The organism is Kitasatospora sp. NPDC057904 (genome assembly GCF_042887925.1).
In the GTDB taxonomy this organism is placed as follows: Bacteria; Actinomycetota; Actinomycetes; order Streptomycetales; family Streptomycetaceae; genus Kitasatospora.
On sequence record NZ_JBHVOL010000001.1, the window covers coordinates 277661 to 388557 of the forward strand.

The window sequence follows — 110897 nt, forward strand, 5'->3', positions numbered from 1 at the left end:
CCGTTCTACAACGGCTCCAACCCGCTCGCCCTGGCGGCCTTCGCCGCCGGCGCGTCCGGCTGGTGCACGGCCGCACCCTGTGTCATCCCGGAGCTCACGCTGGAGCTGTACCGGGCGGTGCAGGCGGGCGACCTGGACAGGGCCCGTGAGGTGTACTACCGCCAGCTCCCGGTGCTCCGGTTCCTGCTCGACGGCGGCCTGCCGACGACCGTCAAGGCGGGGTTGGCCCTGCGGGGCCTGGACGTCGGCGAGCCCCGCAAGCCGCTGCTCCCGCTCGACGAGGCGGGGACGGCGGAGCTGGCCCGGCTGCTGGCCGCGGCCGCCTGAGTACCCGGCGAGTACCGTGCCCGGCCCCGTCGCGAACGGCGGAGCCGGGCACGGGGGTTCACCGGGCACGGGGGTTCACCGGGCACGGGGTTCACCGGGCAAGGGCGTTCACCGGCCCCGGCGGGCCGCCCCTTGCCGCGCGGCCATCGCCTGATCACGGACGTGCGGCTCCGCGTCCCGCTCCAGCCTGGCCAGGACGTCGGCCACCGCCTCGTCGCCGATCTCCGTCGCGGGAAAGCGCCGCAGGGCGATGGCCACCCAGGCCCGCACGCTCGGGCTGTCGTCGTTGACGAGGCGGCAGATGTCCGGCAGGGTGCGCGGCTGGCGGCGGTAGCCGAGCGAGCTGAGGGCGGAGATGCGCACCTGCTCGGCGGGATCGGCCAGGAGGCCCACCATCAGGTCCACGGCCGCCGGGTCCGTGCCGTGGCTGCCGAGGGCGCCGGCGACCACGCTGCGGATCCGCTCGTCCGGGTCGTGCGCCGCGCGGGCCAGGACGGCGACGTCGGCCGGGTCGGGGACGAAGCCGAGCAGCCAGAGCGCCGCCCGGCGCAGGTCGGCGTCGGCGCTCTCCGTCCAGGGCAGGAGGGTGCGGCGCGCGGCGGACGGATCGTCCTGGGCGAGGACGGTGATCATCGTCGTCAGGCTGTCCTGGTCGTCGCCCAGGTCGCGGGACCAGGCCCGCAGCAGCACGGGCAGGGACGAGCGGCCGGCCGTCTCGGCGAGGAGGCCGGCGAGGACGGAGCGGGCGTACTGGTTCCGGGCGGCGACGGCCGTTTCCAGGTGCGCCTCCAGGCGCGGGACGAGGTCGGCGCTGAGCGTGCCGGTGAGGTGGGCCCCGATCGCGGCCAGCTCGTCGAGATCGCCGTCGGGGTCGAGCAGTCCGGCCACGAGTTCATCGAGCAGCACGGTCTGGTCGTCCGCCGCCAGGTCCCTCACATCGTCCCCCTCGTCACTCCGGCCGCACCGAGCCGTCGGCCGTCAGTGCCCGACCTTTCGGGCTGCGGCACTCTACCAAGCCGTCCGAAACGGCCGGGAGGGCGTCAGGGCAGGCTCGGCACCCGGTCCGAGGGGCCGGCCGGGTCGTCGTGGATCACCACGAGGATGTGCGCGGGCTCCGGCCCGGTGCTCCGACAGCGGTGCGGGAGAGCGGAGTTGAAGTAGACGCTGTCCCCGGGCCCGAGGTGGACGGTCCGCTCGGGGAACTCCAGCTCCGCCGTGCCCGCGTGGACGAAGAAGAACTCCTCCCCCGCGTGCGACTTGAACGGCGATCCGGCGTTGTCGAGCGGCGGGTACATCACGAACGGCACCATCCGCTTGCCGCTGAGCCCGGTCGCGATGCCCTCGTAGTTCGGGGCGCCCGGGCCGGTCCCGCTCGCGATCGGCGTCCGCTCCCCGGCGCGGACGACGGTGACGAGCTCCGGCTCCACCTCGTCCGAGAAGAGCCGGCCGACGTCGACCTTGAGCGCGTGGGCGAGCTTGAGCGCCGTCGAGATCGACGGGTCGCCGAGCCCGCGCTCGATCTTGGAGAGGTAGCTCTTGGTGACCCCGACCTGTTCGGCCAGCGCTTCGAGGCTGAGCCGGTTCTGCTGCCTCAGCACCCGCAACCTGCCGGCCATGCCCCACCCCTCACCCGCGAACCGTCCGGCCCATCATCCCATCACCGCCCGCCGGACCGGCCCGCCGTTCGAGGCACGGCCGCGCCAAACCCGATGGACGCCTGTACGAACCTTCGGCCATAGTCGCTGGGTGCCGAGCCAACCCCCACCCCAGCCCCCGCCCCCGCCCGCCCGTCGCTTCGCCTGGGCGGGCCGCAACTTCCGGATCCAGACGGCCGCCACCGTGGTCAGCGGCCTCGGCAACGCCGGTGCGCCGATCGCCACCGCCTTCGCCGTGCTCGGCGACGGCGGGTCCGGCACCGAGGTCGGGTACGTCACGGCCGCCCGCCTGCTGCCGACCGTCCTGCTGCTGGTGATCGGCGGCGCCCTCGCCGACCGGCTGCCGCGCCATCACGTCATGGTCGCGGCCAACCTGTTCAGCGGCCTCTCCCAGGCCGTCCTGGCCGCGCTCGTGCTGAACGGCCACACCCAGCTCTGGCAGTTGCTCGTCCTCTCCGCGGCCGGTGGCGCCGGATTCGCGCTCTACGCCCCCGCGGCCGAGGGCATGATCCTCCAGAGCGTCCCGCCGGACCACGCCGCCCGGGCGTTCTCGGTCTTCCGGATGGGCCAGAACGCCAGCCAGATCGGCGGGGCCGCCCTCGGCGGCGCGCTCACCGCCGCCGTCGGGCCCGGCTGGGTGCTCGGCCTCGACGCCGTCTGCTTCCTGGTCGCCGCCGCCCTGCGCTTCTTCCTGGAGGCCGAGGCCGCACCCGCCACCTCCGGCACCACCATGCTGAGCGAACTGCGGGACGGCTGGCGGGAGTTCGCCTCCCGCCGGTGGCTCTGGGTGGTCGTCCTCCAGTTCTCCGTCCTGGTGGCCTGCGTCGGCGCGGTCGAGTCCGTGTACGGTCCGGTCGTCGCGGAGGAGCGGCTCGGCGGCGCCGCGGACTGGGGGCTGGCGATGGCCGCCTACGGGGTCGGGCTGGTCGTCACCGGCCTGCTGATGGTGCGCTGGCAGCCGCGCCGCATCCTGCTGGTCGGCAACTGGGGCGTGTTCCTGTTCGGCGTCCCAGCGCTCGCCCTGGCGCTCGCGGCACCGCTGCCGGTGCTGATCGCGGCGATGTTCCTCTCCGGCGTCGGCGTCACCGTCTTCGGCGTGAACTGGATGGTCGCGCTCCAGCAGGAGATCCCGGCCGAGATGTTCTCCCGCGTCTGCGCCTACGACCACCTCGGCTCGCTCTCCCTCGCCCCGCTCGGCATCGCCCTGGCCGGCCCGGTCTCGAACGCGCTCGGCATCTCCGGCGCGCTGTGGGCGTGCGCCGTGATCTGCACCCTCCTCAGCGCGGCGGTCCTCCTCGAACCCCAGATCCGCCGACTCACCCGCAGGACCGCCGACGACGTGCCCGCGGCTCCCGAGCCCGCACCCGTGTCCTGAGGCGTCCCCCTCAGCCCCGGCCGGGCTTCCCCGGCCGGGGCCGCCTGCCCAGGGCCGCCCGGAGCGACAGACCCCGTTCCCGCCAGACGATCCCGGTGACCGCCCCCAGGATGATCACCACGCCGAGGGCGATCAGCCAGGACATGAGGAAGAAGACCACCCCGATCGGCCCGTACTCCGCCGTGTTCGACGTGACGGTGTCCGAGGCGGTGAACGAGAACACCACCCGCATCCCCAGGTAGCAGACGGCGGTGATGACGGCGGACGGCAGCAGGTCACGCCACGGCACCCGGCCCGCCAGGAGGAGCCGCATCAGCACCCACCAGAGCAGGGCGGCCGCCACCAGTGCGACGGCCCCGAGGAGCACGGGCCCGCCCACCCGGTGCAGCGCCGGCCCGGTCCACGCCGCCAGGGCCGCCCCCGCGATCACCACGGCCAGCGACAGCACCTGGTGGAGCACGTCCCGCACGCCCCGCCCAGGGAGCTCGAAGATCCGCTGGTACAGCTGCTGCAGCGCCGACGCCGCGGCGAAGCCGCCCAGGACGAAGAACACCGACGCCGTGCCCGTGACGGCGCTGCTCGTGGTGGTCGACGGGGCGAACAGGTCGCTCACGTCGGCCGACGCCTGCCGGTCCAGGCCCAGGCGCCGCACCAGGGCGGTCACCGTCGACCGGCCTGCCAGCGCGTTCGTCACGATCATGAACGGGAAGAAGCAGAGCAGGAGCGTGGCGGCGAACTGGAGCCCCTGGCTCATGAAGTCGACCGCCTCCAGCCGCTTCCACAGCGCCTCGGCCCACGATCCCGCGTACCGCTCCCTCGCCGAACGCACCATCCGCGCCATCCGCGTCAGGCGGTTGTCGGCCCTCATGGCTGGCGGCTCCCCCTCGCTGCGGACCCGCAGGGACGTGACGGCGGACGACGCCGCTCGCCCGACGTCCTATCACGGAGCGCCCCGGAGCACCGGAACCGTCATCCGGTCGGACGGCGGTCGTCCGCGTCGGCGTCACGGCGTGCCGAGGGCGGCCTCCTCGCGGTCGAGGTCGTGCTGGAGGCGGCGGCGGGTGGTGTCGCTGATGCGGTGCTCGTCGTAGAGACGGCGCAGTTCGGTGCTCTGGACGGCGATGACCTCGCGGCGCAGCTGGCGGTAGGAGGCGTCGGCGGTGGTGCCGTCGGGGGTCTCGGGGGTGCGGTCGAGGCGGGCGGTCAGGGCGCGGCGGACGCGGTCGACGGCGGTGTCGGACAGGGCTTCCAGCTCGGCGAGGTTCTCGACGTGGTCGAGGGCGGTGCGGTTGAGGGCGTCGCGGGCGTCGTCCTCCTCGCGGACGGTGTGCTCGGGTTCGAGGGCGAGGCCGGAGCGGTTGACCACGGCGGCCAGGGTGAGGCCCTGGCCGACCAGCGTGAGGACGACGACGGCGGTGGTGAGGACCAGGACCAGCGGGCGTCCGGCGAGCTTCGTGCCGTCGTCGGTGACGAGCGGGATCGAGAGGGCGGCGGCCAGCGGCATGACCCCGCGGGTGCCGGCCCAGGTGACCACCCCGGCCACCCGCCAGGAGAGCCGGCCGCGGCCCTGCGTCGGCTTGACCGCCCGGGTCAGCGGCAGCGTGGAGAGCACGCGCACCGCGATCAGCACGGCGGCCAGGGCGAGCGCCTGGAGCGGCCACAGGCCGGTGCCCGCGGGCAGGTCCCGCACCAGGGTGGGCAGTTCGAGGCCGACGATGCTGAAGACGACGCTCTCCAGCAGGAACACGACCACCGCGTAGACGGCGTTCAGCTGGAGGCGGATGTGGGCGTCGGTGAGCCGGTGGCCGGAGCGGCCGAGCAACACGCCGGCGACGACGACCGAGGTGACGCCTGATGTGTGCACGGACTCGGCCAACACGTAGGCGGCGTACGGGGTGACCAGCGCTATGACGGTCTCCAGCACCGGGTCGACGGTGCGGCGCCGAACCAGCCACACCAGGCCCGCGACGGCGGCCCCCACCAGACTCCCGCCGCCGCCGAGCAGCAGGAACTCCCCGCCCGCCGCCGGCAGGCTCACCGCCGCGCCGACGGCCACCGCGATGCCGACGGCCACCTTGAACAGCACCAGTGAGGTCGCGTCGTTGAACAGGCTCTCCGCCTGCACCAGCACCTGGACCCGTCCCGGCAGCGCCAGCCGGCGCCCGAGGGCGGTGACCGCCACCGGGTCGGTGCTGGACAGCACGGCGCCGAGCACGAACGCCATCGCGGGCGGCAGGCCCGCGACGGCGACGGCCGCGAAGCCCACGGCGGCGGCGGAGGCGAAGACCAGGCCGAAGGAGAGGATCGTGACCGGGCGCCACACCGTGCGCAGGTCCCGCAGGGACAGCTCCTCGGCGGAGGCGTACAGCAGCGGCGGCAGGACCACCATGCCGATGATCTGCGGCGGAACGTGCAGCGCGGGGACGCCGGGCACCAGGGCCGCCCCGACACCGGCCAGGACGAGCAGCGACGGCGCGGGCACCCGCAGGCGCCCGGCGAAGGTGGCCACGGCCGTGCCCAGAACCACCAGGACGAGAACGATCCCGACTACGTGCATCGACGGAAACAACCCCACCACGACGAACGGGGTCACCGCCGCCCGAATGCCGCAGTAGTCCCCCGAGCCGACCAGGCTTCCCGGCACACCTACGGTCATCTTATCGGTGCATTAGCGGTGGTGACAGCGCATATCCGCCGGGGAGCAGCCGCCGGAAACAGGGTTCGTACCCCGAACCGAGCGACGTGCCCTGTCGGTCGAGGCCGACAGATACCGATCTTGACGTGACTGACGAGTGTGGAGTCAGATGCAGGAAGACGTCGTCGGCACGGAGACGCGGCACGGCCGCAGGGGGTTTGGCGTGTTTGTCGCGGAAGAAGCCACTTTCGATCCTGATGAGATGTTGGGCCTCTACGCCTCGGTCGGCTGGGAGGGCTACACCGCCGACGTCGACAAGCTCTGTCGCGGCCTGCGGAACTCTCATCTTGTCATCACCGCGCGAAACGCTTCAGGAACGCTCCTCGGACTGGCCCGGACCGTCTCCGACGACGAACACATCTGTTATGTCCAGGACGTCGTGGTCAACCCTGCGCATCACCGACAGGGTGTCGGCCGGGCCCTGGTCGAACACCTCATGCGACGCTACTCGCACTGCCGGTTCTTCCTCCTCTCCACGGACCACGAGTCGTCACCGGAAGGCGAGCGCAACCATGCGTTCTACCGGAGTCTCGGCTTCCTGTCCTACGAGGAGAAGCAGATGGCAGGCTTCGGACTGCCCAGGAACCGCCCCGACCTGCGTGACATGACGTCATAGAGATCCGCCCTTCCCGGCCGGCCGACCACCGCCCTGAGTGGAGCCACGCAAAGTCGCATGACAGCTGCGGCCGGCTCCGTGATCCTTGGCCGATGGCCACAGAACCGGACACTCTCAGCCTGAGCATCCTCTGCCCACCACCCGGCGAGGGCTACCTGGAGGTCCGCCCCATCGTTGGTGGCCGGGATCTCCTGGCCGACCTGTCCCTCCGCAGCGGGGGATCGGGCGGCCCCCGGTTCGTGGGCTCGGGCCCCCGGTACCTCCTGGGCCAGGGCAGGCCGTTGCAGGCCACGGCGACGGCTCACGAGGTTCGGCTCGGTCGATCCGGGTGCGGCTTGGAGCAGTGCTGCAGTGCTCTCTACGTGACGGTCGCGCGCGACGGCGACCATGTCGTCTGGGCGGGCTGGCGCGACCCGGCCGGACGGGGCTTCGACCTGCCGGAGTTTCGGTTCGCCGCGGATCGGTACGAGGCCGAGGTCCTGCGAGCCGAACGGGACCGCAGTTGGGAGTGGCCCGCCGCAGTGGTCGCGACCTTGCTCGAAGCGGGCCTCAGGGCACGCGAGGACTGGCTCGCCAGGTGGGATTGCGAGCTGGAAGCCGTCTGGGCCTCCCGCGGGGAGCCCGATCGGATCGACGTCGTCCTGAGGCATCCCCCTGGCCGGGAGGACACGGATCTGCCCTGGGCCCAGTTCCTGATGACCCTCCCGATCTCCGCGGACGACCCGTCGGACCAGGCCACGCGCCTCGAAGCGAAACTGACCGCCGGCGACCCCCGTGCCACGGCCGAACTCTGCGGAGGCTACGACCCCGGGCACCTGGGCTACCCGTGGCCGTAGCCGGCCGTTCCGTGAAGGCCCACCGCGTGCGCGGTCGCGGGCGGTCGGCGCACGGGCCTGGCCGACCTTTTCGATCATGAGTACCCTGTGCGGCATACACATCCTTGATGACCCCACAGTGTCGCCCCGGCTCCGCAGCTTCCTCTCACAGCGTGCTCGACGACATCCACCCACCCCTGCCGACCGATTCACGCACTACACGCCGACGGTCGACGACACCGGGTTCAAGCCTCCCACAGGCCCCGGGATCGTGGACGCGATGATCCGGTTCGAGGAGAGGTACGGCGGCCTGTCCTACTCACCGCGGGGCGGCAACGCCAGCGAGTACGGTCTCGATGGGGCTCCGTCCGCCCATTGGACGTCTCACGGCTGGGCCTTTCCCGGAATCCTCGATGGCCCCGGGACCTATCGGCTGGACGTCCTCGCGGACGGCCGCACCGCGATACCGGTACCGGGCTTGACGCACAGGCTGATCAACAGCAGCGTTGATCAGCGGTTGGAGGCCGACGCCCTATTGGCGGGTGTGTACCGGTGGCCGCACCTCGTCCTCCGGACTGCCACTCCCCTCGGAGTGGCCCCTTCCGTGGCCGAGGAGCACCTGCCGCCCCGCGTACGCGAGGCAACCGGGCCCGCCGACATGTGGTGGTCCGACGACAGGTCGGCGTTCCACCTGGAGCTCTACAGCTGGTGGACACCGCGGACGACCTGTGACACCTGGATCGTGCGGTGCTTCGCGGTGGACGGCGAGGCCCTTGGTCGAGCCGCCTCCGTCCTGCGGGCCGCAGTCCCCGGGCTCACCGGCGCCCACTTCGACTGGTGCTCGCTGTGCCGCCGGGGCGTAGACACCGGCGAACTCTGCCTACCCACCGTCCGCGGGGCCCGGCCGGGCCCCGCGGACGGCGCCTACGGGTAGGCCGTGACGGTCGACGGCGTGGTGGAGGTGCCGGTGGTCGCGGCGCCGGTGTCGTTGACGACGTGGTTGAACTGGCCCTTGCCGCCGAGCGAGACGACCAGGAGGTCGTGGAAGCGGACGTCGGGCCGCGTCGGCGTCTCGAAGGCGTGGTCCATGCGGATGGTCGGGTCGACGTTGAAGTAGCAGTAGCTCCCGAGGCCCCAGCCCTCGTGGACGGCGACCGCGTCGTCGACCTTGTAGGCGGCGAAGCCCAGGGTCGAACCGTTCTGGATGGCGGCCTGGTTGGGCGCGTCGTAGGCCTTCTCGTTCTGGAAGAAGATCGTGCGGCCGCGTTCGCCGGACCATTCGACGTCGTACTTCCTGAAGTGCTCCACGAACAGTCCGGTGCCGAGCACGTCGGAGCCGTGGACCACGAGGCCGTAGTCGGCGGGGTTGGTGTCCCAGCCGACGCCGGTGCCGTGGTCGGCCCGCCAGATCCAGGTGTGGTCGACGATCACGTTGGCGCTGTTGACGACGATGCCGCTCGTGGCCGCTCCGGCGCCGGCGCCGCCGACGCGGACGAACACGTCCTGGAGGGTGGTCGGGTCGGCGGCGTGGCCGGCGCCCGCGCCGTCAGGGCCGACCTGCACGAGGACGGGCGAGTTGACGGGCCCGGCGTCGACCAGGAGTCCGGCCAGCCGCACGCCGTCGACGTCCGCCACCTTGACGGCGGTCGCGCCGTTGTCGGGCACGAGGGTCGCCAGTCCGAGGCCGAGCACCACCGTGTCGGGCCGGGTGATCTCGATCGGCCGGTCCAGGTGGTACACGCCCGGAGTGAAGAGGAGGTCGAGCCCTTGGGCCAGGGCCGTGTTGACGGTCGCGGCGGTGGCTCCCGGCTTCACGACGTAGAAGTGGTTCAGCGGCCGCGACTCGCCCTGGAGGGCGCCGTCCCAGGAGACCCCGCGCGCATTGGTGCGCAGGGCCGGGACGAACACCTTGTAGTCCGCGCCGTCGAGGTAGAGGAAGGGCTTCTCGCGGGAGACGGGCGTGGTGTCCAGCGTGGTGTAGGGCGGGTTGGGGAAGCTCTGGGCCGGCGCGCCCTGGACGCCGGAGAAGACCTGGTTCCACACGCCGTTGGAGAAGCCGCCGATCGCGCTGTCACGGGTGTACCACTGCTGCTGCGAGTAGTTCCCGACGCTGCCGTCGATCCTGCTGTCCGCGATGTAGCCGCCGCTGGCCCACCCGTACCCGGCCGGGGAGAGGTTGAGGCCGCCGCGGACGTGCATGCGGCGGAACGGCGCGGCCTGGGCCACCGCCCAGCGGTCGGTGCCGTTGGCCGGGGTGAGGGCGAGGTTCTCGGCGGAGCGCCAGAAGTTCTGGGTGGCGTTGCCGTTGAACCAGCCGGCGTCGACCGTGACGTCGCCGTTGATCGCGGTGTCGTCGGGTTTCAGTCCCAGGCCGGCGACGGACGTGTAGAAGCCGAGCTGGAGGTTGAGGTTGCCGTAGGAGCCCGGTTTGAAGAGGAGGGCGTAGCGGTCGGTGCCGAACTGGTTGGACTCCTGCTGCTTGAAGACGCGGTCCGCGGTCGCCTGGATGTCGGGCGTCGAGGGGTCGAAGACCAGGACGTTGGGCCCGAGGTCGCCGCCGCCCTGGACGGGGGGCGCGTCGGAGGTGTTGACCTGGAACTCCCACAGCGAGTAGCCCCAGGCGGTGCCGCGGGCGAGCCCGTTCATGCGCACGTAGCGGCCGGTGCCGTTGACCGCGAGGGTCTCGGTGCCGCCCGTCCCGTGGTCGGTGGCGTACGCGGTGCGCCAGGTCGATCCGTCGTCCGAGACCTGGATCTGGTAGGAACGCCCGTACGCGGTCTCCCAGTCGAGGACGACGCGGCACACCTGGCGGACGCTGCCGAGGTCGACCTGGAGCCACTGGGGGTCGCTGAAGGCGGACGACCAGCGGGTGCCGGGGTCGCCGTCCACGGCCGCGGCCGCCGGTGTGCCCGCGTTCTCCGTGGAGGAGGCGGTGGCCGGCCGGCCCCGTGCGGCGTTGTCGGTCCCGCAGTCGGCGGCGGCCGTCGCCGCGGTCCTGGACGCGGCGGCCGCGGCCGGCGCCGATGGCGCGACGGCCGGTGCGAGTAACGCGAACAGGCCCAGTGCCATGGCCAGTCCCGTACGTCGGCGTGCTGAAGAACGCCTCATGGGCATGCCCCTCGGTGAGGTGGGTGGGGGCTCCGGCGGGGCGCGGCCGCGGCCCGTGGCCGGGCTCGCCGAGCCGCGCGATCGGGGGGTGCCGGAGAGCGGGGTCGGGGTGTCACCCGGTCGGCCGGCCGAGCCCGGCGACATCCCTGACGGGGAGTCTCCGGGCCGCCGCCGTACACTGTCAACCCTCCGACCGGACTTTCCTCACACCGTGAACTATGCGGTGGTGTCGGTCAGCTGAGCACCGGCCCGGGCCTGCCCGCCCGAATCCAGGAAGTCCGACAGCGGCAGTGTGGCGGCCCCCAGGGTGACCGCCTCCGGTCCCAGGGTGCCGAGGACGATCAGCGTGTGCTCCCAGGGGAACCGCAGGGCGTACTCGCCGGCGGCGGCACGGATGCCCGGCAGCAGCCGCGGGCCCAGCAGCAGGCCGGCCCAGCCGCCGATCACGATCCGCTCCGGATTGAACAGGTTGACGAGATCGGCGATCCCCGCCCCGAGGTACTCGGCGGCCTCGTCGAGCAGCCCCACCGCGCCCGGGTCCCCGGCCTCGGCGGCGGCCAACAACGCGGCCAGGCCCGACTTCTCGCCCCGGCAGGACGCCGCGGTGCTCCACCGCTCGACCAGCGCCCCGGCCCCGACGTAGGCCTCCAGGCAGCCGCGGGCACCGCAGCGGCAGCGGCGTCCGCCGACGTGGACCTTGGTGTGCCCCCACTCGCCCGCACTGCTCGTGGCCCCCCGGAAACGCGCGCCGTCGGCGATGACGCAGGCGCCCACGCCCGAACCGAGGAGTGCCACCACCGCGTGCCGGGCCCCGCGGCCCGCGCCGAACCACATCTCGGCCTGCCCGAGCGTCTTGGCGCCGTTGTCGACGAACAGCGGCAGGTCCGTGCCGGCCCGCAGCAGGCGGCCGAGGGGGACGGCGTCCCAGCCCAGGGTCTGGCTGTGCACGACGACGTGCGGCCCGTCCGTGCCGGGGGCGCCCTGCTCGACGATCCCGGGCACGCCGATCCCGACGCCGAGGACCTGCTCCGCGGCCGTGCCGGTGCGGTCGAGCACGTCGGCCAGCCCGGCGAGGATCAGCTCCGCCACCCGGCCGACGTCCCGGCCCCGGTCGGACAACGGCTGGTCGGCGGCGGCGAGTTCGGTGCGGGCCAGGTCGAACAGGGCGACCCGGACCTGGGTCTCGCCCACGTCGACGCCCACCAGCCGGGCGCGGCCCGGGGAGACCCGGAGCATGGTGCGCGGGCGGCCGCCGTCGGAGCCGACCGAACCGCACTCCTCGACCAGGCCGTCCGCCAGCAGTTCGCCGGTCACGTTGCTGACCGAGCCCGCGCTGAGGCCGGTGAGCGCGCCCAGTTCCTGACGGCTGAGCGGCCCGTCGAAGTACAGCCTCCGCAGCACCGCCGACCGGCTGCCCCGGCGCAGGTCCCGCACCGTGTTCCCGGCCCGCCCGGCCGCGGACACGCCCTTGTGTCCCGGTTCCATCATTCCTCGTCCCCTCGCTTGACGGACGGCTCCCCCGGTCGTTAAATCACGCCTTGAAGTAAGCCGCTGTACAGGGTACTTCGCCGCTCAAGGCAATCGACCGAGTCCGCCCGACCCTGTCCGAGAGGGGCACCACCATCATGCCCGCACGCCGCACCGCCGCGGTCACCTCGCTCGCCGCCGTCCTGGCCCTCGCCGCCACCGCCTGCGGAGGCGGCGAGGGCGCGGACACCGGCCCCGCCGCCCTCACCTACTGGGCGTCCAACCAGGGCACCAGCCTGGACAACGACCGCCAGGTGCTGGAGCCGGAGCTGAAGAGGTTCGAGCAGCAGACCGGGATCAAGGTGAAGCTCGAAGTCGTCCCGTGGTCGGACCTGCTCAACCGCATCCTCACGGCGACCACCTCCGGCCAGGGGCCGGACGTCCTCAACATCGGCAACACCTGGTCCGCCTCGCTCCAGGCCACCGGCGCCCTGCTGCCCTTCGACGCCGCCGCGATGGAGAAGACCGGCGGCAAGGACCGCTTCCTGCCCTCCGCCCTCGCCTCCACCGGAGCCGCGGGCAAGGACCCCGCCGCCCTCCCGCTCTACTCCATGGCCTACGGCCTGTACTGGAACAAGAAGCTGTTCGCCGAAGCCGGGATCGACCACCCCCCGACGACGTGGGAGGAATTGATCGCCGACGGGCACCGGCTCACCGCCGGCGACCGCCACGGCCTCGCCCTCGAAGGCGGCAGCCCCACCGAGGACGTCCACCACGCCTTCACCCTCGCCAAGCAGCAGGGCGCCGACTTCTTCGACGCCACCGGAAAGCCGACCTTCGACGGCCCCGGGACCGTGGCCGCCGTCAAACGGTACGTGGGGCTGCTCGGCACCGACCGGATCGCCGCGCCCGGCAACGCCGAGTACGCCAACAACCAGTCCGTGACCGACTTCGCCACCGGCAAGGCCGCGATGCTGATGTGGCAGTCCGCCGGCGCGAACCTCGCCTCGCACGGCATGAAACCCGAGGACTACGCCGTCGCCCCGCTGCCCGCGCCCGCCGGCGCCACCGGGGACCGCGCCACCGCCTCCATGGCCGCCGGCATCAACCTGGCCGTCCTCCGCAGCAGCCACAACACCGACGGCGCGCTGAAGTTCGTGACGTTCATGACCGGCACGGACGAACAGATCCGGCTCAACCGGGCCTACGGCTCCATCCCGCCGGTCAAGGACGCCCAGAACGACCCGGCCTTCGCCACCCCCGAACTCAAGACCCTCTCCGACGTGCTCAGGACCAGCGCCGCCCCGCTCCCCCAGGTCCCGGACGAGAGCCAGTTCGAGACGCTGGTCGGCACCGCCGTGAAGAACCTCATGGGCGCCGCCGCCGCGGGCAAACCCCCCACCGACGACACGGTCAGGGCCGAACTGGCCAAGGCCCAGCAGCAGATGCCGGCCCACTGACGTGACCACCACGCCACCGGCCCGTCCGGCCCCGCCCGACCGCAGCGCCCGCCGCCGCGCCGCCCTGCCCTACGTCCTCCTCCTGCCCGCCCTGCTCCTCGAACTGCTCGTCCATCTCACGCCGATGGTCGTCGGCGCGGCGATGAGCCTCAAGCAGCTCACGCAGTTCACCATCCGCGACTGGTCCGCCGCCCCCTGGACCGGCCTCGACAACTACCGCACGACCGTCGACATCAACGCGCCCGTCGGCCGTGCGCTGCTCCACTCCTTCGGGATCACCTGCGCCTTCACCGTCCTGACCGTCGGCCTGTCCTGGCTGATCGGCACCACCGCCGCGATCCTGCTCCAGGACGCCTTCCGGGGCCGCGGACTCCTGCGCGCCCTGTTCCTGCTCCCCTACGCGCTGCCGGTGTACGCGGCCGTCATCACCTGGTCGTTCGTGTTCCAGCGCGACACCGGCCTGCTCAACCACGTCCTCCACGACCAGCTCCACCTCGTCGACGACAAGCCCTTCTGGCTGCTCGGCGGCAACAGCTTCGCCGCCCTGGTCACCGTCGCCGTCTGGCGCAGCTGGCCGTTCGCGTTCCTGACCGTCACCGCCGGCCTCCAGAACATCCCGCGCGAGCTGTACGAGGCGGCCGCCCTGGACGGCGCCGGCATCCGGCAGCAGATCCGCCGGATCACCCTGCCGTCGCTGCGCCCGGTCAACCGCGTCCTGGTGCTCGTGCTGTTCCTGTGGACGTTCAACGACTTCAACACGCCCTACCTGCTGTTCGGCCGGTCCGCCCCCGAGGCCGCCGACCTCGTCTCCGTGCACGTCTACCAGTCCTCGTTCGTCACCTGGAACTTCGGCGCGGGCTCCGCCATGTCGGTGCTCCTGCTGCTCTTCCTCCTGCTGGTGACGGCCGCGTACCTGCTGCTCACCGCACGCCGAAGGAGCGCGCGATGATCGGGGCGTCCGCGTCGTTCCGGTGGCTGCGCCGGGTGCTGCTCGCCGCGCTGGCGGTCTTCGCGGCCACGCCGGTCCTGGTGATGGTCTCCAGCTCGCTCAAGCCCCTCCAGGACGTGCAGGGCCCGTTCCGCTGGATCCCCAGCACCGTGACGCTCCGGCCGTACGCGGACATCTGGCGCACCGTGCCGCTCGGCCGGTACCTCGTCAACTCGCTGATCGTCGCGGGTGGTTCGACCGTCTGCTCGGTCCTGGTCGCGATCCTCGCCGGGTACGCGGTGAGCCGCCACCGCTTCCGCGGCCGCCGCCTGTTCACCGTCACGGTGCTGTCCACCCAGATGTTCCCGGGCATCCTGTTCCTGCTGCCGCTGTTCCTGATCTTCGTGAACCTCGGCAACGCGACCGGGATCGCCCTGTACGGCAGCCGCGGCGGGCTGATCCTCACCTACCTCACCTTCTCGCTGCCGTTCTCGATCTGGATGCTGGCCGGGTACTTCGACTCCATCCCCCGCGACCTGGACGAGGCCGCCCTGGTCGACGGGTGCGGGCCGGTGCGGGCGCTGGTGCGGGTCGTCGTCCCGGCCGCGCTCCCCGGCATCGTGGCCGTCGCCGTGTACGCCTTCATGACGGCGTGGGGCGAAGTGCTCTTCGCCTCGGTGCTCACCGACGACCAGACCCGCACGCTGGCCGTCGGCCTCCAGGGCTACGCGACCCTCAGCGACGTCTACTGGAACCAGGTGATGGCCGCCTCCCTGGTGGTGAGCGTGCCCGTCGTCGCCGGATTCCTGCTACTCCAGCGCTTCCTGGTCGCCGGCCTGACCGCCGGCGCCGTCAAATGACCACACCTCCGGCCCGCCGGACACCCCCTCGCCGAAAGGCACACCCGTGACCGACCTCAGCGACCTGCCCGCCGACTTCCTGTTCGGTGCCGCCACCGCCGCCTACCAGATCGAGGGCTCGGTGGACGCGGACGGACGCGCACCGTCCATCTGGGACACCTTCTCGCACACCCCCGGCAGGATCGCCGCCGGCGACACCGGTGACACCGCCTGCGACCACTACCGCCGCTGGCCGCAGGACGTCGCCCTGATGCACCGCCTGGGCCTGGACGCCTACCGGTTCTCCATCGCCTGGCCGCGCGTCGTGCCGCTGGCGGACGGCACGGTCAACCAGGCCGGGCTGGACTTCTACGACCGCCTCGTCGACGGCCTCCTCGACGCCGGCATCGTCCCGTTCCCGACGCTCTACCACTGGGACCTGCCCCAGGCCCAGCAGGACCGCGGGGGCTGGCCGGCCCGCTCCACCGCCGAGCGCTTCGCCGAGTACGCGGCGGTGGTCGGCGCACGCCTCGGCGACCGCGTCACCCACTGGGCCACCCTCAACGAACCCCTCTGCTCCGCCTGGATCGGCCACCTGGACGGCACCATGGCGCCCGGTCTCACCGACCTCACCGCCGCCGTCCGCGCCTCCTACCACCTGCACCTGGGCCACGGCCTGGCCCTGGCGGCCCTGCGCTCGGCCGTGCCCGGCGCGCAGATCGGCATCGTCAACAACCTCAGCCCGATCGAGCCCGCCACCCGCTCCGCGGCCGACCGGGCCGCCGCCGCCCGCGCCGACGGCCACGTCAACCGCTGGTGGCTCGACCCCGTCCTCGGCCGCGGCTACCCGGCGGACATGCGGGCCGAGTACGGCGTCGACCTGCCCGTCCGCCCCGGGGACCTGGAGCTGATCGCCGCGCCCCTCGACTGGCTCGGCCTCAACTACTACTTCCGCCAGGTCGTCGCCGACGACCCGCACGGCCCCGCCCCCCGCTTCCGCCAGCTGCCCGGCCCCAACCCCCGCCACACGGCCATGCCCTGGGAGGTCCACGCCTCCGGCCTCGAACAGCTGCTGCTGCGGCTGACCCACGACTACGGCGTCCGGCGGATCTACGTCACCGAGAACGGCTCCGCCTACCCCGACACCGTCGCCCCCGACGGCAGCGTGCACGACCCCGAGCGCACCGCCTACCTCCGGGACCACCTCGCGGCCTGCGCCCGCGCCGCCGCCCGGGGAGCGGCACCGGCCGGGTACTTCGCCTGGTCGCTGCTCGACAACTTCGAGTGGGCGTACGGCTACGACAAGCGGTTCGGCCTGGTCCACGTCGACTACCCGAGCCAGCGGCGGACCGTGAAGACCAGCGGCCGCACCTACGCCGACCTCATCGCGGCCCACCGGACGCGCCGCCGGGAGGATTCCTGAAGCGTTCCGGCCAAAGGGACTTGACAGCGATTCACGTTCCTGGGAGCAGTGGCACTGCACCACCGCCACGAACAGCGCCACTCCGAAGGGGGACATCAGCAGATGACCGGAGCCGGAAGCACGGAACACGACTACACGGAACGCGACTACGACGTCGTCATCAGCGGAGCCGGCCTCGCCGGCAGCGCCGCGGCGATCCTGCTCGCCCGGCGCGGAGTCCGTGTCGCCCTGCTGGAACGCCGCTCGGACCCCGGGGCGTACAAGGTCCTGTGCACCCACTCCCTCACGGCCAACGCCTACCCGGTGCTGGACGAGCTCGGCCTCATACCCGCCCTGGAGGAGGCGGGTGCCGTTCGCAACGAGGCCCGCTGGTACACCCGCTGGGGCTGGATCGAACCGGGCGCCGCACCGGGCCCCGAGCTGCCGTACGGGTACAACGTGCGGCGCAGCACCCTCGACCCGATCATCAGGTCCCGCGCGGGGCAGACCCCCGGCGTCGATCTGCTCCTCGGCCACCAGGTGACCGGGCTGATCCAGGAAGGCGGACGGACGGTGGGGGTGCGCGCGTCGACGCCGCAGGGCGAACGTGAGCTCCGGGCCCGCCTGGTGATCGGCGCCGACGGGAAGGACTCGGCCGTGGCGAAGCACGCCGGGGTGCCCGCGCGGCTGCACGAGAACACGCGGTTCGCGTACTTCGCGCACTTCCGCGGCCTTCCGCTGCCCGGCGGGATCGCCCACACCTGGTTCCTCGAACCCGACATGGCGTACGCGTTCCCCAACGACGACGGGGTCACGGTCGTCGCGGTCGTCCCGGACAAGAAACGGCTGCCGGGCTTCCGCAAGGACCTGGAGGGCAGCTTCACCGCCTTCGTCCGCGCCCTGCCCGAGGCGCCGCCCATCGACTCCGCCGAGCGCGTCTCGAAGATCATCGGCGTGCTCGACTACCCGCTGGTCGACCGCACGCCGGCCGCACCGGGCATCGCGTTCATCGGCGACGCCGCCCTGACCAGCGACCCGCTGTGGGGCGTGGGCTGCGGATGGGCGCTGGAGTCCGCGACGTGGCTGACGGAGGCCGTGGCCCCGGCCGCCGCCGGGCGCGGCGACCTCGACCGGGCGCTGGCGGCGTACGCCCGCACGCACCAGCGCCGGATGCGCGGCCACCAGTTCCTGGCCGCCGACTTCGCCAAGGCCCGCCCGTTCAACCCGCTGGAGCGGCTGATGTTCTCGGCGGCGGCGCGCGACGGATCGCTGGCGCGGCACATGCACCGGTTCGGATCCCGCCTGATCGGCCCGATGCGCTTCCTGAACCCCGTGGCGATCGCCCAGGCGTCGGCCGTCAACATCAAGCACCGCGCGACGGCCGCTGGGAGCGCTCCGACGGATCGCTGAGCCGGCACGAACCCCGGTTCCGTCCCGGTGCCCCACCGGGCCCGGGCGTCAAGGCGGAATCCGGCGGGGAGGGTGTGACGGAACTCCGGCTCCGGGCGCTGAACAGATCACGACCAGTGCACCGTCGGCTCACCCGTGACCCGTAGGTGCGGCCCTGACAGCCCTGTGAACCGAGAAGACCTGGACCCGACACCGTGCCCGTCACACCGTACGAACCGTGGCCGACCGCCGAACACGTCCCGTTCACCGGGGACGGAGCGGGCGAGGCCACCGTCGAACTGCCCGCCGTCTCCGACGCCGAGCCGCCGCCCCCGCCCGTGTTCGTGGACTCCTCCGGCCGCCGCCAGCGCAGGATCCGCCGCCTCGGGGTGGCACTGGCCGTACCGGCCGGCGGGTACCTGGCCCTGCTGGCGAGCGCGCTGCTCGGCGGCCCGACGGTGAACGCGCCGTTCCTGCCGCTCCCCCAGCCGCCGGCACCGAGCGCGCCGGACCCGACGGCCGCGCCGTCCGACGCGCCCACCGCAGGGCCGGTGGCCGCGGCCGCACCCAGTGAGCACCCGAGCGCGGCGCCCACCCACCCGCGGGCCGTCACCCCGGTCAGCGTCCAGCACCCGTCGGCCACCAGCCCCGCGGCACCGAGCGCGCCCGCCGGCCCCACGGCCACCACGGCCACCACGGCGCCGGCCCCCACCGCCACGCCGTCGGAGCACCCGAGCCCCACCCCCGGGCACGGCCGCCCCAGCGCCCCGCCGGGGAACCCGAACGGCCACCCCAACAAGCAGTGACATCCGCCCACCCACCGAGAGCCGCACGATGAGCACCGCCCGCCGACGAAGAACACCCGCCCCCACCCGCGCGTCCGCCCGCCGAGGCCGGCGCGGCGTGGTCCGCCAGCGCCCGCTGCGCACCCACTGGCTCCTGCTGACCGCCCTGCTGCTGACGCTCACCGGCGCCCTCGCGCTCCAGGGCTACACCCAGCACAGCTTCGACGACCGACCCGACCAGGCCGCCACGCCCACGTCCGCCGACGCGGTCCCGGCAGCCGTCCGCGACGGCGGTCCGGTGATCGACACCGCGGGCCCGCAGCCGCGCAACGCCGCGCCCGGGCCCGGCACCGTCGCCCTCACCTTCGACGACGGCCCCGACCCGACGTGGACGCCGCAGATCCTCGACGTCCTGCGCAAGGAGGGGGTGCACGCGACGTTCTTCGTGGTCGGCACCCAGGCCGCCGCCCATCCCGACCTGATCCGGCGGATCGTCGCCGAGGGCCACCAGATCGGCGTGCACACCTTCACCCACACCGACCTCGGCCCGGCCCCCGCCTGGCGCCGCTCGCTGGAACTGCGCGAGACCCAGCTCGCCCTCGCCGGATCCGCCGGGGTGACGAGCTCGCTCCTGCGGCCGCCGTACTCCTCCAGCGCGGACGCCCTCGACGACCGCGAGTGGGACGCCGTCCAGCAGGCCGGGCGCTCCGGCTACCTGACCGTGCTCACCACCCAGGACAGCGAGGACTGGCAGCGGCCGGGAATCCCGCAGATCCTCAAGGCGCTCGACGACCGCCCGGGCGGCCCCGGGCAGGTCATGCTGATGCACGACGCGGGCGGGGACCGCTCACAGACCGTGGCCGCCCTGAAGACCCTGCTGCCCGAACTCAAGTCGCGCGGCCTGCGCTTCGCCACCGTCAGCCAGGCCGTCGGCCTGTCCGACCCCGTCCACCAGGCCGGAACCGCCGACCGTCTCCAGGGAACCGCCCTGATCTGGATCCTCCGGAGTGGGAACTGGGTGCTCACCGTCCTGGGCTGGCTGCTGTGGGCGGCCGGCGCGATCAGCGTGCTGCGGGCCGTCGCCGTCCTGGTGGCCGCCCGCCGGCACAAGCGGCTGCGCCGCCGCCCGTGGGGACCGCCCGTCACCGAACCGGTCAGCGTCATCGTGCCCGCGTACAACGAGTCCGCCGGGATCGAGGCCGCGCTGCGCTCGCTGCTCGCCTCCGACCACCCGGTGGAGCTGATCGTGGTCGACGACGGCTCGACCGACGGCACCGCCGACCTCGTCGAGTCGCTCGGCCTCCCCTACACGCGCGTGATCCGGCAGGAGAACGCGGGCAAGCCCGCCGCGCTCAACACCGGCATCGCGGCCGCCCGCGCGGAGCTCCTGGTGATGGTCGACGGCGACACGGTCTTCGAGCCCGACGCCGTCCGCCACCTCGTCCAGCCGTTCGCCGACCCCTCGGTCGGCGCCGTGTCCGGCAACGCCAAGGTGATCAACCGCGGCGGCCTGCTCGGCCGTTGGCAGCACATCGAGTACGTGGTCGGCTTCAACCTGGACCGCCGCCTGTTCGACCTCGCCGAGTGCATGCCCACCGTCCCGGGCGCCGTCGGCGCGTTCCGCCGCTCAGCCCTGCTGGCCGTCGGCGGCGTGGGCGAGGAGACCCTCGCCGAGGACACCGACCTCACCATGGCCTTCTGCCGCGCCGGCTGGCGGGTGGTCTACGAGGAGCGCGCCAAGGCCTGGACCGAGGCCCCCGCCTCCCTGGGCGCCCTGTGGCGTCAGCGCTACCGCTGGTGCTACGGCACGCTCCAGGCGATGTGGAAGCACCGCGGCGCCCTCGTCCAGCGCGGACAGGCGGGCAAGCTCGGCCGGCGCGGACTGCTCTACCTGCTGATGTTCCAGGTGCTGCTGCCCCTGCTCGCCCCCGTCGTCGACGTCTTCGCGCTGTACGGGGTCGTCTTCCTCGACCCCGTGCGGATCATCGGAACGTGGGCGGCGTTCCTGCTGGTCCAGATGCTGATGGGCGCGTACGCCTTCCGGCTCGACAAGGAGCGGCTGGGACCGCTGTGGAGCCTGCCGCTGCAGCAGTTCGTCTACCGGCAGCTGATGTACCTGGTGGTGATCCAGTCGGTCTTCACCGCGCTGGCCGGCTCCCGCCTCCGCTGGCAGCGGATGCAGCGCTACGGCACCCTCCGGGTCCCGGCGGGCGGCTGAAACCAGGGGCCCCTGAAGCCGGTGGGCCCCTGAAGCCGGTGGGTCCCTGAAGCCGGTGGGCCGCCGAAACCGGTGGTCCGCCGAAACCGGTGGGCGCGGCCGGGGAAACCGGCCGCGCCCACAGGTCGGAGCGGGAGGCGCCTTACTTCAGGGCCGACAGGGCCGCGTCGTAGTTCGGCTCGTCGGCGATCTCCGCCACGAGCTCGGTGTGCAGGACGTTGTCGTTCTCGTCCAGCACGACGACGGCGCGCGCGGTCAGGCCGGCCATGGCGCCCGCGGCGATGTCGACGCCGTAGGCGGCGTGGAAGTCGCGGTTGCGGAAGGTGGAGAGGGTCTTGACGTTCTCCAGGCCCTCGGCGCCGCAGAAGCGGGCCTGCGCGAACGGCAGGTCGGCCGAGATGCACAGCACGACGGTGTCGCTGAGCTCGTTGGCCTCGGCGTTGAACTTGCGGACGGAGGCCGCGCAGGTCGGAGTGTCGACGCTGGGGAAGATGTTGAGGACCTTGCGCTTGCCCGCGAAGTCCTTCAGCGACGCGTCGACGAGACCGGCACCGACGAGGGTGAACGAGGGCGCCTGGCTGCCCGACTGCGGCAGCTCGCCCGCGACCTGAACCGGGTTGCCCTTGAGGGTGACCTGAGCCATGAGGGTTTCTCCTCCAGATGGACCTGCTACGAAACGGCCACACCGCGAACCGTCTCGGGTGACCGGGGAACACGAAGATCCTACTGAGTGCGCCGAGGCGGTGGGAGTGCGTGCCCAGCCACCGGACACCCGCGCGGCCGACACGCCGGTGTACGGCCGCGCGACTGAACCTGTCCGCCCTTGGACCGAACGGCCGCAGGTGCCCGGCGCGCCTGTTGGTTGACGAAGTACCGCGGGGAGATCCTGACGGCGGCCGGAGGGCGCCACGCGTGTCCCCGGTCGGGCCGCCCGATCGAAGTCCGCCGCGCATTGTGCCGTCCCCCTGGGAGGTGTGGAGCTCATTCCCCGGTCCCCAGAGGTCGAGCGGCTGCTGCCGGCAGGCACAGGACGCGTCCGCCCCGGCCGGTGGGTGCGTACGGCGGGTGCGGTCGCGAGCGTGGTGGCCGTGGGCGTGCTGGTGGGCGGGGCGTCGGCGGCGGGCGCCGGGCACCACGGTGGTGGGCATCCGGCGGGCCCGGTGGCCGGTTTCTGCGTGTGCCTCCGGGTGGGCGGGACCGCTCCGGTCGAGGTCACCATCGCTCCGGAGCGTGACCACCACCGGCCTCCGCACCAGCATCACCGGCCGTGCCCCACCTCTGCGCCGACGCCGACGCCGACGCCATCGCCGACGCTTTCGGACAGCGCCGGCGCCGGGCGCCTGGACGGCGACGGCGACGGCGACGATGACGAGCGCGGTGGCCACCACCACGGTGGTCACCACCATCACCATCATCACCACCTGCGTCCGTGCCCGAGTCCGACACCCACGCCTTCCCCTACTCCGACGCCCTCTCCCACTCCGACGCCCACTCCGACACCCACCCCGCCGTCGAGCCCGTCCCCCACGCCGACACCCAGCCCCTCACCCACGCCGACTGCCTCACCAGTCCCCTCCACCACGCCGACGCAGACGCCCACCTCGCCCCCGCCCGTCGCCTCGCCGTCGCCCTCGCCGTCGCCGTCGCCCTCGCCGTCGCCGTCGCCCTCGCTTCCGAGTCCGTCACCTGTTCCGGCCCCGCCCTCCGCGCCGCCGCCAGCCCCGGCACCACCTCCGCCGGCAGCACCGGCACCGGCACCCGCACCCGCACCCGCACCCGCACCCGCAGCGCAGAATCCGGCCCAGGCCGCCGCTGCCCCCGCCGCCGGGCCCGCCCCCGCCGCAGCCAACCCGGCCGCCACCGGACCACAGCCGTCGCCCCGACCCACCGGGCCTGCGGCGGCCAGTCCGGTCGCACCGGACACCCCCCGCCCGAGCCCGGCGTGGCCGACCCAGGCCCCCACCCGGGCGCCCACGTTCCGCGCAGCGCCGGCCGGCCCGACCACCGCGCCTCCGTACCACCCGGGCGTCCCGATGGCGGCCACCATGCTGCTGATCCTCGTGCCCGCGGTCATCGCGGCGGCGGCGCTGCGCCCGGGGCGCGGCCGAGGCGGCGGCCATGAGCAGGGCCGGCGATGACGCCTCGTCACCGGACGCCCCGACGCCCGCGTCGCAAGGACCGGGCCGCCGACCGTAGAAGCCAGCCAGTGAGAGGGAGTTCCGATGGGTCCATGGGTGGCGCTGGTCGTCGCCGCGGCCGCAGCGTGCCTCGTCGCCGGGGCGGTGGTGCTCCTGCGGCGCCACCAGAGCACCGAGCCGAGACACGACGAGACTCCGGACGTCATCGAGTACATCACGATGATGATCGGGATCGTCTACGCGATCGTCCTCGGGCTGGCGATCGCCGGCGTCTGGCAGGCGCGCGTCGCCGCCGAGGACGACGTGCTCCGCGAGGCCCAGGCGCTCCACGAGGTCGGGGACCGTGCGGCGGTCTACCCGCCCGAGGTCCGCGACAAGATCAGGGCGGACGTGGACGCCTACGTGTCGTACGTCGTCCGGGTCGAGTGGACGTACATGGGCGATCACGGAACGATCTCCGACAAGGGCACCCAGCTGCTCGAACAGGTCCGTGCCGACGTCGCCACCAGGCCGCCCACGACCGAGCTGGAGGCGCAGTCCTACCTGCCCATCCTGGACCGGATCACCGTCGCCGACGACGCCCGGAGCGCCCGCGGTCAGTACGCCGGCGCCACCATGCCCGGCCTGGTCTGGATCGGGCTGATCGCGGGAGCCGCCATCACCGTCGGCATGCTCTTCGCCCTCCAGATCCGCCACACGCCGCGGGAGCTGGCGCTGGCCGGGTGCTTCAGCGCGCTGATCGCCTTCCTGCTGTTCATGATCTGGGACTTCGACAACCCCTTCGGCGGGAGCGTCCGTGTCACCGCCAGACCCTTCATCGACCTGTTCCCCTACCTGGATCTCCGCACGAACGGGTAGCACGGCACGGTTTCCACCCGTTCCACCCGTTCATCCCGTTCACACCTCGGTTCACTGATTGTCCGGAACCAGCCGACCGTCGGTAATGCCCGTTGTGCTCCCAATGCGCCCGGGACTACTGTCGGTCTTAGTGAACGAAACCGTTCCCTCCCGTCGTTCGCTCCCAAAGCCATTGGGGGACCTGCCATGGCCACCTCCCACGCCCTGGCCTCGGCTCCGCCGGCGTCCGCCCGCCGCGGCCAGCACCCGGGGATAGCGCTCACCGTCATCGCGGCCACGCAGCTCATGGTCGTCCTCGACATCACGATCGTGAACATCGCGCTGCCGCACATCCAGCGGGCGCTGAACTTCTCCACCACCAACCTGTCGTGGGTGATCAACGCCTACACCCTGACGTTCGGCGGGCTCCTGCTGCTCGGCGGGCGCACCGGCGACATCCTCGGGCGCCGGCGCGTGTTCATCGTCGGCGTGCTGGTCTTCTCCTTCGCCTCGCTGCTCGGCGGCGTCGCGCAGAACGCCGCGTGGCTGCTCGCGGCCCGGTCGCTCCAGGGCCTGGGCGGCGCGATCGCCTCGCCGACGGCGCTCGCGCTGATCGCGACCAACTTCAAGGAAGGGCCCGAGCGCAACCGCGCGTTCGGCGTCTACTCGGCCGTGGCCGGTGCGGGCGGCGCGGTCGGGCTGCTGCTCGGCGGCATGCTGACCTCCTGGCTGTCCTGGCGGTGGGTGCTGTTCGTCAACGTGCCGATCGGCATCGCGATCGCCCTGCTGGCGCCGCTCTACATCAACGAGTCCGAACGGCACCCCGGCCGCTTCGACCTCCTGGGCGCGTTCACGGCCACCACCGGCATGGTGTCCCTGGTGTACGGGTTCATCCGCGCCTCCGACCACGGCTGGACGGACGCGGTGACGCTCCTCGCGTTCAGCCTCGCCGTCGTCCTGCTCGCCGCGTTCCTGCTGAACGAACGGCGCGTGCCACAGCCGATCACCCCGCTGCACCTGCTGCGCAGCCGCAGCCGCGCGGGCGCGTTCGGGCTGATGCTGTGCCTCGCCGCGGCGATGTTCAGCATCTTCTTCTTCATCACCCTGTTCGTGCAGGAGATCCTCGGGTTCAGCCCGCTGCGGGCGGGCTTCGCGTTCCTGCCGATCAGTGTCGCCATCGTCGCCGCGGCGCAGTTCGCCGCCCGCAACCAGGTCCGGTTCGGGGCCAAGCCGTTCTTCGTCGTGGGCTCGCTGTTGGTGCTGGGCGGGGTCTTCTGGGCGACCCGGATCTCCCTCGACACGACATACGCCTCCGGCGTCCTCGGGCCGACGCTGCTGTTCGGCTTCGGCATGGGCTCGATATTCGTCCCGGTCATGCTGACGGTCGTGTCGCAGGTGGCCCCGCACGAGACGGGCGCGGCCACCGGCACGCTCAACGCGATGCAGCAGGTGGGCGGTTCGCTCGGGCTGTCCATCCTGGTGACGGTCTACGGCACGGCCAGCCGCAACGAGGCACAGCAGCAGGTCGCGAAGTTCCTCCACGCGGCGACGCCGCAGCAGGCCCTCCAGTTCAGAGCGACCGGGAAGCTGCCGGCACCGTACTCGTCGGCGGTGCTGGTGCACGGCATCTCCCGGGCGTTCGAGATGGGGCTGGTGTTCGCGGTGCTGGCGGTGGTGATGGCGGTGTTCGTCATCAAGGTCCCCAAGGTCCCGGCCCCCGTCGCCGACAAGGCACCCGAACCCGCGGGCTGAGGACCGGGGCCTGCGGCTGGACCTGGGGGCTACCCGGCGTACTCCACCGGCGGCGCGATCGCCCGGGCGTCCACCGGCGCCTGGGCTTTCCGGCACGGCGACGACGTCATGGCGGCGAGGGAGCGGGCGGGGGAGTGAAGCGGAGGGGGCGGCGCGCGGCGGGGGCGGTCGCTCCGCGCCGTACTTGACAGGACATCAGGGCGTCGAGGACAGTCCATGTAGCAATGGTTTTCATCTTCGTTAACCGTTGACGCCTTCGGCACCACCATCCCCACACACCCCCGGGAAAGGACACCCCCATGTCGCTCGACGTCTCCCCCGCCCTCCTCGCCCAGGCCGCGCACGGCGAGGTCGACGAGGCCGACTTCGTCGAAACGGTCCGCACGTCGCTCCCCTACGCCTACCAGGTGGTCGCCGGCCTCAGCACCGAACTCGCCGCCGGCGACGAGGAGTTCGTCAACGACAACACCACCCCCACCGACGAGGAGCGCGCCCAGCTGCTCCGCGCCCTCGCCAGCAACGCCATCCGCGGCAGCCTGGAGCGGCACTTCGACGTGACCCTCGCGTTCGTCAACTGCCACCGCGTCGCGGCCTTCCGGCCCGGCGCCGAGACCAGCGAGGCGTACCGGGAGTTCACGTCCCTGCACAACCAGATCCGCAACCAGAGCCCGGAGCTGCGCAGCTGCTGACCTCCGGGTGACGACGGGCCTCCGCACCGTGGGCGGGGGCCCGTCGTGTTGCGCCGTGTGGCGGGCGGGTTGCGACTGCGTTGACGGTCCGCCGGCGATCTTGTGGGGCGGTGGACGGCATGCGTAGGTTCGACCCGTACCCCTTGAACGTCCCGTCGCCCGCCCGGAGGCCGTCATGCCGTCGTCGACCACCCCACGACCGCTGCGCAAGCTCGGCTTCCTCACCATCGGCCTCTTCGACGAGGCCGACCCGCGCCGCGGCCACGAGACCACCCTCGAACTCATCGAACTCGGCGAACGCCTCGGCTTCGACAGCGCCTGGCTGCGCCACCGCCACCTCCAGTACGGCATCTCCTCCCCCGTCGCCGTCCTCGCCGCCGCCAGCCAGCGCACCCGCCGCATCGAGCTCGGCACCGCCGTCACGCCCCTCGGCTGGGAGAACCCGCTGCGCCTCGCCGAGGACCTCGCCACCGTCGACGTGCTCTCCGGCGGCCGGCTCAACGCGGGCGTCAGCGCCGGCCCGCCCGCCCACTACGACCGGGTGCGCGGCGCCCTCTACCCCGACACCGGCGACCACCAGGACTTCGGCCCGGCCCGCGCCCGGCGCCTGCTCGACCTCGTCCGGGGCGAATCCGCCTCCGACTTCGCCGGGACCGAGGGCATCGAGGTGTACTCGCGGCGCGTCCAGCCGCACTCCCCCGGGCTCGCCGACCGGATCTGGTACGGCGCCGGGAGCCTGCGCTCGGCGCGGTGGGCGGGCGAGAACGGGCTGAACCTGCTGATCAGCAGCGTCGTGAAGCCGGAGGAGGAGGCCGAGTCGTACGACTTCGCGGCGATCCAGCTCGCCCTCGTCCACGCCTTCCGCGCCGCCCACCCGGACGGCGACCGCGCCCGCGTCTCCCAGGGGCTCGTCGTGATCCCCACCGACAGCGCCACGCCCGCCCAGCGCGCCACGTACGAGGCCTACGCCGCCTCCCGGGCGCCCCGGACCGGGATACCGCAGGGCCCGGCCCGGCTGCTGTTCGAGCGCGACTTCGTCGGCACGACGGACGAGCTCGTCGAACAGCTCCACGCCCACGCCTCGTTCCGGGAGATCGACGAGGTCGCGTTCGCCCTGCCCTTCACCTTCGCCCCCGAGGACTACGTCCAGATCCTCACCGACCTCGCCACCCGCCTCGGCCCCGCCCTCGGCTGGAAGCCGGCCGACCGGGCCCACTGAAGGTTCGGCCCCCATAGCGGCCGGAACGGACAGCAACCCGGGCGAGCTGGGAATTGCGCGGCGCCGTGACTCTCAGAACTCGCCCGTAGCCAGCTCCACGTCGAGCGGCGCGGGCAGCCGGATGGGGAAGCCGAGGGGGTACGGGCCCTCGACGAGGGCGTAGTCGGGCTCGCCGGGCCGGGTGAAGAGGGTCCACGTGCGTTCCCCGCGGTCGACCAGGAGGTAGCCGGGGGCGCCGAATTGCGCGTGGCGGCGGCGCTTCGAGGTGGCGTGGTTCGTGTCGGTGCACCCCGGCGGGACGACCTCGACCACGAGGAGCGTCCGGCCGGCGGGCAGCGCGCCTTCCGTCCTGGCCAGTGCCGCCGGTATCACCGCCAAGTGCGGGACGTAGCGGTTCGCCGTGCCCGGGAAGTCGAGGTCGCCGGAGCCCGCGAACAGGCCGAGCTCGCGCAGGCGCGGGCGGAGCTGCTCGCGGATGGCGGAGGCGACGTTCGAGTCGGCCCACGAGCGGCGGACGGGCGCGACGACGCCCTCGATCAGTTCGGTGTGCACGCCCGGAGGCTACCGGGAGGGTCGGACACACCCCCTCTGGCCAGATGACTAAGCGCTTGCTTAGACTCACGCTCACGTGTCATCGCCGTACCGACTGGAGGCGCCCCCATGTCCGCTGTCAATCGCCAGGTCCGTCTTGCCCGCCGGCCCGTCGGGGAGGTGCGCGACGGGGACTGGGAGCTGGTCGACGGCGCGGTCGGCGAGGCCGGGGACGGGGAGTTCGTCGGGCGGACGCGCTTCGTGTCGCTCGACCCGGCGATGCGCGGGTGGCTGGACGACCGGCCGTCGTACCTGCCGCCGGTGGGGATCGGCGAGGTCATGCGGGCCGGGTCGGTGGTCGAGGTCGTCGCGTCGCGGCACCCGGGGTTCAAGGTCGGCGACCACGTCGTGGGCGCGTTCGGCGTGCAGGAGTACGCCGTGTCGGACGGCAAGGGCGCGCTGCGCGTCGACCCGGCGCTCGCGCCGCTCTCTACCTACCTGGGCGCCCTCGGCATGCCCGGCATGACGGCGTACTTCGGCCTGCTGGACGTCGGCGCGCTCAAGGAGGGCGAGACGGTCGTGGTGTCCGGCGCCGCCGGGGCCGTCGGGACGATGGTCGGCCAGATCGCCAAGGTCAAGGGCTGCCGGGTGATCGGGATCGCCGGCGGGCCGGAGAAGTGCGCCCTGCTCACCGACGAACTCGGCTTCGACGCCGCCGTCGACTACCGCGCCGAGGACGTCCGCAAGGCGCTGCGCACGCACGCCCCGGACGGCATCGACGTCTACTTCGACAACGTCGGCGGCGACATCCTCGACGCCGCCCTCAGCCGCCTCGCGATGCACGCCCGCGTCGTGATCTGCGGGGCGATCAGCCAGTACAACAACGAGACCGCCGTCCAGGGCCCCGCCAACTACCTGTCCCTGCTGGTACGCCGGGCCCGCATGGAGGGCTTCGTCGTCTTCGACTACGCGCGCCGCTACGCCGAGGCCGCGGCCGAGATCGCCGGCTGGATCGGCGAGGGCCGGATCAAGGTCAAGGAGCACGTGGTCGACGGCACGGTCGACGACTTCCCGCAGACGTTCCGGATGCTGTTCAGCGGCGAGAACACCGGGAAGCTCGTCCTGCGGCTGCCGTGAGCACCCGGCGGGGCGTTCGCCGTGATCATCATGGTGAGCGCCCCGCCGGACGAGTGCCGGTGCAAGGGACGCCCGGCCGGAAATCTTGCGGTGGCGGGCCTGGTGCGGCCGGACGAAAACCACCGATTTGGTACAGAGCGGTATCTCTCTGTGAGCATGGGCGGTCGCTCCACCGAGCGCAGCAGGACCAGGAAAGGCGCACCACCCCCATGCAGACCAGCCCGGCCGTGACCCGGCAGGCTCCCCGGCCGACCCCGCCCACCGACGCGGGCCCCGCCACCCCCTCCCCCTCCCGTTCGGGCGGGCGGTTCGGCCTGCCGACCGCGACCGCGCTCGTGATGGGGAACATCATCGGCGGCGGGATCTTCATGATCCCGGCCGCCGTGGCGCCGTTCGGGACGGTCAGCCTGGTCGCGTTCGCGGTGCTGACCGTGGGCGCGATCGCGCTCGCGCTCGTCTTCGGGCAGCTGGCCCGCCGCAACCCGCGCACCGGCGGTCCCTACGTCTACGCCCGTGAGGCGTTCGGCGACTTCGCCGGGTTCATCTCCGCCTGGTCGTACTGGATCACCACGTGGGTCAGCAACGCGGCGCTCGCCGTCGCGGCCGTCGGCTACCTCGACGTGCTGGTCCCCGTCCAGCACTCCACCGTGGTCACCATCGCCGCCGCGCTGACCGTGCAGTGGCTGCCCGCGCTGGCGAACCTGGCCGGCACCCGGTACGTCGGGGCCGTCCAACTCGTCTCCACCGTCCTCAAGTTCATCCCGCTGGCGCTGGTCGCGGTGGGCGGCCTCGGCTTCTTCGACCCGAAGAACCTCGGCCCGTTCGACGCCTCCGGCCAGGGCGTGGTCGGCGGCATGACGGCCGCCGCGGCGATCCTGCTCTTCAGCTACCTGGGCGTCGAGTCGGCCGCGATGAGCGCGGGCAAGGTCCGCGACCCCGAGCGCAACGTCGGCCGGGCGAGCGTCCTCGGCACGGCGGGCGCGGCCCTGGTCTACCTGCTCGGCACGCTGGCGGTGTTCGGCACCGTCGCACACGACGAGCTCGTCCACTCCTCCGCGCCGTTCTCGGACGCCGTGAACGCGATGTTCGGCGGCTCGTGGGGCGGGACGGTCATCGCCGTGGCCGCGCTGATCTCGATGACGGGCGCACTCAACGGCTGGACGCTGCTGGCCGCGCAGGCGCCGTACGCGGCCGCCAAGGACGGGCTGTTCCCGGCCGCGTTCGCCAAGGAGAAGCGCGGGGTTCCGGTGCTCGGCGTCGTGGTCAGCGTGGCGCTGGCCTCGGTGCTGACGGTGCTCAACTTCGCGTCCGGCGCGAAGGGCGCGTTCGACGCCCTCGTGCTGATCACCACCTTCACCGCGACCGTCCCCTACCTGCTCTCCACCGCCGCCCAGCTCTACTGGCTGGTGCGCGGCGGGCGCGAGGTGGCCGGCGCCCGTCTCGTCCGCGACGCGGTGCTGGGCCTGGGCGCGTTCGGCTTCTCGCTGTGGCTGGTCGCGGGCGCCGGGTACGCGGCCGTCTACCAGGGCGTGCTGTTCCTGTTCGCGGGCATCCTCGTTTTCGTCTGGATGTCCGGGCGCCGCAAGGACTGACGCCCTCGGGTCAGGAGAACCCCCTCAGGCCGGGAGCGCCCGGTGGTACTTGTCCGCCGCAAGTACCACCGGGCGCTTCCTCGTCGCCCCGGCCCGAAGGACACGCCCCACGGCACGCCCTACCGCAGGGGCAGGGTGAACCAGGTGGTCTTGCCCACCTGGGCGGGCCGGGTGCCCCAGCGGTGGGACAGGGCCTCGACGAGGGTGAGGCCGCGACCCGACTCCTCGTCCGTCTCGGCGAGCCGGGGGTGCGGCAAGTGGGGGCTGTGGTCGGTGACTTCGACCACCAGTTCGGCGGGATGGCAGCGCAGGTGCAGGCGGACGGGGCCCTTGCCGTGCTGGATGGCGTTGGTGAGCACCTCGGAGGTCAGGAGCTTGACGTCGTCGGTCAGGTGGCCGTGGTTCCAGGAGCCGAGGACCTTCTCGACGAAGGCCCGCGCCTCGGCGGAGGAGGTCGGGACGGCGGGCAGCTCGATCGCGGCCGTGGCGTCCGGGGCCGCGGGGACCTGGGCCAGCAGGAGCGTGACGTCGTCGTCGTAGCCGGGGACGGGCGGGAGCAGCGTGGTCAGGATGTGGTCGGCCACGGCTTCCAGGTCGCCGGGGTCGGGGGTCGTGTCGATGGCGGACATGAGGGTGTCGAGGCGGTCCTCGATGTCGCACCCGGGGGCCTCGATCAGGCCGTCGGTGAACAGCGCGAGCAGGGTGTGCGGCGGCAGGACGGCGGACGTCTGCCGGTGGGGGACGCCGCCCACGCCCAGCGGCGCGCTCACCGGCGCCGGCAGGATCCGGGCCGCGTGGCCGGGGGTGGCGGCCAGGATCGGGAGGTGGCCGGCCGAGCAGACGGACACCTCCCGGGTGTCGGGGGCGATGACCAGGTAGCAGCAGGTGACGAGCTGGTCGGGGACCGCGAGGTCGCCGACGACCGTCTCCAGGGACTGCATCAGGTCCCGCGGCTCCATGCCGGTGATGGCCAACGCGTGGGCGGCCGAGCGCAGTTGACCCATGACGGCGGCGGCTTCCAGGCCACGGCCCATGACGTCGCCGATGAGGATCCCGACCCGGCCGGCGCCCAGCGGGATGAGGTCGAACCAGTCGCCGCCGACGCCCGCTCCCTGGGTCGCCGGCCGGTAGCGGTGGGCGGCGGTGAGCCCGGGTATGGCGGGCGGGGTGCCCATCAGGCTGCGCTGGAGGGTGAGGGCGATGTGCCGCTGCTGCTCGTAGAGCACGGTGAGTTCGGCCTCCGCCGCCTTGCGGTCGCTGACGTCGCGGACGGCGGCGGAGAACAGGAGGCCGTCGCTGGTCTCCAGCGGGCTGAGGCTGATCTCGACGGGGAACTCGGTGCCGTCCTTGCGCAGCCCGCGCAGGTCCAGGCCCGCGCCCATGGGCCGCACCTGCCGGTTGGCCGCGTAGTCGTCGCGGTGCCGGGCGTGGTGGGCGCGGAAGCGGCCCGGGATCAGCAACTCCACCGGCCGTCCCAGGAGTTCCTTGCGACCGTAGCCGAACAGCGCCTCGGTCTGGGCATTCACGAGCGTGATCGTCCCGGTGTCGTCCACGATGACCATCGCGTCCGGCGCCGCTTCCAGCAGTCCGCGGAACCGCTCCTCGGCGGCCGGCGAGCCGCCCTTGCTCTCCCCCTGGGCCTTCGCTGATCTGTGCGCCTTGCCCATGTCGACCCCAGATGCGTTGTGCTGTACGAGTTTCGAAAGCCAATACCACCGCAACGGGACCGTGTCGCAGGACAGTTGACTCCATTTGCCGCATCACGAGCGAACCGGCTCCGAGTCCGACCGGAAGCAACCGTTCGCGACCTGCGCCCGGTCGGCGGCGCGCCGTCGGGCGCGGCGCAGCAATCCGGTACCGCCGGCCGACCGCCCTGAGGGAGACTCGCCTGGACGACGAGGAGAGGAAACCATGGCACGACCTGCAGTCGGGGCGGCCCCGAACCGCTGCGACGAGTGCGGCGGCTACGAGTACGGCGGCGCGCCCGTCTGCCCGGCCTGCCGGGCGCTCGTCGACGGCATCGTCGAGGACGAATGGTCCGTGTTCCTGGCCCGCATGGGAGCGGTCGGCGAGCGGGATGCGGCGGCCCTCGCCGAGATGGTCGCGGCCGAACCGGACCGGCACGACTGGCGCGTGGTCGACGCCGCCCTCGACCGCCTGACCTGCCCCGACTGCGGCGACCGGCTCGCCCGCGGCCCGCTCGGCTGCGCCGCCTGCGACCTCGCCCACGGCTTCCGCTACGCCGCGGTCGAGACGGACCGCCCGGGCGTGCCGTGGGGCAACGAGCACGGCGTCCGCGTCAACGTCTCCGTCGTCCGCCGCCCGCACGTGACCTCGGCCGACGAACTCCTCGCCCGCCGCCTGACGCTGCCCCTCCTCCTGGCGGGCCACCTGCCGACGACGGCGGAGGCGCAGCGGATGAGCGCACGGATCCGGCAGGCCCCGGCGGCGCGGCGGGCGGAGGTCATCGCGGAGGCGGTGGAGGAGGTCCTGCGGCGCACGGCGGGCCGAGGGTGATCGATTCAGATCGCCGGACCGATCCGCGGGAGGACGACGTTCCGGCCGAGTTCGAGGACGGGCGGTGGCTCGCCGCCCTGCCTCGGGAGTGACGGGGCCTATCGGAGGGTCTCGGGAACTCCCGGGGTGAGCCAGTGGAGGCGGTCGGCGAGGCCCGCGGCGGTGAAGTGGGCGGTCGTCTCCTCCGGGCCCTCGGTGAAGTGCTCCCACGACGCGTAGTGCAGCGGGACCACGCGGCGGGCGCCGAGGGAGCGGGTGAGGGCGGCGGCCTGGGCCGCGTCCATGGTGATGAGCTCGCCGCCGCCGAACGCCTCGATGCGCGCGGCGCCGAGGTGGAGGAAGGCGGTGCCGATGCGGAACCGCCGTCCGATCTCGTCGAGTTCGGGGATGTGGACGGTGTCGCCCGAGACGTAGACGGCCTCCTCCTCGCCGGGCGCCTCGATCACGAAGCCCGTCACGTCGCCGACCGGGCCGTGCAGGCAGGGCGTGCCCGTGACGCGCAGCGTGCGGCCGTCGGCGGTCAACTCGTGCGTGGCCCACGGCGCGAGGCCGACGGCTCCGCCGCCGAGGCGGCCCGCGCCGCTGACGGTGGTGAGCACCGGGCGGCCGTCCAGCAGCGTGCGGCCGGTGGCGTCGAGGTTGTCGGGGTGCTCGTCGTGGCTGAGCAGGACCGCGTCCGCCTCCGGCAGCCGGTCGGCGTCGACCGCCGGGCCGGCGGTGCTCTGCAGGGTGACGGGGCCGCGCCGGTACTCGGCGGGCGCGGGGTCGAAGGCCGGGTCGGTGAGCAGCCGCAGGCCGCCGATCTCCAGCAGGGCGGTGGCGGTGCCGATGTGGGTGACGGTGATGGTCACGTGTTCTCCGTGATTCAAGTGGCGGTGACGCGGAAGCGGCGTCGGTATGCGGTCGGGGTGGCGCCGAGGTGGTCGCGGAAGACGCGGTGGACGGTCTCGACGGAGCCGAAGCCGCAGGCGCGCGCGACGGCGGGCAGGGGCTGGTCGGTCCGTTCGAGGAGCCGGCACGCGGCCTCCAGGCGCAGCTGCTCGACGTAGGCGCCGGGCGTGGTGCCGGTCTCGGCGCGGAAGACCCGGGCGAAGTGCCGTTCGCTCATCGTGACGCGGGCGGCGAGCACGGGTACCGAGAGGTCGGCGTCGAGGTGGTCGGCGATCCAGCGGCGCAGGGTGCGCAGGTCGGCGCGGCCGCCGGTGCAGTGGGTCAGTGGGACGCTGAACTGGCTCTGGCCGCCGGATCGCTGGAGGTACATCACCATGACGCGGGCGATGTCGAGCGCGAGGTCGTCGCCGTGGTCCTCGGCGAGAGGGCGAGGGTCAGGTCCATGGAGGCGGTGAGGCCCGCGCTGGTCCAGATCCGCCCGGAGCGGACGAACACCGGGTCGGCGTCGACCACGACGGCGGGGTGGTCGGCCGCGAGGCGGTCGGCGGTGGCCCAGTGGGTCGTCGCCCGGTGCCCGTCGAGCAGCCCGGCCGCCGCCAGCACGTGCGCGCCGGCACACACGGAGGCGACGCGCCCCGCCTGCGGCCCGACCTCGCGCAACCACGCCACGACGGCGTCGTCCACGCGCGGCACGGGCCCGTCCGCCCCGATGTCCACCCGCCCGGGCACCAGCAGGGTGTCCGGGCGCACCGGGGGTTCGCGCAGCGTCTCTCCGACGTGCAGCGGGATGCCCGAGAACGTCTCGACCAGCCCCGCCCGCTCGGCGCGGAACCGGATGTCGTACCCGGCCGAGCCCGGTGGCAGCAGCCTGGTGGCGAGCGCGAGGACCTCGGCCGGTCCGGTGACGTCCAGCGCGTTGATCCCGGCGAAGACCGGGATCACGACGAGGTGCGGGAGAGGTGCGAGCTCGCTCATGCCCCAAGCCTCGCCCGCGGCCGGTGGTGGCGGCAATGACGGGAGTGTGCAGGATCCGGACACGGGGGCGGAGCGCCGGCGACGGGCCGGGCTGCTTCCAGGGCAGGGGCCGGGTGGGGGTCCGTCAGGCGGTCTTCAGCAGCGTCAACACCGCCGCCCGGACGCGGGTGTCCGTCGCTGCGGGGTCGGTGGGGCCGAGTTTGCCGTCGAGGTGGAGGAAGGCCAGGCCGTGGACCAGGGCCCACACGGCCGTCGACATCGCCTCGCAGTCGGCGGCGGGGAAGGTGTCGCGGACGATCGCGGCCACGTAGTCGTGCATCGCGGCGGTGGCCGCCGCGCGTTCCGTGTTCTCGGGGTCGCAGGGCTCGGCGAACATCGCCCGGAACAGGGCCGGGCGCTCGATCGCGAACCGGACGTAGGCGGCGGCGACGGCGGCCAGGTCCTCGGGGTCGCGCGGGGCGGGGTGTGCGGTGGTGAGCCGGGTGCCGAGCTCGCGGTAGCCCTGGGCGGCGACGGCGGAGAGCAGCGCGTCGCGGTCGGCGAAGTGGCGGTAGGGGGCCGTCGCCGAGACGCCGGCCCGGCGGGCGACGGCGCGCAGCGACAGTGCGGCGCTGCCGTCCTCCTCCAGGAGCTCGCGCGCGGCGTGCAGGCAGGCGGTGCGCAGGTCGCCGTGGTGGTAGGAGCCGGTCTGCTGTGGCATGCGTCACCCTCTCGATGTTTGCACTGCTTACATCCTCGGCCTAATGTGAGCAGTGCAAACATTGTAGCCGAGGGTGAGGAGACCCCGATGGCTCACGACCTCTTCGCACCGCTGGCCCTGGCCTCGGGCGCGGTCCTGCCCAACCGGATCGCCAAGGCGGCCATGGAGGAGAACCTCGCCGGCCACGGCCAGCTGCCGGACGAGCGGCTGCTCGCCCTCTACCGCGCCTGGTCCGCGGGCGGCAGCGGCCTGCTGATCACCGGCAACGTCATGGTCCACGCCGAGGCGCTCACGGGCCCCGGCGGCGTCGTGCTCGACGCCGACACGCCCCTCGAACCCTTCACCGCGTGGGCCGCGGCGGCCAAGTCCGGCGGCGCCCGGGTCTGGATGCAGATCAACCACCCGGGCCGCCAGGTGCCGTCCGGCCTGCCCGGCGTGGTCTGGGGCCCGACCGACCGCGGCGTCGACCTCGGCCGGCACAGCGGCCGCTTCGGCCGTCCCACCGCCATGACGCCCGAGCAGATCGCCACCACCGTGGAGCGCTTCGCCACCACCGCCCGCCGCGCCGCCGAGGCCGGCTTCGACGGCGTCGAGATCCACGCGGCCCACGGGTACCTGCTCTCGCAGTTCCTCTCACCCCTGGTCAACACCCGCACCGACGCCTGGGGCGGCCCGCTCGAACACCGCGCCCGGATGCTGCTCGACGTGGTCCTTGCCGTGCGCGCCGCCGTCCCGCCGCGGTTCGCCGTCGCCGTCAAGCTCAACTCCGCCGACTTCCAGCGCGGCGGCTTCGACCTCGACGACGCCCGCCAGGTCATCGCCATGCTCGCGCCCCTCGGCGTCGACCTCGTCGAACTCTCCGGCGGCAGCTACGAGAGCCCCGCGATGACCGGCCGCCCCGCCGACGACCGCACCCGGGCCCGCGAGGCGTACTTCCTGGACCTCGCCGCCGACCTCGTCCGCACCAGCCCCCTCCCGCTCATGCTCACCGGCGGCATCACCCGCCGCGACACCGCTGAGCAGGCCCTCGCGGACGGCATCGACGCCATCGGCATGGGCACCGCCCTCGCCGTCACCCCCGACCTGCCCCGCCGCTGGGCCGACCGTGCCGAAGCCGACCGCGCCCTGCGCCCGGTCACCTGGTCCGACAAGGCCCTCGCCTCCGCCGCGAGCATGGCCCTCGTCCGCCACCAGCTGCGCCGCCTCGCGCACGGCCGCACGCCCGCGCCGCGCACCCGCCCCGCGCTGGCACTGCTCGCCGAACAGCTCCAGCAGCGCACGGCACTGCGGCGGTACCGCACCTGACTGGCCGCCCGACAGCCGTCGGCCGGGTAGCCGCACATCCGGCGCGGCGCTCCGACCACCCCCCGGCGCGCCTTAGCGGGACCTGGCCCTTCGCCGGCTCCCGGATGACCGGCCTGTCCAACACCGAGGAGAAGCTCAACGGCTTCGGCCGCAAGGCCCCGTGGCTCCTCGAAGACCGCCTGCGCGCCAACGGCGCCGACTACGTCAAGGCCCGCCTGCCCCTCCTCCCGTTCACCGTCGCCGACCGCAACCTCCACACCGGGCAGAACCCCGCCTCGTCCGCACGACTGGCGAGGCAGCTCATCGAGGCCGTCGAGTCTCCTGCCCGGTAGTCCGCCCCGGCGCGGTGACGATCGACGCGAAGGCCGCCACGATCGCCTGAACGCACCGGATCGCTCTCGTTCGGGTGATCTTCCGGTCCTACGGCCGATGTGTCCTCGGACCGGCCCCTACCGTGCCGATCGTGAACGTCCGCGTCCGGCGCCGGCGCCGGGCCCTGACACACCGACGCCGACAGGAATGCGGAAGCCACCATGAAGATCGCCGAACCACAGCAGAACCCGGCCGACACCACGACCCCGAAGGCCCGCGTCTACGCGATGCTGGACACCGACGGGGACGGCGTCGCCTCCCGCCACGACTACTTCGTCCGCATCGAACGCGCCCAGCAGGCCAGCGGACGCGGCGACGACGACCCCCTCGTCATCGCCGCCCGCGCCACCGGCGAACGCGCCTGGGCCGCGATGGACTCCGACGGCGACGGCGTGATGACCTACCAGGAGTACGTCGCCTGGGTGGACGCCGACAAGTTCGACAACGTCTGCCAGTACGCCCTGGGTGCCCTGTTCGACCTCGCCGACGCCGACCGGGACGGCGCGCTGGACCGCGCACAGTTCACGTCGCTGCGCCAGGCCCTGGGCAACGCGGCCGACAACGCGGACGCCGCGTTCGACGCCCTCGACGCCGACGGTGACGGACGCGTCGGCCGCCAGGAGTACCTGGCGTCGATCCGGGCCTACATCACGGGTGACGCCTCAGCCATGGGCGACGCCCTGTACTGAGGGCAGCCGCACGTCGGGGGCCGGATCCGGCGAACGGGCCCGGCCCCGGTCGGCGCAGCGGGGCCGCCCGGCCTACCAGGCCGCTCCCGCGTACGGGCGGGACCACAGCGACACCTGCAGCGTGACGGCCTTGAACCACGCCTGGTGCATCGCCTCGACCTGCTCCTCCGGGTGGCCCTTGGCCGCGAGGAACGGCCGCATGGTCGCCGTGATCGGGTAGATGAACGCGATCATGTAGCGCAGCGGGATGTGCGGGACGGAGCGGGCGCCGTCGGTGGTGTTCTTCTTCGCCGACGTGTGGCGCAGCGCGATCTCCTCCTGCTGGGCGAGCCAGCGGGCGTCGTAGGGGCGGGTGCAGGTGTCGGCGATCCACTGGCCGAAGCGGCGGCGGACGGCGGCCAGGTATTCGGGGACGGGCGTGCCTTCGGGGGTGGAGAAGTAGGCGAGCAGGTGGGGCTGCGAGCCGACGAAGCCGTACCAGACGTCCAGGATCTGCTCGGTCTGGTCGGCCAGGACCTCGCCGGCGAGCTTGAGTGCGGCGACGTCCGCGTCGGAGAACAGGGTTGCCGCGGCGAGGCCTTCGAAGTCGCCGCCGGTGACCGGTGATCCGGGCAGCTCGGGGTCGTCGTAGCGGTAGCCGGGAATGGGCGCAGGCGTCATGGCCGTCCTCTGGTCCTTGAACCGGTGGACTCCAATTAGGAGTCCTAACTACCGCGAAGCTACCAATGCCCCGAGGCACGGCGCAAGGACCTGCCCGGCAGCCGTCCAGGGTGAGTTGACGAATGATCAGCGCGCTGCGGGCTCGTGCTCCGGGCAGTCGACCCGCAGGTCCGCCGCGCCGAGCGGGGCCTCCAGCAGCCCGCACCACTCCCCCGCCCGGCCGTCCGGGTGCTCGTCGCCCAGGAAGCGGCAGGTCAGGCAGGTACGGGCGACGGTGATCCGCCCGGTGCGGTTCAGCGAGGCGATCGCCTCCAGCAGGACACGCAGCGCGGTGGCCCGGTCCTCCGGCGCGCTCGCGGACAGCCCGGCGGTGAGCGGATCGCGCCAGCCGTGCAGCCGTTCGGCGACCTCCCGGCCGGGTCCCGTCGGTACCCAGGACGAGCGCCGGTTGTCGGCGACGTCCGGCACCGACTCCAGCAGCCCCTTGCGCACCAGGGCGGCGGCGGCATCGCTGACGGTCGGCGCGGACACCTCCAGCCAGCGCGCGAAACTCCCGGTGCTCTGCGGTCCCGCCGTCGGGGAGGTGACCCGCAGCAGCAGCTGCGCCTGGGTGACGGAGAGCCCCTCCCGCTTGGCGGCGTCCCGCAGCATCGCCCGCCCGGCGTCCCCGAGCCGCTCGACCGCGTCGATCAACCGAGCGTCGAGGGAGTCGGGTTCACGTTCCGCACCACCCACGGGGGATTCCTTTCCTACCGGCGGCCGGCCAGTCTATTCAGCCCGGACGGCCTGCGGGGCGGACGTGCGGGCAGAGCCCGCAGCAGCGGCACCGACGTGGCGAGGACGAACGCGCCGAACAGCGTGATCGGCAGCAGCCCGACCGGGCGCAGCAGCCACGCCGGGTCCTCCCGCAGCTGCGGCCAGTTGACGATCCAGTTGGCGACGACGTCCAGCGCCATCACCGCCCGGCCCAGCCGCACCCCGGCCGGGTGGACGAGTGCCACCAGCGCGGCGACCAGGGGGTCAAGCACCACCAGGGCGACGAAGTACACCTGGAGCGGCAGCGGGGCGAAGGAGGCGTAGACGTGGATCCCACCGTTGACCAGGTCGAGCGCGTGGGCGGCGGTGCCCTCCAGGAAGCCGGTCAGGTGGGCCGCGAGGACCCACCGCACCCAGCGCGGCTGCGCCCGCCACCGTTCCCGCGTACCCCGCAGTCCCCCTGTCACATGATCACCCTAACCGAGCCGCCGACCGTCGGAACGGCCGGTGGCCCGGCGGGTGCACGCCGTCACTCCCGCAGCTGCTCCGGGTCGGCCGCCAGGATGCGGCGGACCTGGTCGAGCAGGGCGCTGGGGTCGTGCTCGGGGCCGCGTTCGTCGATGCCGCTGCCGCGCAGGGCGTCGGCGATCTCCTTGAACTGGACGTCCCAGTCGTTCTGGTAGACCTGCTCGTGCTCCTCCGCCGCGTGCGACTGGCGCAGTCCGACGGTGCGGTCGACGACCTTGCCGATCAGCGCCGTCATCGCGAACGAGAACAGGCCGATCACCAGCACCGCCACCAGCTGCTTGCCGAGCAGGTCCCAGCCGCCGCCGTAGAACAGGCCCTTCTTGCCGGTCATCGCGCCGGTCGCCGCGAGGCCGGCCATCACCATGCCGAACAGGCCGCCCCAGCCGTGGATGCCGACCACGTCCAGGGTGTCGTCGACGCCGAAGCGGTACTTCCAGCTGATCGCGAAGGCGCAGGTGAGCCCGGCCAGGAAGCCGATCACCGACGCCCACAGCGGGGTGACGTCGCCGGCCGCCGGGGTCATCGCGACCATGCCGGTGACCGCACCCATGCTGATGTCGAGCAGCCCGACCTGGCGGGTGCGCCACCAACTGGTCACCGCCCAGCCCGCCATGGCCGCGCCGGCGGCGAACTGGGTGTTGACGAAGGCCATCGCCGCCGCGCCCGGCACGCCCAGCGAGGAGCCGGTGTTGAAGCCGAACCAGCCGAACCACAGCAGCGCGAGGCCGATCACCACGAGCGGCAGGTTGTGCGGGCGGATCGGCTGGCGCTCGAAGTCCTCGCGCCGTCCGGCGACCGCCGCCAGCGCCAGCCCGGCCGCGCCGGAGGCGAGTTCGACGACCGTGCCGCCGGAGAAGTCGACCGCACCGAGCCGTGCGGCGACCCAGCCGTCCGGGGCGAACACCCAGTGCGCCATCGGGACGTAGACCAGCAGGGTCCAGGCGGAGGCGAAGACCAGCCAGCCCTTCATCTTCGCCCGGCCCGCCACCGAGCCGCTGATCAGAGCGACCGTGACGATGGCGAAGGACATGTGGAAGACGGAGAAGGTCACCGTCGGGGTGTCGCCGGTGCGGCTGGTCAGGCCGACGCCGGACATGAAGACGTGGTCGAGGTCGCCGATCACCCCGAGCCCGCCCGCGTCGTGGCCGAAGGCCAGGCTGTAGCCGAGCGCGAACCAGATGATGCCGACCAGCACCACGCAGCCGAAGCACATCTTCAGCATCGCGATGACCTGGCCGGTCTTCACCATGCCGCCGTAGAAGAACGCCAGTCCGGGCGCCATGAGCAGCACCATGGCGGCGGCCATGATGAGCCAGGCGGCGTTGCCGGTGTCGAAGCTCTGGGGCATCACTTCTCCTGCTCACGCCGTTCGAGGACCTGCCGGAGCTCGGCCAGCAGCTCGGCGTCCACCGTGCTGGAACCGGCCTCAGCGCCACTCGCGCCCACGGTGACGGGCACCCGGGCAGCAGTCAGCCGCCGACGGATCTCGGCGATCGTCTCGTCGTCGTACGCCTGCTCCTCCTCCGCGCCGGGCACGTGCTCGTACTCCTCGGCGGCCCGGAAGCCGACGGTCTGCTCGATCACCTGGGCGATCAGCCACGTCACGCCGAACGAGAAGGCCGCGCAGACCACGACGCCGACGGCCTGACGCCACAGGAGGTCGACGCCGCCGCCGTACAACAGGCCCTTCTTGCCGCTCATCTGGAAGGTGGCGAACAGGCCGATGCCCAGCACGCCGACGATCCCGCCCCAGCCGTGCACGCCCACCACGTCGAGCGTGTCGTCGTAGCGCAGCTTGTACTTGAGGTTGATCGCGAAGGCGCAGACGACGCCCGCGACGAAGCCGATCACCAGCGCGCCGACCGGGGAGACCTCGCCGCAGGCCGGGGTGATGGCCACCATGCCGGCCACGGCGGCGGAGGCGACGCCGAGCATCTCGACGTGCCCGAGGCGCCACTTCTCGATCAGCGGCCAGCCGACCATCGCGCCGCACGCGGCGAGCTGGGTGTTGAGGAAGGCCATCGGCGCGGTGCCGCCGGTCTGGAGGGCGGACCCGGCGTTGAAGCCGAACCAGCCGAACCACAGCAGCGCGAGGCCGACCACGACCAGCGGCAGGTTGTGCGGGCGGATGGTCTCGCGCTCGAAGTCCTTGCGCTTGCGGACCACGATCGCGACGGCCAGGCCGGCCGCGCCGGAGTTGATCTCCACGGGCATGCCGCCGGCGAAGTCGAGCGCGCCGAGGTGCGCGGTGATCCAGCCGTCGGGCGCGAACACCCAGTGCGCCATGGGCACGTAGACGAACAGCGTCCAGGCGACGACGAACCACAGCCAGCCGCGCATCGTCGCCCGGCCCGCGATCGAACCGCTGATCAGGGCGACGGTGATGATCGCGAAGGCCATCTGGAAGGCCGAGAAGACGACGGTCGGGATGGAGCCGCTCAGGCTGTTCATCCCGATGTCGTGCATCATCCAGTGCGCGGGCGAGCCGATCAGGCCGAGGCCGCCGACGTCCTTGCCGAAGGCCAGGCTGTAGCCGATCGCCAGCCACAGCATGGTGACCAGGGCCAGGCAGACGAAGCTCATCTTGAGCATGACCAGCACGTGCTTGGTCTTGACCATGCCGCCGTAGAAGAAGGCGAGGCCGGGGGTCATCAGCAGCACCATGGCCGTACTGGCCATGAGCCAGGCCGTGTTGCCCGTATCGGGAGTGTTAGGCATCCGAGGTCTCTCCGGGTCGGGGAGGAGTGTGCGGGGCGCGCAGCATGATGGCCATCATTCCGCAATGCGGAAATACAATTCCGCCAGACGTCGAGGAAGGTAGAGGTGCCGCCGGGGTCCGTCAACAGCTTGTTGAGGGACTTGGCCGTTTCTTTGACAACCCGTGGCATCGGCCTTCCGTCCGGCCCGACTGTGCGGCCACCCGACCGGGAAGCCCGCGCACCGTGTGGATCACCAGTGGTCTACCGGCGGGTCGGCCACCAGGCTGTGCCCTCATGAACAGATCCACCCTGACGGCACTCGCCGGTGCGACCGGCCTGCTCGCCGCCGCCCTCGTCCCCGCCGCCGCGTCCCCCGCGTCCGCAGCCCCCGCCGGGTCGCCCTGCGGCACCGGCGGAGTCCTCACCACCGCCTCGCCCGCCTGCACGTACACCGCCGCGGGCACGGACACCTTCACCGTCCCGAACGGCGTCAGCGCCGTGACCGTCGACCTGTTCGGCGCCGAGGGCGGCAGCGCGGCCGGCTACGTCCTCCCCAACCCGGCGAACACCGGCGCACCCGGCGGCCTCGGCGGCGAGTCCCGCGCGACGCTGGCGGTGGTCCCCGGCCAGACCCTGCAGATCACCCTCGGCGCGGCCGGCGTCCCCGGCAGCTCCCGGCACGGTGAGTTCGCCCGCCCGGGCGGGTACGGCCACGGGACGGGCGGCGGCGGCGCGCACAGTGGCGGCGGCTCCGGCGGTGGTGGCTCCGACGTCCGCACCGGTGCCTTCGGCGCCGGCGACCGGGTGCTGGTCGCGGGCGGCGGTGGCGGCGCGGGCAACGGCGGGCCGCTGCTGCACGGCGGAAACGGCGGCGGCCCGGCCGGCGAGCCCGGCGGCCAGGGCGGCGGGCTCGATGGCTCGGGCGTCGCGGGCGGCGGCGGGAGCCGGACCGCCCCCGGCACGGGCAGCCCGAATTCGGCGCTCGGCGGCCCCGGCACGCCCGGCGGCGACTACGACCGGCCAGTGCAACCCTGACAGCGGGAGCGGCGGCAACGGCGCCCGCGGGGGCAACGGCGGCGGTGGCGGCGGAGGCGGCTACTTCGGCGGCGCCGGCGGCTCCGGCGGCGGCAACCCCGGCAACCTCTACGGCGCCGGCGGGGGCGGCGGCAGCAGCTACGCCGCCCCGGACGCCACGGGTGTCGCGCTGCTCCAGGGCGTCAACCACGGCGGCGGGCGGGCCGTCGTCTCGTACCGGTACGACACCGCCACGGCGGTGTCCGCCGACACCGCGACGCCGCTGTTCGGCCACCCGGTCACCGTCACGGCGTCCGTCGCCGCGGCCGACCCCGAGGCGCCCACGCCGACCGGGACGGTCACGTTCTCCGACGGCACGGTGCCGCTGGCCACCGTGCCGCTGACCGACGGCCGCGCGAGCTTCACCACCGCCGCCTTCCAGCCCGGCAGCCACCCGATCACCGCCACGTACGGCGGCGACCTGGGCCACGCGCCGAGCAGCGCACCGGCGGCGGACGTGACGGTCGGCTTCAGCACGCCGTGCCTGACGGCGGCGCACCACGGCCCGCTGACCGTCGCCTCCGGGGACGCACTGTGCCTGGCGGCGGACGCCACCCAGGACGGCCCGGTGACCGTCCGGCCGGGCGGCGCACTGGCCGTCTCCGGGGCGGAGATCCACGGGAAGCTGTCGGCGGACGGGGCCCTCGCGCTCACCATCTGCCGATCCACGCTGGCGGGCGCCGTCACCGTCCACGGGAGCAGCGGCCTCGTCCGCATCGGGTCGGCCGTCGAAGCCGACGGCTGCGCCGGCAACGAGATCCACGGCCGCCTGACGGTGGACGCCGGCACCGGAGGCGTCGACGTGGCCGGAAACACCGTCACAGGACCCGTGGAGATCACCGGCAACAGCGGCGCCGTCGCCGTCGCCGAGGCCAACACCGTCACCGGCCCGCTGCGCTGCGAGGGCAACACACCGGACCTCCGCCAGGCCGACAACACGACGACCGGCCCGCGCACCGGCCAGTGCCGATAGTGCCGTAGCCGCAGCCGTAGCCGTAGCCGTAGCCGTAGCCGTACACCGAACGACCCGCATGGCCCCGGACTCGCCCGGGCCCATGCGGCGGGCCCGGTGCCGAGCGTCGGAACCGCGGGACCTCAGAAGACGCAGGGGATCCCGCCGTCGGACTGGGCGTCGACCTTGGGGCCCTGCATCGGGAGGTTGGCGGCCGGGTCGCTCGGGGCGGTGGCGGGGGTGGCGGGCCGGTCGGAGGCGACGCCGTCGAAGGACGTGCCGAGCGTGACCACGACCCGGCCGGCGCCGGCCGAGGCCGACTCGGTGGCGGTGACGCCGTAGCGGGCGGCGATCTGGTCGGCGGCCTCCTTGGCGCCCTTGCCGTAGGTGACGGTGGTGGTCTTCGGCTTGGTGCGCGCCGGGCCGGTCGTCCCCTGCTTGAAGCCCATGCCGACCAGGACCTTGGCCTCGTTGGCGGAGGACACCCCGGCGGCGGAGGAGGCGTTGAACACGTCCACGGTCGCCGGGGCGGCCGCTTGGGTGGGGGTCGGGGGCGCGGCCGGGGTTTCCGTCGCGCTGCCGGTCGGGGTGTCGCTCGGGGCCGCCACGGGGGCGGCGGCGTCGGCGCCGCCGAAGACCTGCTTGACCACCTTCTGGATCTTCGCCGGGGTGACGAGGTTGACGTCCTGCGGCGGGTCGCCCTTCTTGCCGCCGGTGTCGTAGGTCAGGGTGTTGAACTCGACGTTGCCGCCGGTCAGCGCCGGGGCCTGCTGGGCGAAGTCGAGGATGTTCCACTCGTTGTCGATGACCAGGTCCTTCTGCACCACGCCGAACAGCTTCTGCATCGCCCCGAAGTCGCCGACGACGCCCTGCTGCTTGAGCTTGTGCATCACCGAGGAGATGAAGGCCTGCTGGCGGTGGGTGCGGGCGAAGTCGTCCGAATTGCCGTGCCCGTCGTTGAGGTTGTGGCGCTGGCGGACGAAGGAGAGGGCGTCGGCGGCGTTGAGGTGACTGACCCCGGCCGGGAGCTTGAGTCCGGTGCCGCCGCCCTCGTGGCCGGGCGTCCGGGAGATGATCGGGTCGTCCACCGGGTGGGTCAGACAGACGTCGATCGGCTCCAGCGCCTTGGCGATGTCGTAGAAGCCCATCAGGTTGACCTCGGCGATGTGGTCCACCGGCTGGTCGACGAACCGCTGGACGGTCCGGATGGTGGCCGCGCGCCCGGCGTCCCGGCCGGCCTTCTCCAGGTCCGCGCCCTTGAGCCCCTTGGCCCTGGAGCTCTTGTCGAACCGGTCCTTGGCGTTGCCGTAGGCCTCCTTGATCTTGGCCATGCCCGTCTCGGAGCCGTCGCCGTTGTAGGTCATCACCCAGTCGTCGCGCGGGATGGAGACCGCCTGCACCTTGCCGCCGCCGGCCGGTATGTGCAGCAGGATCAGCGAGTTGGTGTTGTAGCCGCCGATGCTGGAGTCGGCACCGGCGTGCAGCTCGTTCTGGACGATGGCCGGGTCGACGTCCGAACCGTCCATGTTCTTGCGGCTGTCCAGGCCGATCAGCAGCAGGTTCACCGAGTTGTCGAGGTGCTTGGGGGCGTCCTTCTTCGTCTCGGCGATCGCGTTGGACGTGGTCATCCCGTCGGTCAGGGACGCGTACTCGTACCAGACCACGCCGCTGGCGGCGAACACCGACAGCCCCACCGAACACGCCACCGTCCGGCCGACGATGAGCGCCGGCGACCGCCTCCCGGCCGCGCCGCGTTCCGCCGCGCCGCCGGTGACCCGTCCACCACTCCGCCTCTGGCCCACGCCGCCTACCCCGTCCTCGAACGACAACTCTCCTGGTCCTGAGAGTCACTGACGGACCAAGCATGTTGCACGATGTGGCGCGGATCACGCACGCCCGGCGGAGACCCCGGATGTCAAGGAGGCTGGATTTGGTTTCTGATAAACCGTCAATTACCTTGCGGGATAGTCTCTTCCCGAAGCAACGATAGAATCCACGGCGTGCTCTCGCCCTACCGGTCAGTCCTCGCAGAGCTGTTGAAACGGTCCGATCCGACCACCGACTGGCGCGTCCACCACCTCGAACCGTGGCTGATGGTGACCCCACCGCACCACCGTCCGCGCCGCCAGGGCTGGAAGCTCCACGTCTCAGCGACCCTGGCGTCGGCGCCGCAGGTGATCGAGCGCGCGGGGCGGGTGCTGATCACGCACGGCTGCGCCTTCAAGTTCGCGGCCTCCCCGCGCGTCACGGCCGAGCTGACCGGCACCCGGGCACCGCGGGCGCAGTCCGGCAAGTTCCTCACCGCCTACCCCGTCGACGACGGCCAACTCCTCGTCATCGCCCGCGAATTGCACGAAACGACCGCCGGGATGCCCGGCCCCGCCATCCTCTCCGACCGCCGCTACCGGCCGGACAGCGTGGTGCACTACCGCTACGGGTGCTTCGCCCGGCCCCGGGTGCTCAACGACGACGGCTTCTACCAGGGCCGCCTCACCGCCCCGGACGGCACCGTGAGCACGGACGAGCGCCACCCGTGGTTCTCGCCCCCGCCCTGGGCCGAGGACCCGTTCCGGACCCCGGCCACCACCACCTCGGCCCCTCCCCGCCGCCGCGGCAGCCCGGTCCTGCTCGCCGACCGCTACCTCGTCAAGGAGGCGGTCCGGCACTCCAACCGGGGCGGCGTCTACCGCGCCGAGGACACCCGCACCGGCGAGCGCGTCCTCCTCAAGGAGGCCCGCCCGCACGTCGCCGCCGACCAGGACGGCCGGGACGCCCGGGACCGGCTGCGCCACGAGGCGCACGTCCTGGCGGAACTCGCTCTCCGGGGCATCACGCCCCGGGTACTGGAGCTGTTCGAGTCCGGCGGCCACCTGTTCCTGGCCGAGGAACTCGTCCCGGGCCGCAACCTCCAGCAGTGGACCGCCGAGCACCTGGAACGGGGCGACGGCCACGTGCCCGCACCGGCGGCCCGGCGGCTCGCGCGCGACCTCGTGCGGCTGCTCGCCGAGGTGCACGCCGCCGGACTCGTGCTGCGCGACTTCAAGCCGGGCAACGTCGTGATGACCCCGGACGACCGGCCGGTCCTGGTCGACCTGGAGCTCGCCGTCCGCCCCGGCACCACCGTCCACCCCGCCGGTACACCGGGATTCACCGACCCCGAGCACCTCGGCTCCGCGGACGGACCGGCGCCGCGCCCGGCCCCCGGCCCCGAGGCGGACTGCTTCAGCCTCGGCGTGACCCTGCTCCACGCGACCACGGGCATCAGCCCGGTGCTCGCCGCCGACGGCGCACCGGCCCGACCGGCGGGCGAGCGGCTCGCGGCTCTCGTGGTCGCCGCCGCCGACCACGGCGCCCTGCGCGGCCTCGCCCCCGTGGTCACCGGCCTCACAGCGGCCCCCGCCACGCGCTGGACGCTCGCCCGGGCAGCCGAGTACCTCGCCCAGGAGCACCGCCCGTACGCACGGCCGTCGCCGGCCCCGTCGCCGACCTGGCCCATGGCCTCACCAACGCCCGAGCCAACGTCAGAGCCGACGCCCGAGCGCCTGATCGAGGACGGCCTCGCCCACCTCGCCGCCACCATGGACCGCTACGCCGAACACCTCTGGCCCGCCCCGAGGTCCCTGCCGCACGGCGACCCCTGCAACGTGCAGTTCGGCGCGGCCGGCGTGCTCGCCGTCCTCACCCGGGCCGTCCGCTGCGGCCACGAAGCCGCCCGCCCCGCACTGCGCGAGGCCGCCGACTGGCTGGACGAGCGGCTCAGCGAGCCCAGCCGGGTCCTGCCCGGCCTCTACTTCGGCCGCTCCGGCACCGCCTGGGCCCTCCACGACGCGGCCACCGCCCTGGACGACGGCCGCCTCGCCGACCGGGCCCTCGCCTACGCCCTGCGCATCCCGCTCGACTCCGCGACCACCGACGTCTGCCACGGCCTGGCCGGCGCCGGCCTCGCCCAGCTCCACCTGTGGCACCGCACCGGCGACCGGCACTTCGCCGACCGGACGGCCCGGTGCGCGGACGGACTGCTGCGCCTGCTGGCGGCCGCACCCGGCGTGGACTGGCCCCTCGGCCCGCCGGCCCGTGCCGAACTCGCCGGCTCCGCCACCTACGGCTTCGCCCACGGCGTCGCGGGCAACGCCGCCTTCCTGCTCGCCGCCGGCCGCGACCTCGGGCGGCCCGAGCTCACCGACATCGCCCTCGGCGGCGGCGAGGCCCTGTGCGCGCTCACCGAGTGGCGCGACGGCGCCGCGTACTGGCCCAAGGGCCCCGGCCGCACCGAACGCCCCGGCCTGAACTACTGGTGCCACGGCTCCTCGGGCATCGGCACGTTCCTGCTGCGCCTGTGGCAGGAGACCGGGGACCCGCGCCACCTCGCCCACGCCGAGGGCGCCGCGGTCGCCGTGCACCGCGACCGCCACCGCCTGGGGCCGGGCACCTGCCACGGCCTGGCGGGCAACGCCGAACTGCTCCTCGACCTGCACGCCGCCACCGGCGACGAGCACCACCTCGCCCGGGCCGACGCGCTCGTCCACGCCATCACCCCGCGCGCCGCGCGCCGTGACGGCCGGTACCTGGTCCCCGACGACACCCTGCGCGAGGTCACCGCCGCCTACAACGTGGGCCTCGGCGGCGTGCTCGACCTCCTGCTCCGCCGTCACCACGGCGGCCCCCGATCGTGGCTGGTCGACCGGCCGGCCACGGGCCCGCACCACCCGAGCCACGGAAAGGGGGAGTGAGAATGGAGAGCACCGTCCTGGAACTGCAGGAGCTGCCCGAGACCGAGGAGCAGCCGCTGGAGCCGATGATGTGCTGCGACACCGGCCACCGCAGCTTCGACCTGGTCGACCTCGCCGCGCACCCGGTCGACTGAGCGGTCGGGCCGCCCGGGGGGCATCCCGCCCCCGGGCGGTCGCCGGGCCCGGTGGGCATGCCGCTCGTCACCTGCTCCGCGGGTGGTAGGCGAGTTGACGCTCGACGGGAGCCGCGGCGAAGTCGCCGAGACCGTTGACGACGTCGCCGACCGCGAGCCGGATCCCCCGCGCGAGTCCCGACCCCTTGAGTACCGCACCGCGGCGGTCCGGGTCGGGGCCGGTGAAGTCGTCGCCCCCGGCCAGCCGGACGCTCTGCGCCGAGATGGCGCCGATGACCTGGGCGCCGTCGCCGATCATGCTGGAGCCGACGACCTCGGCGCCGTTGAGCAGCCGCGCGTGGTCGCCGACGGAGAGCAGCGAGCCGGGCTGGTTGGCCTTGATCTGCACCCCGCCGGGGCCGAGGGAGCACCCGTCGCCGACGACGATCCGTCCGCCGTCGGCCGCGAGCAGCAGCGTCGACGGGTGGAAGGTGCTGCCGCTGCCGATGGAGCACGTCCCGCCGTCGCACCGCACCACGACGCCGGGGAAGAAGGTGTTGCCCTCCCCGATCTCGGCGTCGCGTGCGATCAGCGTCGAGAACGGATCGAAGACGGTGTTGGTCTCGGCGAGGACGGCCATCTCGCCGAGCGTCCGGAACCCGTTCGTGCGGCGCTGCTCGTCCATCAGCTCGAACATCTTGTCGTGCACGCCGGCCCGCTCCCCTGTTTGATCATGTTGCACCGACTCTACGCACCCGAGAGCGCATACGGCGGTGGAGCCGCCCTGGTGCCGTGCCGTCAGGAGAGGGCGGCGGCCAGGCGCTGCGCCAGGGTGTCGTAGGGGCGGCAGGCGATCACCGGCAGGTGGTGGCTGCGGGCCCGGGCGGCGAGGTGGTGGGAGTAGCGGGCGCTGACGGCGGCGCGGGCAGGCTGGGGGCCGTCTTCGGGCTCGCGGTGGGCGTAGTTGGCGGCGATGGCGGCCGGGTCGTCCTCGTGGAGGAAGAGGGCGCGTACCCGGCGGCCGCGTGCCCGGGCTTCGGCCACCGCGCGGGCGGCGGCGGCCGGGGTGAGGTAGTCGCCTTCGACGATCGCGGGCACGTCGACGGTCAGGCGGTTGCGGACGACGCCGAGAAGCGCGTCGTCCAGGGCGTGCGCGGTGGCGATCTGCAGTTCCAGGACACGGTCGGCCGGCAGGTCCGCGTCGGGGTCGGCGAGGCCGTCGAAGTGGTGCAGGCCGGGGTGGGTCGCGGCGGAGGTCGCAGCCTGCAGGGCGGCCACGACGTCGTCGAACTCGACGACGAACGCGCCGTGCCGAGCGGCGAGTCGGGCGGCGGCGAGGCTCTTGCCGAGCCCGGAGGCCCCGCCGATCAGCAGGACGTCCCACGGGCTGTGGTTGGTGTGCATACGGCCACCGTAGGCGGCCGGTCAGGACGGCGGCTGTGCCGGGCCGGTCATGTGGCGCAGGTACGCCTCGGGGCGTTCCAGGTAGCGGCGCCAGTGGTCGACGATCGCGAGGTCCCGCCAGCGGGTGGGCCGGATGCCGTGGTCGCCGACCTCCAGGACGGCGGAGCCGGGGGTGGCGGCGAGGATCGGCGAGTGGGTGGCGCACACCACCTGGGCCCCGGTGCGGCCGAGTTCGTGCAGCAGGCCGACGAGTTGCAGGCTGGACGTGAAGGAGAGCGCCGCCTCCGGCTCGTCCAGGATGTAGAGGCCCGGCTCACGGAACATCGACTCGAAGACCGTGAGGAAGCCCTCGCCGTGGCTCATCAGGTCGGTGCGTTCGCTCCAGTATCGGCCCTGCCCCTGCTTCTCCTCCATCATCTGCAGCGCCGTCTCGGCTCGGAGGAAGAAGCCGTTGCGCCGCGAGCGCGGGCCGGAGGCCATCGCCCGGCCGCGCTCGGTGTAGTCGAGGCGCAGGTACTCGCCGAGCTCACCGCGCTCCCTGGGGCCGGCGTAGCGGGCACCGGCCCGCCCGCCGTAGTTGTCCACGCCGTAGGCCTCGGCGAGGGCCTCGACCAGGGTGGACTTGCCCGAGCCGTTCTCGCCGACCAGGAAGGTCACGGGCGCCGGGAAGGCGATGCCGCCGCCGAGCAGGCCCCGCACGCACGGGACCGTCCACGGCCACTGCGACAGCTGCCGCTCGGTGAGCATCTCCCGGTGGACGCGCATCCTCTCGACGATCACTCTTCTCGCCCTCCCTGGTTCGTGTACGGCTCGGCCCACCATAAGCAGCGGCACTGACAACGACCTCCGGGAGCCGATCAGCGCAGGCCGGGGAGGGCGCGCAGTTCGGTGATGCGGAGCAGGCGGGCGAGGAGGAGGAAGAGGAGCGCCATCGTGAGGCCGCCCGCCGTCAGGGAAAGAACCGGGGTGCGGAGAGCGGCCACGGCACCGTCCGTGCAGCCGAGGCCGACGAGCCAGCCGGCCGCGCCCGCGAGGGCCGCCGCCGCGGTGAGCTTGCCGTAGGTGCGGCAGATCCGGCGGCCGTCCAGCAGGCCCTCCGTACGGCGGCGCAGGCGGACCGCCGTCAGGAGCAGACCGACGCCGTACGCGAGCGCGTACGCGCCGGCCATCCCCGTGACGGCCCAGCGGGCCGGGAGCAGCAGGTGGCAGGCGGCGGCGAGCGCGACGTTGGTGACGCCGATCCACAGGGCGAGGCGGAACGGGGTGCGGGTGTCGTCGAAGGCGTAGAAGCCGCGCAGGAGGAGGTACTGCGCGGAGAACGGGACGAGGCCGAGCCCGAAGGCCTGGAGCATGTGGCCGAGCGGGACGGCCGTGGTGGGATCGGTGGCGCCGTGGGCGAAGAGGAGTTGCGCGATCTGCGGGCCGAAGGCGAGGAAGGCGAACGCGGCCGGGACGATGACGACGCCGCTGATCCGCAGCGAACGGGAGAGGTCGGCGCGGAGGTCGCCGATGCGGTGCTCGACGACCGCGCGGCTCATGCGCGGCAGCAGGGCGGTGACGAGGGTGACGGTGACGATCGACTGCGGCATCGTCCAGATCTGCTGTGCGTAGGTGTAGGCGGTGTACCCGACGCCGTCCTTCGGGAGGGTGGTGTCGGCGGCGGAGGCGAAGCGGGTGACGAGCGTGCTCGCGACGAGGTTGGTGAGGACGAACAACAGGGTCCAGCGGGCGGCGCTCACGCTCCTGCGCAGGCCGGTGCCGCGCCAGTCGAAGCGCGGGCGCGGCCGGAAGCCGGCGGCGAGGGCGTACGGGACGAGGGAGAGCGCCTGGAGGGCGAGCGCGACGGTGGTGCCGGTGCCGAGCAGGGCGACCTGTTCGGGGGTGATGCCGGAGACCTGGTCGGGGGCGTTCAACAGGCCGACGTACAGGCCGAACATCGCGATGAGGACGACGTTGTTGAGGACCGGGGTCCACATCATCGCGCCGAAGCGGTCCCGGGCGTTGAGGACCTGGCCGAAGATGCTGAAGACGCCGTAGAAGAAGATCTGCGGCAGCAGGTAGCGGGCGAACACAACGGTGAGCTCGAACGCGGCGTGCGTGTCGGGGGTGTCGCTCTGGTAGAGGGAGATGACGTCCGGCGCGGCCCACACCGCGAGGGCCGTCCCGGCGGCGAGGAGGCACAGCACGAGCGTGACGAGGCGCTGCTCGAACGCGGCGCCGCCGTCGGGGTGTTCGGCGCGGGCCCGGACGAGCTGCGGGACGAGCACGGAGTTGAGCGCGCCGCCGATCAGCAGGAAGTACAGGCTGGTGGGGACGGTGTTGGCCAGGTTGTACGTGGTGGCGAGCAGGCCGACGCCCAGGGCGTGGGCCTGGAGCACCTGGCGGATCAGGCCGGTGGCGCGCGAGACCACCGTGCCGGAGGCCATCAGCGCCGAGGAGCGCGGTAATCCGCTCGTCCGCCCCGGGGATGCGTGCCGTCCGCGCGTCTTCCATCCGATCATGGAATGAACTGACGCCCGGACGCCGGTTGGTGGTTCCCCGCTCAGTCCGTCCAGAGGGTGACCGTCGCGTTCAGCAGGTAGTCGGCCGGGGCGATCGAGTCGATCCTGATCAGGGCCGTGCGCCCGCCCGGGGTCCGGAGGCAGACGAGCGAGCCGATGCTCACGTGGGCGTCCTGGCCGGGGTGCGTCATGGCCCAGTCCCGGCACTGGGCGCCGGTCGGGGCCGACTGGCCGGACCAGATGCCGAACTGGTCGTGGTCCATCTGGATCTCGTCGCGCAGGTTGGCGGTCGTCGGCGTGAAGCCGGCGGCGTAGATGCCGTGCGCGAAGCCGGCGGCGCGGGACGGCGGGGTCAGGTCGAAGTCGATGCCGCCTTCCATGGGGACGGCGACCTGGCCGCTCCAGACCTGGACGGGTCCGGTGGCCGACGGGGACGGCGGCGCGGCAACAGAGGTGGCGGGCGCCGGAGTTGCGGAGGGCGTGGAGACCGATGACGCCACGGCGCCGGTCGGCGTGGGCAGTTGCTTCGGATCGTCGCTCTTGGGCCGCACCGCCGTCCCGAGGACCAGCGCCAGCACCCCGACCGCGACCACGCCGAACCGCGCCCCGGTCGTCTTGGGTCCGGGCAGGCTGATCCCGGCGCCGCTGGCGGCCTCGCGCGCGAAGGCCACGACGAAGCAGAGCAGTCCGAAGACCCACAGAGTGATCGTTCCGGCCATCGGTCCCCGTCCCCCGGCGCTTCCGATCCGACATCAGGCCCGCCGATGGTACCGGGTTCCGGGTGCGTGAGCGCCCCCAATTCCGCGCCGGGCGGCCTCAGTCGAGCGGCGCCGGCCGGCCTCAGTCGAGCGCCTCCCGGATCCGCCGGGAGGGCTGGAACTCGTAGAGGTTTGGGGCGTGTCTGTCGGGTCAGGTCGGAGGGCCGCGGCGTCAGGGTGCGTGCATCGCAAGGCGGAGGAGGGAGTCCATGCGGTGGGGGCACCTCCCGGCCGGAGGCTGGGGGACATCGGCGACCGACGACAACGCAGCGAGGCGCGTGCCCTGGCGTCGCGGCACCCGGCCTGACCCGACAGACACGCCCTAAGGACGCCCGGCGGGTCGGCCAGGCCCGGGCCGCCGCCGGCGACCCACGTGGCGATGTCGGCGACGGCGTCCGCGTCGTTGACGAGGGCGAGCCAGACCGGGCGGCCGCCCGCGCGGCGGCCCTCGGCGGAGGGCTGGACGACCATCACGTCGGCCTGCTCGCACGCGTCCAGGCAGGTGGTCGGGCGGACGGTCGCCACGCCGTCCAACGCGGTGCGCAGGTGGACGAGTTGGGCGGCGTGGTCCACACCGGGGACCTTCGGTGTGCCGCAGCAGCAGCCCCGGCAGACCGTCACCGTGCAGCGCGCCGCGGCGCTCTCCTTCTTCCGTCCCTCGCGGCGGCTCACCGGCCGGCCCGGGCGCGGGTCCAGGCGGCCTCGCGCAGCAGCCGCAGGCCGTTGAGGCCGACGATGACGGTCGAGCCCTCGTGGCCGAGGACGCCGAGCGGCAGCGGGAGGGTGGCGACGAGGTCCCACACGACCAGGGCGGAGATGAACACCGAGGCGATCACCAGGTTCTGCACGACGAGGCCGCGGGCCCGCCGGGAGAGCGCCACCACGGCCGGGACGGTGGCGAGTTCGTCGCGCACGACCACCGCGTCCGCGGTCTCCAGCGCGAGGTCCGAGCCCGCCCGGCCCATCGCGACGCCGGTGTGGGCGGCGGCCAGCGCGGGCGCGTCGTTGACGCCGTCGCCGATCACCAGCACCTTGCGGCCCGCCGCCTCGCGCTCGCGGACGGCGGCCACCTTGTCCTGCGGCAGCAGCGCGGCGCGCACGTCGGTGATGCCGACCTCGGCGGCCACGTGGGCGGCGGCGCGCGGGTTGTCGCCGGTGAGCAGCATCGGCGTCCCGCCGGTGAGCGCGGCGAGGGCGGTGACGGTGGCGGCGGCGTCGGGGCGCAGCCGGTCGGCGATGCCGAGCACGCCCAGCGGGACGCCGTCGGCCTCGACCAGGACGGCGGTGCGGCCGGCCGCCTCCAGCTCCCCCGCGTGCACGTTGGCCTGGTCGATCTCCGGGCCGCTGCGTCCTTCGAGCAGACGGGCGGGTGCGGCGACGGCGACGATGCGGCCGTCGATGGTGGCGCTGACGCCGATGCCGGGGGTGGAGGTGAAGTCCTCGGCGGCGGGGAGGGCGAGGCCCCGGGCGCGGGCGGCGTCGACGACGGCGCGGGCGAGCGGGTGCTCGCTGGGGTGCTCGGCCGCGGCGGCGAGGGTGAGCAGCCCGTCCTCGGTGAGGCCGGAGCCGGTGAGCGGGCGGAGGTCGGTGACGCGCGGGGTGCCTTCGGTGAGGGTGCCGGTCTTGTCGAGTGCGACGGTGTCGCTCTGGCCGAGGCGCTCCATGACGACGGCGGACTTGACGAGCACGCCGTGGCGTCCGGCGTTGGCGATCGCGGAGAGCAGCGGAGGCATGGTGGCCAGCACGACGGCGCACGGCGAGGCGACGATCATGAACGTCATCGCGCGCAGCAGCGAGTCGGTGAGGGCCGCGCCGACGGCGAGCGGGACGGCGAAGACGGCGAGGGTCGCGAGGACCATGCCGATCGAGTAGCGCTGCTCGACCTTCTCGATGAAGAGCTGGGTGGGCGCCTTGGTCTCGGAGGCCTCCTCGACCATCTGCACGATCCGCGCGATCACCGAGTCGGAGGCGTCCCGGTCGACGCGGATCCGCAGGGCGCCGGTGCCGTTGAGGGTGCCGGCGAAGACCTCGTCGCCGGCGGCCTTGGCGACGGGCAGCGGCTCGCCGGTGATGGTGGCCTGGTCGACCTCGCTCGCACCGTCCAGGACCCGACCGTCGGCGCCGATCCGCTCGCCGGGCCGCACGAGGACGGTGTCGCCGACGGCGAGCGCCTCGGTGGGGACGCTCTCCTCGGCGCCGCCCGCGAGGAGCCGGGTGGCGGTGGCCGGGGCCAGGTCGAGCAGGCCGCGCACGGAGTCGGCGGTGCGGGCGGTGGCCAGGGCCTCCAGGGCGCCGGAGGTGGCGAAGATGACGATCAGCAGCGCGCCGTCCATGACCTGCCCGACGGCGGCGGCACCGAGGGCGGCGACGATCATCAGCAGGTCGACGTCGAGGGTCTTCTCGCGCAGCGCCCGGAGGCCGGCCCACGCGGGCTCCCAGCCGCCGGTGGCGTACGCGAGGGCGTAGAGCGGGCCCCAGGCCCAGGCAGGGGCGCCGGTGAGCTGGAGCGGCAGCGCGGTCAGGAACAGCACCGTCGCCGCGGCGGCCCACCGGGCCTCGGGCAGGGCGAAGACCCGGGTGCGGCGGCGGGGGGCGGCGTCCGGACGCGGCGGCGCGGCGGGCGCCGGGCGCTCGATCAGGGTGGCGGGCATGGCAGGCGGGGACCCTTCGGGCACGACAGGACAAGGGCAGGGCTGGGCCCTGGGCGTTTCCACGATACATGAACATATGAACGCTCCTTCATTCATGGCCTGTACGATGGTCCTCATGGGTCATGGAGCCGCCACCACCCGAACCGTCGAAGCCGCCGCCGAAGCCGTCCCGCGCACCCGCCTTGACGCCGACGGCGCCGCCCGCGTGGCCACCACCCTCCAGGCCCTCGCCACCCCGTCCCGCCTGCTGATCCTGTCCCGCCTGCGCGAGGGCCCCTGCGCCGCCACCGAACTCGCCACCGAGGTCGGCATGGAACAGTCCGCCTGCTCCCACCAGCTGCGCCTGCTGCGCAACCTCGGCCTCGTCACCGGCACCCGCCGGGGCCGCTCGGTGGTGTACGCGCTGTACGACAACCACGTCGCCGAACTGCTCGACCAGGCCGTCTACCACATCGAGCACCTGCGCCTGGGGCTCAGCGACGCGACGGACTGACCGGGCCACGACGGACCCCTCTGGACGCCCGGCCAAGATCGCTGGGACGATGGCCCGATGCTCTCCCCCCTCGCCCCCGATGCGCTGCTCCGCGGCGTCGCCGCCAACCGCGCCGCACCCTCGGACGTCCTTCTGCGGCTGCTGGCGCCGGAGGCGAAGCCCGCGCGCGTATACCTGTGCGAGAAGCGTCCGCTGCCGGACGACGTCGTCGAGGCCGCGCTCGCGCACCCGGAGCCGGGAGTCCGGCGGGCGATCGCCCGGAACCGGTACGTCTCGGTGGAGATCCGCAGTCGGCTGGTGCACGACCCGCTCGCCTACGTGCGCGCCGCGCTGGCCGCCGGACCACGTCCGCGGTTCCCCCGCGTCGCGCCGCTGCCCGACGAGGCGCTGGCCGCCCTGCTCTCCGCGGAGGACGAGCCCGGCCGGGACGCGCTCCTCACCGCGGACGAGATCCGGCAGGAGCTGGAATTCTCCTTCCAGGTGCCGACGGCATTCTCCCTCCGTACGGTCGACCACCCCCACCCCCGGCTCAGGGCCCACGCCGCCCGCAGTTGGCAGCACCTCACCCCCGCCCAGCGCGAAGCCCTGCTCGCGGATCCGGACGAGACCGTCCGCGACCAGGCCCGGCGCGAGGCCCGCCGCCTCGACCCCGCCGCCCTCGAAGAGGTCTTCCACCGCCCGGGCCTGAGCGAGCGCGACCGCTACACCATGCTCTGGTTGTACGCGGTCACCGACGCCATCGCCGAACACTGCTTCACCGAGGAGCCCGGCTACCTGCCCGCGCTCGCGGCCAGCCCGTACACCCCTGCCCACGTCGTCGCCCGGCTCGCCCGCCACCCCGATCCGGCACTGCGCCGGCGCGTCGCCGGACGGGCCGACCTGGACGCCGGGTCGCTCGCGGAACTCGCGGCGGACCCGGACCCCTCCGTCCGCTCCCGGGCACTCGCGCACCCGCTCCCCCGCACTCGGGCGCAGGCCTCCGTCATCCACGGCGTCCTCGCCGACGACCCCGCGGACCTCGGCCCGATCGGCGCGGGATCCGAGGCCGAGCCGGACTGGTACCTCGCCGGCGCCGTCTCCGAACTCCCGTCGCTGCGCCGGGCCGCCGCCACCTGGCCCGGCCTGCCCGCGCACCTCGTCGACCGGCTCGCGGACGACCCCGACGCCGGGGTGCGGCACCTGCTGGCCTACCACCACCCGCTCGCCCCGCCCGGGACCGTCCTCGCCGCGTTCCTCGCGAGCCCAGAGCAGCGCGAGTACCTGCGGACGCTACCCACCCTGCCCCGCACGGGACTTCAGCACCTCCTCACCCACGAGGACCCCGAGGTCCGCGCCCTGGCCGCCGCCGACCCCACCCTCGACCACCCGCCCGTCGAGCTCCTCACCGACCCCGACGAGCGAGTCCGCCGGGCCGCCGCCACCAACCCGCTGCTCCCGCCCGACGTGGTCGACGCCCTCCTCGCCGACCCCGCGCTCGCCGAGGCCGCCGCGGCCAACCCGGCGCTGACCGGGGCCCGGCTGCACGGGCTCCTCGACCTCGCCGGGCTGCCGTAACCGGGCTGCCGCTGCCGGATTGCCGCAGCCGGGTTGTCAGAGGCGCGCTGTCAGAGGCGGATTGTCAGAGGCGGGGTGCATGATCGGGGCGTCCGACCACGACAGGGAGCACGCCATGCCGATCACCAACGACCAGGTCCTCCAGTACTCGTTCCTGCCCGGGTTGTACCGGGACGACTACTTCCCCGACGCCGTCGTCGACCAGGGGTGCGCCATCCTGCGGCGGCTGTGCGAGCGGATCGAGGCCGAGCGGCCGGGTGACCTCGACGCGCTGTACGGCCTCACCGCTGGCGCCACCGAGGAGTTCAACGTCCTCCAGGAGGCGTTCGAGGCCGCCGGCAGCGAGATCGAGACGGTCGCCCGCGAGGAGATCGCCGAGGACTTCTGGTTCATCGCGAACGCCTACGGGTTCCCGGAGGCCGACGCCGAGAAGCTGATCTCCGGGCGGGACTGGTAGGAGTCGAGGAAGCGCACCATGTGCAGCTTCGTCACGGCCCGGCCGCCGACCACGACGGCCCCCGGCTCCCGGCCCCACACCTCGAAGCCGCACGAGGTGTAGAGCCGGAGCGCCGCCTCGTTCCCCTCGGAGACCGTCAGCAGCACCTGCTGCAACCCCTCTCGAGCAGCGGCCAGTTCGAGCGTCCGCGCGACCAGCGCCCGGCCGACGCCCCGGCCGCCCGCCGCGGGGGCCACGGCCATGCCGAACAGCGTCGCCTTGTGCCGCTCCTGGCTCCGGGCGCGCAGCCTGAGGCCCGCCGTGCCGATCAGCCAGCCGTCCGCGGCGAACGCGCCGAGCACCGCGCCCTCCGCCAGCCGGCGGACGGACACCGCGAGCGGCTTCGCGCACTCCTCCGCGTGACTCGACGTGAAGGCCTCGGGCGTCTCCCGGAGAGCCTCCAGACGGAAGGTGCGGTACACCTCCGCGTCGCCCGCGCCCAGCCGGCGGATGGACACCCCGTCGGGGTCAGAGACGGACACGCGTGCACCTCGTCACGTACGGCATCGCGATCTCCTCGTGGCCCGCGAGGTCGGGGTGGGTGTCGAGGAGGTGCTCGACGTCCGCGAGGAGGCGGGTGCGCTCGGCCTCGGGGAGCGTGATGACGTAGCTGCGCGAGGCGACCATGTCGAGGATCCCGGCCCTCGTCGTCACGTGCTCCCAGCGGATCTCCAGCCGCTCGGGGGCGCCGAAGGGGGCGGGGACGACGGGCTTGGTGTCGATCGTCTGCTTCGCCGAGCGGTGCATCAGGGCGCCGAGTTCGGCGGCCCACGGCTCGGACTCGTCGCGGACGTTCCAGATCAGGGAGAGCGTGCCGCCGGGGGCGAGGACGCGGGCGATCTCCGGGACGGCGGTGCCCTGGTCGAACCAGTGCCAGGCCTGCGCGACCACCACCGCGTCCACGCTGCCGTCCGGCAGCGGGATCCGCTCGGCCGAGCCGCCCCGCACGGCCGCCTTCGGTACGGCCGCCGCGAGCTGGTCGCGCATCGCGCCGTCCGGCTCGACGGCGACGACGTCCAGGCCCGCGTCCACCAGCAGGCGGGTCAGCTTGCCGGTGCCCGCGCCGAGGTCGAGCACCCGGCGGGCCTCGCGCGGCACGGCCGAGCCGATCAGCGCCAGCGGGTAGCCGGGCCGCCCCTGCTGGTACGCGCCGGCCGCGGCGCCGAACGAGCGGGCCCGCAGCTTGCCGGACCAGCGACGGGTGGCGCCCTGGCGGGTCATCCCGCAGGCGCGACCGATCTCCTCCCAGGTCGCGTGGCGGCCGCGGCGCAGCTCGTCGATGACCGCCGTGCGGCGATCCTCCAGGACGGTGATCACTTCGGAGAGCCGGTGCAGGCCGGCGAGGCCGCCTTCGCCGGCGACGTCGGCGGCGATGCGGTGAGCAAGATCATCGATAGTCACGGCCCGCACTGTAGGGCCGCTCCACACCGGGCGTCAACACTCATTGCTCGTTACGCAACACATGTTGCCCGGGAGCCTCTCGCGCCCTGGAAACAAACAGTGGGGAAACTCGGCCCTCTCTTCACACTTCTCCCATAACCTGTCGCGCAGCAGCCCGACTTGAGGAGATGTGACATGAACTCACGTGCAAGGAAGGCCCGTTGGGCCACCGCCCTGGCCACGACCGTGGCGCTCCTGGCCGGCGGCGCCGGCACCGCGCTCGCGGACGGGACGGCCACGACCCCGGTGACCACCGTCCCCGTCGGCACGGTGGTGACCGGCGTCGTGGTCAGCCCGGACGGCAGCAGGGCGTACGTCACGGCCGACGGCAAGCTCAAGGTGGTCGACACCGCGGCCGGCGCCGTCACCGCCGAGATCCCCCTGGGCGGCCTCGACTACACCTCCGACAAATCGGCGATCAGCCCCGACGGCACCCGGGTGTACGCGGTCAGCGGCCTCGTCCTGTACGTCGTCGACACCACGACGAACACCGTCGTCACCACCGTCCCCCTGCCCCCGGAGATCCGGCCGGACACCTGGAAGGACGGCGGCGCCTACCAGGTCGCCATCGGCACGGACGGCGGCACGGTCCTCGTCGCCCAGGACGGGCCGAGCGGGTACCTGCGGCCGGGGCAGCCGCCGACCCGGACGCCCGGCCGGGTGCTCACCTTCGCCACCGCGCAGGGCGCGTTCACCGGCGAGGTGCCGATGCCCGACGGCTACGTGCGCCGGATCGCCGTCCGGCCCGGCGGCACCGACGCCTACGTCAGCTCCGGCACCGGCCTCGTGCACCTGGACCTCTCGACCGGCACCCCGACCGCCGTCGGCACCGTGGCGAACCTCCCGGCCCAGGTGATCTACGCGACCTACACCAAGGACGGCACCCACCTGATCGTCACCGACAGCGACCCCGGCGACCCCCGCCTGGCCCACCCCGTCGACACCGACAGCGACACCGCGACGGCCCCGGTCACGCTCACGCCCGACTTCTCCACCGGCGGCGCGCCGTCCACCGCCCCGGCCGGCGGCCTCCTGCGCCGCGCCGCGTACGACCAGACCACGAAGCGGCTCTCCCTGGTGGCCTTCGACTCCACCGCCGACTACGCCGCCGTGCCCGGCGAGACGGTCCCCACCGACGCCGACTTCAGCTACGGAATGACCGTCAGCTCCGATAACCACACCGTCTACCTGCTGGCCCACCGCCCCGGAGTGCAGGGCGTCTTCCTGGAGGTCCTCCCCCGCTGAACAACCCTCAGCCGAGAACCCGCACCACATCCGGCCGGACGCCGTCGCGAGGCACCTCCTCGCGGCGGCGTCTTCGCGTGCGCACGCGACACCTCACTCTTTCGAGTGGGACCGCTCCGGCACTTTTGACCCTCGATAGCACGAACTCCGGTCCCCCGGAAGCCACTTCGCGCAGAAACCCTCCGCATGGGCGAATCCCGGGCGGGTTGCCGGTGCGAGCGCCCCGGGGCGAGAAACCTGGTGCGGGCGCCGGCCCCGGCGGGACGGGGGCCGGACCGGGCACCAGCGGTCGCGCACCCGTGCGACATGTCTGACATGTCCGGCAAGATCGCACAAGTCAGCACTGCCACAGTAATTTTGAGTTTCATTCAGAAATGTCGAGACCCGGCTATGCTGCCTCGGACCACCGCCCCCGACCCCCTTCCGATGTCCCCTTCCGACCGTTTGAGGATGCTGATGCTTCGACCCGGATCGTCCCCCGGCAGACGGCCCACCGCGCCCCCGCCCGGGTGGCTGCTGCCCATGGCCGTGCTCGCCGCCGCCGCGGTGGCCGCCGTGGCGATCGCGGTCTCCGGCGCCCGCCCCGAGGTGATCTGGAGCGGCATCGCCGCCACGGCCGCGGTGGCCCTGGTGGCCGCCGAGGCGGGCCGCCGGGGCCGGGCGCTGTCCCTCCTGCGCCGCGAACACGCCCGCCAGACGGACGAGTTGCGCCAGAAGATGCTCCGGCAGGACGCCACCATGGTCGCCCTCTCCCGGCAGGAGCTGCCCGCCGCGCTGGCCCGCCTCCAGGCGACCAACTCGGTCGACACGGCGATGCACGCCTACGAGTCCAGGGACCCGATGCTCAGCCCCGAGTACCGGGCCGCCCGGGACGAGCTGCTGCACCGCGTCCTGCGGGCCGTCGACGAGGAGACCGCCCAGCGCGAGGCCTCCCAGCGCGCCTTCGTGAACATCGCCCGACGCGTCCAGGCGATCATCCACCGCCAGGCCCGCGACCTGCGCGAGATGGAGGACCGGCACGGCAACGACCCGGCCGTCTTCGACGACCTGCTGCGCCTGGACCACGGCAACGCCCTGACCGGCCGCCTCGCCGACTCCATCGCCGTCCTCGCCGGCGCCCGCCCCGGCCGCCAGTGGAGCCGCCCGGTCGCGCTCTACAGCGTGCTGCGCGGCGGCATGTCGCGCATCCTGGAGTACCAGCGCGTCTCGCTGCACCCCACCCCCGAGGTCGCCGTCATCGGCCCCGGCGTCGAACCGCTCATCCACGCGGTCGCCGAGCTCCTCGACAACGCGACCCGCTACTCCCCGCCGCACACCCACGTGCACCTCACCGCCTCCGAGGTGCAGACCGGGATAGCGGTCGAGATCGAGGACGGCGGCCTCGGCCTCAGCGAGGACGGCTACGCCCGCGCCGAGGAGGTCCTGCGGCACGCGCAGGGCGAGTTCGACCTCAACGACCTCGGCGAGACCCCGCGCCTCGGCCTGGCCGTCGTCGGGCGGCTGTGCCGCGCGTACGGCTTCCAGGTCACGCTGCGCCCGTCCGCGTACGGCGGCATCCGCGCGGTGCTGGTCGTGCCGCGCGAGCTGATCACCACCGCGCCGGCCACCGGTCGCGCGCACGGCATCGGCTCCATCTCCGGCCCGCGCCCGCTGCCGGCCAACCAGCCGCGGTCCAAGTCCTCGTCGCGGCCGTGGGGTCCGCCGCCGCTGTCGGTCAACAGCCCGGCCTTCGCCAACTCCCCGTGGGCCGGCACCGGTCCGATGCCCAACGGCCCGGTCCCGTCCGGTCCGGTGTCCTCCGCCCCGATGACATCGGGCCACGTGCCGGCCGGACCGATACGGGCGAACGGGCACGGGCCCGGACCGATGGCCGACCTGCCGGTGGTGACCGAACGCGGCGCCAACGGGCTGCCCCAGCGCCGGCGCCACCGCCAGACGCTCGGCCGCACCGGCTACCCGGCGCCCGCGCGGGACACCGCGGGACCGGCCCCGCAGCCCAAGGAGACGGCCAAGGAGCCGGTGCAGCCCGGCATCTGGCTCACCGCCTTCCTGGAGGGCATCAACGGCGAGGCGTCGCCCCCCGGTTCGGGCGAGCGCCCCGGCGGAGCCGACCAGACCAGAGACAACACGGCAGGGAAAGGCGAGCAGTGATTCAGCAGCGCACCAACATGGACTGGATGCTCAAGGACCTGGCGCTGAGCGTCCCGTACGCCCGGCACGTGATCGTCCTGTCCTCGGACGGCCTGCGGATGGCCCAGTACGGCACCGACCCGGACGCCGCCGACCGTCTCGCGGCGGCCTGCGCCGGCCTGCAGAGCCTGGCGACGGCGGTGGCGCACGAGTTCCCGCACGGGGACGGCGGGATGCGGATGGTCGTGATCGAGGTGAGCGGCGGCTTCTTCTACATGATGGCGGCGGGCTCGCGCGCGTACCTCGCCGTGCTCGCCGACGAGGGCGTCGACGCCGGGCTGGTGAGCTCGCAGATGCGCGACCTCGTCGCCCGGATCGGCGAGCACCTGACCACGCCGCCGCGCAAGGGCGAGCAGGTCGCATGAGCGAGCGAAAGGTGGACTCATGACTGACCCCGGCCCCGGCGGGCGCCGGGACGACGACGACCCGGAGCGCCTGTACGTCATCACGGGCGGGCGCAGCGGGCCGGCCGGGCCGACCCCGTTCGACCTGGTCACCCTGATCGTCACCCGCAGGGACCCGCGGCCCGGCATGCAGCCCGAGCACGCGGCGATCCTGCGGCTGTGCACCTCACCCCTGTCCGTCGCCGAGATCTCCGCCTACCTGCGGCTGCCGACGAGCGTGGTGACCGTGCTGCTGGCGGACCTGCTCGACGACGAGCTGATCGAGGCCCGCGCCGCCGTACCCCCGGCGGACTTCCCCGACCGTGCCCTCCTGGAGGCGGTGATCCATGGACTACAGCGACTCTGACACGCTGGTCGGGCCGGCGGCCTCGGACCTGCTGCCGGCCTCCGCGACCTCGGCGGTCAAGGTCGTGATCGTCGGAGGTTTCGGGGTCGGCAAGACGACCCTGGTCGGTTCGGTGAGCGAGATCCGTCCGCTCACCACCGAGGAGACGATGACCCAGGAGGGCGAGGGCGTCGACGACGTCGCCGGGGTCGAGCGCAAGACCGAGACGACCGTCGCGATGGACTTCGGCCGGATCAGCATCAGCGACGAACTGGTGCTGTACGTGTTCGGCACCCCCGGGCAGGAGCGGTTCTGGTTCCTGTGGAACGGCCTGTTCGAGGGCGCGCTCGGCGCGGTGGTGCTGGTCGACACCCGTCGGCTGGAGGTCAGCTTCGAGGTGATCGGGCGGCTGGAGGACCGGGGCGTGCCGTTCGTCGTCGCGATCAACGGCTTCCCGGACTCGCCCGCGCACCCGGTCGAGGAGCTGCGGGCCGCCCTCGACCTGCCGCGGGACGTGCCGATCGTCACCTGCGACGCCCGGCGGCGCGAATCCTGCCGGGACGTCCTCATGGCCCTGATGCGCTACCTGTACGACTGCGCCGCGAAGCGGGCGTGAGCCGCCGCCCCGTCCGGTCCGGCCCCTCCCCCGCCCGCCCGGCCGTTCCACCTTCCCTGTCCGTTCCGATCCCGTCCGATCCCGGAGACCCTGTGACAACTCCGCACTCCGACAGTGCACTTCCCGACGATCTCGCGGTGGCCCCGCCGCCCGGCTGCCCCGCGCACGGCCGCCCCGAGATCGGCCCGATCGGCCCGAACGGCGTGCGACGCCTGTACGGGCCCGAGGCCGAGGCCGACCCGTGGGCGGTGTACGAGAAGCTCCGCGCCGAGCACGGCGACGTGGCGCCGGTGCTGCTGTACGGCGACGTGCCGGCCTGGCTGATCCTCGGCCACGCGGCGAACCTCACGGCGATGCGCACGCCCTCGCTCTTCTCGCGCGACTCACGGCTGTGGACGAAGTTCAAGGACGGGACGGTCGGCGCGGACTCGCCGCTCATGCCGGTCGTCGCGTGGCAGCCGCTGTGCGTGTTCGCGGACGGCGAGGAGCACCGGCGCCTGCGCGGTGCCCTCAACGACGGGCTCGGCGGCTTCGACCACCGGGGCATCCGCCGGCACGTCATCGGCTTCGTCGACGCCATGGTGCGGGACTTCGGGCGCACCGGGCACGCCGAGCTGGTCAGCCAGTTCGCCGAACACCTGCCGATGCTGGTCCTGACGCAGCTGCTCGGCATGCCCCGCGAGTACGGTCCGCGCCTGGTCGACGCGGCGCGCGACCTCATGCGGGGCACCGCGACGGCGATCGAGAGCAACGAGTACGTCGTCGCGAGCCTGCGCCGGGCCATCGAGCGCAAGCGCGTCGAGCCGGGCGACGACCTGGTCACCTCGCTCATGCGGCACCCGGCCGGGCTCACCGACGACGAGGTCCTGGAGCACCTGCGGGTCGTGCTGCTGGCGGCCAACGAGACCACCGTCAACCTGATCGCCGACACGCTGAAGATGGTCCTCACCGACCCGCGCTTCCGCGCCAGCCTGTCCGGCGGACACATGACCCTCGCGGAGGCGCTCGACCAGGTGCTGTGGGACTCCCCGCCGATGATCCTGGTGGCCGGCCGGTGGGCCACCGGGGACACCGAGCTCGGCGGGCAGCAGATCGAGGCGGGCGACCTGCTCCTCCTCGGGCTCGCGGCGGGCAACTTCGACCCGGTCGTCCGGCCCGACCGGAACGCGCCGCTGCACGGCAACCGCTCCCACCTGTCCTTCGGCAGCGGCCCGCACGAGTGCCCCGGCCAGGACATCGGCCGCGCCATCGCCGAGACCAGCATCGACCACCTGCTCACCCGGCTGCCGGACCTGCGGCTCGCCGAGGAGGAGAAGGACCTGGACTACACGTCGGCGTGGCTGGCCCGCCACCTCGTCGAACTCCCGGTCGAGTTCACGCCGGTGATCCTGGAGGAGGCGCCGGCTCCCGAGCCGGAGCCGACGCCCGAGGTGGAGGTCGAGGCCCTCGCCCCTGAGCCGCCCGTCGCAGCGGAACCGGTGGCCGTCACCATCCCGCACCAGCGCGGCGGTTGGTGGAGCAGGCTGACGGCGTTCATCCGCCGCTGACCTCCGCCGCCGATGCCTCTGCCCCCGGCCCGCCACCGGGGGCAGAGGCATCGGCGGCGTCTCCCCCCACGGGCGACTTCGCGCCTGCGTGCCTGCGACCCCGACCGCGTGACGGGCCGGGGCGCGGACCGGGCGACCGGACAGCGCCCTCAGTCGTCCCAGGCGTCCGCGCGGGAGCGTTCCAGGGTGAACGTGTCGACCGGGGTGAGGTCGCCGTGCGGGCCGTCGAAGGTGTAGTAGGTGACCTTCATCCGGGTGCGGCCGCCGCGGCGGTCGCCCGGGTCGACGTCGAAGGCCGCGAAGCCGTGGGTGTGTTCGCGGTCCTGGACGGCGGCCCACGGGGCGTCCTCCGTCACCCAGACCGACTCGCGGTACGGGGCGCCCGGGGCCGGTTTGGGCTCCAGTGCGACGACGACGCGGCCCTGCTTCGTCTCGAACAGGTCGTCCTGGGTGGTCGCGGCGTTCCCGCCGGCGCCGATGACCATGTGGACGGTGCCGTGGTCGGTGTCGGCGAAGTCGGGGTCCGTCCCGGACGGGACCGGTGTGCGGACGTCGTTGGGGAGCGTCCCGCGGACGGGGTGGGAGCGCTCGTAGTAGTGCTCGTGGCCGCTCACCACCAGGTCCACGCCGTACTCGTCGAACAGCGGGCCCCAGGCCTCGCGGATGCCGAGGTCGCTGCCGCTGCCGTGCTTGGACGTCGAGATCATCGGGTGGTGCATGCAGACGACGATCCAGTCGATCGCCCGGCTGTTCCTGGCGGCCCGCAACTCGCGTTCCAGCCAGCGCTCCTGGGCGCCGCCCGAGTAGCCGCGCAGGTAGATCTCGCTGCTGTTCTGGATGGCGACGTCCTCGTTGGCGAGGCTGATGAAGCGCACCGCGCCGACCGTGAACGCGTACCACATGCCGGCCGTCTCCTCGTCGGCGGAGGCGGCGGACTCGGGCAGGTCGAAGTACGTCTGGTAGCCGAGGGCGCCGATCGGGCCGTTCCCGCTCTCCGTCTCGTGGTTCCCGGCGCACGGCATCCACGGGCGCAGCCGGGTGGAGCGGCTGTTGGAGATGAACCAGTCCGCCCACGTCCCGGTGCGGCTCTGGCCGTGCCGGCCGCTGTAGGAGGCGTAGCAGAGGTCGCCGTTGACGAGGTTGAACAGCGGGCCGACGCGTTCGACGGCGGCGACGATGTCGGCGGAGGCCGGGGATCCGATCTGGCTGCTGGTGTACACCGGGTACTTGCCGAGCGGGGAGGGGACGCCGTCGGGGAACTCGACCTTGCGGCGGAGGTTGGGCGTGCCCTGGTCGCCGAAGCTGGTGAAGGTGAAGGCGGCCCGGCCGCGCGGCGCGGTCGTGAAGGACCCCGTCTCGGGGTTGGCGCCGTCGTGTCCGGCGGCGTACAGGTACGTGGTCGCGGCCCGCAGCCCGGTGAGGCGGGCGTGGTGGACGTACACCTCGTCCTTGGAGAGCGCGTCCCGGTAGGTGCGCGTCTCGGCCTCGACGACGCGTCCGAGTCCGCCGTCCGGCGAGCCGACCCGCACGTGGGGGCGGCGGACGGACTGCGGGGTGATCCAGGAGACGGTCATCTCGCCGGAGGGGTCGTTGCCGAACTGGAGGTGGATCCCGCTCACGCTCGGCGCCCCGAGCCGGTGCGGGGTGGACTGCAGGAGCGGCGTGGGCGCCGCCGTGGCGGACGTCGGCGCGGCGAGGCCCGCGACGAGTGCGGCCCCGGCCGCCGACGATCCCTTGAGTAACTGTCTGCGTGCGATGCTCACGGACTCCCCCTGTGTCACCCGGGCCATTGGTGTCGCAGAACTTTACTCGCATGTTCATGTCATGGCGATGGTGTGAGCCCGCCCGATTCACGGCGGCCGGCCGGAGGGCCCCGCGGATCCGCCGGTAGCCTTGATCGCCTCATCAGGCACGGAGAGCGGGAGAACGAGTGGTCAGGTCGGCGCTGAAGTGGATCGACGGGACCGATTTCGGCTACTACGCCCTGTGCCCGGAGCCGTACGTCGCCTCGTGGGACGGCACCGAGGCCGTGAACGCTTTCGGCGACTACGTCTCGCGGGTCGACCTGCCGGGCCACGGCGACGTGTTGGTCCTGGGCGGGGAGCCGCTCCCCGCGACCTACTTCGCCGAGCACCTGACGTTCGCCCGCTGGTACACGGCCGAGGACGACCTCGGGCTGGCGCGCGCGGTGGAGCGGGCGATGGACTCGGACGGCTGGGAGGACGCCTGCGAGGTTTCGCTCGACGGGGACTACCGGCTCGTGGACTGCCTGGTGGCCGGCGAGGACGTCACCGAGGCCGACTCGATCCGGGTGCACCTTCCCGAGGGCCGCTACGTGGTCCGGTCGCTGTTCCTCGACGTCTCGCCCGAGGAGCAGTTCATGCTGGAGCGGCTGGTCAGGCTCTGACCCCGGCTCCGCCGGCGGCCTCCGCCAGGGCCTCGCGCAGCTGTAGGACCGTCGGGGCGCCGGTGACTCCGCCCTCCGGCGTGCGGTAGAGCCGGCCGGCGACGGACACCGGGGCGCCCGGCCGGCGTCACGGCTTGCGGGCCACGCCCGCGTAGGCCGACACCTCGTGGTCCGCGAGGGCGGGCTCGTCGTCGAGCTCGGGGCGCCAGCGGTTGATCAGGGTCACGCCGGGGTCGTCGAGCTCCAGGCCGTCGAAGAAGCGCTCCACGCCGGCGCGCGTGCGCAGGTGGTTCTCTATGCCGGCCTCGGAGTACCGCTTCGAACCGATGGCCACCAGCTCGGGGATCGTGTCGGCGGTGCCGGCGGTGAGGGCGAGGAAGCTGCCGGACGGGAGGGCGTCGAGGAGCTTGCGGACGGGCGGGTGCGCCGCCTCGTCGGAGAGGAAGTGCACGAGGTTGACGAGCATCAGGGCGATCGGCCGGTCGAAGTCGAGCGTGCCGGCGACCGCCGGGTCGGCCAGGAAGTGCTCCGGGTCGCGGAAGTCGCCCTCGACGTAGGCGGTGCGGCCCTCGGGCGCGCTGGTGAGCAGGGCCCGGGAGTGGGCGAGCACGATCGGGTCGTTGTCGACGTAGACGATGCGGCTGGTCGGGTCGACGGACTGGGCGACCTCGTGCAGGTTGGGCCCGGTGGGGATGCCGGTGCCGACGTCGAGGAACTGGCGCACGCCGTGGGTTTCGGCGAGGTGGCGGGTCATCCGGTGCATGACGGCCCGGGCCGCGCGGGTGGCGGTGCGCGAACCGGGCCACTCGGTGAGGATGCGGTCGCCGACCTCGCGGTCCACCGGGAAGTTGGTCTTGCCGCCGAGCAGGTAGTCGTAGACCCGGGCGGGGTGGGCGCGGTCGGTGCGCAGGTCCAACGAGGGCAGCGGCTCCGCCGGCTGCTCCGACGCCCGCAGGCCGAGCCAGTCGCCGGATTCGTCGCGCTGTGCCATGGTTCCTCCCGGGATGACCTCTTCGGCCGTTTCGGTTGCGGAAGATGACCGAACGTCAGCCGGCTTCGGACTGTACACGACCACCTGCGGTGCGGGGGCGGGAGTTCCGGATCGCGGCGGTGAACGCGGGAACGCGCAGGACGGTGAAGGTCGCGAGCAGCGGCCCGAGCGAGCAGAGCGTGACGTAGAAGGGGATCACGCCGAGGCGGTGGTGGCCGTTGAGCCACTCGGCGAGCAGCGGGAAGGTGCCGCCGAACGCCGCGATGGTGGCCGCGTTGACGACGCCGACGCCGACGGCCCGCACGGCGGTCGGGAACAGCATGCCGGTGAAGACGTTGAGCGTGCCGAGCTGGGTGGCGACGAGCATCCCCAGGACGACGGCCACGAGTTGGAAGGACAGCCAGCCGTGCCGCATGGCGGCGAGCAGCGGCAGCACGAGCACGACGGTGAGGGCGAAGGCGGTCCGCATGACCGGCAACAGGCCCACCCGGTCGGCGAGTACGCCCCCGAGCAGCATGGTGGCGAGGACGACGGCGAGGACGACCGTCATGAAGGAGGCCGCCTCCTCCTTGCCGATGACGCCGTAGGCCGCGGCGTACTGCGGCAGGTAGACCAGCGCGAAGTAGTAGCCGATCGTGCCGCCGAGGGTGTGCAGGAAGACGGTGAGCACGGCCCAACGGTGGCGGCTCACCGTGTCGAGGAACCCGGGGCGTCCGCTCTCCCCGCCGGCCCGGCCGCGGTGGAACTCCTCGCTCTCCGGCGCGGCCCGCCGCACCCACACGGCGGCGAGGCCGAGCACGGCCGCGACGACGAAGCCCCAGCGCCAACCGCCGTGCTTCAGCCCCTCCTTGCCGAGGGTGTGGAGCAGCACGGCCAGGACGCCGTACGAGATCAGCGAGCCGATGATGATGCCGCCGTACGACACCGAGCTGAACGCGAACCGGTGGCGCGGCGGCGCGGTCTCCGTCACGTACGCGGCGACGGTGGGCGTCTCGCCGCCGAAGGCGAGCCCCTGGACGACGCGCGCGGCGACGGCGAGGACGGCCGCCCATACACCGATGGTCTGCTGTCCGGGCAGGAGCGCGATCCCGAGGCTGGCGGCGGCGATCACCGACATGCTGAGCGTGAGGCCGAAGCGCCGCCCGCGGCCGTCGCTCAGCCGGCCGATGAGGAACGAGCCGACCGGCCGCGCCACGAAGCCGACCGCGAAACCGACGTACGCCGCGAGCAGCCCGCTCACGCCGCCCTTGCCGTGGCCGAAGAGGTCCGCCGCGAAGTACGGCGCGAGGACGGCGTACACGTTCCAGTCGAAGGACTCGACCACCGATCCGACGGTGGCGGCGGCCAGTTGACGCCGCCGTCCGCCCGCGGCCGGTGCGGGGTCGCGCAGCGGCAGGGCTGCGGTCTGATCTGTCATGGCCACAGCGTCCCACTGATCGACAAGGCTGTGAATGGAGTTCGCGACAACCGGCGCGGCGCCCTCCCGGCCGCATGCGAACGGTGGCGGGCCGCACTTCGTCGCCCTTTGTCCGGCTTCTGCCGCGGACCCGGGGGCGGGAAGGACCCTCCCCGTACGATCGATGTCGCAGGCGAATGATATGTGTGTGCGCGTGAAGAACCTCCGTCCCTCGCGACGCGCCACCCTGCCCGTGGCCGTCACCGCCGCCCTCGGTGCGGCACTCCTCGCCGGCTGCACGAGCTCGGGCGGCGGCACCACCGCCGCCTCCGGCACGCCCTCACCCAGCGCCACCACCGCGGCGACGCCGACCGCCACGCCGACCCCGACGCCCAGGCCCACCGGCGCCGCCGACCCGGCGCTCAAGGCGTTCTACGGCCAGCAACTCGCCTGGGCGGCCTGCCCGCCGGACCCGAAAACCGGCACGACGGACGACTCCGCCCTGCAGTGCACCACCCTCAAGGTGCCGCTCGACTACGCCAACCCGGCCACCGGCACGCTCGACGTCGCCGTCGTCCGCGACCCCGCCGGCAAGCCCGACCAGCGCGTCGGCTCGCTGCTCCTCAACCCCGGCGGCCCGGGCGGCTCCGGGGTGAACATGGTCAAGGCCGGTGCCAAGCAGTCCAAGGGCACCACGCTGCACGACCGCTTCGACATGGTCGGCTTCGACCCCCGCGGCGCCGGCGCCACCAGCCCGATCAACTGCCTGGACGACCACGCCCGCGACGGCTGGCTCACCACCGACCAGCCCGGCGACGACCACGGCAAGGCGCTCGCCGACGCCTGCCAGGCGAAGTACGCGAGCGTCCTGCCGTACGTCGGCACCCGCAACACCGCCCGCGACATGGACGTCCTGCGCGCGGCCCTCGGCGACCAGAAGCTCAACTACCTGGGCATGTCCTACGGCACCTACCTCGGCTCGCTCTACGCCGAGGAGTTCCCGGACCGCGTCGGCCACCTGGTGCTCGACGGCGCCACCTCGCCGTCCACCAGCCTCGTGCAGCACAACGTCGAGCAGCAGGCCGGCTTCGAGCGCGCCCTCAAGGCCTTCGCCGCCGACTGCGCCGGCAAGGACGGCTGCCCGCTCGGCCAGGACCCCGACCGGGCCCCGCAGAAGCTCGCCGACTTCCTCGACGGCCTCAAGGACAAGCCGCTCACCACCTCCGACGGCCGCACCCTCACCGCCACGGCCGCCTGGAACGGCGTGCTCGACAACCTGTACGGCGGCGAGCGGGACTGGAAGCCGCTGCGCGAGATCATCAAGGCCGCGATGCGCGGCAAGGGCGACTACCTCTACCAGCTCGCCGACGGCGCCTCCGGCCGCGACAAGGACGGGCACTACAAGGCCTCGGCCGACGCGTACACCGCGATCCACTGCGCCGACGGCGCGACGAACACCCCGCCCGCCGACCAGCTCCAGGCCGCGCTCGCCGACCTCGCGACCAAGGCGCCGCTGGTCAGCAAGCACAACCCGGCGGCCGCCCTGTTCGACCCGGACTGCCGCACCTGGCCGGCCGCCTCCGCCGAGAAGCCGCACGCGGTCAAGTCGGCCGCCACCAACCCGATCGTCGTCGTCGGCTCCACCGGCGACCCGGCCACGCCGTACGCGTGGGCGGAGAAGCTCACCTCCGAGCTGGGCAACGCCGTCCTGCTGACCCGCGAGGGCGAGGGGCACACCGGGTACGGCGCGAGCAGCTGCATCCGGACCGCCGTCGACGCCTTCCTGGTGGACGGCACCGTCCCGGCCGCCGGGACGCGCTGCCCGACGGACGCATCGGCCGGCTGACCGGCCGGCCGACCGGCTGACGGACTGACGGGTTGACCGGCTGACGGACTGACACCCCACGACCTGGGAGGTGCCGCGCATCGCGGCACCTCCCAGGCTTTTCTCATCCCCGCCCCCGGGAACGATCTGTCATGTGCACGCTATTGTGGGCCGATCCAACAACTTTCAACGACCCAGGTGACACCTGATATTCCACCAGAGAAGGCCGGGGGGCCATGCCAGCTGACTTCGATCCCGGCCCGCACGCCGACGACGCCCGTGCGGGCCTGCTCTACCAGGGCGGAGACGTCGAAGAACTCCACGCCCTGGTCAGCGCCCACTTCTCGCCCCACCGCCTGCGCGTCGTCGACCACGACCGGCGCGCCGACGGCCAGTTCCGCCGGATCTGGGCCGGGCCCGTCTCGGTCTACGACCTCGGGTACGGCACCGCCGTGGAGATCGACCCGGGCGAACTGGCCAGGTTCTACAACGTCCACATCCCGCTCGCCGGCCACGGCACCGTCACCGTCGACGGCACCGAACTGCCCACGACGCTCAGCATCGCCGGGCCCGGCCAGCGGCTCGCCATGGCCTGGAACGGCGACAGCCTCAACCGCGTCGTCCTGATCACCCGCCAGGCCCTCGACGACGCCCTGGCCGTCCGGCTCGGCGACACGCCATCGGGCATCACCCGCTTCGACCCGGTGCTCGACACCGGCTCGGGCACCGTCGCCGCGTGGCTGAGCACCGTGCAGAGCTTCACCCGCTCCGCCGAGTCCGGCCTGCTCGACGCCTCACCGCTCGCGCGCGGACACTTCGAACAGCTGCTGGTCCACGGCCTCCTGGACGCCCAGCCGCACCGGATCAGCCCCTGGTCGGGCCCGGACCGCGCGGCACCCGCCGGAGCCGTCGGCCGCGCCCTCGCCTACTGCAGCGACCACGCGCACGAACCGATCTCGGTCGCCGACATGGCCGTGGCCGCCCGGGTCAGCGTGCGCAGCCTGCGGGCCGGCTTCCGCAGCCGGCTCGGCACGACCCCGCTCGCCCACCTGCGGAACGTCCGGCTGGAGGCGGCCCACCGCGACCTGCTCGCGATGGCCCGTGGGGAGGCCACCGCGAGCACCGTGACCGAGGTCGCCCTGCGCTGGGGCTTCACACACCTGGGCCGCTTCGCCGAGACGTACCGCAAGACGTACGGACGGACGCCGTCGGCGGTCCTGCGCGAGAACCGGCCCCCGCGAGAACGCATCCATTAGACCGTCCGCGCCCGGCGGGGCACTATCCATCCACGGCAGCGGCGGAGCGGCCGCGGATGGATAGCCCGCCCGGACCCGGCCAGGTAAGCCTTGCCTCACGGGAAAGGCCGCAGTGCGCCGTCGGTCGTTCGTGCGCAACTCCTCGGCGCGGCACGGCCCGTCGTCCGGCACGACCCGTCGTCCGGCACAGCCCGTTGTCCAGCAAGGCCCGCTGTCCAGAAAGGGATGCCCCATGCCGATGAGTCGTAAGGTCCCCGGCGCTCTCGCCGTCCTCGTCCTCACCGCCGGCCTCGTCGCCACCGCCCCGAGCGCCGGCGCGGCGCCCGGCATGCGGGAGGCCTCCGCCAGGCCGGCCGTCACCGCCGACTGCAGCGTGCACGGCGACGGCAGGCTGTGGTGCGGCAACAACGCCGGCGCCCGGGCCTTCGCCGACCGCTCCTACCGCTCCGCGACCCGCGGCACCCTGGTGGGCGGCTACAACTGGTTCGACTGCTGGGGCCACGGCGACACCCACCCCGGCGGAAACGACATCTGGTACTGGACCCAGACCGACCAGGGCCCGTGGGGCAACGTCCCCGCCGTCGACGTCTTCACCTCCTCCGACCCGGCGCCGGGCCTGCGCCAGTGCTGACCCGCTGACGGATGCTCGCCCGGCCCGTGCCGCCCCTCCCGTCGCGGAGGGGCGGCACGGGCTCTCACTACTGCCCCGGCGCTACGCCCGTTCCGGGGCGGCCAGTTCCGAGACGAGGGCCGAGCGGGGCTGCGGGATCTCGCCGTAGTCCTCGTCGTCGGAGGTGACGGTGAGGCGGTTGATCGCCGCCTCCAGGGCGGTCGGCAGCTTCGGGTGGAGTCCCTCGTGGCAGCGGGCGAGGATGTCGTGGCGCACGTCGTCCGGGAACAGCGGCTCGGTGGCCCGGAGAGGACGGTGCTTGCGGCGCGGGGCGGCCGCGAGGCGCTCCGCCTGGTCCCGCCAGTAGGCGGCGTCCCGGGGCTCCCCCAGCCGCAGGTGGTGCAGGTGCAGCAGGTACGCGGCGGTGGAGCTGCCCGAGCCGGCGGCGAACTGCCACCAGAACTGGGCCGGGTCGTCCCGGCCGGTGACGGCCAGCAGGCACCCGAAGACCAGCGCGCCCTCGGGGTGGATGCGGTGACTGTTCACCAGCAGGTCCAGCGAGCGGCCGGCCTGCGGCGCGCCGAGCACCAGCGCGGTGGCCAGGTCCAGCTCGTGGGCGGCCTGTTCGTGCTCGGACGGGAACGGCGCGGGCGCGGCCGTCACGCGGTCCGACAGGGACGGCGAGGCGGCCAGCGCGCACGGGACGACCGTGACGTGCCGGGCCCCTTCGTGCCTGCCCCCGTCCACCCAGCCCAGTAGTCGTCCGTACGCCGCCCCCGTCATCGTTCCTCCCCTTGACATGCTTCCAGTACCACGAGCCGCCCCGACGCGAAGTCCGGCCGCCCCACCGCCCGCGCGATGCGGCGGTGGGCCTGGCGGCGGTGCGCGCGCAGCGTCGCGGGCGGGATGCCGAGGTAGGCGGCGGCCTCCTCGTCCGCCAGGCCGAGGCAGTAGGCGAGGACGACGGCGTCCCGCTGGCGCTCGGGCAGGGCCAGGACCGCGCCGAGCAGTGCGAGCTGTTCGGCGAGGGTCTCCGGGCGCAGGCCGGCCCGGTGGCAGAAGCGGCCGATCGCGGCGTCCATCGCGGCCGTCTGGACGGCGGCCGGTTCGCCCTGCGCGGCGAGCCAGGCGGCGAGGTGCTCCTTGAGCAGGCGCCAGGCGTAGGCGGCCGGGACCTCCTGGCGCAGCGCGAGCGCCCAGTTGCGGTGCAGGTGCTCCCGGGTGCGGCGGACCACGAGGGCGGCCGCGTCGCCCTGCGGGCCGACCTGGGTGCGGGCGAACGCGATCCAGGCGGGCTCGTGGGTGCCGCAGAAGGCGTCGAAGGTGAGTCTCAAGCGGGCGCCCCGGTTGATGGTCATGCCGTGGACCTTCCCGTGTGGTCGAAGGGGAACGTGCGCGCCCCCGTGACACATGCAAGCGCATCGGGGGGCTCGTCGTGCAATGGCGGCGCGCGGATCCGGCGGAGCGGACGGAAAAGTAGGACTACGGACGGAACTGACGGTTCCTCACCTATTCTTGGGCCCCGGGCGTCGTGGCGAAGGGGGAGCCGTGGGGACGGGCAGTGACGGTGCCGAGGTGGATCTGCAGCTGTACCGGGCGCATTCGGCCCGGATGTACGACTACTTCCTCGGCGGCACCACCAACTTCGCGCCCGACCGCGAGGCGGCCGGGCGGGCGATGGCCGTCTTCCCGTGGGCCCGCACCGCCGCCCGCGCCAACCGGGCGTTCATGCACCGCTCGACCCGGCTGCTCGCGGACCGCGGCATCGACCAGTTCCTCGACGTCGGCACCGGCATCCCGACCTCGCCCAACCTGCACGAAGTAGCCCAACGAGTGAATCCGCGGGCACTCGTCGTCTACGCCGACAACGACCCGATCGTGTACGCGCACGCGCAGGCGCTGCTGCACTCGACCCCGCAGGGCCGCACCGCCTACGTCCAGGCGGACGTCCGCGAACCGGAGGCCATACTGCGCTCGGCCGAACTGCGCGACACCCTCGACCTCGGCCGCCCGGTGGCGCTCAGCCTGGTCGCGCTGCTGCACTTCGTGCCGGGCGAGGACGACGCCCACGCGATCGTCGAGCGGCTCAAGCGGGCCATGCCCGCCGGCAGCGCGCTCGTGCTCAGCCACGGCACTCCGGACTTCGCCCCCGCCGAGACCGAGCGCGCCGCGCAGGTCTACCAGGCCGCCGGGACCGCGGTACGGATGCGCACCCGGGAGGAGATCGCCGGCTTCTTCGACGGCTGGCAGCTGCTCGACCCGGGCCTCGTCGCCAGCCACCGCTGGCGCCCGGACGCCGGCGAGGACGGCGGGGGCGGCGAGGACGGCGCCGGCCCGGGCGGGGCGACGGACGCGCAGGTCTCCGCCTACGCGGCCGTCGCCGTCAAGCCCTGAGCCCGGGCCGGTGATCAGCCCGTCTTCCCGACGGCCTGGGTCAGCCACGCGAACACCGACGGCACCATCGGCTCCCACGTGGACGTCAGGTGCGGCCCGTTGACCTCGACCGGGGTGACGGCGGTCGGTGCCTTCGCGGCCTTCTGCAGCGCGACCGCGTCCTCGTAGCCGTCGCCCTTCTTGCCCGTCACGTACAGCGCGACGTCCGGCGGGGTCTGCGCGTGCTGCAGCATGTAGAGCGGGTTGGAGACCTCCCGCAGGTGCGCGTCCTTGGCGGTCAGCGAGTCGTTCTCGCCCATCGGGTCGTTGTAGCCGGACATGCTCACGGCCGCGTGGAAGCGGTTCGAGTGCGCGATGCCGAGCCGAGCCGCGCAGTGCGCGCCCGCCGAGTAGCCGGCCACGGCCCAGTTCTCCGGGCCGGGCTCGGCGCGGAAGTTGTCGAGGACCATCTGCGGCACGTCACGCGCCAGCCAGGTCTCGGCGTTGACCTTGCCGGGCACGTCGGCGCAGCCGGTGTCGACGTGCCCGGGGAGCAGCACGACGCGCGGCGAGACCAGGATGAACGGCGCGACCTGACCGGACTTCATCAGCGGCGCCAGCTGCTTGGAGACGTTCATGCTGCCGAACCAGGCGCTCGACGAGCCGGGGAAGCCGGCGAGCAGTTCGACGACCGGGAACTTCTTGTCCTTGTAGGCCGGGTCGTCGTACTGCGGCGGCGTCCAGACCAGGACCTCGCCGTCCACGCCGGAGACGCGGCCCTTCAGGTCGGTCGTCTTCACGTCCTTCGGCACGGCCTTGTCGTCCACCGGCCCGAACTGCTGGATCACCCGGGGCTGTCCGGGCGCGTTCGCGGCCGCCGTCGCGTCCCCCGCGGGCGGCACGGGCACGGCCCGGACGTGGTTGCCGGTGCCGAGCAGGTCGTCCCAGCCGCCGTAGAGGTGGTTGTCGTTGTTCACCATCACGAACACCAGGGTCACGGCGGTGACCTGGGCGAACACCACCATCCCGAACCGCGCCCCGAACCGGAGCGGCTGCGGCCCGCGCACCCGGTTCCAGAAGTACATCAGAAGGCCTATGGAGAGCGGGACGAGGACGAGCGAGAGGACGAAGAAGGGCGTGCCTGTCAGTTTCACACCCTTGTTGACGGTGAGAACGCGCGTCCGGTTGCCTCTCGTGGATCAAGCCTTGGAAGACCTTCGGCGGCGAGAGACGGACCGGTCGCCATCAGGCCGTCTCAGCCGGGGAATCCCGGCACCACCAGGCCCGATTCGTACGCGATCACCACCGCGTGGGTCCGGTTCTGCGCACCGAGCTTGGTCAGCACGTTCCCGACGTGCGTCTTCACCGTCTCCAGGCCCACCCCGAACGACTCCGCGATCTCCGGGTTGGACAGACCCGTGGCCATGAGGCGCAGCACCTCCTCCTCCCGGTCCGTCAGAGCCGCCCGGGGCAGCGCCTCGGCGGAGTTCAGCGGGCGGGCGGTGACCATCTGCCGCAGGGCCGCCGGGAAGACGATCGCCTCGCCGGCCGCGACCACCCGCACCGCCTCCGCGATCTCGGGCACCGGGAACCGCTTGAGCACGAAGCCGCAGGCCCCGGCACTGAGCGCGGCGGTGACGTACCCGTCGTTCTCGAAGGTGGTGATCACCACGACCTTCGGCGCTGCCTCCGGACCGGCCAGCAGGCGCCTGGTCGCCTCGATGCCGTTGAGGCGCGGCATCCGCACGTCCATCAGGACCACGTCCGGCCGCAGCCGCTGCGCCTCCTCGACCGCTTCGACACCGTCGGCGGCCTCCCCGACGACCGCGATCCCCTGCTGGGCCGAGAGGAGCACGCGCAGACCGCTGCGAGTCACCGCGTCGTCGTCCGCGATCAGGACGGCGACGGGGGCGACGGCGGGGGCGGGGGCGCTCACATCGGCGCTGGTCAGGGCAGGCGTGCCGGTGTCCGAAGCGATCATGACGACGAGCGTACCGGCAGCCGGACGGCGAGCCGCCAGTGCTGCGGTCCGGCCGGCCCGGACTCCATCTCGCCGTGCAGCAGCCGCACGCGCTCCGCGAGTCCGGGCAAGCCGTGCCCGGAGGTCGGGAAGGCCCGGCGGCCCGCCCCGCCCCTGGGCCCGGGACCGACCCGGTTGACCACCCCGAGCTCCAGTACGCCCGGCGCCGCCGCCACGCGGACCCGGACCGGACCGCCGGCCCCGTGCCGCAGCGCGTTGGTCAGACCCTCCTGCAGGATCCGGTACGCCGCCCGGGACAGCGTCCCGTTCACCTGCGCCCACTCGCCGGAGAGCTCCGGCTCCACCACCGCGCCCGCGTGCCGCAGCCGTTCGAGCAGCTCGGGCAGGTCGGCCAGGGTCCGTGTCGGGGCGGTCGGCGCGGCCTCCTCGCGCAGCGCGCCCAGCACGTAGTCCAGGTCCTCCAGCGCCGACCGGGCCGACTCCTCGATGCCGCGCAGCGCGGCCCGCGCCGCCACCGGGTCGGTGGCGAGCACCTCGCCCGCCACCGCCGCCTGGATCGTCGCCGCCGTCAGGGTGTGCCCGATCGAGTCGTGCAGCTCGTGGGCGAGCCGGTTGCGTTCGGCCAGCCGCCGTTCCCGCTCGGCCGCCAGCGCGAGCCGTTCCGCCGGTGACGGCCCGAGCAGCCTCGGCGCGAGCCACCGCAGCGCCTGCGTCACCGTCACGCAGCCCACCGCCGCCAGCAGCAGGCACACGAGCGCCGCCACCCCGCGCGACCAGGCGCCGTCCGCCCGCACCGTCCGGCCGAAGAGGCTCAGCCCCGCGTCGGCGCCGAGCGGGAGGGTGAGGGCGGCGAGGAGCAGGAGACCGCTCACCATCGTCCCCATCCATCCGAGGGCCACGTGCAGCAGCAGCCAGAGCGGAGTCCGGAGGCGATCGGCGGGGACGGGCACGGGAGGATTCGTCCCCGTGCCGGGTGGGGCCGCGCGCCGACGGATGACCACCGGATCCGGCAACGGCACCTTCAGCGCCCACCGGGCGCACGCGACCAGTACCCGCCGCGTCGTGCGTGCCAGCCCGACCGTGCCCACGAGCGCGGCCCAGGCCACCAGGGTCACGACGACCTGCGCCGCGTAGGGAGCGGACCGCCACGCCAGCGCCGGGAGCATCGCGAGGGGCAGCAGCGGAAGGCTCACCACCGCACCGCAGATGGCGAACAGCGCACCCGAGTACGTGGAGCCGCTCAGGAGCGGCCGGATTCCCTTGATCATGATCTGACCAGTATCGCGGTCGTGATCCACCGGGGGCCTCCCCCGATCGGGGGAGCGCCCTTTCCCGCTCTCCCGGGATGTGCTCCGGGAGGTCCGCGGACCAGGATCGTCCCATCCACCTGATGGGAGAACCCCTGTTGAACGCGCACGACACCCGGGCCGCCGGGACGCCCCTGCACCACACCCCGCCCGCCAGGAACGGCCTGGCCGTGGCGGCCGTGGTGCTGGGCACGGCGAGCCTGCTCACCTCGGTCGCCTTCATCGGCGGCCCGCTCGGCGTGATCGGCCTGGTCCTGGGCATCGCAGCGCTGCCGAAGGCCCGGCGGACCGGCACCGGCCGGGGCGCGGCCGTCACGGCCGTGGTGACGTCGTCCCTCGCGATCGTGGTGTCCGGCCTCGTCGCAGTCTTCTTCGTCTGGTACGCCAACCGGACGCAGGCGTGCTATCAGCCCGACAGCTTCCACCAGTACACGGAGTGCGTACGCCAACACCTCTCCGGGAACTGACCGGCCGCCGACCTGGTGCCGTGGCCCCCGGGGCCGTGTCCCCGGGGGCGGGCGAGTCGTTGTCCGTCCGGCCGGTCGCCGTCCCCGAGGGAGCACTCCCATGCCCAAGCCCCGCACCACCGCTGCTGCCGCCGCCGCGACCCTCGCGCTGCTCGCCCTCGCCGCGCCGGCCACGGCGGCGCAGGCCCGGACGACGACGGCGAACTGGCTGAACGTCGCGGTCTTCGCCGGCTCGGACGACAAGCAGCTGATCGGCCGCGACAGCACCACCCTGCACTGCGCCGACGACGGCTCGGCGACCGGCCACCCCCACGCCGCCCAGGCCTGCCGGGACCTCGCGGCGGCCGACGGCGACATCGACCGGATCGCCCACCGGAACGGCCTGTGCCCGATGGTCTACAGCGCCGTCACCGCGAAGGCGTACGGCACGTGGAACGGGCGGCACGTGGAGTACAGCAAGACCTTCGGCAACGACTGCGTGATGAAGGCCCAGACGGGCGCGGTCTTCGACCTCTCGGCCCCCATCGCCGAGTGGGTCCCGTAAAACCGCTGGTGGAACGGGCCGAAGGGCGGCATGCTCGGGCCCGTGATGGAAGTACCACTGCACCAGATCCGCGCCCGCCACACGCTGGAGACGATCACCGTCCACCAGGCGTACCCGCCGGAGATCGGCCCGCCCGCCGCCCGTGACGGCCGCTTCCCCGCAGCGTGGAAGCGGGACCGGATGACGTGGATCAAGCCGTCGTTCCTGTGGATGATGTACCGCTGCGGATGGGGCACCAAGGCGGGCCAGGAGACCGTCCTCGCCGTCGAGATCACGCGCGAGGGCTTCGAGTGGGCCCTGCGCAACGCGTGCCTCTCGACCTACGCCCCGGGCCTGCACCCCGACCGGGCCACCTGGCAGCGCACGTTGAAGACCGCGCCCGCCCGCGTCCAGTGGGATCCGGAGCGGGACCTCCACCTCCGGGCGCTCCCCCACCGGGCCTTGCAGCTCGGACTCTCCGGCGAGGCCGCGCACCGGTACGCGGACGAGTGGATCGTGGGCATCACCGACGTGACGGCCCTCGCCCACGAGGCCCACGCCCTCGTCCGCGCCGGCGACCTGACGGCCGCCCACGCACTGCTCCCCGAGGAGCGCCCGTACCCGGTGGACGACGGCCTCCTCGCCCACCTGCGCGGCTGATCAGCCGATCCGCGGCGCGAGGTACTCCAGCGCGTAGCCGTCGCCGGCCGGGGCCACCCGGGCGATTCCGGGTGAGTCGAGGTGGGCGCCGGCCACGAACCGCCGTGGCTGGGCGAGTTGCTCCAGGAGAGCCGCCCGCGCGGCGCGGGCCCGGGGCTGGTCGCCGTCGTACTCCCAGGCCACGTTCGGCCGGTCGAACTGCAGCGTGGGCACGTGCACGGTGTCGCCCCAGACGAGGAGGCGGCCGGTGCCGCTCCTGATGTCGTAGACGGTGTGACCGGGCGTGTGACCCGGCGCCGGGACCGCGGTCGTCCAGTCGTTGATCACGGCCTTCTCCGACACGGGGACGACCCGGTCGCGGAGCGGCTCCAGCCGTCCCGTGAACACCGGGGCGTCGCCCGCGCCGATCCACACGCGTTCGAGCTTGGCGAACGCCTCCGAACCGTCCGGCGCGATCAGGCCGCTCACGTGGTCCACGTGCCGATGGGTGATGGCCACGTCGGTGATCTGCGCGCGGTCGATCCCCGCTTCGTCGAGCGCGTCGTGGAGCAGCCCCATGGTGGGGTCGTGCCAGGCGTCGGACGCGCCGGTGTCGACGAGGACCGACCGCGTTCCGTCGGTGATGAAGAAGGCGTTGACCGACAGCCGCAGATTGCCGCCGACCAGCGGGACGGCGCCCGGCAGCACGTCGAACGCGCAGCCGTGCTCGTCGCGGAGCAGCGTCGGCGACATGTCGATGTACCCGTCCCGCAGCGAGACCACCCGCAGGTCGCCGAACTCGAACGCGGCATGGTGGCGGCCGCTCGACGTCAAACGCATGGAATCTCCGTCGGGTTGGGGTGCATCACGCATCTCGGGTGGAAGATCTCCATCCTCGGCCACCCGGGCGGCGCTGTCCAAGGCCGAGGCGGTCCGGCCCGGGACCGGAACCGGAACCGGAACCGGGCCGCCCGGACCGGAACCGCATCGCTCAGCCCGTGACCTCCACCGTGACGTCGTAGGTGCGCTGGTCCGGCCCGCACGCGAGGGCCTCGCCGCAGACCGTGCGGGTGGCGGTGAGGTGGACGGTGCCGGCCGCGTGGGCGGTGAACGCCGTCGTCACGGTGCCGCAGCCGGCGCCGGGGCGGCAGGACGGGGACGGGGCGGTCGTCGGGGTGCCGCTCGGCGCGGCGATGTCGGCGGCCGAGCTGGCGGGGGCGGACCAGTACGTGCTGTGGAGCTGGACGGTGACGGTCGAACCGACCGGGACCTTGACCGTGGTGCGGTCGGCGTGTTCGTCCACCGTGACCGCCGCGGGACTCGGGGTCGGAGAGGCCGGTGCGCCCGCCCCGGTGGACGCTCCGGTGGAGGCCCCGGTGGAGGCGCAGCCGGTCAGGGCGAGGAGGGCGGCGGCCAGGGCCAGGGTGGCGGGTCGTCTCAGGTTCACGGTGGGGTTCCCTCGTGCTGGTGGGGGCTGCTGTGGTGCCGGTTGGACGCGGCCGGGGCGCGATCGGATCCCTCCTGAGCAGGAAAGAAGCGGTAAAGCCGCAGGAAAAAGCGCCGCACCGGGGCGGGCCGTGTGGCCCACCCCGGTGCGGTCGGTCGAGCTGAGGATCAGACGGGCGTCAGGAGACGGTCACGTCGTCGTAGTAGGTGTAGGTCGGGTCACCCGCGTAGTTGTCGTCGTGGTTCGACAGGGTGAGGGTGTAGCTGTGGCCCGGGGTCACGGTCGCCGTCTTGTTGGCCCACGCCGCGGTGGCGGAGCAGGTCTTGGCGAGGACCGTGGTGGTGGTGCCGGTGGTGTTGTCCTTCAGGGTGGCGGTGGCCCAGTCGTAGGTCACGGTGTCCGGGCAGGTGTTGCTGTACCAGAAGGAGACCTTGCTGGAGCCGGCCGGGGCGGTGAACGTCTGGGCGAGGCTGGAGTCACCGGTCGGGTTGGTCGAGCCGACCATCGCGCCGTAGCTGCCCGAGTGGGCGGCGGCGGCCGGGGCGGAGGTGGAGCCCGCCGCGGTCCAGCCGGAGGTGTTGCCGGCCTCGAAGCCGCCGTTGGTGATGGCGCTGCCGCCGCCACCGGTGCCGTTCTCGGTCCAGCTGAAGGAGGTGCTGCCCGCGGCGCCGGTGGTGTCGGTCGCGGTGACCGTCACGCTGGAGGTGCCGGCGGCGGTCGGGGTGCCGGAGATCAGGCCGGTCGAGGAGTTGATCGACAGGCCGGCCGGCAGGCCGGTGGCCGCGTAGGTCAGGGTCTGGCCGGAGGCCGAGTCACTGGCGCTGATCTGCAGGCTGCCCGCGGTGCCGACGGTGCCGGTCTGGCCGCCCGGGTTGGTGACGGTGACCGTGTTGCCGTGGGTCAGGATGGCGTGCGAGATCGCGCAGGAGTTGGTGTCGTTGGACCAGCTGGCCTGCTCGGCGAAGGAGCCGAAGGAGCCGAACGAGACGTTCGCGGCGCCGCCGGTGGTGCCGGGCTTGAGCCAGGCGCACTCGTCGGAGTTCTCCTGGCCGTTGTAGCTGCTGCCGGTGACGTGGTTGGTCCAGCCGCCGGCCGGGTTCTGGTCGGACATCATCTCGTGCCACTCGTGGCCGAGCGTCATCGTCCAGCCGTCCAGCGTGCCGGGCGAGTTGACGAAGCCGACGCCGCAGTTGGTGCCCGCGTCGATGTTGTACGGCTGGTTGGAGAACGCGATGTCGCCGTAGGGCGAGGAGGCCGCGCCGCCGTTCAGCGTCGTGTCGCCGTTCCAGTCGTGCCAGGCGCAGTACCCGGTGGTCGGGTTCTGGTAGTCGTCCGGGTTGGTGCCGTGCGGCGACAGGATGATGTAGTACGCGTCGCGGTTGGCCGCGCCCGTCGTGTTGCCGAAGTGCCCGGCGGCCTTGACGGCCTCCTGGGCCAGCTGGTTGCCGGTCGACTGCTGCGGCGAGGCGCCCGCGTTGTCGTACCAGACGCCGGACAGGACGCCGCCGCTCTGGTACGGCACGAAGTTGGCGTTCGACGGGCAGCTGGTGGCGCCGGTGGCGACGTTGGGGCCGTCGCACCACTGGGTCAGGTCGGCCGACCAGGTCTCGCCGTTGGTGCCGATGCCCTTGAACATCTGCTGGGTGGCACCGGCGGCGCCGGCCGAGTCGCCGGAGAAGGCCGCGTTGCCGTTGGAGTCGGTGCTCTGGGTGCCCCACTGGTTCCCGTAGAAGACCAGGTAGACCTTCGAGTGGCCGCTCTGGACGCCGATGCCGTCGACGCCGCCGCCGTAGGACAGGGTCTGCTGGCCGGTGGCGGCCGCCTGCTGCTGCGCGGCGACGAACTTCTTGTAGTTCTCGTGCTGCTTCATGCCCGGCACCGCGCCGTGGCGGTACTCGTGGCCACCGTTCTGCGGGCTCCAGGGGTTGAACTCGTTGCCGGTGTCGGCCTTCGCCCCGGAGATGTCCTGCGCGGTGGCGGTGCCGGCCGCGCCGGCCAGACCGGCGGCGGCGAGCGCCAGGGACGCTATGCCGGTGAGGGCCGCGTACTTGGCGCGACGAATTGTGCGGGAGTGACCCATGGGGTGAGGGTGCCTCTCTCGTTCCGATCGCCCGGCACGGCCGAGGGCCGCGGGCGATCCCTTGTGGGGAAGGGACCGACGGCGAATTCGCCCATGCCAATTCATCGGGTTCGCTACACCCTCGGAATTTGACTGCGCGTCGGTTCCGCCGTCTGCTGGGCATGAAGGAAAGCAGAGCTGATGAACGCGGGTCAACGGGCAAGGGTAAGGAACGATTAAGAGCGGTGTTCGCGCAGGTGAAGTGCCATGTCACGGCGCGGCCGAGCCGGCCGGACCCGAAGTTTACGCGTGTAGCCATTCACTGAATGCGGCTCGGAATACTGTTCCGGATTCAGCGATGGAGGGCACCCAACCCACTTTTCCGCCAACAGGTTTGGACCACCTCGGAGACACCGTCAAGCCCCCCCTCCGCACAAACGGCGACGGCCGCCCCGCGGGTGCGGGGCGGCCGTCGGCGGCGTCGGTGGCGGGTGGTCAGACCCGGTCGGCGGCGATCAGGACGTACTGGAACGAGCCGTCCTTGTAGGAGTTGATGAACGCCTCCTCGATGCCCGTGACGAGCGAGGTGGTGGCGCGCAGCTCCCAGTACGGCAGGGTGTCCGGGGTCAGGTCGATGACGGCCTGGGGCACGAGACGGTTGTCCGCCATGGCGCGCAGGTACTCGCGGCGGGAGTGGATGTTGCACTCGAAGTGCGCGTTGATCTGCGAGACGTACTTGGACGGCTGGCCGTAACGCGGGTTCCAGCAGCCGGTGATGGTGACGTACCGGCCGCCGACCGACAGGATGCGGGAGTGCTCGGCGAACAGGTCGTGCAGGTCGACGTACATGCTCGACTCGTTGTTCCACGAGCCCGCGACCGACCCGGTCTCGAACGGCATGTCCAGCATGTTGTGGACGTGCGAGCGGACGGAGTCGCCGATGCCCAGCTCACGGGCGCGGTTGTTGCCGAACTCGGCCTGCTGGGCGGAGAGCGTCAGGCCCTGGACCTTGCAGCCGAAGCGCTGGTGGGCCATCACCATGGAGCCGCCGCGCCCGCAGCCGGCGTCGACGAGCGTGTGGTCCGCGGTGATCGCGCCGAGGTTGTCGAGCAGCACGTCGGTCTGGGCGGACTCCAGGCGGTGGAGCTCGGTGATGACCTTCTTCTCGCGCTCGCTGTCCTCGGGGTCGCCGATGGCGGCCTCGTCGATCGCGCCGATGCCGTAGTGGTGGTGGTAGAGACCGTCGACGTCACCCAGGCGAAGATTCACGGGCCGGGCCTCATGGTCCCAGTAGCGCGCGATGTCGCCCTGGTAGGGAGTCGCCGGGCCGGGGATCGCGGCGCCGGTCTGGGTGGCGAGGTCGTCGGTGAGGGACATGCGTCGAAGCTCCTTGCATGACAGGTGAAAAGAGGTGATCAGATGTGTTCGGAAAGTGGTCTTGGACGGTCACCGGGGACGGGGACGGAAGCCGGGACCGGGTACGGGGGAACGTCGGGCGTCACCAGAAGTCCGGCAGCGTGTACCGGAAGGTGTTCGTCTGGTGCCAGTAATGGTTGCCGTCGAGCCACGCCGCCACGCCGCGCAGGAACCGCAGCAGGGTCGGGACGGGGCAGCTCGCCGCGAGCGCGGCCGCCTCCGCCTCGAAGGCGTGCATGAGCTCGTTGTGGACCTCGACGGCCTTGAGGTAGCCCTCGCGCTCGGACAGCTCCTCGCGCTCGGCGAGCACCACCGGCAGGTTCAGGTGCCGGCCGGGGCTGGCGAGCTCCTTGGTGTACGAGTACAGGTCGTTGACGATCGTGGTGGCGTTGCCGGCGAGGGCGATCACGCGCTGCATCGCGGGGAGCGCGTGCAGGTCGGACGGCAGCTCGTAGGCGCCGACCGAGTCGGTGAGCGTCGGGCAGGGACGGAAGTTGTTGAACTGGCGCATCGCCAGGTACTCCCACACCTCCGGCACGTGGTCCGTCTCGGCCCACGACGCCTCGGCCAGGTACCCGAGGTGCAGGCGCGCCATGTCGTGCCGGAAGCGGTCCGACTGCGAGGGCGTGGCGGCGGCGACGAAGTAGTCCATCGCCGACTTGTACGCCCGGCGCGGCGCGTCCGAGGACAGCGACTGCTCCCACGGCCCGTGGTACTCGGCCGTGGTGTGCAGCGCGTCGAGCGCGGTGTGCGCCAACAGCAGGCGGCCGCCGAGGCCGACGGGCGAACCGCCGTGGTCCTCGCAGTAGATGTCGTCCACGGCGTTCTCGGCGACCATCAGCCGGGCCGCGAGCATCAGGTGGTCCACGCTGGGCGCGTCCGGGTGGCAGGCGACCATGTAGCGGCCGGTGGAGAAGCCGTCGAACTGGTCCTCCCACTCCGCCGGGTAGAGCTCGATCTCGTCGATCGCCCAGGCCTTGATCCTGAGGCTCAGCTCCTCGACCCGGACGGGATCGGGCTCGACGATCGGGTGGTGGTACAGGCCCGGGATCGGATCGCCCACCTTCGGCTTGCCGCCCCCGGCCGGGGCCTCGGCGGCCTGGGCGAGCGTGCTCGGGGACGGCGCGCCCGCGGGGTCGAGCAGCGGGACGTCCAGGACCGGCACGCCGGGGACCGGGGCGGACGGGATCGCGGCGGCCGGAGCGGGGGCGGACGGCGCCTCGACGGCCGGGAGTTCGGCGACCGGGGGCTCGACGATCGGGGCCTCGACGGCCGGGCGGGTCGGATAGAGGCTCGCCGTCCCGAGGCCGGTCGGGCCGCGCAGGATCCGGTCGATGGCGGATTCGGTCGTGGCCGCGGCGCTCATGGTCGCACCACCGCGAGGGTGGCTCCGGTCCGGCGCCGCTGCGCCGGCGGTGACTCCGGTGTGGTGCCCAGGGGCATGGAGGGGCCTCCCGCTGAGAAGGGTTGCGAAGGACGTGACGGGCCGTCATTTCGCCCGGGGAGAGAGGGAACAGGCCACTCCGGACGGATCCATCCGGAGCCCGCCCTCTCGCTCGCCCCCAACCGTAGGCGGACGGGCAGGTTCAACAACGCTTCGGACGATCTTCTACACCCGAATAGGTGAACGTTCGTGTCTACGACGTTTGAAAACCCCCTCTCCCGGGCTATCGGGTCCGCGCGCCCCGCGCTCACTCCGCCCCCACGCCGAGCGACCCCCACGCCGCGGTCCTCCCGGTACGAAATATCCCCTCGTGCGGGTGGTGTTCGGCGTATCGCTCCAGGCGCACCCGGGCCCGCGCCTCTATAAAGGGCCGGTCACGTTGATCAACTGATGGGCCCTCACCATGCTGCAAGCCGCTCTGCGGGTGCTCGCCGCCCTGTCCCTCGCCTCCGCCGTCTCCACCGTCGCGGTTGCCCCGGCCGCCGCCGCGCCGGCCGTACGCGCCCCGCGTGCGGCCGCCGACGACTTGACACTCCCCTGCGGGCCCGTCCGCGACTACCGCGCCTCGGACTGGTGGCAGACGACGACCGAGCCGCAGATCGCCCAGCCGGTCGCGACCGCTGCGACCAACGAGCGCTGGCAGTGGCGCAACGACGTCAACACGCTCTGGCGCGGCGACACCCGCGAGAACGTGGACGACATCTTCCGCACCGGCTTCACCCCGCGCGGCGAGCAGGTCACCCCGCTCGCCGAGTACATCGTCAAGGGCGGCGGCCAGAGCAGCGCGCACCTCAGCACCAGTTGCGAGCTGTGGGTGGCCCAGAAGTTCGCCACCTACGGAACCGCCAAGACCGGCTGGGTCTACGAGATCTACGCCCCGGGCGGCATCGACGTCAACGCCACCGCCCGCGTCGACGACTACCAGTCCCCCTACCTCTGGAACCGGGAGATCGACTTCCCCGGCGGGGTCGACGGCCGCTACCTCAAGAGCGCCTGCAAGTACCACCTGACGTACACCGACCCGAACACGAAGATCAGCACCTTCGAGAACCTCGGCTGCAAGTCCAACACCGCCTTCGCGCCCTACCCCGCCCCCTGACGGACCGCGCGGAGCGGTGGTCCGGGAGCCCTCCGACCACCGCTCCGCGGTCAGGGCCACTCCCCCTCCGTTCCGCCGCCCGAATCCGTTCGCCTCGCCGTCGCCACTACCGGCACACTCGCCTGATGCACCTTCCCCCGCTGCTGGCCGCCATCGAGCGCGGCGACGACGACGCGGCGTTCGACCTCCTGAGCGACGTCCCGCTGGACGAGATGGCCGGCGACGACGCCGTGGACCTGCTGGCCGCTGCCGCGCACGCCGGACGGCACGAGGTGGTCCGGTGGCTCGTCGAGGACGGCGTCGACGTGGCCCTGCGCGGCGACGAACGCGGCCTGCCCGTGGTCGACGGCATCCGCCGCGGCATCAAGAACCGCTGGAGCCCGGGCGCGGGACGGCTCGCCGACATCGACTCCATGCTGCGCGCCCGCGCCCGGTCGGCCGGTTGAGCGCGCAGTGCTCCAGCGAAGGGCGCGCTCCCCGGCGGGGAGGCTAGCCGAGGAGCGGGAGGGCGGCGAAGGTGTGGTCCTGCCAGATCCGGCGGGACGTCTCCTCCGGGTACGGGACGACGGCCGGGGTCGTGTCGAACTGCCGGGCGAGGCGCTGCTCGGCGTCGTAGGGCGGCCAGCCCGGGTCTCCGTGCGTGGCGAAGGACGTCCACGCGGCACGCAGTCCGGCCGACACGGCCTCCGCCTCCGGGGACGCGGTCTCGCCGAGCAGGAGGGCCGGCTGGCCGCGGTCGAGGTTGCCGAAGACCAGTGGCACATCCAGGCCGTGGCACGCCCCGAGGATGCCGCCCATGCCCGGGGCGGGCCAGGTCAGCTCGTAGACGTGGGCCGAGCCGCCGGCGGCGGTCCGGGCTTCGGCGAGGTGGAGGCTCGGCATGCGGAACAGCCAGTCGGACAGCACCAGTTCGTGCAGTTCGTCCGGGCCGGCCGCCGGGAATCCGTCCCGGTAGCGCCGGGCGGCGTCCGGGCCCGGGCCGAAGGTCTCCAGCGCAGCGGCGGCCTGTTCGGGCGTCACCTGGCCGAGGAGGCCGTCGAGCGCGCTGAGCAGCCGCTGCTCGTTGCGCGTGTGGCCGACGAGGAGTTCGACGTCCGTGCGGGCACCGGCGGCCAGGGCCTGCCAGGGGGTCGTGGGCAGGGAGTCGCCGTCGACGACCGGCGAGTACGGGACCGACCGGTGTGCGATCGGGCCCCAGCGGTCCGCCCGTCGGGCCATCGCCGAACCGACCGCGTCACCGGCGGCGGCCAGTTCGGCGGGCGCCACCTCCGCGAGGTCGGCCGCCGTGGGCCGCAGCCCCAGCTCGGCCGCGCAGACGGTCGCGATGTCGGCGGCGAGCTCGGGCGTGAAGAACGTGCCCTGTGCGCTCTGGGCGACGGCCCGCCGGAAGAGCCCGGCCGCGCGCGGCATCGCGAGCAGGGCCGCCGCCGAACCGCCCCCGGCGGACTGGCCGAAGACCGTCACGCGATCCGGATCTCCGCCGAAGGCCCGGATGTTGTCCTGCACCCACGCCAGCGCGGCGATCTGGTCGAGCAGCCCCCGGTTGTCGGGCGCCCCTTCGAAGTGCCCGAACCCTTCCAGCCCCACCCGGTAGTTGAGCGTCACCACGACGACCCCGCCCTCGCGCGCGAGGCGTCCGCCGTCGTACTCGGGGAGCGCGGCCGTGCCGACCGTGTAGCCGCCGCCCTGGATCCACACCATCACCGGCAGCCCGGCACCCGGACCGGGCTCGGGCGTCCAGACGTTCACCGTCAGCCAGTCGTCGCCGGACTTGTCCCGCGACAGCACGCCCATGCCCAGCGCACCGCCCTGCGGCGGAGGCGGGCCGAACGCCGTCGCGTCCCGCACTCCGCTCCACCGCCCGACGCGTGCCGGCGCACCGAAGCGGCGGACACCGACGGGCGGCTCGGCGAACGGAATGCCGCGGAAGACCGCCACCCCGCCCTCCCGGGCACCCCGCACCACCCCGGCCGGCGCATCGACGACGGGCGCACCTGCGGTCATGGCGACTCCTCCGGTGGACGGCTCGGCACTCCCCCGGAGCATCTCGCCCTCGCGGGCCGCCCGCCAGTCAATTTCGCGTTCGCCGCCTGCATTCGCCGCCTACAGGAGGAGCCAGCGCACACCGCGGCGGTGGCGGACGGGCGGGATGTCCGCGCCGTCGACGTCGTGGCCCGCGCGGTGGAGTCCGCGGATCCGCTGGGCGTCCGATCGGCCCTGACGGCGGGCGCGGGCCTCGGCTGTGGCGATCCAGGTCGGGAACGAGCCCATCCGGTAGTCGAGCGCGAGGTACTCCCAGGTGGTGATCCGGCGACGCGTCGTCGTCGGAGAGGGCCTGCGGCCTTCGCGGGCAGCGGCGGCCAGTTCGGCGTTCGGGTAGCGCAGGTCGCGCAGGGACACGGACTCCGACGGGCCCTCGCGGACGCGGAGGTATCGGGGAGTGGTGCGGGCTGTGCGGGACATCGAGAGCCTCCGTAAGGCCCTCCGGACTCTCCGGAGGTACCTACGGCGGGTGGGTTGTGGTCAGCACTGTCATCGGTGGGGACGATAGCCGCGTGGACGCGCGCGGGCCGCCGAATTTCGGGGAGCCGGTCAGGTCTCCAGGGCGCGGTCCTGACCCAGCGGGACCTCGTGCAGGACGAGCCGGCTGCGGAGCTCCCGCACGCCCAGGTCGGCCTTGAGCCGGTCGATGACGGCCTCGAACTCGCGGGCGTCCGTCACCGCCATGCGCAGCTGGAAGTCGTAGTCCCCGGTGAGGCGCATCGCGCCGATCACCTGTGGCACGCCGGCGAGTTGCTCCTCGAAGCCCCGGCGGTCGACGCCCTCGCCGAGGCGGATGTCGCTGATCATCTGCATGCCGCGCCCGAACGCCTCCAGGTTCAGCTCGGCGCGGTAGCCCCGGATGACCCCCTCCGCCTGGAGCCGCCGGACGCGGTCGGCGACGGTGTTCGCCGAGAGCCGGACCTGGCGGCCGAGCTCCTGGTAGGTCGCGCGGCCGTCCTGGAGGAGGAGGGCGAGGAGCTGGCGGTCGATGCGGTCCATGGTGGCCATGCTACAAACTCTCGGCAAGATGGCGATCCTGCCGAGTTTCCCGCGCCAGGATATGCCCCTCCGCCTCGATGTCCGACACAAAATCGGACCAATCGGCGCAAGGATCGCAGTCATGGAAACGCTGCTGCTCCGGGCCGCTCTCGCCCCGTCCCTCGTCCTGCTCGCCTCGATCGTCGCGCGGCGGTTGGGCCCGCGCCGCGGCGGGCAACTGCTCGGCGCGCCGACGAGCACCGGCCCGTTCCTGGCCCTGACCTGGCTCGCCGCCGGCCCCGCCAAGGTGGCGGACGCCGCGCACGGCACCGTCACGGGGACGCTGGTGGTGGCGTGCTTCTGCCTCGCCTACGCGCGCTTCGCCCCGGCCCGCCGCCCGGCCTGGACGCTCGCACGCGCGCTGCTGTGCACGGCAGCGGCCGGGCTGGTCGGGACGTTGTGCGGGACCGTCTGGCTCACGGCCGGCCTGACGTCGGCGGTGATCGTCACCGGGCTCCTGACCTGGCCGGAGGCCGACCCCGACGAAAGGCGGACGAGCCCGGCGCGGGCGTGGGAGATCCCGGTCCGGATGCTGCTGTCCGGCGTGACGGTGGCGGGCGCCCTCGCCGCCGGGGCGGCGCTGGGCCCGTTCGTGGGCGGGGTCCTGTCGTCGGTGCCGGTGCTGCTGTCGGTGATGGGGACATCGGTGCACCGCACAGCCGGCGCAGCCGCCGCCGTCGAGATGATGCGCGGCGCCCTCACCTCCGCCGCGGGCACGCTCGTCTTCCTGCTGGTCCTCTGCACGGCCCCCACTCGGCTCGACCCGGTGACCGCCTTCGTCCTCGCCCTCGTCGCCTTGGCGGCAGCCGACTCGCTCCTGCGACTCGGCATCGCCAGGGCCGCCCGGCGCTCCCGGGAACTTCCCGGCCTGCTCACCTGATCCAGGCCTCTTCGACCGACGGTTCTGGGTTCCTCCCCCGCGATGTCACGTCCCTCGGCGCTACCCGGTCTACCCGTTGGGTGTGGCCGTTGCGCGAGGCGGCGGCCGCAGCCGGACGGAACTTCGGTAGTGGAAGGGGAATCACCAATGAGGGCCATCATCGTGTGCACGTCCGTGTCCCACGGGAACACCCAGCGGGTCGCCGACGTCATGGGGCAGGTTCTGGCGGCCCCGGTCGTCGCGCCCGAGGACGTGGCGGCGGCCGACCTCTCCGCCTACGACCTCGTGGGCTTCGGGTCGGGGATCTTCTCGGGGCGGTACCACCCGCGGCTGCGCCGGCTCGTCGAGGCGCTGCCCGGGGGCGGGCGGTCGCAGGCGTTCGTGTTCGCCACCAGTGGGCTTCCCGAGCCGGGGTTCGGGCCCTTCACCCGGCCCCTCGTGCGGCGGCTCGCACGGAAGGGATTCGCGGTGTCCGACACCTTCTCGTGCCGCGGCTTCGACACCTGGCTCCCCTTCAAGCTCGTCGGCGGCATCAGCAAGGCCCGCCCCGACGCGGGCGACCTCGCCGCCGCGCACGCCTTCGCCGAAGGCCTGCGCGCCCGGTCCGCTCAGAACGGGGGTTTCCGGGAGAACAGGTGATACCCGGAGGCCACCGCGACCGAGACGACGGCACCGGACTCCGCACGCCCCAGCCACACCACGTCGTCTCCTTCGGCACTGAAGGTCACGAGGTCGGCCCCGCGTTCCTCGTCCTTCACGAGCTCGAAGGCACCGCCGAAGAGGTTCTCCGTCCGCCGGGGCTGCCGGACGCCGGGCCGGGCGTCCCGCCAGAACTCCAGGAACGGAGCCGTCAGCGCCGGCCAGGCCACGGCGTCGCCGAAGCTGCCCGTGTTCGTCTCGGTCCGGAAGCCGGTCCGCCGGCCCCCGGGGCGGATCCGCTCGATGTCGTCGCCGACTCCGAGCGCCATCTCCCAACGGGCCACGGGCGCTTCGGCGACCAGGAGGCGGACGGCGGCGACCTGCCGACCGTCGTGGCGCTCGCCCATGAAGTCGTACGGCGCCTCCGTCCAGGCCGCTTCCACCCGGTGGGTGCCGGGCGGGATCCGCTCCGCGAGCTCCCGGCCTGGCCGGGCGCGCAGGTCGGACTCGTCCTCGTCCGGCCACGGCGCGTCGACGACGAGGCGGCCGCTGGGTATGCGGATCGTGGTCACCTCCCGTACCTCGACGACGCGGACGGGCGTCGACGGGTCGTCGTAACGCGCGCCGAGCGTGACCCCTGGTGTGAAGGCCGTGTCCAGGTACCAGCTCTCCTCGGGCCCGGCCGCCACCCGGGCGTCTGCTGCAAGATCCATGCCGTGCACGCTATTCGATCGCACCGACACTCCCCACCGGCCGGGCGGGAAGATCGCTTGCGCGGCCACGGCGCCACGGGGAGACTCCGACGCATGACTACGCCGCCATCGTCACCCACGCCTCTGCACACTGACGGGTCGTCGTCCATCCGCATCGGCGCCCTCGCCCCGCTGACGAGGCCCGGCTGGGTCGAGGCGGGCCGGCACCTGATCGCCGGGCTGGAACTGGCCGTTCGCGAAGTCAATGACGCCGGCGGGATCGACGGCCGGCCGCTCGAACTGCTGGTCCGGGACACCGCCGCCGATCCGCAGCGAGCGGAGGCGGCGGTGGACGAGCTGGCGGGTCTGGGTGTGGTGGCGCTGGCCGGGGAGTACCACAGCGTCGTCGCCCGCGCCGCCGCCACCAGGGCCGACGCCCTCGGGCTGCCGTTCCTCTGCTCGTCGGCCGTCCTCGACGCGCTCACCGAGGAGCCGACGGAACGGGTCGCCCGGATCTGCCCGGCGCAGTCCCACAGTTGGCGGGTCTACGCGGACTTCCTCCTCGGCGCGGGCCACCGCCGGATCGCCGTGGCGATCCAGCCGAGTGTGTACTGGGCGTCCGGGACCCGCATCCTGCGGGAGTACCTCGCTCCGCGCGGCGGCACCGTCATCGAGCTCGACATGGGCGAGCTGTCCCCCGACGTCGTGTGCGACCGACTCGCCCACGACGGCGCGACGGCGCTCCTCCTGCTGACCGGCGCCCCGGAGCCGGCCGTGTCGGTGGTCAAGGCCGTGCGGTGCGACCAGCGCCTCGCCGAGGTCCTCATCGGTGCTCCGGCGGGGCAGCCGGAGTTCGCCGAGTGGGCGGCGCTGCTGGGCGACGACGGCGCGGCCGTCCCGTTCCCGCGCTACCTGCCGGAGCGTCTCGGCCCGATCGGCGCAAGGGTCGAGACGGCCCTGCGTGAACAACTCGGCCAGGAGCCGTCCTTCGTCGCGTTCGAGGGCCACGACACGATCACCGTCCTCGCCGACGTCCTGCGGTCGCACGGCACAGATCCGACGCGCGTCACCGAAGCCTGGCCGAGCGTCGACGTCGAGGGCACCCGCGGGCGGATCCGCTTCTCCCGCACCCCGGGCGTCGGCGTCCGGCAGTGGGCCTGGCCCCCGGTCCAGGTCGTCGACCGGGACCCGGCGGACGCCGGGCGCTTCCGGGTCCTCCACTCCGGCTGAAGGGGCGCCGCCCGCACGGTGGCTACCAGCCGGCCGGGAAAAGTAGCCATGGACATAGTGGCCATCGCCCCACGGACACGGCCCACGGGGTGATGGCCGCGGGCCGCGTCCTCGCCCTGGTCCTCCGGCGCGCCGACGCCGAACTCGCGGCGCTGACCGCCTGAGCTACCCCGGGGTGTCCAGGTACGCGAACTCGCGGGCCCAGGCGGCGTACCACGCGTGGAACCACGGGTGCGTCCGGGCCAGCGGGACGATGGTGGTCAGCGTCTCCCGGTAGTACGCGCGGCGCTTCTCCGGGCGCGGGTGGGTGTCCAGGCGCTGCACGTTGCTCAGGCGGTCGGCGAGCTTCACCACCAGCGCGTCCTCGGGCGCGTGCCGCAGCCGGTCCAGGTACGCCGCCCGGGCCTCCGCCTTCGACCGACCCCCGGCCGGCTCGTCCTTCGTCACCCACCCGACCAGTTCCGCGACCCGCGGCCCGAACCGCTCGCGCACCTCGGCCGCCGTGCACCCGGTGTCCTCGACGACGTCGTGCAGGACCGCCGCCCGCAGCACGTCCACGTCGGTCACTCCGGCGCCCTCGACCAGGACACGCACGGCCTCCAACAGGTGCTCCAGGTACGGCTCCCCGGCCGGGCGGCGCTGCGCGCCGTGCCACCGCACCGCGAACTCGACCGCCTCGTCCAGTTCGGCGAGCCCGGCCGCCAGCTCCCGGACCTCGGGCCATCCGCCCGCCGCCTCGAACGTCCGCAACGCCGTGCCCATCACGTCCCCCTCGCCTCGCGCTCAGCTTCCGAGGATCCTACGACGCTCCTCGGAGCGCGGTGCCCTGGCCGTGAGGAGCAGCAGGAGTCCGCAGCCGGCCACCAGGATCCAGCCCGGACGTGAGGCGTGCGCGAGCTCCGCCGGGCCGGCGTGCGCCACGAGGGCGCCGGCGAGCGCGATGCCGAGCGCGGAGCCGACCTGGCGTGCGGTGGACGTGATCGCGCCGGCCACCCCGGCCCGCGCGGGCGGCAGTCCGCCGACCGCCGTGTTGGTGATCGGCGCGTTGGCGAAGCCGAAGCCGACGCCGATGAGCAGGTAGGCGCCCAGCAGCAGGGCCACGCTCGTGTTCCGGTCGAGCCCGACCAGGCAGAGGCCGCCGGCCAGGATGAAGGCGCCGGCCACGGCCAGCGGGAGCCACGGTCCGCGCCGGCCGACCAGTCGGCCGGACCAGGGCGCGCACACCGTCGCGCCGATCGCCATCGGCAGGGTCGCGGCCCCGGCGGCCAGGGGCGAGAAGCCCCGGGCGTGCTGCAGATACAGGGTGTTGAGCAGCAGGGTGACGTTCAGGGCGACGAAGACGGCCACCGCGCCCAGCACGGCACCACTGAACACCGGACTGCGGAAGAGCCGCAGATCCATCAGCGGTTCGGCTCGACGGGACTCGACCCGCACGAAGGCGGCCGTCGCGCCGGCCGCCAGCGCGTAGGCCGCCAGCGCGGCCGGTGAGGTCCAGCCGATGCGCGGGCCCTCGATCAGGACGCCGACGCCGGCCGCGATGACGACGGCCAGCAGCGCCTGCCCCGGGAGGTCGAGCCGCCGCGCCCGCGCTCCCCGGGACTCGGGCACGAACACCGCGCTGAGCACGAGGGCGATCAGCACGACCGGGGCATTGATCCAGAACAGCGACCGCCAGCCCAGCCCGGCCAGGAGCGCGCCGCCGGTGACCGGGCCCACGGCCGTGCTCAGCCCGAAGACCGACGCCCAGACGCCGATCGCCCGTGCCCGCTCGCGCGGGTCCGGCATCGCGTTCACCACGATCGCGAGCGCCACCGGGCTGAGCATCGAGGCGCCGACGCCCTGCACGGCGCGGGCGGCCACCAGCCAGCCCACCGAAGGCGCCGCCGCGCAGGCCAGCGAGGCCGCGCCGAACACCGCCAGCCCGGTCCGGAACACCCGTCGGCGTCCGAAGCGGTCCGCCAGCGCGCCGGAGGAGATCAGCAGGCCGGCCAGGACGACCGTGTAGGCGTCCACCGTCCACTCCAGGCTGCGGACGCCGACCCCCAGGCCGCGTCCGATGGCGGGCAGGCCCACGTTGACGACGGTGGTGTCCAGGCCCACCAGGAACATGCTCAGGCAGCAGACCGCCAGCACCGTCCAGCGGTTGCGCGCGCCCAGGACGGGCTCGGGGTGGGTGATCGTCGCGGTCATGGTCCGCCTCTCGGGTCCGGGAGTACCAACCCGGTCAGGCTCGGCCAGGCCGACCGCCACCGACCAGCCTTTTTGCGAAGACCGCAAAAGAGTGGAGACTGGACGGCGTGGACGAAGAGTTGGAGCAGATCCTCGACGCCATCGGGCCGCGGCTGCGCACGCTGCGCCGCGACAGGGGCCTCACGCTGGAGGCGCTCGCCGCCGCGACCGGGCTCTCGGTGAGCACGCTGTCCCGCCTCGAATCGGGTCTGCGGCGCCCGACCCTGGACCTGCTCATCCCCCTCGCACGCGCGCACCGCGTCCCGCTCGACCAGCTCGTGGCCGCACCGGCCACCGGCGACCCCCGGGTGCACCTCACACCGCTGCGCAAGGACGACGGCAGCGTCCTCGTGCCGCTGACCCAGTACCCGGGCCGGGTCCAGGTGTTCAAGCACGTCCTCGCGCCCCGCGAGCCGAAGCTCGTCACCCACGAGGGCTACGAGTGGCTGTACGTCCTCGCGGGCGAGCTGCGCCTCGTCCTCGGCGACCGCGAACACACGCTCCGGCCGGGCGAGGTGGCCGAGTTCGACACCGCGGAACCGCATTGGTTCGGTCCGACGGGGGCCGGCGCCGTGGAGATCCTGCACCTGTTCGGACCGCGCGGCGACCAGGCCGTCGTCCGCACGAGCCCTCGGCGACCGACGTCTCCCTGACGGGACGGCAACGGGGTCAGACGGCGACCGCGACCGTGCTGTAGTGATGCACGAACACGCGCTCCACGGCACGGCGGACGCAGCTGGCCGGTTCGTCGATGCCGATCCGCTCCCGGGCGTACGCGTGGACCAGGTTGGGCAGGTGGTAGCCCGCCGCACTCTCCTCGACCAGATGGGAGCGGACGAGGGCCGTGAGGAGTGCCCGCGTCTCGGTGTCGGGGCGGCCGGCGAGGACGGCGGCGGTCCGCGCGGTGAACGGGCGCCGCGGGTGCAGGGCCAGGAGCCTGAGCAGGCGGCGTGATTCGCCGGGCAGCTTGGCGTCGGTGGCGGCGAGGGCGGCTCGCACGCCGCCTTCGAGGGCCAGGGCGGTGAGGGGCTCGGGCGAGTAGTCGGCGAGTTCCCAGTCGGGGTGCTCGCGCAGGTGACGGCCGATGACGGACAGCGCCAGGGGGTGATGGCCGAGGAGTTCCGCCATCCGCCCGGCCGTCTGCTCGTCCTCCTCGATCCGGCTCGATCCCGCGGTCGCGCGCAGGACCGCCAGCGCCTCCTTCGGTTCCAGCGCCGGGACGGACATGCGCCGCACACCGTCCAGTTCGGCCCGGCGGGTGCGGGACGTGACGAGGGTGGTACCCGTCGGCCCGGCAGGCAGGAGGGGCCGCACCTGGTCCGCGTCGGCGGCGTCGTCCAGGACCACCAACGGCGCCGACGCGCCGAGCAGTTGGCGGTAGAGGCGGACGCGGGCGTCCAGGCCGTGCGGAATCCGCTCGCCCGCGACGCCGAGGATCCGGAGGAAGGATTCGAGGACCGCCCGGGGATCGGCGGGCGGCGCGCCGCCGACGGCGGATCCCCTCAGGTCGGCGAAGAGCACCGGACGGGCCGTCCGGGTGCGGCGGGCAAGGTCGACGGCGAGGCTGGTTTTGCCGATGCCGGCCTGCCCTTCCAGGACGAGCGCACCGTCGTCGAGCACGTGTGACGCCCGCTCCACGAGTCCCTCCCGGACGACGTGCCCGGCGGGCAGGTCCGGAAGGCGGCCCGCCGCGGCGACCCGGCCGGCCGCCTCGGCCTCACCGAGGACCGTGCGCAGGGCCTGCCGCCAGGCGGAGACCGCGGCGGCGTCGCCGTCGACCAGGGCGTGCACGACGGCGAGCAGCAGGTCCGCGTTGGGACGGCGGCGGCCGAACCGGAAGCAGTTGCCGACGGTCGACCGCGCCGGCCACTCGCCGCAGGGCCGGCCGGCCCGCTGCCAGGCGAGATGCACGCGCCGGGTGATCTGTGTGATGGACGGGTTCCCGGCCCGGGCCTTCAACTTCCTGAGCTCCGCGACGAAGTCGTCCATCGTGCGGACCTCGCCCGGCTCCCATTCCCGCAGCACCGACGCCCTCCCCCGCTGACACCCGCCGAACCGATCCAGGAACGTACGTTCCAAGTTAGCGGCGGCCGGTGTCGCCCTGTCAAGCCGCCCCTGTCGGAGCGTGCAGGCAACTGCGCTTTTCGGAAGGGGACATGAGTAGGCATCAAGGACCGCGTCGGCACGTTCACCCGCCGGACGTGCTACCCCCCGGCACGGCTCCCGAGCGTCGTGAGCGTCGCGGCCACCGTCGCCCCGAGCGACTCCGCGTCCGCGCCGGCCCGGGACCGCAGGTTCACCCCGTACGCGAGCAGCACCAGCAGATCCGCGGAGGCCGCCGGATCGACGCCCGGTGCGAGCTCGCCCGCCTCCCGCGCGTCCAGCAGCGCCCCGTACAGCGCCTCCCTTAGCTGCCCGTGGTGCCGGTCCAGGATCTCCCGGACGTCCGGGTCGCCATTCTCCGTCCCGGCGTGCGCGTTCACGACCATGCAGCCCCGCCGGGCGTGCTCGCCCGAACACCGCGTGGCGATCAGCCGGGTGAAGTAGTCGGCGACCGCCGCCAGCCCGCGCCCGTCCTCGGCCAGCCGGTCGATCATCGGCAGGGAGCGCCGCTCCCGGTAGCGCCGCAGGGCCGCCAGGTAGAGCTCGCGCTTGCCCCCGAACGTGGCGTACAGGCTCGACCGGCTGAGCCCGGTCGCGGTCACGATGTCCTGGATCCCGGTCGCGGCCAGGCCCCGCTCCCAGAACAGCCGCTCGACGGTCGCCAGCGCCGCGTCCGGATCGAAGTGCTTGATGTCCGGCACGTCGCCACCTCGCTCACCTGGAATGCGGGTTCCAAGATAACCGCCACCGGCATCCGCGCGAAGGGCCCATGCTCCCGCATCCAGGATCGTCCACGATCGCCTACGGCCCGGTCCGCCGAACCCATCCTGAGCGCATGCAGCGAATCCCCTCCCTCTGGCCGGCCGCCTACGGCACCGGCCGTTCGCCCCTGCGGCGCCTGCCCGCGAGGCTCCTCGTCCGCGCCGCCGCGTTCATCCGCCGACTGGCGCTGGCCGACCACCGGCCGTTCACCACTCTGTGAGCGTCCGCACCAGGTTGTGCTCGGCGATCGCCGCCATGGCCTCACGCGCGGGGAAGTCCCCGTCGAGCAGGCGCAACGGCCCGGCCGTCAGGGAGAGGCGCTGCGCCAAGGCGTAAAGGGCCAGCCGGTCCTCGTCCAGCCCCGGTGCCGCCAGCGGGCCGTAGGCGTCGTGCAGGCGGATCCGCAGGAAGACGTGCTCCCACTCGACGTCGAAGTACACCGCGCCCTCGATGTCGATCAGCACGGGCTGCCCGGCCGCGTCCACCAGCACGTGGTCGGGCCCCAGTTCACCGTGCACGACCGCGTACTCCGCACGGGGGCGCACCGCCGCCGCCAGGCTCAGCAAGCGCTCGTCCAGCCGGCCGGCGGCCCCCGCGATCCGGGGATCCCGCGACGCCGCCTCGGCGAGGTCCCGCCGCGCCCGCTCCAGCACGACGGCCTCGCACGACGTCCCGCGCGACGTCCCTCCGCCGTCGACGACGGCCACCTTGCCGTACTCGGCCGCGCGGTGACGTCCCATCTCCTCCAGCGCCTCCCCGAGCCGGGCCATGACCGGTGCGGCGGCGCGCGGGTCGCGCGCGAGCAGCGCCTCCAGGCTCTCGCCGCCGAGGTCCTCGACGATCGCCAGGTCGGCCGGGGAGTGAACGCGGTCGCGGTCGACGAACCGGACGGCCGGCAGGCGGACGCCGAGACCGTCCAGCCGCGCGTGCGCCGCCTCGAACAGGCCGAGCCCCAGGCCGGGCGAGAACGGGTCGGTGAGGTCGTCGTCGCCCTCGGCGGCGGGCCAGCAGTTCTCGTCGGCCTCCCACACGTAGGCGATCGCCGTCGAATCGTCGTCCATGAACAGGCGGTACACGCCCTTCTTGCTGCCGCCCGCGACCCGCTCGACCGCCGCCAACCGCCGCCCGCCGCCCAGCGCGGCCCGCGCCGCACCGGCCAACCGCTCGCGCGCCCCTGCCTTGGGTGTCACGTCGCCTCTCCCGGTCAGTCGCCGAGGAACCACAGGTACAGGTGCGTCCCCCGCTCGACGACCCGGCACAGCTCACGGGCCTGGTCCACCCAGTCGCCGCCGCAGACAGCGGGCAACCGGTCGAACTCCGCCAGCAGCAACGGCACCTGCCGCTGGTTGAACACCGCGTCCCCGTAGGGGGTCAGGGCCCAGAGCATGGGGAATTCGGCCGGGTCCAGTTCCGCGAAGGCGGGGGTCCACTCCACGCCGCCCGCCGCCCGCGCCACGGCCTTGCGGCTATCGCCAAGCACCGCCATATTGATCATTCGCCGACCATAGCGACGCCGGTCCACGGCGGGCGAAGGGTTTTCCGGAGGAGGAACGTTGACGGAGCCGGGTGCCGGGGCCGGCCTTCCGGCTGCCCTGGTGGAGCTGTGGCGCGTGGCCGACGGCCTCATGACGGACAGCGGGGTGACCGTGTACTCGGCCGGGTGCATCGGCGAGCGCAACGCCACGTACGAAGTCGCCCGGTACGCGCCGGGGTTCGTCCTGATCGGCGACGACAGCGGCGGCCGCGGCTTCCTCGTGCGCGCCGGCGATCCGGCCTCCGCCGTGTTCTCGTCGGACCTCGGCGATCTCGGTCCCGAGGACTTCGAGGTCGAGTCCCCGGACTTCACGTCCTGGATCGAGTCGCTCCGCCCGGACGGGTCCGGCCCTTCCCGCTGACGGCCCTTCCCGCGGACCGTCATTCCTCCTCGCTCCGGTTGCGCATCCGGTAGCGCCAGAGGGCGTCCGGCCTGTGATCGTGCTCGACGTACGGGCCGGGGCCGACGCGTTCGTACGCCTCCTCCGTGCGCGGGTGGTCGCGGACGGCGAGGCCGTAGGCGGCCTCCAGGCGCAGGTCCCGGTCCTCCTCGTCCAGCAGTGCGGGGAGGGCGTCCATGACGGCGGGTGCACAGTCCTCGGATCCGGCGAGGGACGCGGCGGCGCGGTTGCGGACGACGACGTAGTCGGCCCTGCGGCGGCAGCCCGATTTCCCGCCGGTTGCGCACTGAAGCCGACAAGCGGATAGGCAATCCACTTGTGCTACCGTCGGGCCCACGAAACGGATGGACTATCCACATGACTATCCGAACGGCTCGCGGAGGGGCACCATGAGGAAGACGGCGGTCGTCACGGCCGGAACGGGCGGGATCGGCCTGGAGACGGCACTCGGCCTGGCCTCGGCCGGCTACGCGGTCACCGTGGTCGGGCGCAGCGCCGACCGCGGGGTCCGGGCGGTCGAGCGGATCGACGCGACGGGCCCGGAGCACCCCGCCCGCTTCATCGCCGCCGACCTCGCCTCGCTCGCCCAGGTGCGGGCGCTCGCCGAGCGGATCGCCGCCGAGCACGCCGCCTCGGGCGAGCCGCTCACCGTACTGGTCAACAACATCGGGGCGATGTTCCCCGAACGCCGCCTCCTGGACGGCGTCGAGGCGTCCTTCGTCGTCAACCACCTCTCGCCGTACCTGCTGACGGAGCTCCTCCTGCCCACGCTCACGGCCGGCGCGCCGAGCCGGATCGTCAACGTGACGTCGGCCGCGGTCGGGGTCGCCAAGCGCACGTTCGAGGCCGCCGAACCGCCGGGCGGGTACTACGGGTTCCACTGGTACGGCCGGGCCAAGCTCGCCAACCTCGCGTACACGCTCGACCTGGCCGCGCGGCTGGACGGCACGGGCGTGTCCGTCCTCGCCGCCGACCCCGGGGGCGCGGCGACGGACATGACGGACGGCACGCTCACCGATCCGCGGATCGTCTCGCCCGCGCTCCGGCTGCTCTGGCCGCTGGTGCGGCGGAAGTTCGAGCGCTCGACGTCCGGGCCCGCGTCCGCCGCCGCGCGACCGTCGATCGTCGCCGCCACGGCTGAAGGACCGGCCGGCCGGACCGGGGTCGTCATCGGTGCCGGCGGCCGTCCGGTGACAGCCTTCCGCGCCGCGACCGACCCGCGCGTCGCGGCCGCCGTGCGCCGGCTCAGTGAGCTGCACGCCCCGCTCGAGCAGCCCTGACCACCCGGGGCGTTCCGGATCACCCATCCGGTTAGGATGGCCGGATGCCGACCCCGCGCCCAACTCCGACGACGCCGCCGCCGCTGCTGCGCAAGGACGCCGCCCGCAACTGGGAGCAGATCGTCGCCGTCGCCCGCGGCCTCGTCGACCGGGGCGAGCCGCTCCACCTCAACGACATCGCGCGCAGGGCCGGGCTCGGCGTCGGCACCGTCTACCGGCACTTCGCCACCCCCGAGGCGCTGCTGGAGACCGTCGCCGCGCCGTGCTTGGAGGGCCTGGTCGCCCACGGCGAGCAGGCCCTTGCGGCTGCGGACACGGATGCGGACGCCTGGTCGGCACTGGAAGGCTTCCTGTACCGCACCGTCGAGGCCCAGGTCACCGATGCCTCCCTCACCCCGGTCACCGCCGCCGCCACGGACGCCCTGCCGCGCACGACCGAGCTCAAGGCGGCGCTGTTCGCGGCCGGCACCGCGCTCCTGCACCGCGCCCACGAGGCCGGGGTCGTCCGCCGCGACGTGACCGCCGCCGACCTCGTTCCGCTCATGTGCGGCGTCGCCCACGCGGTCGACGTCCACCACGCGACCGCCCCCGCCTCCCCACGCTCCAACCGCCTCGGCACCGCCCACCGTTACCTCGCCGCGCTCCTCGGCGGCCTGCACGCGTAACCACAGCGCCACCCACACCGCGCGGCGGAACGCAAGCGGAGTTGCCCCCGTCGGTGCCCGATGAGCTAATGGAAGCGTGCGCGTACGTCCCGTCCCGTCCGACCAGCACCCACCCAGCACCCACGGGAGCACGTCATGACCGACGGACCCGAGCCCATCAGCGCCGACGCCCTCCGCGCCCTCCACCGCGAACTCACCGAGCTGCGCGTCACCCGGGACGCCGTCGCCGGGACCCTCCGCGAGGGCGAGCCGACCGGGGACCGCGCCGACGAGGCCGACGAACTGCAGCGGGCCGACGACGTCACCCGCATCGACCGCCGGATCGCCGAGATCGAGGCCCGCATCCGCGAGGCCGCCGTGGCCGGCCCGCCGTCCACCGACGCCGTCGGGGTCGGCAGCACGGTGACCGTGCGGTTCTCGGACGGCGAGGAGGCGACCTTCCACCTCGGCGAACTGGCCGAGGACCTGGACGAGGCCCTGATCACCGCCGACAGCCCGCTCGGCCGCGCCCTCCTCGGCTGCCACGCCGGCGAGACCGTCACCTACGACACCCCCGACGGCACGACCCGCACGAAGCTCCTCTCCCTCGGCCCCCGCGCCTGAACGCCCCGCCGTCCGCAACGGAAGGTTCCCCTGCATGAGCGTCACGACCCGGTACCGGAACGCCTGGGAGGGCTTCTGGCAGGAGGCACCCGACGAGCCGGGCGGCGTCATCTGGGACGCGGACGCCTCCCGCACGGCCGCCCGCCACGTCGCACTGTTCGAACCGCACGTCGAGGACCGGCAGTTGCCGGTCCTCGACCTCGGCTGCGGCAACGGCACCCAGACCCGCTACCTCGCCGGGCACTTCCCTCGCGCCCTCGGGCTCGACCTCTCCCCCGCCGCCGTCGGCCTCGCCCGGCGCCAGGACCCGGACGGGCGCGCCGAGTACGCCCAGCTGGACGCGACGGACGGCGCTGCGGTCCAGGACCTGCACGAGCGCCTCGGCGATGCCAACGTCTACGTGCGCGGCGTGATCCACCAGAGCGAGCCGGCCGACCGCCGACCGGTCGCCGAGGCCGTCGCGACGCTGGCCGGGCGGCGCGGCCGGGCCTTCGTCGTCGAGCTGTCCGAGGCGGCGAAGCCCGTCCTCATGGGCCTCGCCCAGCGCCCGGAGGGGCCGCCGCCGAAGTTGCGGCCCGTCTTCGCGCACGGGCTCGCGCCCGCCGAGGTCGCCGACGGGACCTTCGCCGAACTCTTCCGCGCCGCCGGGCTCGCCGTCCTCGCATCCGGGGAGATGCCGCTGTCCCTCACGGAGTCCGCCGCGGACGGCAGCCCGATCGAGCTGCCGGCGCGGTGGCTGGTGGTGGGCGCTCACTCGTAGGCGCCCGGCGGTAAAGGCGCCCGGCGGTAGAGGCGCTCAGCCCAGGTGGAGGGCGGCCATCGCCTGGTCCGCCATCTTCGACTCGCCCAGTGGGTTGGGGTGGACGAGCGCGAGGCTCGTGCTGAAGAACAGCGGCTCGATCCACCGCGTGCCGACCGGCGCGCAGGCGTCGTGGCCGTTCGACACGGCGCTCATGTCGACGTAGGTGGCCCCGGTCGCGGCGGCCGCCTTCTTGACGGCCTGGTTCAGGTGGGTCTGGAGGTCGCGCAGGTACGGGACGTCGCCCGAGGCGAGCGGCATCTTCGGGTAGCAGGACGGGTCCGCCGTGGCCGGGACGATCCAGGGGTAGCCGAGGATCGCGACGCGCGCGTGCGGCGCCTTGTTCTTCACGGCGCGCAGCGCGGCCTCGACGGCCGGGCCCGTCTTGGTGTCGATCGTCCGGTTGAAGCTGTCGCCGTACGCGTCCTTGCACGGGCTGCCGAAGCCGGCGGTGAGCACGCCGAGGCTGCCGCAGGCGAGGATCGAGCTGATGAAGGTGCTGTTGTCGTTGCCGCCGATCGTCAGCGTGACGACGTCGGTGTTCGCGCCGACGGCGGCGAGCTGGGGCGCGACGCCCGGGTACTGGCCCCCGGCGAAGTCCTTCGTCTGGGCGCCGCCGCAGCTGACGTCCGTGAGGCGGGCGCCGGTGCGCGCGGCGATGAGGTGCGCGTAGTTCCTCGTCGAACGGGCGCACAGCAGCGGGGCGGTGGGGTCGAGCGGGAAGTTGCCGGAGGCGGCGCTGTAACTGTCGCCGAGGGCTATGTAGCTCACCGGGCCCTCGGCGGCCGCCGGACTGGCCGCGACGAGGGCGAACCCTGCGGCGGCGGCAACGGCGACGGCGGACACGCGGGACGCGGCAGCACGGAGCGGCATGGGGGTGCTCCTTCGGTGGGGGGTGTCGTGCCGCACCCCGGGGGGTGGCGTGGGGACGGCACGAACTGCGGCTCGCTCAACTCCCCCGGTGGGACGGGGTTTCGTTGGCATGTCCTCGAAGTTACCGACGGGTTAGACGGGGCGTCAATAAGAAGGACGCACCCCTTTCGTCCCGTCGCCCCCGCCCGGTGTTCCCCTCCGCCCGCTACCCCCGGTGGCCGTCAGCCGCTCCCCGCCGGACGGCGCGTCACGGAGTGGTCCGGACCGGGAAGCCGGTCGCGCGGCCCTGGGCCTTCAGCCAGGTGAGCACCTGGTCGAGGGCCTCGACGGTCTGCTGGCGGTCGCCGCCGCCGTCGTGGAACAGGAGGGTCGGACCGTTGCCGATCTCCTTCTTGACCGTGCCGACGATGGCGGCGGTGCCGGGCTTGTCGAAGTCCTTGGAGTCGATGTTCCAGCCGAGCGGACGCATGCCGTTCGCGGCGGCGATGCGCCGGCTGTCGGGAGTGAACGCACCGCCGGGGGCCCGGTAGTACAGCACCTGGGCACCGCCGCCGGCAGCGTCCTCGATCATCTTCTTCGCGTCCAGGATCTCCTTCTGCTGGTACGCGACGGGCTTCTTGTCCATGGAGGTGTCGTGGTCCACGGTGTGGTCGCACAGCCGGTGGCCTGCCGCGACCACCTCCTTGACCAGGTCGGGGTGGGCCTTGGCCTGCGGTCCGATCATGCAGAACGTCGCCTTCACGCCGTGCCGCTTGAGCACGTCGAGGACCTTCGGGGTCCACACGGGGTCGGGGCCGTCGTCGATGGTGATGTTGACGGCGTTGCCGCCCGCCTCGGAGGCGTGGGCTATGCCGTCGGATATCCCGCTCTGCTGCTGCGTACCGCCGTCGCCGCCCTGGGCGCTGCCGTCACTGTTGTGGCCGTCGGTGGTGGCGCCGCCGCCCTGCTCCCGGGCGACGTTCTGCTGAGGGGAGTGGAGCGACCCGGTCACCGTCGGAACCGCCCAGGCCGCCGCCACCACGGCGACGGCCCCTACCGCGAGGGTCACCCGCGACCGGTTGCCCATACTCCCCACGCGCGCCTTGATGTCCATCAACGACCACTCCCCCCGACTGCCGGTTGCAAGCTCTCCGATGACCATGACGTGAACCGGACCGGAAGAGGTTCCCGCAGTTCGACGCGCGTAGTGGGAATACGGACGGACAGGACGCGCAGGTCGCGGGCACCGGCAATCCGTTGGCCCCTGGCCGACCGGCCCGACTAGCCTGACCGGAACGGTGGACGGACGGTGGACGAACGGAGGCCGGTCATGGAGCGCAAGTCGCCTCAGCAGAAGAAGCTGCTGAGCTACCTCAAGGACGGACGCAACAACTACGGCGAGAACGACAAGAGTTCACGCAGGAACATCCGCAGGAACAAGCGGGCGGTCAACAGCGCCAACCGACGCCGTGAACACCTGGCCCTGGCCGCGTCCACCGGGGCCGACGCGACCGACGAAGCGGGTACGGACACGATCGATCGTGACCTGCACCGCCACCGCCCCAAGAGGTGGAGGAAGTCGCCCGACCTCCCCCTCGGCAAGGACGTGATCGGCGTACTGGAGTGGCGCGTCCACAAGGGCACCGACGCCGAGGAGCGCGCCCGGGCCCGCATCCGTCGAGTACGCGAACGCCTCGGCGAGGCCGAGCCCTCCTGAACGGACGCCGGCCCGGTCGACGGTCACGTCGGGCCCGGCGGTCCGTTGCTTGTGTGGGGGGATGCGAACGGACCGCCGGGGCGTGCGGGTCGGAAGGGGAGAACCGTCCGCACGGTGGGACCGGACGCGTTCGGGGCAGCCCCATCTTGCAAATCCCCGCACCCCCGCCGCAGACCCTCCAGCCGCGACGCGGGCCGCGTTCGGTCCCACGCCTCGGAGACCCCGTGCAGCCCGGCGGATAACACTTTTTTCTTCTACGACCTTTCTCGCCGCCGCCTACGTGTGTACCTCCTGCCCACGGCGGAGTGACCGGCCCGTTCACCGCACGAAGACTCCGATGCCGTTCGGGATCGGGCGCTCGCCGCCGTCCAACTGGTTGCGCACCGCGGGACGGCCGGTGGACGGGTCGCGGGTGACCATCGTGGCGGAGCTGCCGCCGTCCAGCTGGACCGCCGTGGTGGCGCCCAAGGCCTGGAGGGTGTCGGCCAGTTCGCGCATCGTCAGGCCCGGGGCGTCGTCGCTGCGGCCGTCCGTGGCGACCAGTAGCAGGGTGTGGCCGCCTCCGGTCAGGGCGGCTGCGGCGCGTGGTTCGCGCTGGCTCGCGTCCTGTCCGGTGAGCGGTCGGCCGTCGA

Annotated in this window: 111 protein-coding genes and 1 pseudogene (2 of these 112 running past the window's edge); 57 read left to right on the plus strand and 55 right to left on the minus strand. The window is 73.3% G+C overall.

Going from position 1 to position 110897, the window contains the following annotated elements; genetic code table 11:
• Positions 1-327: the 3' portion of a dihydrodipicolinate synthase family protein gene (locus ACFVSN_RS01355; protein WP_387596274.1), read on the plus strand. The gene continues 558 nt to the left of window position 1, outside the view; only the last 327 of its 885 coding nucleotides appear in the window; the start codon falls outside the window, past its left edge; its stop codon occupies positions 325-327.
• 108 nt (positions 328-435) lie between these two features.
• On the opposite strand, the gene ACFVSN_RS01360 is transcribed toward ACFVSN_RS01355, so the two are convergent.
• Both ACFVSN_RS01360 and ACFVSN_RS01365 read right to left on the minus strand, forming a co-directional pair.
• Positions 436-1263 carry a HEAT repeat domain-containing protein gene (locus ACFVSN_RS01360; RefSeq protein ID WP_380443090.1) on the minus strand — a complete coding sequence of 276 codons (828 nt, stop codon included), beginning with the start codon at positions 1261-1263 and terminating at the stop codon, positions 436-438.
• A gap of 104 nt (positions 1264-1367) precedes the next feature.
• Complete coding sequence (locus ACFVSN_RS01365; protein WP_380443088.1) at positions 1368-1943, minus strand: helix-turn-helix domain-containing protein; 576 nt, start codon at positions 1941-1943, stop codon at positions 1368-1370.
• A gap of 130 nt (positions 1944-2073) precedes the next feature.
• Here ACFVSN_RS01365 and ACFVSN_RS01370 point away from each other — a divergent pair, with 130 nt between their 5' ends.
• The gene (locus tag ACFVSN_RS01370) at positions 2074-3357 is read left to right on the plus strand and encodes an MFS transporter (protein WP_387596270.1); all 1284 of its coding nucleotides are present in this window, start codon (positions 2074-2076) and stop codon (positions 3355-3357) included.
• A gap of 10 nt (positions 3358-3367) precedes the next feature.
• Here ACFVSN_RS01370 and ACFVSN_RS01375 read toward each other — a convergent pair whose 3' ends face one another.
• Both ACFVSN_RS01375 and ACFVSN_RS01380 read right to left on the minus strand, forming a co-directional pair.
• On the minus strand, positions 3368-4225 hold the full coding sequence (locus ACFVSN_RS01375; protein ID WP_387596267.1) for a YhjD/YihY/BrkB family envelope integrity protein: 858 nt from the start codon (positions 4223-4225) through the stop codon (positions 3368-3370).
• 135 nt (positions 4226-4360) lie between these two features.
• Positions 4361-5914, minus strand: a complete 1554-nt coding sequence (locus ACFVSN_RS01380) for a Na+/H+ antiporter (protein WP_387596264.1) — start codon at positions 5912-5914, stop codon at positions 4361-4363.
• A gap of 247 nt (positions 5915-6161) precedes the next feature.
• Here ACFVSN_RS01380 and ACFVSN_RS01385 point away from each other — a divergent pair, with 247 nt between their 5' ends.
• The 3 genes from ACFVSN_RS01385 to ACFVSN_RS01395 all read left to right on the plus strand — a co-directional run bounded on the left by ACFVSN_RS01385 (position 6162) and on the right by ACFVSN_RS01395 (position 8417).
• Positions 6162-6668: a GNAT family N-acetyltransferase gene (locus ACFVSN_RS01385; RefSeq protein ID WP_387596261.1), complete on the plus strand. Its 507-nt coding sequence runs from the start codon at positions 6162-6164 to the stop codon at positions 6666-6668.
• Positions 6669-6760: 92 nt separating this feature from the next.
• Entirely contained in the window at positions 6761-7504 is a 744-nt protein-coding gene (locus ACFVSN_RS01390; RefSeq protein WP_387953578.1) for a hypothetical protein, read from the plus strand.
• Between the two features lie 76 nt (positions 7505-7580).
• Positions 7581-8417 carry a hypothetical protein gene (locus tag ACFVSN_RS01395; RefSeq protein ID WP_387953580.1) on the plus strand — a complete coding sequence of 279 codons (837 nt, stop codon included), beginning with the start codon at positions 7581-7583 and terminating at the stop codon, positions 8415-8417.
• Here ACFVSN_RS01395 and ACFVSN_RS01400 read toward each other — a convergent pair.
• A complete protein-coding gene (locus tag ACFVSN_RS01400; RefSeq protein WP_387596253.1) occupies positions 8408-10552 on the minus strand; it encodes a discoidin domain-containing protein in 2145 nt (714 codons plus the stop codon). The two genes, ACFVSN_RS01395 and ACFVSN_RS01400, sit on opposite strands and share 10 nt — an antisense overlap.
• A gap of 255 nt (positions 10553-10807) precedes the next feature.
• Positions 10808-12079: an ROK family protein gene (locus ACFVSN_RS01405; RefSeq protein ID WP_387596250.1), complete on the minus strand. Its 1272-nt coding sequence runs from the start codon at positions 12077-12079 to the stop codon at positions 10808-10810.
• A gap of 137 nt (positions 12080-12216) precedes the next feature.
• On the opposite strand from ACFVSN_RS01405, the gene ACFVSN_RS01410 reads away from it, so the two are divergent.
• The 7 genes from ACFVSN_RS01410 to ACFVSN_RS01440 all read left to right on the plus strand — a co-directional run bounded on the left by ACFVSN_RS01410 (position 12217) and on the right by ACFVSN_RS01440 (position 21079).
• Positions 12217-13518: an ABC transporter substrate-binding protein gene (locus tag ACFVSN_RS01410; protein WP_387596248.1), complete on the plus strand. Its 1302-nt coding sequence runs from the start codon at positions 12217-12219 to the stop codon at positions 13516-13518.
• A gap of 1 nt (position 13519) precedes the next feature.
• On the plus strand, positions 13520-14467 hold the full coding sequence (locus tag ACFVSN_RS01415; protein WP_387596245.1) for a carbohydrate ABC transporter permease: 948 nt from the start codon (positions 13520-13522) through the stop codon (positions 14465-14467).
• Positions 14464-15306, plus strand: a complete 843-nt coding sequence (locus ACFVSN_RS01420; RefSeq protein ID WP_387596243.1) for a carbohydrate ABC transporter permease — start codon at positions 14464-14466, stop codon at positions 15304-15306. The genes ACFVSN_RS01415 and ACFVSN_RS01420 overlap by 4 nt, the downstream gene beginning before the upstream one ends.
• A 46-nt stretch (positions 15307-15352) precedes the next feature.
• On the plus strand, positions 15353-16708 hold the full coding sequence (locus ACFVSN_RS01425) for a GH1 family beta-glucosidase (RefSeq protein ID WP_380443066.1): 1356 nt from the start codon (positions 15353-15355) through the stop codon (positions 16706-16708).
• Between the two features lie 102 nt (positions 16709-16810).
• Entirely contained in the window at positions 16811-18097 is a 1287-nt protein-coding gene (locus ACFVSN_RS01430; RefSeq protein ID WP_387596240.1) for an NAD(P)/FAD-dependent oxidoreductase, read from the plus strand.
• Positions 18098-18291: 194 nt separating this feature from the next.
• The gene (locus ACFVSN_RS01435; protein WP_387596237.1) at positions 18292-18882 is read left to right on the plus strand and encodes a hypothetical protein; all 591 of its coding nucleotides are present in this window, start codon (positions 18292-18294) and stop codon (positions 18880-18882) included.
• A gap of 28 nt (positions 18883-18910) precedes the next feature.
• Positions 18911-21079, plus strand: a complete 2169-nt coding sequence (locus tag ACFVSN_RS01440; protein ID WP_387596234.1) for a bifunctional polysaccharide deacetylase/glycosyltransferase family 2 protein — start codon at positions 18911-18913, stop codon at positions 21077-21079.
• Positions 21080-21221: 142 nt separating this feature from the next.
• Here ACFVSN_RS01440 and tpx read toward each other — a convergent pair whose 3' ends face one another.
• Positions 21222-21722 carry a thiol peroxidase gene (tpx, locus tag ACFVSN_RS01445; protein WP_359965739.1) on the minus strand — a complete coding sequence of 167 codons (501 nt, stop codon included), beginning with the start codon at positions 21720-21722 and terminating at the stop codon, positions 21222-21224.
• Between the two features lie 786 nt (positions 21723-22508).
• Between tpx and ACFVSN_RS01450 the strand changes: the two genes are divergently transcribed.
• The 5 genes from ACFVSN_RS01450 to ACFVSN_RS01470 all read left to right on the plus strand — a co-directional run bounded on the left by ACFVSN_RS01450 (position 22509) and on the right by ACFVSN_RS01470 (position 27714).
• Positions 22509-23201, plus strand: coding sequence for a hypothetical protein (locus tag ACFVSN_RS01450; protein ID WP_387953582.1), 693 nt, complete (start codon positions 22509-22511; stop codon positions 23199-23201).
• A gap of 100 nt (positions 23202-23301) precedes the next feature.
• Entirely contained in the window at positions 23302-24075 is a 774-nt protein-coding gene (locus ACFVSN_RS01455; RefSeq protein WP_387596228.1) for a hypothetical protein, read from the plus strand.
• Between the two features lie 186 nt (positions 24076-24261).
• Positions 24262-25806, plus strand: coding sequence for an MFS transporter (locus tag ACFVSN_RS01460; protein ID WP_380490710.1), 1545 nt, complete (start codon positions 24262-24264; stop codon positions 25804-25806).
• Positions 25807-26105: 299 nt separating this feature from the next.
• On the plus strand, positions 26106-26495 hold the full coding sequence (locus ACFVSN_RS01465; RefSeq protein ID WP_380490708.1) for an SCO5389 family protein: 390 nt from the start codon (positions 26106-26108) through the stop codon (positions 26493-26495).
• 175 nt (positions 26496-26670) lie between these two features.
• Positions 26671-27714: an LLM class flavin-dependent oxidoreductase gene (locus ACFVSN_RS01470; RefSeq protein WP_387596225.1), complete on the plus strand. Its 1044-nt coding sequence runs from the start codon at positions 26671-26673 to the stop codon at positions 27712-27714.
• Between the two features lie 72 nt (positions 27715-27786).
• Here the strand turns inward: ACFVSN_RS01470 and ACFVSN_RS01475 are convergent, their stop codons facing one another.
• Positions 27787-28266: a Uma2 family endonuclease gene (locus ACFVSN_RS01475; RefSeq protein ID WP_387596222.1), complete on the minus strand. Its 480-nt coding sequence runs from the start codon at positions 28264-28266 to the stop codon at positions 27787-27789.
• A gap of 108 nt (positions 28267-28374) precedes the next feature.
• Here ACFVSN_RS01475 and ACFVSN_RS01480 point away from each other — a divergent pair, with 108 nt between their 5' ends.
• Positions 28375-29382, plus strand: a complete 1008-nt coding sequence (locus tag ACFVSN_RS01480) for an NADP-dependent oxidoreductase (RefSeq protein WP_387596219.1) — start codon at positions 28375-28377, stop codon at positions 29380-29382.
• Positions 29383-29591: 209 nt separating this feature from the next.
• Positions 29592-30974 carry an amino acid permease gene (locus tag ACFVSN_RS01485; RefSeq protein ID WP_380443037.1) on the plus strand — a complete coding sequence of 461 codons (1383 nt, stop codon included), beginning with the start codon at positions 29592-29594 and terminating at the stop codon, positions 30972-30974.
• Between the two features lie 119 nt (positions 30975-31093).
• On the opposite strand, the gene ACFVSN_RS01490 is transcribed toward ACFVSN_RS01485, so the two are convergent.
• Complete coding sequence (locus ACFVSN_RS01490; RefSeq protein WP_387596215.1) at positions 31094-32641, minus strand: SpoIIE family protein phosphatase; 1548 nt, start codon at positions 32639-32641, stop codon at positions 31094-31096.
• Between the two features lie 244 nt (positions 32642-32885).
• On the opposite strand from ACFVSN_RS01490, the gene ACFVSN_RS01495 reads away from it, so the two are divergent.
• Positions 32886-33491: a hypothetical protein gene (locus tag ACFVSN_RS01495; RefSeq protein WP_387596212.1), complete on the plus strand. Its 606-nt coding sequence runs from the start codon at positions 32886-32888 to the stop codon at positions 33489-33491.
• Between the two features lie 98 nt (positions 33492-33589).
• Here ACFVSN_RS01495 and ACFVSN_RS01500 read toward each other — a convergent pair whose 3' ends face one another.
• The 4 genes from ACFVSN_RS01500 to ACFVSN_RS01515 all read right to left on the minus strand — a co-directional run bounded on the left by ACFVSN_RS01500 (position 33590) and on the right by ACFVSN_RS01515 (position 36057).
• Complete coding sequence (locus ACFVSN_RS01500) at positions 33590-34342, minus strand: MBL fold metallo-hydrolase (RefSeq protein ID WP_387596209.1); 753 nt, start codon at positions 34340-34342, stop codon at positions 33590-33592.
• Positions 34343-34356: 14 nt separating this feature from the next.
• Positions 34357-34758 carry a GlxA family transcriptional regulator gene (locus ACFVSN_RS01505; RefSeq protein ID WP_387596206.1) on the minus strand — a complete coding sequence of 134 codons (402 nt, stop codon included), beginning with the start codon at positions 34756-34758 and terminating at the stop codon, positions 34357-34359.
• The gene (locus tag ACFVSN_RS01510; protein WP_387596203.1) at positions 34752-35357 is read right to left on the minus strand and encodes an AraC family transcriptional regulator; all 606 of its coding nucleotides are present in this window, start codon (positions 35355-35357) and stop codon (positions 34752-34754) included. Before ACFVSN_RS01510 ends, ACFVSN_RS01505 begins: the two co-directional genes overlap by 7 nt.
• A 124-nt stretch (positions 35358-35481) precedes the next feature.
• Entirely contained in the window at positions 35482-36057 is a 576-nt protein-coding gene (locus tag ACFVSN_RS01515; protein ID WP_387596201.1) for a TetR/AcrR family transcriptional regulator, read from the minus strand.
• 87 nt (positions 36058-36144) lie between these two features.
• Here ACFVSN_RS01515 and ACFVSN_RS01520 point away from each other — a divergent pair, with 87 nt between their 5' ends.
• The 3 genes from ACFVSN_RS01520 (at position 36145) to ACFVSN_RS01530 (ending at position 38423) form a co-directional block, all read left to right on the plus strand.
• Complete coding sequence (locus ACFVSN_RS01520) at positions 36145-37362, plus strand: NADH:flavin oxidoreductase/NADH oxidase family protein (protein ID WP_387596198.1); 1218 nt, start codon at positions 36145-36147, stop codon at positions 37360-37362.
• 104 nt (positions 37363-37466) lie between these two features.
• The gene (locus tag ACFVSN_RS01525; RefSeq protein ID WP_387596195.1) at positions 37467-37694 is read left to right on the plus strand and encodes a hypothetical protein; all 228 of its coding nucleotides are present in this window, start codon (positions 37467-37469) and stop codon (positions 37692-37694) included.
• Positions 37695-37895: 201 nt separating this feature from the next.
• Complete coding sequence (locus ACFVSN_RS01530) at positions 37896-38423, plus strand: EF-hand domain-containing protein (RefSeq protein ID WP_387596192.1); 528 nt, start codon at positions 37896-37898, stop codon at positions 38421-38423.
• Positions 38424-38495: 72 nt separating this feature from the next.
• Here the strand turns inward: ACFVSN_RS01530 and ACFVSN_RS01535 are convergent, their stop codons facing one another.
• From ACFVSN_RS01535 to ACFVSN_RS01555, 5 genes are all read right to left on the minus strand, one after another.
• On the minus strand, positions 38496-39083 hold the full coding sequence (locus ACFVSN_RS01535) for a protoglobin domain-containing protein (RefSeq protein WP_380490680.1): 588 nt from the start codon (positions 39081-39083) through the stop codon (positions 38496-38498).
• 126 nt (positions 39084-39209) lie between these two features.
• Positions 39210-39818 carry a MarR family winged helix-turn-helix transcriptional regulator gene (locus ACFVSN_RS01540; protein ID WP_380490678.1) on the minus strand — a complete coding sequence of 203 codons (609 nt, stop codon included), beginning with the start codon at positions 39816-39818 and terminating at the stop codon, positions 39210-39212.
• Between the two features lie 14 nt (positions 39819-39832).
• The gene (locus ACFVSN_RS01545) at positions 39833-40306 is read right to left on the minus strand and encodes a hypothetical protein (RefSeq protein WP_387596188.1); all 474 of its coding nucleotides are present in this window, start codon (positions 40304-40306) and stop codon (positions 39833-39835) included.
• A gap of 62 nt (positions 40307-40368) precedes the next feature.
• Positions 40369-41715 carry an ammonium transporter gene (locus ACFVSN_RS01550; RefSeq protein ID WP_380435412.1) on the minus strand — a complete coding sequence of 449 codons (1347 nt, stop codon included), beginning with the start codon at positions 41713-41715 and terminating at the stop codon, positions 40369-40371.
• Positions 41715-43085 (minus strand): ammonium transporter, encoded by a 1371-nt coding sequence (locus ACFVSN_RS01555; RefSeq protein WP_387596185.1) that lies wholly within the window; start codon positions 43083-43085, stop codon positions 41715-41717. Before ACFVSN_RS01555 ends, ACFVSN_RS01550 begins: the two co-directional genes overlap by 1 nt.
• Positions 43086-43360: 275 nt before the next feature.
• Between ACFVSN_RS01555 and ACFVSN_RS01560 the strand changes: the two genes are divergently transcribed.
• Both ACFVSN_RS01560 and ACFVSN_RS01565 read left to right on the plus strand, forming a co-directional pair.
• Positions 43361-44101: a glycine-rich protein gene (locus ACFVSN_RS01560; protein WP_387596182.1), complete on the plus strand. Its 741-nt coding sequence runs from the start codon at positions 43361-43363 to the stop codon at positions 44099-44101.
• A gap of 238 nt (positions 44102-44339) precedes the next feature.
• Positions 44340-45113, plus strand: coding sequence for an Ig-like domain-containing protein (locus ACFVSN_RS01565; protein WP_387596331.1), 774 nt, complete (start codon positions 44340-44342; stop codon positions 45111-45113).
• Between the two features lie 122 nt (positions 45114-45235).
• Here the strand turns inward: ACFVSN_RS01565 and ACFVSN_RS01570 are convergent, their stop codons facing one another.
• A complete protein-coding gene (locus tag ACFVSN_RS01570) occupies positions 45236-46894 on the minus strand; it encodes an LCP family protein (RefSeq protein WP_387596179.1) in 1659 nt (552 codons plus the stop codon).
• Between the two features lie 198 nt (positions 46895-47092).
• On the opposite strand from ACFVSN_RS01570, the gene lanL reads away from it, so the two are divergent.
• Entirely contained in the window at positions 47093-49822 is a 2730-nt protein-coding gene (lanL, locus tag ACFVSN_RS01575; RefSeq protein ID WP_387596176.1) for a class IV lanthionine synthetase LanL, read from the plus strand.
• A gap of 2 nt (positions 49823-49824) precedes the next feature.
• Positions 49825-49956: a hypothetical protein gene (locus ACFVSN_RS01580; protein ID WP_380435407.1), complete on the plus strand. Its 132-nt coding sequence runs from the start codon at positions 49825-49827 to the stop codon at positions 49954-49956.
• 67 nt (positions 49957-50023) lie between these two features.
• On the opposite strand, the gene ACFVSN_RS01585 is transcribed toward ACFVSN_RS01580, so the two are convergent.
• The 7 genes and pseudogenes from ACFVSN_RS01585 to ACFVSN_RS01615 form a co-directional block, all read right to left on the minus strand.
• Entirely contained in the window at positions 50024-50644 is a 621-nt protein-coding gene (locus ACFVSN_RS01585; RefSeq protein ID WP_387596173.1) for a hypothetical protein, read from the minus strand.
• Positions 50645-50733: 89 nt separating this feature from the next.
• Entirely contained in the window at positions 50734-51339 is a 606-nt protein-coding gene (locus ACFVSN_RS01590) for an AAA family ATPase (protein ID WP_387596171.1), read from the minus strand.
• 21 nt (positions 51340-51360) lie between these two features.
• On the minus strand, positions 51361-52119 hold the full coding sequence (locus tag ACFVSN_RS01595; protein WP_387596168.1) for an AAA family ATPase: 759 nt from the start codon (positions 52117-52119) through the stop codon (positions 51361-51363).
• Positions 52120-52196: 77 nt separating this feature from the next.
• On the minus strand, positions 52197-53765 hold the full coding sequence (gene murJ, locus ACFVSN_RS01600; RefSeq protein WP_387596165.1) for a murein biosynthesis integral membrane protein MurJ: 1569 nt from the start codon (positions 53763-53765) through the stop codon (positions 52197-52199).
• Between the two features lie 116 nt (positions 53766-53881).
• Complete coding sequence (locus ACFVSN_RS01605) at positions 53882-54559, minus strand: hypothetical protein (RefSeq protein WP_387596162.1); 678 nt, start codon at positions 54557-54559, stop codon at positions 53882-53884.
• A 363-nt stretch (positions 54560-54922) separates the two neighbouring features.
• Positions 54923-55270: pseudogene (locus ACFVSN_RS01610) on the minus strand ((2Fe-2S) ferredoxin domain-containing protein); the annotation flags it as partial.
• The gene (locus ACFVSN_RS01615) at positions 55267-57249 is read right to left on the minus strand and encodes a heavy metal translocating P-type ATPase (RefSeq protein WP_387592702.1); all 1983 of its coding nucleotides are present in this window, start codon (positions 57247-57249) and stop codon (positions 55267-55269) included. The gene ACFVSN_RS01615 and the pseudogene ACFVSN_RS01610, both read right to left, overlap by 4 nt.
• 115 nt (positions 57250-57364) lie before the next feature.
• On the opposite strand from ACFVSN_RS01615, the gene ACFVSN_RS01620 reads away from it, so the two are divergent.
• The 3 genes from ACFVSN_RS01620 to ACFVSN_RS01630 all read left to right on the plus strand — a co-directional run bounded on the left by ACFVSN_RS01620 (position 57365) and on the right by ACFVSN_RS01630 (position 59753).
• Positions 57365-57742, plus strand: coding sequence for an ArsR/SmtB family transcription factor (locus ACFVSN_RS01620; RefSeq protein ID WP_387592699.1), 378 nt, complete (start codon positions 57365-57367; stop codon positions 57740-57742).
• Positions 57743-57799: 57 nt separating this feature from the next.
• Complete coding sequence (locus ACFVSN_RS01625) at positions 57800-59296, plus strand: hypothetical protein (protein WP_387592696.1); 1497 nt, start codon at positions 57800-57802, stop codon at positions 59294-59296.
• A gap of 115 nt (positions 59297-59411) precedes the next feature.
• Positions 59412-59753 carry a DUF5713 family protein gene (locus tag ACFVSN_RS01630; RefSeq protein WP_387592693.1) on the plus strand — a complete coding sequence of 114 codons (342 nt, stop codon included), beginning with the start codon at positions 59412-59414 and terminating at the stop codon, positions 59751-59753.
• Here ACFVSN_RS01630 and ACFVSN_RS01635 read toward each other — a convergent pair.
• Positions 59699-60274, minus strand: coding sequence for a GNAT family N-acetyltransferase (locus ACFVSN_RS01635; RefSeq protein WP_387592690.1), 576 nt, complete (start codon positions 60272-60274; stop codon positions 59699-59701). The two genes, ACFVSN_RS01630 and ACFVSN_RS01635, sit on opposite strands and share 55 nt — an antisense overlap.
• The gene (locus ACFVSN_RS01640) at positions 60261-61193 is read right to left on the minus strand and encodes a class I SAM-dependent methyltransferase (protein WP_387592687.1); all 933 of its coding nucleotides are present in this window, start codon (positions 61191-61193) and stop codon (positions 60261-60263) included. Before ACFVSN_RS01640 ends, ACFVSN_RS01635 begins: the two co-directional genes overlap by 14 nt.
• 174 nt (positions 61194-61367) lie before the next feature.
• Here ACFVSN_RS01640 and ACFVSN_RS01645 point away from each other — a divergent pair, with 174 nt between their 5' ends.
• The 6 genes from ACFVSN_RS01645 (at position 61368) to ACFVSN_RS01670 (ending at position 67559) form a co-directional block, all read left to right on the plus strand.
• Positions 61368-62477 carry a hypothetical protein gene (locus ACFVSN_RS01645; protein WP_387592684.1) on the plus strand — a complete coding sequence of 370 codons (1110 nt, stop codon included), beginning with the start codon at positions 61368-61370 and terminating at the stop codon, positions 62475-62477.
• A gap of 456 nt (positions 62478-62933) precedes the next feature.
• Positions 62934-64628, plus strand: coding sequence for an ATP-binding protein (locus ACFVSN_RS01650; protein WP_387592715.1), 1695 nt, complete (start codon positions 62934-62936; stop codon positions 64626-64628).
• Positions 64625-65032, plus strand: a complete 408-nt coding sequence (locus ACFVSN_RS01655; protein ID WP_329925671.1) for a roadblock/LC7 domain-containing protein — start codon at positions 64625-64627, stop codon at positions 65030-65032. Before ACFVSN_RS01650 ends, ACFVSN_RS01655 begins: the two co-directional genes overlap by 4 nt.
• A 19-nt stretch (positions 65033-65051) precedes the next feature.
• On the plus strand, positions 65052-65417 hold the full coding sequence (locus ACFVSN_RS01660; protein WP_380435393.1) for a DUF742 domain-containing protein: 366 nt from the start codon (positions 65052-65054) through the stop codon (positions 65415-65417).
• On the plus strand, positions 65398-66012 hold the full coding sequence (locus ACFVSN_RS01665; RefSeq protein ID WP_380435392.1) for an ATP/GTP-binding protein: 615 nt from the start codon (positions 65398-65400) through the stop codon (positions 66010-66012). The genes ACFVSN_RS01660 and ACFVSN_RS01665 overlap by 20 nt, the downstream gene beginning before the upstream one ends.
• 137 nt (positions 66013-66149) lie before the next feature.
• Positions 66150-67559 carry a cytochrome P450 gene (locus ACFVSN_RS01670; protein WP_380490630.1) on the plus strand — a complete coding sequence of 470 codons (1410 nt, stop codon included), beginning with the start codon at positions 66150-66152 and terminating at the stop codon, positions 67557-67559.
• A 149-nt stretch (positions 67560-67708) separates the two neighbouring features.
• Here the strand turns inward: ACFVSN_RS01670 and ACFVSN_RS01675 are convergent, their stop codons facing one another.
• Positions 67709-69322 (minus strand): purple acid phosphatase family protein, encoded by a 1614-nt coding sequence (locus tag ACFVSN_RS01675; protein WP_387592678.1) that lies wholly within the window; start codon positions 69320-69322, stop codon positions 67709-67711.
• Between the two features lie 167 nt (positions 69323-69489).
• Between ACFVSN_RS01675 and ACFVSN_RS01680 the strand changes: the two genes are divergently transcribed.
• Positions 69490-69966, plus strand: a complete 477-nt coding sequence (locus ACFVSN_RS01680) for an Imm21 family immunity protein (RefSeq protein ID WP_387592676.1) — start codon at positions 69490-69492, stop codon at positions 69964-69966.
• Between the two features lie 127 nt (positions 69967-70093).
• Here ACFVSN_RS01680 and ACFVSN_RS01685 read toward each other — a convergent pair whose 3' ends face one another.
• Positions 70094-70957 carry an SAM-dependent methyltransferase gene (locus tag ACFVSN_RS01685; RefSeq protein ID WP_387592674.1) on the minus strand — a complete coding sequence of 288 codons (864 nt, stop codon included), beginning with the start codon at positions 70955-70957 and terminating at the stop codon, positions 70094-70096.
• A 55-nt stretch (positions 70958-71012) separates the two neighbouring features.
• On the minus strand, positions 71013-72374 hold the full coding sequence (locus tag ACFVSN_RS01690) for an MFS transporter (RefSeq protein ID WP_380490621.1): 1362 nt from the start codon (positions 72372-72374) through the stop codon (positions 71013-71015).
• Between the two features lie 193 nt (positions 72375-72567).
• On the opposite strand from ACFVSN_RS01690, the gene ACFVSN_RS01695 reads away from it, so the two are divergent.
• The 3 genes from ACFVSN_RS01695 to ACFVSN_RS01705 all read left to right on the plus strand — a co-directional run bounded on the left by ACFVSN_RS01695 (position 72568) and on the right by ACFVSN_RS01705 (position 76065).
• Positions 72568-74199, plus strand: a complete 1632-nt coding sequence (locus tag ACFVSN_RS01695) for an alpha/beta hydrolase (protein WP_387953584.1) — start codon at positions 72568-72570, stop codon at positions 74197-74199.
• Between the two features lie 215 nt (positions 74200-74414).
• Positions 74415-75434 (plus strand): AraC family transcriptional regulator, encoded by a 1020-nt coding sequence (locus ACFVSN_RS01700; protein ID WP_380490616.1) that lies wholly within the window; start codon positions 74415-74417, stop codon positions 75432-75434.
• Positions 75435-75666: 232 nt separating this feature from the next.
• The gene (locus ACFVSN_RS01705; protein ID WP_380435384.1) at positions 75667-76065 is read left to right on the plus strand and encodes a hypothetical protein; all 399 of its coding nucleotides are present in this window, start codon (positions 75667-75669) and stop codon (positions 76063-76065) included.
• 81 nt (positions 76066-76146) lie between these two features.
• On the opposite strand, the gene ACFVSN_RS01710 is transcribed toward ACFVSN_RS01705, so the two are convergent.
• On the minus strand, positions 76147-76827 hold the full coding sequence (locus ACFVSN_RS01710) for a hypothetical protein (RefSeq protein WP_387592667.1): 681 nt from the start codon (positions 76825-76827) through the stop codon (positions 76147-76149).
• A complete protein-coding gene (locus ACFVSN_RS01715; RefSeq protein ID WP_380435382.1) occupies positions 76824-77402 on the minus strand; it encodes a sigma factor-like helix-turn-helix DNA-binding protein in 579 nt (192 codons plus the stop codon). The genes ACFVSN_RS01710 and ACFVSN_RS01715 overlap by 4 nt, the downstream gene beginning before the upstream one ends.
• A 217-nt stretch (positions 77403-77619) precedes the next feature.
• Between ACFVSN_RS01715 and ACFVSN_RS01720 the strand changes: the two genes are divergently transcribed.
• Positions 77620-78438: an SAM-dependent methyltransferase gene (locus tag ACFVSN_RS01720; protein ID WP_387592664.1), complete on the plus strand. Its 819-nt coding sequence runs from the start codon at positions 77620-77622 to the stop codon at positions 78436-78438.
• A 14-nt stretch (positions 78439-78452) separates the two neighbouring features.
• Here the strand turns inward: ACFVSN_RS01720 and ACFVSN_RS01725 are convergent, their stop codons facing one another.
• From ACFVSN_RS01725 to ACFVSN_RS01735, 3 genes are all read right to left on the minus strand, one after another.
• Positions 78453-79571, minus strand: coding sequence for an alpha/beta hydrolase (locus tag ACFVSN_RS01725; protein ID WP_387592661.1), 1119 nt, complete (start codon positions 79569-79571; stop codon positions 78453-78455).
• Between the two features lie 101 nt (positions 79572-79672).
• A complete protein-coding gene (locus ACFVSN_RS01730; protein WP_387592658.1) occupies positions 79673-80398 on the minus strand; it encodes a response regulator in 726 nt (241 codons plus the stop codon).
• Positions 80395-81666 (minus strand): sensor histidine kinase, encoded by a 1272-nt coding sequence (locus ACFVSN_RS01735; RefSeq protein ID WP_387592655.1) that lies wholly within the window; start codon positions 81664-81666, stop codon positions 80395-80397. The genes ACFVSN_RS01730 and ACFVSN_RS01735 overlap by 4 nt, the downstream gene beginning before the upstream one ends.
• A gap of 122 nt (positions 81667-81788) precedes the next feature.
• Here ACFVSN_RS01735 and ACFVSN_RS01740 point away from each other — a divergent pair, with 122 nt between their 5' ends.
• From ACFVSN_RS01740 to ACFVSN_RS01750, 3 genes are all read left to right on the plus strand, one after another.
• Positions 81789-82172, plus strand: coding sequence for a DUF4190 domain-containing protein (locus ACFVSN_RS01740; RefSeq protein WP_387592652.1), 384 nt, complete (start codon positions 81789-81791; stop codon positions 82170-82172).
• Positions 82173-82272: 100 nt separating this feature from the next.
• A complete protein-coding gene (locus tag ACFVSN_RS01745; RefSeq protein WP_387592649.1) occupies positions 82273-82716 on the plus strand; it encodes an SSI family serine proteinase inhibitor in 444 nt (147 codons plus the stop codon).
• A 45-nt stretch (positions 82717-82761) separates the two neighbouring features.
• Complete coding sequence (locus ACFVSN_RS01750) at positions 82762-83355, plus strand: DUF4291 domain-containing protein (protein WP_387592713.1); 594 nt, start codon at positions 82762-82764, stop codon at positions 83353-83355.
• Here the strand turns inward: ACFVSN_RS01750 and ACFVSN_RS01755 are convergent, their stop codons facing one another.
• The 5 genes from ACFVSN_RS01755 to ACFVSN_RS01775 all read right to left on the minus strand — a co-directional run bounded on the left by ACFVSN_RS01755 (position 83356) and on the right by ACFVSN_RS01775 (position 89622).
• A complete protein-coding gene (locus ACFVSN_RS01755; RefSeq protein WP_387592646.1) occupies positions 83356-84174 on the minus strand; it encodes an MBL fold metallo-hydrolase in 819 nt (272 codons plus the stop codon). It lies immediately after the preceding gene.
• A 151-nt stretch (positions 84175-84325) separates the two neighbouring features.
• Entirely contained in the window at positions 84326-84781 is a 456-nt protein-coding gene (locus ACFVSN_RS01760; protein ID WP_380490598.1) for a hypothetical protein, read from the minus strand.
• A 178-nt stretch (positions 84782-84959) separates the two neighbouring features.
• Positions 84960-86861: a putative Ig domain-containing protein gene (locus ACFVSN_RS01765; RefSeq protein ID WP_380490596.1), complete on the minus strand. Its 1902-nt coding sequence runs from the start codon at positions 86859-86861 to the stop codon at positions 84960-84962.
• Positions 86862-87335: 474 nt separating this feature from the next.
• The gene (locus ACFVSN_RS01770; protein WP_387592643.1) at positions 87336-88217 is read right to left on the minus strand and encodes a geranyl diphosphate 2-C-methyltransferase; all 882 of its coding nucleotides are present in this window, start codon (positions 88215-88217) and stop codon (positions 87336-87338) included.
• A 121-nt stretch (positions 88218-88338) separates the two neighbouring features.
• Positions 88339-89622 carry a family 2 encapsulin nanocompartment cargo protein terpene cyclase gene (locus ACFVSN_RS01775; protein ID WP_387592641.1) on the minus strand — a complete coding sequence of 428 codons (1284 nt, stop codon included), beginning with the start codon at positions 89620-89622 and terminating at the stop codon, positions 88339-88341.
• 481 nt (positions 89623-90103) lie between these two features.
• Here ACFVSN_RS01775 and ACFVSN_RS01780 point away from each other — a divergent pair, with 481 nt between their 5' ends.
• Positions 90104-90799 carry a hypothetical protein gene (locus ACFVSN_RS01780; RefSeq protein WP_387592638.1) on the plus strand — a complete coding sequence of 232 codons (696 nt, stop codon included), beginning with the start codon at positions 90104-90106 and terminating at the stop codon, positions 90797-90799.
• A gap of 125 nt (positions 90800-90924) precedes the next feature.
• Positions 90925-91245 (plus strand): hypothetical protein, encoded by a 321-nt coding sequence (locus ACFVSN_RS01785; RefSeq protein WP_387592635.1) that lies wholly within the window; start codon positions 90925-90927, stop codon positions 91243-91245.
• A 43-nt stretch (positions 91246-91288) separates the two neighbouring features.
• On the opposite strand, the gene ACFVSN_RS01790 is transcribed toward ACFVSN_RS01785, so the two are convergent.
• The 3 genes from ACFVSN_RS01790 to ACFVSN_RS01800 form a co-directional block, all read right to left on the minus strand.
• The gene (locus ACFVSN_RS01790) at positions 91289-92803 is read right to left on the minus strand and encodes a carboxylesterase/lipase family protein (protein ID WP_387592632.1); all 1515 of its coding nucleotides are present in this window, start codon (positions 92801-92803) and stop codon (positions 91289-91291) included.
• Between the two features lie 99 nt (positions 92804-92902).
• A complete protein-coding gene (locus ACFVSN_RS01795; RefSeq protein WP_387592629.1) occupies positions 92903-93262 on the minus strand; it encodes a hypothetical protein in 360 nt (119 codons plus the stop codon).
• Between the two features lie 129 nt (positions 93263-93391).
• Positions 93392-93841, minus strand: a complete 450-nt coding sequence (locus ACFVSN_RS01800; protein ID WP_380435367.1) for an Lrp/AsnC family transcriptional regulator — start codon at positions 93839-93841, stop codon at positions 93392-93394.
• 121 nt (positions 93842-93962) lie between these two features.
• Between ACFVSN_RS01800 and ACFVSN_RS01805 the strand changes: the two genes are divergently transcribed.
• Both ACFVSN_RS01805 and ACFVSN_RS01810 read left to right on the plus strand, forming a co-directional pair.
• Positions 93963-94760 (plus strand): hypothetical protein, encoded by a 798-nt coding sequence (locus ACFVSN_RS01805; protein ID WP_387592626.1) that lies wholly within the window; start codon positions 93963-93965, stop codon positions 94758-94760.
• Positions 94761-94907: 147 nt separating this feature from the next.
• Positions 94908-95399, plus strand: a complete 492-nt coding sequence (locus ACFVSN_RS01810) for a flavodoxin family protein (RefSeq protein ID WP_387592623.1) — start codon at positions 94908-94910, stop codon at positions 95397-95399.
• Here the strand turns inward: ACFVSN_RS01810 and ACFVSN_RS01815 are convergent.
• Positions 95369-96112: a DUF4241 domain-containing protein gene (locus ACFVSN_RS01815; RefSeq protein WP_387592621.1), complete on the minus strand. Its 744-nt coding sequence runs from the start codon at positions 96110-96112 to the stop codon at positions 95369-95371. The genes ACFVSN_RS01810 and ACFVSN_RS01815 overlap by 31 nt on opposite strands.
• A 93-nt stretch (positions 96113-96205) precedes the next feature.
• Between ACFVSN_RS01815 and ACFVSN_RS01820 the strand changes: the two genes are divergently transcribed.
• Positions 96206-97321 carry an ABC transporter substrate-binding protein gene (locus tag ACFVSN_RS01820; protein WP_387592618.1) on the plus strand — a complete coding sequence of 372 codons (1116 nt, stop codon included), beginning with the start codon at positions 96206-96208 and terminating at the stop codon, positions 97319-97321.
• A gap of 165 nt (positions 97322-97486) precedes the next feature.
• Here ACFVSN_RS01820 and ACFVSN_RS01825 read toward each other — a convergent pair whose 3' ends face one another.
• Both ACFVSN_RS01825 and ACFVSN_RS01830 read right to left on the minus strand, forming a co-directional pair.
• Positions 97487-98083, minus strand: a complete 597-nt coding sequence (locus tag ACFVSN_RS01825) for an HD domain-containing protein (protein WP_387592615.1) — start codon at positions 98081-98083, stop codon at positions 97487-97489.
• 21 nt (positions 98084-98104) lie between these two features.
• The gene (locus ACFVSN_RS01830; RefSeq protein ID WP_387592612.1) at positions 98105-99511 is read right to left on the minus strand and encodes an MFS transporter; all 1407 of its coding nucleotides are present in this window, start codon (positions 99509-99511) and stop codon (positions 98105-98107) included.
• Positions 99512-99618: 107 nt separating this feature from the next.
• On the opposite strand from ACFVSN_RS01830, the gene ACFVSN_RS01835 reads away from it, so the two are divergent.
• Positions 99619-100203, plus strand: coding sequence for a helix-turn-helix domain-containing protein (locus ACFVSN_RS01835; RefSeq protein WP_387592609.1), 585 nt, complete (start codon positions 99619-99621; stop codon positions 100201-100203).
• Between the two features lie 16 nt (positions 100204-100219).
• Here ACFVSN_RS01835 and ACFVSN_RS01840 read toward each other — a convergent pair whose 3' ends face one another.
• Together ACFVSN_RS01840 and ACFVSN_RS01845 are read right to left on the minus strand one after the other, a co-directional pair.
• Positions 100220-101575: an NB-ARC domain-containing protein gene (locus tag ACFVSN_RS01840; protein ID WP_387592606.1), complete on the minus strand. Its 1356-nt coding sequence runs from the start codon at positions 101573-101575 to the stop codon at positions 100220-100222.
• A gap of 179 nt (positions 101576-101754) precedes the next feature.
• Positions 101755-102354 (minus strand): TetR/AcrR family transcriptional regulator, encoded by a 600-nt coding sequence (locus tag ACFVSN_RS01845; RefSeq protein WP_387592604.1) that lies wholly within the window; start codon positions 102352-102354, stop codon positions 101755-101757.
• Between the two features lie 134 nt (positions 102355-102488).
• Between ACFVSN_RS01845 and ACFVSN_RS01850 the strand changes: the two genes are divergently transcribed.
• On the plus strand, positions 102489-102635 hold the full coding sequence (locus ACFVSN_RS01850) for a hypothetical protein (RefSeq protein WP_380435357.1): 147 nt from the start codon (positions 102489-102491) through the stop codon (positions 102633-102635).
• On the opposite strand, the gene ACFVSN_RS01855 is transcribed toward ACFVSN_RS01850, so the two are convergent.
• Both ACFVSN_RS01855 and ACFVSN_RS01860 read right to left on the minus strand, forming a co-directional pair.
• On the minus strand, positions 102622-103491 hold the full coding sequence (locus tag ACFVSN_RS01855) for a phosphotransferase (protein WP_387592710.1): 870 nt from the start codon (positions 103489-103491) through the stop codon (positions 102622-102624). The two genes, ACFVSN_RS01850 and ACFVSN_RS01855, sit on opposite strands and share 14 nt — an antisense overlap.
• Before the next feature lie 128 nt (positions 103492-103619).
• A complete protein-coding gene (locus ACFVSN_RS01860) occupies positions 103620-103910 on the minus strand; it encodes a hypothetical protein (RefSeq protein WP_387953585.1) in 291 nt (96 codons plus the stop codon).
• Between the two features lie 58 nt (positions 103911-103968).
• Here ACFVSN_RS01860 and ACFVSN_RS01865 point away from each other — a divergent pair, with 58 nt between their 5' ends.
• Complete coding sequence (locus tag ACFVSN_RS01865) at positions 103969-104310, plus strand: hypothetical protein (protein WP_387592601.1); 342 nt, start codon at positions 103969-103971, stop codon at positions 104308-104310.
• 19 nt (positions 104311-104329) lie between these two features.
• On the opposite strand, the gene ACFVSN_RS01870 is transcribed toward ACFVSN_RS01865, so the two are convergent.
• Positions 104330-104527 carry a hypothetical protein gene (locus ACFVSN_RS01870; RefSeq protein WP_387592598.1) on the minus strand — a complete coding sequence of 66 codons (198 nt, stop codon included), beginning with the start codon at positions 104525-104527 and terminating at the stop codon, positions 104330-104332.
• Between the two features lie 211 nt (positions 104528-104738).
• On the opposite strand from ACFVSN_RS01870, the gene ACFVSN_RS01875 reads away from it, so the two are divergent.
• The 4 genes from ACFVSN_RS01875 (at position 104739) to ACFVSN_RS01890 (ending at position 107657) form a co-directional block, all read left to right on the plus strand.
• Positions 104739-105629: an SDR family NAD(P)-dependent oxidoreductase gene (locus ACFVSN_RS01875; RefSeq protein ID WP_387592595.1), complete on the plus strand. Its 891-nt coding sequence runs from the start codon at positions 104739-104741 to the stop codon at positions 105627-105629.
• Between the two features lie 44 nt (positions 105630-105673).
• Positions 105674-106294, plus strand: coding sequence for a TetR/AcrR family transcriptional regulator (locus ACFVSN_RS01880; protein ID WP_387592592.1), 621 nt, complete (start codon positions 105674-105676; stop codon positions 106292-106294).
• 135 nt (positions 106295-106429) lie between these two features.
• Complete coding sequence (locus tag ACFVSN_RS01885; RefSeq protein ID WP_380435352.1) at positions 106430-106897, plus strand: GreA/GreB family elongation factor; 468 nt, start codon at positions 106430-106432, stop codon at positions 106895-106897.
• Positions 106898-106931: 34 nt separating this feature from the next.
• Positions 106932-107657, plus strand: a complete 726-nt coding sequence (locus tag ACFVSN_RS01890; RefSeq protein WP_387592589.1) for a class I SAM-dependent methyltransferase — start codon at positions 106932-106934, stop codon at positions 107655-107657.
• A 36-nt stretch (positions 107658-107693) separates the two neighbouring features.
• Here ACFVSN_RS01890 and ACFVSN_RS01895 read toward each other — a convergent pair whose 3' ends face one another.
• The gene (locus tag ACFVSN_RS01895) at positions 107694-108569 is read right to left on the minus strand and encodes an SGNH/GDSL hydrolase family protein (RefSeq protein WP_387592586.1); all 876 of its coding nucleotides are present in this window, start codon (positions 108567-108569) and stop codon (positions 107694-107696) included.
• A gap of 247 nt (positions 108570-108816) precedes the next feature.
• Positions 108817-109617, minus strand: coding sequence for a polysaccharide deacetylase family protein (locus ACFVSN_RS01900; protein WP_387953586.1), 801 nt, complete (start codon positions 109615-109617; stop codon positions 108817-108819).
• A 261-nt stretch (positions 109618-109878) separates the two neighbouring features.
• On the opposite strand from ACFVSN_RS01900, the gene ACFVSN_RS01905 reads away from it, so the two are divergent.
• Positions 109879-110265: a hypothetical protein gene (locus ACFVSN_RS01905; RefSeq protein ID WP_387592583.1), complete on the plus strand. Its 387-nt coding sequence runs from the start codon at positions 109879-109881 to the stop codon at positions 110263-110265.
• Between the two features lie 318 nt (positions 110266-110583).
• Here the strand turns inward: ACFVSN_RS01905 and ACFVSN_RS01910 are convergent, their stop codons facing one another.
• Positions 110584-110897 carry the 3' portion of a phosphodiester glycosidase family protein gene (locus ACFVSN_RS01910; RefSeq protein WP_387592580.1) on the minus strand. It continues 154 nt past the right edge of the window, so the window shows 314 of its 468 coding nt (coding positions 155-468); its start codon lies beyond the right edge, outside the window — the gene reads right to left on this strand; it ends in the stop codon at positions 110584-110586.

Bases quoted from the DNA above. Each gene is read 5' to 3' on its own strand.
- ACFVSN_RS01875 (WP_387592595.1), top strand. From the start codon at position 104,739: ATGAGGAAGACGGCGGTCGTCACGGCCGGAACGGGCGGGATCGGCCTG.
- ACFVSN_RS01780 (WP_387592638.1), top strand. From the start codon at position 90,104: ATGCTGCAAGCCGCTCTGCGGGTGCTCGCCGCCCTGTCCCTCGCCTCC.
- ACFVSN_RS01525 (WP_387596195.1), top strand. From the start codon at position 37,467: ATGACCGGCCTGTCCAACACCGAGGAGAAGCTCAACGGCTTCGGCCGC.
- ACFVSN_RS01605 (WP_387596162.1), bottom strand. From the start codon at position 54,559: ATGGCCGGAACGATCACTCTGTGGGTCTTCGGACTGCTCTGCTTCGTC.
- ACFVSN_RS01885 (WP_380435352.1), top strand. From the start codon at position 106,430: ATGACCGACGGACCCGAGCCCATCAGCGCCGACGCCCTCCGCGCCCTC.
- ACFVSN_RS01745 (WP_387592649.1), top strand. From the start codon at position 82,273: ATGCCCAAGCCCCGCACCACCGCTGCTGCCGCCGCCGCGACCCTCGCG.
- ACFVSN_RS01405 (WP_387596250.1), bottom strand. From the start codon at position 12,079: ATGATGGAACCGGGACACAAGGGCGTGTCCGCGGCCGGGCGGGCCGGG.
- ACFVSN_RS01705 (WP_380435384.1), top strand. From the start codon at position 75,667: ATGCCGATGAGTCGTAAGGTCCCCGGCGCTCTCGCCGTCCTCGTCCTC.
- ACFVSN_RS01730 (WP_387592658.1), bottom strand. From the start codon at position 80,398: ATGATCGCTTCGGACACCGGCACGCCTGCCCTGACCAGCGCCGATGTG.
- ACFVSN_RS01490 (WP_387596215.1), bottom strand. From the start codon at position 32,641: ATGGGCAAGGCGCACAGATCAGCGAAGGCCCAGGGGGAGAGCAAGGGC.
- ACFVSN_RS01630 (WP_387592693.1), top strand. From the start codon at position 59,412: ATGCCGATCACCAACGACCAGGTCCTCCAGTACTCGTTCCTGCCCGGG.
- ACFVSN_RS01810 (WP_387592623.1), top strand. From the start codon at position 94,908: ATGAGGGCCATCATCGTGTGCACGTCCGTGTCCCACGGGAACACCCAG.
- ACFVSN_RS01420 (WP_387596243.1), top strand. From the start codon at position 14,464: ATGATCGGGGCGTCCGCGTCGTTCCGGTGGCTGCGCCGGGTGCTGCTC.
- ACFVSN_RS01755 (WP_387592646.1), bottom strand. From the start codon at position 84,174: ATGCGTTTGACGTCGAGCGGCCGCCACCATGCCGCGTTCGAGTTCGGC.
- ACFVSN_RS01470 (WP_387596225.1), top strand. From the start codon at position 26,671: ATGCCGTCGTCGACCACCCCACGACCGCTGCGCAAGCTCGGCTTCCTC.
- ACFVSN_RS01850 (WP_380435357.1), top strand. From the start codon at position 102,489: ATGCAGCGAATCCCCTCCCTCTGGCCGGCCGCCTACGGCACCGGCCGT.
- ACFVSN_RS01790 (WP_387592632.1), bottom strand. From the start codon at position 92,803: ATGACCGCAGGTGCGCCCGTCGTCGATGCGCCGGCCGGGGTGGTGCGG.
- ACFVSN_RS01520 (WP_387596198.1), top strand. From the start codon at position 36,145: ATGGCTCACGACCTCTTCGCACCGCTGGCCCTGGCCTCGGGCGCGGTC.
- ACFVSN_RS01665 (WP_380435392.1), top strand. From the start codon at position 65,398: ATGGACTACAGCGACTCTGACACGCTGGTCGGGCCGGCGGCCTCGGAC.
- ACFVSN_RS01385 (WP_387596261.1), top strand. From the start codon at position 6,162: ATGCAGGAAGACGTCGTCGGCACGGAGACGCGGCACGGCCGCAGGGGG.
- ACFVSN_RS01785 (WP_387592635.1), top strand. From the start codon at position 90,925: ATGCACCTTCCCCCGCTGCTGGCCGCCATCGAGCGCGGCGACGACGAC.
- ACFVSN_RS01815 (WP_387592621.1), bottom strand. From the start codon at position 96,112: ATGGATCTTGCAGCAGACGCCCGGGTGGCGGCCGGGCCCGAGGAGAGC.
- ACFVSN_RS01515 (WP_387596201.1), bottom strand. From the start codon at position 36,057: ATGCCACAGCAGACCGGCTCCTACCACCACGGCGACCTGCGCACCGCC.
- ACFVSN_RS01825 (WP_387592615.1), bottom strand. From the start codon at position 98,083: ATGGGCACGGCGTTGCGGACGTTCGAGGCGGCGGGCGGATGGCCCGAG.
- ACFVSN_RS01890 (WP_387592589.1), top strand. From the start codon at position 106,932: ATGAGCGTCACGACCCGGTACCGGAACGCCTGGGAGGGCTTCTGGCAG.
- murJ (WP_387596165.1), bottom strand. From the start codon at position 53,765: ATGGCCTCCGGCACGGTGGTCTCGCGCGCCACCGGCCTGATCCGCCAG.
- ACFVSN_RS01510 (WP_387596203.1), bottom strand. From the start codon at position 35,357: ATGAGCGAGCTCGCACCTCTCCCGCACCTCGTCGTGATCCCGGTCTTC.
- ACFVSN_RS01395 (WP_387953580.1), top strand. From the start codon at position 7,581: ATGAGTACCCTGTGCGGCATACACATCCTTGATGACCCCACAGTGTCG.
- ACFVSN_RS01535 (WP_380490680.1), bottom strand. From the start codon at position 39,083: ATGACGCCTGCGCCCATTCCCGGCTACCGCTACGACGACCCCGAGCTG.
- ACFVSN_RS01390 (WP_387953578.1), top strand. From the start codon at position 6,761: ATGGCCACAGAACCGGACACTCTCAGCCTGAGCATCCTCTGCCCACCA.
- ACFVSN_RS01505 (WP_387596206.1), bottom strand. From the start codon at position 34,758: ATGGTGATGTACCTCCAGCGATCCGGCGGCCAGAGCCAGTTCAGCGTC.
- ACFVSN_RS01550 (WP_380435412.1), bottom strand. From the start codon at position 41,715: ATGCCCCAGAGCTTCGACACCGGCAACGCCGCCTGGCTCATCATGGCC.
- ACFVSN_RS01485 (WP_380443037.1), top strand. From the start codon at position 29,592: ATGCAGACCAGCCCGGCCGTGACCCGGCAGGCTCCCCGGCCGACCCCG.
- ACFVSN_RS01400 (WP_387596253.1), bottom strand. From the start codon at position 10,552: ATGGCACTGGGCCTGTTCGCGTTACTCGCACCGGCCGTCGCGCCATCG.
- ACFVSN_RS01555 (WP_387596185.1), bottom strand. From the start codon at position 43,085: ATGCCTAACACTCCCGATACGGGCAACACGGCCTGGCTCATGGCCAGT.
- ACFVSN_RS01770 (WP_387592643.1), bottom strand. From the start codon at position 88,217: ATGTCCCTCACCGACGACCTCGCCACCCAGACCGGCGCCGCGATCCCC.
- ACFVSN_RS01580 (WP_380435407.1), top strand. From the start codon at position 49,825: ATGGAGAGCACCGTCCTGGAACTGCAGGAGCTGCCCGAGACCGAGGAG.
- ACFVSN_RS01625 (WP_387592696.1), top strand. From the start codon at position 57,800: ATGCTCTCCCCCCTCGCCCCCGATGCGCTGCTCCGCGGCGTCGCCGCC.
- ACFVSN_RS01365 (WP_380443088.1), bottom strand. From the start codon at position 1,943: ATGGCCGGCAGGTTGCGGGTGCTGAGGCAGCAGAACCGGCTCAGCCTC.
- ACFVSN_RS01715 (WP_380435382.1), bottom strand. From the start codon at position 77,402: ATGACCATCAACCGGGGCGCCCGCTTGAGACTCACCTTCGACGCCTTC.
- ACFVSN_RS01735 (WP_387592655.1), bottom strand. From the start codon at position 81,666: ATGATCAAGGGAATCCGGCCGCTCCTGAGCGGCTCCACGTACTCGGGT.
- ACFVSN_RS01830 (WP_387592612.1), bottom strand. From the start codon at position 99,511: ATGACCGCGACGATCACCCACCCCGAGCCCGTCCTGGGCGCGCGCAAC.
- ACFVSN_RS01465 (WP_380490708.1), top strand. From the start codon at position 26,106: ATGTCGCTCGACGTCTCCCCCGCCCTCCTCGCCCAGGCCGCGCACGGC.
- ACFVSN_RS01410 (WP_387596248.1), top strand. From the start codon at position 12,217: ATGCCCGCACGCCGCACCGCCGCGGTCACCTCGCTCGCCGCCGTCCTG.
- ACFVSN_RS01440 (WP_387596234.1), top strand. From the start codon at position 18,911: ATGAGCACCGCCCGCCGACGAAGAACACCCGCCCCCACCCGCGCGTCC.
- ACFVSN_RS01660 (WP_380435393.1), top strand. From the start codon at position 65,052: ATGACTGACCCCGGCCCCGGCGGGCGCCGGGACGACGACGACCCGGAG.
- ACFVSN_RS01700 (WP_380490616.1), top strand. From the start codon at position 74,415: ATGCCAGCTGACTTCGATCCCGGCCCGCACGCCGACGACGCCCGTGCG.
- ACFVSN_RS01530 (WP_387596192.1), top strand. From the start codon at position 37,896: ATGAAGATCGCCGAACCACAGCAGAACCCGGCCGACACCACGACCCCG.
- ACFVSN_RS01870 (WP_387592598.1), bottom strand. From the start codon at position 104,527: ATGGACGCCCTCCCCGCACTGCTGGACGAGGAGGACCGGGACCTGCGC.
- ACFVSN_RS01895 (WP_387592586.1), bottom strand. From the start codon at position 108,569: ATGCCGCTCCGTGCTGCCGCGTCCCGCGTGTCCGCCGTCGCCGTTGCC.
- ACFVSN_RS01495 (WP_387596212.1), top strand. From the start codon at position 32,886: ATGGCACGACCTGCAGTCGGGGCGGCCCCGAACCGCTGCGACGAGTGC.
- ACFVSN_RS01905 (WP_387592583.1), top strand. From the start codon at position 109,879: ATGGAGCGCAAGTCGCCTCAGCAGAAGAAGCTGCTGAGCTACCTCAAG.
- ACFVSN_RS01800 (WP_380435367.1), bottom strand. From the start codon at position 93,841: ATGGACCGCATCGACCGCCAGCTCCTCGCCCTCCTCCTCCAGGACGGC.
- ACFVSN_RS01430 (WP_387596240.1), top strand. From the start codon at position 16,811: ATGACCGGAGCCGGAAGCACGGAACACGACTACACGGAACGCGACTAC.
- ACFVSN_RS01455 (WP_387596228.1), top strand. From the start codon at position 23,302: ATGGGTCCATGGGTGGCGCTGGTCGTCGCCGCGGCCGCAGCGTGCCTC.
- ACFVSN_RS01560 (WP_387596182.1), top strand. From the start codon at position 43,361: ATGAACAGATCCACCCTGACGGCACTCGCCGGTGCGACCGGCCTGCTC.
- ACFVSN_RS01805 (WP_387592626.1), top strand. From the start codon at position 93,963: ATGGAAACGCTGCTGCTCCGGGCCGCTCTCGCCCCGTCCCTCGTCCTG.
- ACFVSN_RS01615 (WP_387592702.1), bottom strand. From the start codon at position 57,249: ATGCCCGCCACCCTGATCGAGCGCCCGGCGCCCGCCGCGCCGCCGCGT.
- ACFVSN_RS01820 (WP_387592618.1), top strand. From the start codon at position 96,206: ATGACTACGCCGCCATCGTCACCCACGCCTCTGCACACTGACGGGTCG.
- ACFVSN_RS01480 (WP_387596219.1), top strand. From the start codon at position 28,375: ATGTCCGCTGTCAATCGCCAGGTCCGTCTTGCCCGCCGGCCCGTCGGG.
- ACFVSN_RS01650 (WP_387592715.1), top strand. From the start codon at position 62,934: ATGCTTCGACCCGGATCGTCCCCCGGCAGACGGCCCACCGCGCCCCCG.
- ACFVSN_RS01460 (WP_380490710.1), top strand. From the start codon at position 24,262: ATGGCCACCTCCCACGCCCTGGCCTCGGCTCCGCCGGCGTCCGCCCGC.
- ACFVSN_RS01620 (WP_387592699.1), top strand. From the start codon at position 57,365: ATGGGTCATGGAGCCGCCACCACCCGAACCGTCGAAGCCGCCGCCGAA.
- ACFVSN_RS01380 (WP_387596264.1), bottom strand. From the start codon at position 5,914: ATGCACGTAGTCGGGATCGTTCTCGTCCTGGTGGTTCTGGGCACGGCC.
- ACFVSN_RS01690 (WP_380490621.1), bottom strand. From the start codon at position 72,374: ATGACAGATCAGACCGCAGCCCTGCCGCTGCGCGACCCCGCACCGGCC.
- ACFVSN_RS01685 (WP_387592674.1), bottom strand. From the start codon at position 70,957: ATGGCACAGCGCGACGAATCCGGCGACTGGCTCGGCCTGCGGGCGTCG.
- ACFVSN_RS01795 (WP_387592629.1), bottom strand. From the start codon at position 93,262: ATGTCCCGCACAGCCCGCACCACTCCCCGATACCTCCGCGTCCGCGAG.
- ACFVSN_RS01860 (WP_387953585.1), bottom strand. From the start codon at position 103,910: ATGATCAATATGGCGGTGCTTGGCGATAGCCGCAAGGCCGTGGCGCGG.
- ACFVSN_RS01375 (WP_387596267.1), bottom strand. From the start codon at position 4,225: ATGAGGGCCGACAACCGCCTGACGCGGATGGCGCGGATGGTGCGTTCG.
- ACFVSN_RS01645 (WP_387592684.1), top strand. From the start codon at position 61,368: ATGAACTCACGTGCAAGGAAGGCCCGTTGGGCCACCGCCCTGGCCACG.
- ACFVSN_RS01775 (WP_387592641.1), bottom strand. From the start codon at position 89,622: ATGAGCGCCGCGGCCACGACCGAATCCGCCATCGACCGGATCCTGCGC.
- ACFVSN_RS01880 (WP_387592592.1), top strand. From the start codon at position 105,674: ATGCCGACCCCGCGCCCAACTCCGACGACGCCGCCGCCGCTGCTGCGC.
- ACFVSN_RS01590 (WP_387596171.1), bottom strand. From the start codon at position 51,339: ATGCACACCAACCACAGCCCGTGGGACGTCCTGCTGATCGGCGGGGCC.
- tpx (WP_359965739.1), bottom strand. From the start codon at position 21,722: ATGGCTCAGGTCACCCTCAAGGGCAACCCGGTTCAGGTCGCGGGCGAG.
- ACFVSN_RS01765 (WP_380490596.1), bottom strand. From the start codon at position 86,861: ATGGGTCACTCCCGCACAATTCGTCGCGCCAAGTACGCGGCCCTCACC.
- ACFVSN_RS01740 (WP_387592652.1), top strand. From the start codon at position 81,789: ATGGGAGAACCCCTGTTGAACGCGCACGACACCCGGGCCGCCGGGACG.
- ACFVSN_RS01750 (WP_387592713.1), top strand. From the start codon at position 82,762: ATGGAAGTACCACTGCACCAGATCCGCGCCCGCCACACGCTGGAGACG.
- ACFVSN_RS01710 (WP_387592667.1), bottom strand. From the start codon at position 76,827: ATGACGGGGGCGGCGTACGGACGACTACTGGGCTGGGTGGACGGGGGC.